99 protein-coding genes (2 of these 99 only partly in view) are annotated in these 115,343 nt (G+C 43.3%); 52 read left to right on the top strand and 47 right to left on the bottom strand.

The features are described 5' to 3' along the window. Positions 1–132 carry the 5' portion of a hypothetical protein gene (locus Q0590_RS10275; RefSeq protein ID WP_302037434.1) on the bottom strand. Its footprint begins 480 nt before the window's first position, so 132 of the gene's 612 nt are visible here — the first part of the coding sequence; it begins with the start codon at positions 130–132; its stop codon lies off the left edge, out of view. Between the two features lie 185 nt (positions 133–317). On the opposite strand from Q0590_RS10275, the gene Q0590_RS10270 reads away from it, so the two are divergent. Continuing rightward, a complete protein-coding gene (locus Q0590_RS10270) occupies positions 318–1,220 on the top strand; it encodes a UbiA prenyltransferase family protein (RefSeq protein WP_302037433.1) in 903 nt (300 codons plus the stop codon). A 170-nt stretch (positions 1,221–1,390) separates the two neighbouring features. Further along, a complete protein-coding gene (locus Q0590_RS10265; protein WP_302037432.1) occupies positions 1,391–1,984 on the top strand; it encodes an energy transducer TonB in 594 nt (197 codons plus the stop codon). Between the two features lie 29 nt (positions 1,985–2,013). Here the strand turns inward: Q0590_RS10265 and Q0590_RS10260 are convergent, their stop codons facing one another. Next, positions 2,014–3,045: an MBL fold metallo-hydrolase gene (locus Q0590_RS10260; RefSeq protein ID WP_302037431.1), complete on the bottom strand. Its 1,032-nt coding sequence runs from the start codon at positions 3,043–3,045 to the stop codon at positions 2,014–2,016. Positions 3,046–3,212: 167 nt separating this feature from the next. Here Q0590_RS10260 and Q0590_RS10255 point away from each other — a divergent pair, with 167 nt between their 5' ends. After that, positions 3,213–3,995 carry a toast rack family protein gene (locus Q0590_RS10255; RefSeq protein ID WP_302037430.1) on the top strand — a complete coding sequence of 261 codons (783 nt, stop codon included), beginning with the start codon at positions 3,213–3,215 and terminating at the stop codon, positions 3,993–3,995. A gap of 7 nt (positions 3,996–4,002) precedes the next feature. Here Q0590_RS10255 and Q0590_RS10250 read toward each other — a convergent pair whose 3' ends face one another. The 3 genes from Q0590_RS10250 to Q0590_RS10240 form a co-directional block, all read right to left on the bottom strand. Further along, positions 4,003–4,962, bottom strand: coding sequence for a bestrophin family protein (locus tag Q0590_RS10250; RefSeq protein WP_302037429.1), 960 nt, complete (start codon positions 4,960–4,962; stop codon positions 4,003–4,005). 558 nt (positions 4,963–5,520) lie between these two features. Beyond that, positions 5,521–5,910 carry a response regulator gene (locus Q0590_RS10245; RefSeq protein WP_302037428.1) on the bottom strand — a complete coding sequence of 130 codons (390 nt, stop codon included), beginning with the start codon at positions 5,908–5,910 and terminating at the stop codon, positions 5,521–5,523. Between the two features lie 253 nt (positions 5,911–6,163). Then, positions 6,164–6,433: a hypothetical protein gene (locus Q0590_RS10240; protein WP_302037427.1), complete on the bottom strand. Its 270-nt coding sequence runs from the start codon at positions 6,431–6,433 to the stop codon at positions 6,164–6,166. 152 nt (positions 6,434–6,585) lie between these two features. On the opposite strand from Q0590_RS10240, the gene Q0590_RS10235 reads away from it, so the two are divergent. Next, positions 6,586–7,341 carry a hypothetical protein gene (locus Q0590_RS10235; protein ID WP_302037426.1) on the top strand — a complete coding sequence of 252 codons (756 nt, stop codon included), beginning with the start codon at positions 6,586–6,588 and terminating at the stop codon, positions 7,339–7,341. Between the two features lie 9 nt (positions 7,342–7,350). On the opposite strand, the gene Q0590_RS10230 is transcribed toward Q0590_RS10235, so the two are convergent. The 4 genes from Q0590_RS10230 to Q0590_RS10215 form a co-directional block, all read right to left on the bottom strand. Continuing rightward, positions 7,351–7,797, bottom strand: a complete 447-nt coding sequence (locus Q0590_RS10230; protein ID WP_302037425.1) for a DMT family transporter — start codon at positions 7,795–7,797, stop codon at positions 7,351–7,353. 82 nt (positions 7,798–7,879) lie between these two features. Then, complete coding sequence (locus Q0590_RS10225; RefSeq protein ID WP_378409961.1) at positions 7,880–9,088, bottom strand: aldose epimerase family protein; 1,209 nt, start codon at positions 9,086–9,088, stop codon at positions 7,880–7,882. Between the two features lie 218 nt (positions 9,089–9,306). Continuing rightward, the gene (locus Q0590_RS10220; protein ID WP_302037424.1) at positions 9,307–11,610 is read right to left on the bottom strand and encodes a TonB-dependent receptor; all 2,304 of its coding nucleotides are present in this window, start codon (positions 11,608–11,610) and stop codon (positions 9,307–9,309) included. A gap of 88 nt (positions 11,611–11,698) precedes the next feature. Then, positions 11,699–13,369 carry a DUF8614 domain-containing protein gene (locus tag Q0590_RS10215; protein WP_378409964.1) on the bottom strand — a complete coding sequence of 557 codons (1,671 nt, stop codon included), beginning with the start codon at positions 13,367–13,369 and terminating at the stop codon, positions 11,699–11,701. Between the two features lie 340 nt (positions 13,370–13,709). Between Q0590_RS10215 and Q0590_RS10210 the strand changes: the two genes are divergently transcribed. Next, a complete protein-coding gene (locus Q0590_RS10210) occupies positions 13,710–16,880 on the top strand; it encodes a PAS domain-containing sensor histidine kinase (RefSeq protein ID WP_302037423.1) in 3,171 nt (1,056 codons plus the stop codon). A gap of 162 nt (positions 16,881–17,042) precedes the next feature. Continuing rightward, positions 17,043–17,444 carry a response regulator gene (locus Q0590_RS10205; protein WP_302037422.1) on the top strand — a complete coding sequence of 134 codons (402 nt, stop codon included), beginning with the start codon at positions 17,043–17,045 and terminating at the stop codon, positions 17,442–17,444. Between the two features lie 3 nt (positions 17,445–17,447). Here the strand turns inward: Q0590_RS10205 and Q0590_RS10200 are convergent, their stop codons facing one another. Then, positions 17,448–18,935: a sensor histidine kinase gene (locus Q0590_RS10200; protein WP_302037421.1), complete on the bottom strand. Its 1,488-nt coding sequence runs from the start codon at positions 18,933–18,935 to the stop codon at positions 17,448–17,450. 76 nt (positions 18,936–19,011) lie between these two features. Here Q0590_RS10200 and Q0590_RS10195 point away from each other — a divergent pair, with 76 nt between their 5' ends. After that, positions 19,012–19,458: a response regulator gene (locus tag Q0590_RS10195; RefSeq protein WP_302037420.1), complete on the top strand. Its 447-nt coding sequence runs from the start codon at positions 19,012–19,014 to the stop codon at positions 19,456–19,458. 409 nt (positions 19,459–19,867) lie between these two features. Continuing rightward, positions 19,868–21,844 carry a CHASE3 domain-containing protein gene (locus tag Q0590_RS10190; protein WP_302037419.1) on the top strand — a complete coding sequence of 659 codons (1,977 nt, stop codon included), beginning with the start codon at positions 19,868–19,870 and terminating at the stop codon, positions 21,842–21,844. A 10-nt stretch (positions 21,845–21,854) separates the two neighbouring features. Here Q0590_RS10190 and Q0590_RS10185 read toward each other — a convergent pair whose 3' ends face one another. Beyond that, positions 21,855–22,376: a hypothetical protein gene (locus tag Q0590_RS10185; RefSeq protein WP_302037418.1), complete on the bottom strand. Its 522-nt coding sequence runs from the start codon at positions 22,374–22,376 to the stop codon at positions 21,855–21,857. Between the two features lie 62 nt (positions 22,377–22,438). On the opposite strand from Q0590_RS10185, the gene pafA reads away from it, so the two are divergent. Beyond that, positions 22,439–24,073 carry an alkaline phosphatase PafA gene (gene pafA, locus Q0590_RS10180; protein WP_302037417.1) on the top strand — a complete coding sequence of 545 codons (1,635 nt, stop codon included), beginning with the start codon at positions 22,439–22,441 and terminating at the stop codon, positions 24,071–24,073. A gap of 264 nt (positions 24,074–24,337) precedes the next feature. On the opposite strand, the gene Q0590_RS10175 is transcribed toward pafA, so the two are convergent. Together Q0590_RS10175 and Q0590_RS10170 are read right to left on the bottom strand one after the other, a co-directional pair. Further along, entirely contained in the window at positions 24,338–24,703 is a 366-nt protein-coding gene (locus Q0590_RS10175) for a hypothetical protein (RefSeq protein WP_302037416.1), read from the bottom strand. 116 nt (positions 24,704–24,819) lie between these two features. Next, positions 24,820–25,758 (bottom strand): calcium/sodium antiporter, encoded by a 939-nt coding sequence (locus Q0590_RS10170; protein ID WP_302037415.1) that lies wholly within the window; start codon positions 25,756–25,758, stop codon positions 24,820–24,822. A 256-nt stretch (positions 25,759–26,014) separates the two neighbouring features. Here Q0590_RS10170 and Q0590_RS10165 point away from each other — a divergent pair, with 256 nt between their 5' ends. Continuing rightward, entirely contained in the window at positions 26,015–27,145 is a 1,131-nt protein-coding gene (locus tag Q0590_RS10165; protein ID WP_302037504.1) for a Gfo/Idh/MocA family protein, read from the top strand. Between the two features lie 142 nt (positions 27,146–27,287). Further along, positions 27,288–28,286 carry a hypothetical protein gene (locus Q0590_RS10160; protein ID WP_302037414.1) on the top strand — a complete coding sequence of 333 codons (999 nt, stop codon included), beginning with the start codon at positions 27,288–27,290 and terminating at the stop codon, positions 28,284–28,286. A gap of 54 nt (positions 28,287–28,340) precedes the next feature. Here Q0590_RS10160 and Q0590_RS10155 read toward each other — a convergent pair whose 3' ends face one another. The 3 genes from Q0590_RS10155 to Q0590_RS10145 all read right to left on the bottom strand — a co-directional run bounded on the left by Q0590_RS10155 (position 28,341) and on the right by Q0590_RS10145 (position 31,957). Beyond that, the gene (locus tag Q0590_RS10155) at positions 28,341–29,666 is read right to left on the bottom strand and encodes a glycosyltransferase (RefSeq protein WP_302037413.1); all 1,326 of its coding nucleotides are present in this window, start codon (positions 29,664–29,666) and stop codon (positions 28,341–28,343) included. A gap of 624 nt (positions 29,667–30,290) precedes the next feature. Continuing rightward, positions 30,291–30,791, bottom strand: a complete 501-nt coding sequence (locus tag Q0590_RS10150) for a hypothetical protein (protein ID WP_302037412.1) — start codon at positions 30,789–30,791, stop codon at positions 30,291–30,293. 47 nt (positions 30,792–30,838) lie between these two features. Then, the gene (locus Q0590_RS10145; RefSeq protein WP_302037411.1) at positions 30,839–31,957 is read right to left on the bottom strand and encodes a Gfo/Idh/MocA family protein; all 1,119 of its coding nucleotides are present in this window, start codon (positions 31,955–31,957) and stop codon (positions 30,839–30,841) included. 122 nt (positions 31,958–32,079) lie between these two features. Here Q0590_RS10145 and pta point away from each other — a divergent pair, with 122 nt between their 5' ends. Further along, entirely contained in the window at positions 32,080–34,173 is a 2,094-nt protein-coding gene (gene pta / locus Q0590_RS10140; protein WP_302037503.1) for a phosphate acetyltransferase, read from the top strand. 108 nt (positions 34,174–34,281) lie between these two features. Further along, positions 34,282–35,484 carry an acetate/propionate family kinase gene (locus Q0590_RS10135; RefSeq protein WP_302037410.1) on the top strand — a complete coding sequence of 401 codons (1,203 nt, stop codon included), beginning with the start codon at positions 34,282–34,284 and terminating at the stop codon, positions 35,482–35,484. Between the two features lie 30 nt (positions 35,485–35,514). On the opposite strand, the gene Q0590_RS10130 is transcribed toward Q0590_RS10135, so the two are convergent. Both Q0590_RS10130 and Q0590_RS10125 read right to left on the bottom strand, forming a co-directional pair. Further along, a complete protein-coding gene (locus Q0590_RS10130; protein ID WP_302037409.1) occupies positions 35,515–36,009 on the bottom strand; it encodes a GNAT family N-acetyltransferase in 495 nt (164 codons plus the stop codon). 152 nt (positions 36,010–36,161) lie between these two features. Beyond that, positions 36,162–37,010: a YybH family protein gene (locus Q0590_RS10125; RefSeq protein WP_302037408.1), complete on the bottom strand. Its 849-nt coding sequence runs from the start codon at positions 37,008–37,010 to the stop codon at positions 36,162–36,164. A 369-nt stretch (positions 37,011–37,379) separates the two neighbouring features. Here Q0590_RS10125 and Q0590_RS10120 point away from each other — a divergent pair, with 369 nt between their 5' ends. Next, positions 37,380–40,385, top strand: a complete 3,006-nt coding sequence (locus tag Q0590_RS10120) for a PA14 domain-containing protein (protein ID WP_302037407.1) — start codon at positions 37,380–37,382, stop codon at positions 40,383–40,385. Positions 40,386–40,415: 30 nt separating this feature from the next. Here the strand turns inward: Q0590_RS10120 and Q0590_RS10115 are convergent, their stop codons facing one another. The 5 genes from Q0590_RS10115 to Q0590_RS10095 all read right to left on the bottom strand — a co-directional run bounded on the left by Q0590_RS10115 (position 40,416) and on the right by Q0590_RS10095 (position 46,363). After that, a complete protein-coding gene (locus Q0590_RS10115; RefSeq protein ID WP_302037406.1) occupies positions 40,416–41,288 on the bottom strand; it encodes an NmrA family NAD(P)-binding protein in 873 nt (290 codons plus the stop codon). Between the two features lie 85 nt (positions 41,289–41,373). Next, entirely contained in the window at positions 41,374–41,568 is a 195-nt protein-coding gene (locus Q0590_RS10110; RefSeq protein ID WP_302037405.1) for a hypothetical protein, read from the bottom strand. Positions 41,569–42,524: 956 nt separating this feature from the next. Next, on the bottom strand, positions 42,525–45,053 hold the full coding sequence (locus tag Q0590_RS10105) for a M56 family metallopeptidase (RefSeq protein WP_302037404.1): 2,529 nt from the start codon (positions 45,051–45,053) through the stop codon (positions 42,525–42,527). Positions 45,054–45,085: 32 nt separating this feature from the next. Continuing rightward, on the bottom strand, positions 45,086–45,472 hold the full coding sequence (locus Q0590_RS10100) for a BlaI/MecI/CopY family transcriptional regulator (protein WP_302037403.1): 387 nt from the start codon (positions 45,470–45,472) through the stop codon (positions 45,086–45,088). Positions 45,473–45,694: 222 nt separating this feature from the next. Further along, positions 45,695–46,363: a HepT-like ribonuclease domain-containing protein gene (locus tag Q0590_RS10095; RefSeq protein ID WP_302037402.1), complete on the bottom strand. Its 669-nt coding sequence runs from the start codon at positions 46,361–46,363 to the stop codon at positions 45,695–45,697. Positions 46,364–46,531: 168 nt separating this feature from the next. On the opposite strand from Q0590_RS10095, the gene nfi reads away from it, so the two are divergent. Together nfi and Q0590_RS10085 are read left to right on the top strand one after the other, a co-directional pair. Continuing rightward, positions 46,532–47,206 (top strand): deoxyribonuclease V, encoded by a 675-nt coding sequence (gene nfi, locus Q0590_RS10090; protein WP_302037401.1) that lies wholly within the window; start codon positions 46,532–46,534, stop codon positions 47,204–47,206. 391 nt (positions 47,207–47,597) lie between these two features. Next, entirely contained in the window at positions 47,598–47,825 is a 228-nt protein-coding gene (locus tag Q0590_RS10085) for a hypothetical protein (protein ID WP_302037400.1), read from the top strand. Between the two features lie 248 nt (positions 47,826–48,073). Here Q0590_RS10085 and Q0590_RS10080 read toward each other — a convergent pair whose 3' ends face one another. From Q0590_RS10080 to Q0590_RS10070, 3 genes are all read right to left on the bottom strand, one after another. Then, positions 48,074–48,730 carry a YceI family protein gene (locus Q0590_RS10080; protein ID WP_302037399.1) on the bottom strand — a complete coding sequence of 219 codons (657 nt, stop codon included), beginning with the start codon at positions 48,728–48,730 and terminating at the stop codon, positions 48,074–48,076. Between the two features lie 151 nt (positions 48,731–48,881). Next, positions 48,882–49,097, bottom strand: coding sequence for a hypothetical protein (locus tag Q0590_RS10075; RefSeq protein WP_302037398.1), 216 nt, complete (start codon positions 49,095–49,097; stop codon positions 48,882–48,884). 119 nt (positions 49,098–49,216) lie between these two features. Further along, positions 49,217–51,892 carry a TonB-dependent receptor gene (locus Q0590_RS10070; RefSeq protein WP_302037397.1) on the bottom strand — a complete coding sequence of 892 codons (2,676 nt, stop codon included), beginning with the start codon at positions 51,890–51,892 and terminating at the stop codon, positions 49,217–49,219. Positions 51,893–52,162: 270 nt separating this feature from the next. Between Q0590_RS10070 and Q0590_RS10065 the strand changes: the two genes are divergently transcribed. The 11 genes from Q0590_RS10065 (at position 52,163) to Q0590_RS10015 (ending at position 62,002) form a co-directional block, all read left to right on the top strand. Further along, the gene (locus Q0590_RS10065; protein WP_302037396.1) at positions 52,163–53,200 is read left to right on the top strand and encodes a sensor histidine kinase; all 1,038 of its coding nucleotides are present in this window, start codon (positions 52,163–52,165) and stop codon (positions 53,198–53,200) included. Between the two features lie 17 nt (positions 53,201–53,217). Next, a complete protein-coding gene (locus Q0590_RS10060) occupies positions 53,218–53,958 on the top strand; it encodes a LytR/AlgR family response regulator transcription factor (protein ID WP_302037395.1) in 741 nt (246 codons plus the stop codon). 71 nt (positions 53,959–54,029) lie between these two features. Next, on the top strand, positions 54,030–54,794 hold the full coding sequence (locus Q0590_RS10055; RefSeq protein WP_302037394.1) for a DUF4184 family protein: 765 nt from the start codon (positions 54,030–54,032) through the stop codon (positions 54,792–54,794). A 126-nt stretch (positions 54,795–54,920) separates the two neighbouring features. Beyond that, positions 54,921–55,505, top strand: coding sequence for an AraC family transcriptional regulator (locus Q0590_RS10050; RefSeq protein ID WP_302037393.1), 585 nt, complete (start codon positions 54,921–54,923; stop codon positions 55,503–55,505). Between the two features lie 280 nt (positions 55,506–55,785). Next, on the top strand, positions 55,786–55,995 hold the full coding sequence (locus Q0590_RS10045) for a heavy-metal-associated domain-containing protein (RefSeq protein WP_302037392.1): 210 nt from the start codon (positions 55,786–55,788) through the stop codon (positions 55,993–55,995). 130 nt (positions 55,996–56,125) lie between these two features. After that, positions 56,126–56,455, top strand: a complete 330-nt coding sequence (locus Q0590_RS10040) for a four-helix bundle copper-binding protein (protein ID WP_302037391.1) — start codon at positions 56,126–56,128, stop codon at positions 56,453–56,455. Between the two features lie 69 nt (positions 56,456–56,524). Then, entirely contained in the window at positions 56,525–57,925 is a 1,401-nt protein-coding gene (locus Q0590_RS10035; RefSeq protein ID WP_302037390.1) for a hypothetical protein, read from the top strand. 122 nt (positions 57,926–58,047) lie between these two features. Beyond that, positions 58,048–58,650 carry a hypothetical protein gene (locus tag Q0590_RS10030; protein ID WP_302037389.1) on the top strand — a complete coding sequence of 201 codons (603 nt, stop codon included), beginning with the start codon at positions 58,048–58,050 and terminating at the stop codon, positions 58,648–58,650. 127 nt (positions 58,651–58,777) lie between these two features. Continuing rightward, positions 58,778–59,290 (top strand): putative immunity protein, encoded by a 513-nt coding sequence (locus Q0590_RS10025; protein WP_302037388.1) that lies wholly within the window; start codon positions 58,778–58,780, stop codon positions 59,288–59,290. A 335-nt stretch (positions 59,291–59,625) separates the two neighbouring features. After that, entirely contained in the window at positions 59,626–60,978 is a 1,353-nt protein-coding gene (locus tag Q0590_RS10020; RefSeq protein WP_302037387.1) for a serine hydrolase, read from the top strand. Between the two features lie 205 nt (positions 60,979–61,183). Beyond that, on the top strand, positions 61,184–62,002 hold the full coding sequence (locus Q0590_RS10015; RefSeq protein WP_302037386.1) for an alpha/beta hydrolase: 819 nt from the start codon (positions 61,184–61,186) through the stop codon (positions 62,000–62,002). A 139-nt stretch (positions 62,003–62,141) separates the two neighbouring features. Here the strand turns inward: Q0590_RS10015 and Q0590_RS10010 are convergent, their stop codons facing one another. From Q0590_RS10010 to Q0590_RS10000, 3 genes are read right to left on the bottom strand one after another with little or no spacing between them, the layout of a single operon-like run. Then, the gene (locus Q0590_RS10010; protein WP_302037385.1) at positions 62,142–62,492 is read right to left on the bottom strand and encodes a hypothetical protein; all 351 of its coding nucleotides are present in this window, start codon (positions 62,490–62,492) and stop codon (positions 62,142–62,144) included. Between the two features lie 46 nt (positions 62,493–62,538). Then, a complete protein-coding gene (locus Q0590_RS10005; RefSeq protein WP_302037384.1) occupies positions 62,539–62,985 on the bottom strand; it encodes a pyridoxamine 5'-phosphate oxidase family protein in 447 nt (148 codons plus the stop codon). A gap of 33 nt (positions 62,986–63,018) precedes the next feature. Further along, complete coding sequence (locus Q0590_RS10000; RefSeq protein ID WP_302037383.1) at positions 63,019–63,867, bottom strand: hypothetical protein; 849 nt, start codon at positions 63,865–63,867, stop codon at positions 63,019–63,021. Between the two features lie 369 nt (positions 63,868–64,236). On the opposite strand from Q0590_RS10000, the gene Q0590_RS09995 reads away from it, so the two are divergent. The 3 genes from Q0590_RS09995 to Q0590_RS09985 all read left to right on the top strand — a co-directional run bounded on the left by Q0590_RS09995 (position 64,237) and on the right by Q0590_RS09985 (position 69,199). After that, positions 64,237–65,430, top strand: coding sequence for a serine hydrolase domain-containing protein (locus Q0590_RS09995; RefSeq protein WP_302037382.1), 1,194 nt, complete (start codon positions 64,237–64,239; stop codon positions 65,428–65,430). 80 nt (positions 65,431–65,510) lie between these two features. Beyond that, a complete protein-coding gene (locus Q0590_RS09990) occupies positions 65,511–66,734 on the top strand; it encodes an MFS transporter (RefSeq protein WP_302037381.1) in 1,224 nt (407 codons plus the stop codon). A 182-nt stretch (positions 66,735–66,916) separates the two neighbouring features. Next, positions 66,917–69,199 carry a glycoside hydrolase family 3 protein gene (locus Q0590_RS09985; protein WP_302037502.1) on the top strand — a complete coding sequence of 761 codons (2,283 nt, stop codon included), beginning with the start codon at positions 66,917–66,919 and terminating at the stop codon, positions 69,197–69,199. Between the two features lie 74 nt (positions 69,200–69,273). On the opposite strand, the gene Q0590_RS09980 is transcribed toward Q0590_RS09985, so the two are convergent. Together Q0590_RS09980 and Q0590_RS09975 are read right to left on the bottom strand one after the other, a co-directional pair. Next, on the bottom strand, positions 69,274–70,347 hold the full coding sequence (locus tag Q0590_RS09980; RefSeq protein ID WP_302037380.1) for a sialidase family protein: 1,074 nt from the start codon (positions 70,345–70,347) through the stop codon (positions 69,274–69,276). Between the two features lie 38 nt (positions 70,348–70,385). Next, on the bottom strand, positions 70,386–71,285 hold the full coding sequence (locus tag Q0590_RS09975) for a 3-keto-disaccharide hydrolase (RefSeq protein ID WP_302037379.1): 900 nt from the start codon (positions 71,283–71,285) through the stop codon (positions 70,386–70,388). 159 nt (positions 71,286–71,444) lie between these two features. On the opposite strand from Q0590_RS09975, the gene Q0590_RS09970 reads away from it, so the two are divergent. From Q0590_RS09970 to Q0590_RS09950, 5 genes are all read left to right on the top strand, one after another. Beyond that, the gene (locus tag Q0590_RS09970; protein ID WP_302037378.1) at positions 71,445–72,122 is read left to right on the top strand and encodes an NAD-dependent epimerase/dehydratase family protein; all 678 of its coding nucleotides are present in this window, start codon (positions 71,445–71,447) and stop codon (positions 72,120–72,122) included. A gap of 165 nt (positions 72,123–72,287) precedes the next feature. Further along, on the top strand, positions 72,288–73,142 hold the full coding sequence (locus Q0590_RS09965) for a sugar phosphate isomerase/epimerase family protein (RefSeq protein WP_302037377.1): 855 nt from the start codon (positions 72,288–72,290) through the stop codon (positions 73,140–73,142). 271 nt (positions 73,143–73,413) lie between these two features. Continuing rightward, positions 73,414–75,375: a DUF1592 domain-containing protein gene (locus tag Q0590_RS09960; RefSeq protein ID WP_302037376.1), complete on the top strand. Its 1,962-nt coding sequence runs from the start codon at positions 73,414–73,416 to the stop codon at positions 75,373–75,375. A 5-nt stretch (positions 75,376–75,380) separates the two neighbouring features. Continuing rightward, on the top strand, positions 75,381–76,757 hold the full coding sequence (locus Q0590_RS09955) for a DUF1552 domain-containing protein (protein ID WP_302037375.1): 1,377 nt from the start codon (positions 75,381–75,383) through the stop codon (positions 76,755–76,757). A gap of 36 nt (positions 76,758–76,793) precedes the next feature. After that, the gene (locus Q0590_RS09950; RefSeq protein ID WP_302037374.1) at positions 76,794–78,290 is read left to right on the top strand and encodes a c-type cytochrome domain-containing protein; all 1,497 of its coding nucleotides are present in this window, start codon (positions 76,794–76,796) and stop codon (positions 78,288–78,290) included. Positions 78,291–78,311: 21 nt separating this feature from the next. Here Q0590_RS09950 and Q0590_RS09945 read toward each other — a convergent pair whose 3' ends face one another. After that, positions 78,312–79,346 carry a nitrilase-related carbon-nitrogen hydrolase gene (locus Q0590_RS09945; RefSeq protein ID WP_302037373.1) on the bottom strand — a complete coding sequence of 345 codons (1,035 nt, stop codon included), beginning with the start codon at positions 79,344–79,346 and terminating at the stop codon, positions 78,312–78,314. Between the two features lie 180 nt (positions 79,347–79,526). On the opposite strand from Q0590_RS09945, the gene Q0590_RS09940 reads away from it, so the two are divergent. Next, positions 79,527–80,663 (top strand): putative sensor domain DACNV-containing protein, encoded by a 1,137-nt coding sequence (locus Q0590_RS09940; protein ID WP_302037372.1) that lies wholly within the window; start codon positions 79,527–79,529, stop codon positions 80,661–80,663. Between the two features lie 17 nt (positions 80,664–80,680). Here Q0590_RS09940 and Q0590_RS09935 read toward each other — a convergent pair whose 3' ends face one another. Both Q0590_RS09935 and Q0590_RS09930 read right to left on the bottom strand, forming a co-directional pair. Continuing rightward, positions 80,681–82,657 carry a glycoside hydrolase family 97 protein gene (locus Q0590_RS09935; protein ID WP_302037371.1) on the bottom strand — a complete coding sequence of 659 codons (1,977 nt, stop codon included), beginning with the start codon at positions 82,655–82,657 and terminating at the stop codon, positions 80,681–80,683. 76 nt (positions 82,658–82,733) lie between these two features. After that, the gene (locus tag Q0590_RS09930; RefSeq protein ID WP_302037370.1) at positions 82,734–82,931 is read right to left on the bottom strand and encodes a hypothetical protein; all 198 of its coding nucleotides are present in this window, start codon (positions 82,929–82,931) and stop codon (positions 82,734–82,736) included. Positions 82,932–83,100: 169 nt separating this feature from the next. Between Q0590_RS09930 and Q0590_RS09925 the strand changes: the two genes are divergently transcribed. Continuing rightward, positions 83,101–84,093 carry a phosphodiester glycosidase family protein gene (locus Q0590_RS09925; RefSeq protein WP_302037369.1) on the top strand — a complete coding sequence of 331 codons (993 nt, stop codon included), beginning with the start codon at positions 83,101–83,103 and terminating at the stop codon, positions 84,091–84,093. A 22-nt stretch (positions 84,094–84,115) separates the two neighbouring features. On the opposite strand, the gene Q0590_RS09920 is transcribed toward Q0590_RS09925, so the two are convergent. Next, positions 84,116–85,924 carry a PQQ-dependent sugar dehydrogenase gene (locus tag Q0590_RS09920; RefSeq protein WP_302037368.1) on the bottom strand — a complete coding sequence of 603 codons (1,809 nt, stop codon included), beginning with the start codon at positions 85,922–85,924 and terminating at the stop codon, positions 84,116–84,118. A gap of 252 nt (positions 85,925–86,176) precedes the next feature. After that, complete coding sequence (locus Q0590_RS09915) at positions 86,177–87,001, bottom strand: hypothetical protein (RefSeq protein WP_302037367.1); 825 nt, start codon at positions 86,999–87,001, stop codon at positions 86,177–86,179. 459 nt (positions 87,002–87,460) lie between these two features. Here Q0590_RS09915 and Q0590_RS09910 point away from each other — a divergent pair, with 459 nt between their 5' ends. The 4 genes from Q0590_RS09910 to Q0590_RS09895 all read left to right on the top strand — a co-directional run bounded on the left by Q0590_RS09910 (position 87,461) and on the right by Q0590_RS09895 (position 90,889). Continuing rightward, positions 87,461–87,943 (top strand): YdcF family protein, encoded by a 483-nt coding sequence (locus Q0590_RS09910; protein WP_302037366.1) that lies wholly within the window; start codon positions 87,461–87,463, stop codon positions 87,941–87,943. Between the two features lie 119 nt (positions 87,944–88,062). Further along, on the top strand, positions 88,063–89,088 hold the full coding sequence (locus tag Q0590_RS09905) for a Gfo/Idh/MocA family protein (protein WP_302037365.1): 1,026 nt from the start codon (positions 88,063–88,065) through the stop codon (positions 89,086–89,088). Positions 89,089–89,111: 23 nt separating this feature from the next. Continuing rightward, positions 89,112–89,906, top strand: a complete 795-nt coding sequence (locus tag Q0590_RS09900; RefSeq protein ID WP_302037364.1) for a PIG-L deacetylase family protein — start codon at positions 89,112–89,114, stop codon at positions 89,904–89,906. 53 nt (positions 89,907–89,959) lie between these two features. Further along, on the top strand, positions 89,960–90,889 hold the full coding sequence (locus Q0590_RS09895) for a sugar phosphate isomerase family (RefSeq protein WP_302037363.1): 930 nt from the start codon (positions 89,960–89,962) through the stop codon (positions 90,887–90,889). Between the two features lie 59 nt (positions 90,890–90,948). On the opposite strand, the gene Q0590_RS09890 is transcribed toward Q0590_RS09895, so the two are convergent. After that, on the bottom strand, positions 90,949–91,839 hold the full coding sequence (locus Q0590_RS09890) for a LysR family transcriptional regulator (RefSeq protein ID WP_302037362.1): 891 nt from the start codon (positions 91,837–91,839) through the stop codon (positions 90,949–90,951). Positions 91,840–91,914: 75 nt separating this feature from the next. Between Q0590_RS09890 and Q0590_RS37770 the strand changes: the two genes are divergently transcribed. The 6 genes from Q0590_RS37770 to Q0590_RS09865 all read left to right on the top strand — a co-directional run bounded on the left by Q0590_RS37770 (position 91,915) and on the right by Q0590_RS09865 (position 97,158). After that, positions 91,915–92,187, top strand: a complete 273-nt coding sequence (locus tag Q0590_RS37770; RefSeq protein ID WP_436714344.1) for a CBU_0592 family membrane protein — start codon at positions 91,915–91,917, stop codon at positions 92,185–92,187. A 634-nt stretch (positions 92,188–92,821) separates the two neighbouring features. Further along, entirely contained in the window at positions 92,822–93,043 is a 222-nt protein-coding gene (locus tag Q0590_RS09885) for a hypothetical protein (protein ID WP_302037361.1), read from the top strand. Positions 93,044–93,198: 155 nt separating this feature from the next. Further along, positions 93,199–94,080, top strand: coding sequence for a hypothetical protein (locus Q0590_RS09880; protein WP_302037360.1), 882 nt, complete (start codon positions 93,199–93,201; stop codon positions 94,078–94,080). A gap of 232 nt (positions 94,081–94,312) precedes the next feature. After that, positions 94,313–94,831, top strand: a complete 519-nt coding sequence (locus tag Q0590_RS09875) for a gluconate 2-dehydrogenase subunit 3 family protein (protein WP_302037359.1) — start codon at positions 94,313–94,315, stop codon at positions 94,829–94,831. A gap of 53 nt (positions 94,832–94,884) precedes the next feature. Further along, positions 94,885–96,603: a GMC oxidoreductase gene (locus Q0590_RS09870; protein WP_302037358.1), complete on the top strand. Its 1,719-nt coding sequence runs from the start codon at positions 94,885–94,887 to the stop codon at positions 96,601–96,603. Between the two features lie 90 nt (positions 96,604–96,693). Continuing rightward, positions 96,694–97,158, top strand: coding sequence for a hypothetical protein (locus tag Q0590_RS09865; RefSeq protein ID WP_302037357.1), 465 nt, complete (start codon positions 96,694–96,696; stop codon positions 97,156–97,158). Positions 97,159–97,260: 102 nt separating this feature from the next. On the opposite strand, the gene Q0590_RS09860 is transcribed toward Q0590_RS09865, so the two are convergent. The 6 genes from Q0590_RS09860 to Q0590_RS09835 all read right to left on the bottom strand — a co-directional run bounded on the left by Q0590_RS09860 (position 97,261) and on the right by Q0590_RS09835 (position 103,018). Beyond that, positions 97,261–97,440, bottom strand: a complete 180-nt coding sequence (locus Q0590_RS09860; protein WP_302037356.1) for a hypothetical protein — start codon at positions 97,438–97,440, stop codon at positions 97,261–97,263. A 91-nt stretch (positions 97,441–97,531) separates the two neighbouring features. After that, entirely contained in the window at positions 97,532–98,074 is a 543-nt protein-coding gene (locus tag Q0590_RS09855; protein ID WP_302037355.1) for a DUF1349 domain-containing protein, read from the bottom strand. Between the two features lie 154 nt (positions 98,075–98,228). Next, complete coding sequence (locus Q0590_RS09850) at positions 98,229–98,933, bottom strand: 3-keto-disaccharide hydrolase (RefSeq protein ID WP_302037354.1); 705 nt, start codon at positions 98,931–98,933, stop codon at positions 98,229–98,231. 34 nt (positions 98,934–98,967) lie between these two features. Next, positions 98,968–99,753, bottom strand: a complete 786-nt coding sequence (locus Q0590_RS09845; RefSeq protein WP_302037353.1) for a formylglycine-generating enzyme family protein — start codon at positions 99,751–99,753, stop codon at positions 98,968–98,970. Between the two features lie 94 nt (positions 99,754–99,847). Then, on the bottom strand, positions 99,848–102,169 hold the full coding sequence (locus Q0590_RS09840) for a DUF7133 domain-containing protein (protein ID WP_302037352.1): 2,322 nt from the start codon (positions 102,167–102,169) through the stop codon (positions 99,848–99,850). A 237-nt stretch (positions 102,170–102,406) separates the two neighbouring features. Continuing rightward, entirely contained in the window at positions 102,407–103,018 is a 612-nt protein-coding gene (locus tag Q0590_RS09835; RefSeq protein ID WP_302037351.1) for a YceI family protein, read from the bottom strand. A gap of 276 nt (positions 103,019–103,294) precedes the next feature. Between Q0590_RS09835 and Q0590_RS09830 the strand changes: the two genes are divergently transcribed. The 4 genes from Q0590_RS09830 (at position 103,295) to Q0590_RS09815 (ending at position 108,662) form a co-directional block, all read left to right on the top strand. Next, the gene (locus Q0590_RS09830) at positions 103,295–103,885 is read left to right on the top strand and encodes a peroxiredoxin (RefSeq protein WP_302037350.1); all 591 of its coding nucleotides are present in this window, start codon (positions 103,295–103,297) and stop codon (positions 103,883–103,885) included. Between the two features lie 62 nt (positions 103,886–103,947). Then, the gene (gene glgP, locus Q0590_RS09825) at positions 103,948–105,600 is read left to right on the top strand and encodes an alpha-glucan family phosphorylase (RefSeq protein WP_302037349.1); all 1,653 of its coding nucleotides are present in this window, start codon (positions 103,948–103,950) and stop codon (positions 105,598–105,600) included. Between the two features lie 11 nt (positions 105,601–105,611). Next, positions 105,612–106,745 carry an AI-2E family transporter gene (locus tag Q0590_RS09820; protein WP_302037348.1) on the top strand — a complete coding sequence of 378 codons (1,134 nt, stop codon included), beginning with the start codon at positions 105,612–105,614 and terminating at the stop codon, positions 106,743–106,745. 702 nt (positions 106,746–107,447) lie between these two features. Continuing rightward, positions 107,448–108,662 carry a hypothetical protein gene (locus Q0590_RS09815; RefSeq protein WP_302037347.1) on the top strand — a complete coding sequence of 405 codons (1,215 nt, stop codon included), beginning with the start codon at positions 107,448–107,450 and terminating at the stop codon, positions 108,660–108,662. A gap of 96 nt (positions 108,663–108,758) precedes the next feature. On the opposite strand, the gene Q0590_RS09810 is transcribed toward Q0590_RS09815, so the two are convergent. Together Q0590_RS09810 and Q0590_RS09805 are read right to left on the bottom strand one after the other, a co-directional pair. Then, a complete protein-coding gene (locus Q0590_RS09810) occupies positions 108,759–109,484 on the bottom strand; it encodes a VIT1/CCC1 transporter family protein (RefSeq protein ID WP_302037346.1) in 726 nt (241 codons plus the stop codon). Between the two features lie 72 nt (positions 109,485–109,556). Continuing rightward, positions 109,557–110,657, bottom strand: a complete 1,101-nt coding sequence (locus Q0590_RS09805) for an SGNH/GDSL hydrolase family protein (protein ID WP_302037345.1) — start codon at positions 110,655–110,657, stop codon at positions 109,557–109,559. Between the two features lie 161 nt (positions 110,658–110,818). Here Q0590_RS09805 and Q0590_RS09800 point away from each other — a divergent pair, with 161 nt between their 5' ends. Beyond that, entirely contained in the window at positions 110,819–112,171 is a 1,353-nt protein-coding gene (locus Q0590_RS09800) for a glucuronyl esterase domain-containing protein (protein WP_302037344.1), read from the top strand. 109 nt (positions 112,172–112,280) lie between these two features. Here Q0590_RS09800 and Q0590_RS09795 read toward each other — a convergent pair whose 3' ends face one another. Then, positions 112,281–114,725: a TonB-dependent receptor gene (locus Q0590_RS09795; RefSeq protein ID WP_302037343.1), complete on the bottom strand. Its 2,445-nt coding sequence runs from the start codon at positions 114,723–114,725 to the stop codon at positions 112,281–112,283. 60 nt (positions 114,726–114,785) lie between these two features. Next, on the bottom strand, positions 114,786–115,343 hold the 3' portion of the coding sequence (locus tag Q0590_RS09790) for a sensor histidine kinase (protein ID WP_302037342.1). The gene runs 705 nt beyond the window's last position; 558 of the gene's 1,263 nt are visible here — the last part of the coding sequence; its start codon lies off the right edge, out of view; the stop codon is at positions 114,786–114,788.

Genomic DNA, 115,343 nt, shown 5'->3' with positions numbered 1-115,343 from the left:
TATTAAGAAGGCACTGAATGACATTAGTTTATCCGGATTCCAGGTTTTCCTAAATGCCCGATTAGGGCTAACAGGCTCAGTTTTGTTATCCGGTACTACCGTTTCAGAAGTATTTAGCTGTTCAGTATTCATCTAAATCAAGGGTACGCTTTAAGTTATTCTTGCTTGTAAAAAAGGGGTCGAGAGGTTCAACGTTTGCTGAAGTTATCAAGTATTTACAGAAATGTATGTATTTTCAGTTAAAGAAAACAAAACTATTAAAAGTAGCCGATGTTCAATAGTTTCGTATAAGAATAGTAAACATATTTATAGCCTATATGCCCGAAGAACTCATTCTGCCGCCTTCCCATATTACCCGAAAACACTCCCTGACGAAACGGATGTATGAGAGCTGGATGGTAAGCAGGTGGCTTAGTCTGGATGTGGCGGCCGGGGCAATGGTCTGTTGCCTGATGGCTTGTAAAGTGTGGCAGGTTCCTTCGATTCCCTGGCCAGCTGTACTTATATTAGCAGGTACGGTTCTACTGATTTATACAGCGGATCATTTGCAGGATGTCTGGCATACTGCGGGAAAAGTATTTTCACCCAGAAGAAAATTTCACTGGCAATACCGCCATCTGTTGCTTAAGGCTTGCCTGATTTTAACGGGCATCCTGGGAGTAAGCGTTCTGCTTTTTTTATCCTTGAAGATTATCGTGTTTGGAAGTATGCTGGCTGTGCTGGTTGTCCTGTATTTATGGCTGGTAAGTAAGATAGGCACGAACGGTGGTCTTCCCTGGTTTCATAAAGAAGTAATTATTGCCTGCCTCTACACTGCTGGTATATGGGGAGTGGCCGGGTTTTCTGCCGGCCATCTTTCTACGTCCTATCTGTACTTTGTGGGTGGCTTTTTTTTGATAGCTCTACAAAATTTGCTGCTGTTTTCGTATTTCGAACGGGAAGAAGACTGGCTGCAGGGCCAGCGGTCCATGGTGATAAATCTGGGAGTCAGGCGTGTAAAACGGCTGCTGGTGCTGCTTTTTGCCTTGTCGGGGTTACTATTAATAATTGCCTGCACAGCCAGCTTAAGTGCACTTGAAAAACAGGTGCTTTTTACAGAAGGCTGTATGTCGGGTGTGCTGCTGCTGCTATTTATCTTTCCTTCGTTTTTTTACCAGCATCGAAGATACCGCTGGCTGGGAGATGGTATTTTTCTATTGCCTATCTGGCTGCTGGTATAGAATAAACTAGAGTATTGATTGATAAAACTTCCATTAAATTCTATATTTAGCTATACTCAAGATTTATTCAAACTTTTATCTTTATAATGTTAGTACTTCAAAATACGTTGATTCTCCTTATAGTATTATGCTGCCAGGCAGTTTATAGCCAAAGACAGGTACTCGGCAGAGTGCTGGATGAAGACACAGATAAACCAATAAATGCTGCAACTATAAGCTTGAATAATGCCAATAGCATCACTGCAACTAATTATCTGGGCTTTTTTCAGATCACTGTAGATAGCAGTAATCTTTTACAGATATCTGCGGAAGGATATAAATCTGTGCAGTTTAGTATTCCGGCAGAAGACAAATTTCAAGTTCATTTACAGAAACAAACAGCCACAGAACAGACCGCAGGCATTAAGGAATTATTTGAATACCTGAAATATAATCTCAACTATCCTATTAATGCACTGGAGGGTAACATCCAAGGGAAAGTATATGCATCCTTTGAAATAGACAGCTTGGGCAGGTTGCAGACGATAGGAATACATCAAGACGTTAAAGGTCGGTTTGAAAAAGAGTTAATCCGTGTTCTGAAAAACGCTCCACAACATTGGGGAAAACATCCAACATCCAGAACTTATATCTTACCTGTTGTTTTTGCTATTCAAAATGCCAAACCTGCTAAGCAAAACCCTCAGATGAACTTACCAGAAGGTATAATGCTGAAAGAAATTAGTGTTACTGCAGCATCAAGAACATATATGATTACAAGGTGATAACTTGCAAATGCGTAATACAGAATTACTTAAAATTGCCACCAGCTATTCTGTTCCACAGGAGCTTCCAGGATGAGCGGCTTGCCAATTTGCGGAATAATTACCGGAACCTGTAGTTTGCTGGCTTCTTTGATTACCCGCTGAATAGGTTCATCCCAGGGATGGTACGCTAAGGCAAATTTACCCCAGTGTACAGGAAGCAAAGCTTTCGCCTGCAAATCTAGCGTTGCTTGTACGGTCTGTTCCGGAAACATATGTATGTGGGGCCATGATTCTCCATATTGGCCAGCTTCCAGAATGGCCAGATCAAAAGGGCTGTAGCGGCCGCCAATTTCTTTGAAATGCTCTCCATATCCGGAGTCTCCGCCAATCAATATCCGGGTATCATATAAAGTAAGTACAAAGGAAGCCCATAACGTTTTGTTCCGCACCAGCCCTCTGCCAGAAAAATGCCTGGCAGGCGTAGCCGTCAGGTGCATATGCTCGTCTACCTGTTGGCTTTCCCACCAATCTATTTCTGTAATGGCAGCTGCCGGAATGCCCCAGTGTGCCAGATGCGAACCTACGCCCAAGGGGGTGCAAAACTTTACCTGGGTAGATTTCAGTGCGGCAATGGTCGCATAATCCAGGTGATCGTAATGGTCATGTGTAATAATAACCAGGTCGAGCGGAGGCAGATCAGCCACCCGGTACAGTGTAGTTCCTTTAAAAGCTTTTCCGAACATGGAAACCGGAGAAGCCTGTCCGTCCAGTACCGGGTCTACCAGAATGGTTTTATTCCGGTAGCGGATCAGGTATGAGGAATGACCAAACCACACAATCACCAGTTTATCTGAAGCCAGATTTTTTAAATCTGTTTGAATAGCAGGGATTAGTTGCTGGGGACTGGCAATTTTTCGCTTGCTCACAAAATCGTTCATCATTTTCAGGTAAGAGGCGTCGGGCAACATGACATCTGTAGGTATTAGATTCTGAAATGCACTTCCTTGATAATGTGGCGATTGTTGTATTCTTGTTAACGTATTTCCTGAAGGATTTTTACCCAATGATCTGATCAGCATATCCGGAATAGTAAAGGCTTTGAATGTAAGCCAATAGACGTAGAGGGACGGAAGATATTGTATAGCCCTGCATTTTAACACTTATTTGGCCTATTTACCTTCTGTCAATTTTTTTGTTGGTTATTTCAGATTATGCCTACCTTTCTTCAGAACAACCCAATTATGGTATGAAAAATAAACATCAGCAAACTATGTTAGCTTTTTTATTTCTGTTAGCCGCAGGCTTCGTAAACGTAGCCTATGCCCAGAAAGGAAAAGAAGTAAGGAAATATACGAAAGAAGTGGAGGTGCAAGGAGCCAAATCGGTAAAAGTAGAGCTCAATCAATCGGCGGGCACCTTGCAGGTTAGCGGAGGAAGCAATAAATTAATGGAAGGCCAATTTGCTTTTACAAACGATGAATGGAAGCCCGCCATTGCCTATGCCAAAGAAACTGGTGCCCTCACCGTAAAACAGCCTGGAAACAACCGGAATATGAACATGGAGGACGAAGATAAAAACGAATGGCAGATCAAGCTCAACAAAAATATACCTACAGACCTGGAACTCACCGTAGGAGCCGGACAAAGTACGCTAGATTTGCAAGGAATGCGGCTGACCAACCTTCTGTTAAAAGCAGGTGCCGGAGATTTTACGGTAAATCTGGCGAATACTTCCTTACCCAAGCTAAAAGTTAATGCCGGGGTAGGTGCCATTAAACTAGACCTTACCGGAAAATGGTCTAGTAACCTGACGGCTGATATTAATGGAGGCATCGGCGAAATGACCTTGAAACTTCCATCTACTACAGGTGTACGGGTAAGAGTATCTGGTTTGGGCAGCATAGAGGCGCCAGGCTTCAAGAAAGTAGATGGCTATTATGTAAACAGTGCTTACAAAAAGACTGACCATATGCTAACCATCGATATTAGTGGCGGACTGGGCAGTGTAAACCTGGAATTAGATAAATAAAGGCACGTTACAGAATAACCCCTCTGCCTGGGTCTTTGGCTTCCGGAAAGTTTTTATCGCCCCACTGTTCTTTTACGTTTGTTTCAATCGTGAGACTAAGGGCTGTGATGGGTACATCTTCCAGACGGTTTTCAAACGGATCTTCCGCCCGTTCGCCCACCAGATCCAGGCAGAGAAATACAAAGGAGAGTATAACCGAAATCGGAATGCTTGCCCAGCCAATTTCTTCCACAAACACAAAAGGCAGGAGGGATGCATGTATAAAAACAAATACTCTGGAAAAAAAGCTGTACTGCCTGGGGAATGGAGTGTTCTTAATCCGCTCGCAACGCCCCTGAATATTGTTGAATTCAATCAATGTCTCCTCTAACCGCACGAAGCGGAAATCTGAGATCCAACCCCGGTTATAGGCTCTTCGTAAATCTTCACCCTGCAACTCCAGTAAGTAGTTAGGTGGATTTTTTTTATGACAAAATACTTTGTATTCAGCAGGCATCAGAAAAGCAACCGTATCGGCATATTCATTGGTTTCTTCAAAAATTTCCTGTATTTTAGGGTTGTTGTAGGGCAATTTTTTTCTTAAAAATACCCGCAGGGCATGTACAAAAGCAATATGCCGGTAGACCATGCGCTGTTGTAACTCTTTCGCATTCGCTGCTTCTAAAGGATCATCCGGGATAATCATGGTAATTACCTGGCGTGTCCATGCCCGGCTGTAGTTTACCAGCAGGCCCCAAATTTTACGAGCTTCCCACCACCTGTCGTAGGCATTGTTATTTTTAAAACCCAGAAATATGGCAAGTGCTGTACTAAGTGCAGTTATGGTGCTAAAAGGCAAGTGTAAATGAAATACCTGGTAATAGTCGTGCAGCAGATAAACCACTACGGCTAACAAAACATAGTAAAGCATGCTTTTCCAGGTATAGTGAAGGATGAAGCTCCACTTTAAATTCCTTCTGACAATCATATAATTTGTATAAGGTTATTCCTAAGCCAGCTTTCAATGGAAGGCACGAATGGAAGAATGTATACGTAAGTGCTTGTGTACTACGTAAACCGGGCGTTCTACCTATAACCTGGAAGACAGACACCAGGGGTACCCAAGTTTACAAATATCTATTTTAAACAAAAACAGCCTACTTCAAAGATTTGTACTATGTACTGGTTCGGGCGCTAAATTGTTTTAAAGAAATGCCCCAATCAGCAAAATAAATAGCCTGGTTTCTGCGAAGCAGCAAGGTATGTAGGACTATCGGTGAGATAACATGAATAAAGCTGCAGCACAACCTAGACTGTAGGAAACATTGTGGCCCAGACTCCTTGTAAATAGCAGAACTTCTTCAGGTAACGTCTGGATGAGCTGTGAAAGATCACTTAGCAACTTCTCCAGTATCTGTCTGTTTTGGCTCAATTTTACCTTTTTAAACAGACTAAGTTTACTGAAAGTATGGGTTGAATGAGAGGCTTGGTTTTGTAAGCTAGACAGAGACTTAACTATGTAGTAAGAGGTATGCACAAGGTATCACTAAAAACACCTTTCGATCATCTTTTTTACTTTATCCGGTGTAATGGGTTTTACCAGATAATAGCTTGCCTGAAATTTGCCCGAAAGGGTAATATCATTTGGGTGGTTGGAAGAGGTTAAAATGACAACTGTAAATTGTGAGTTGTTGTCGTAGGTTCTGCGCAACTCTTCTAAAAATTCGAAACCATCCATTCCTGGCATCCGGATATCCAATAAAATCAGATCAGGAATGGCCTTGTCTTTTAAGGTTTGCAGGCAATCCAGGGCTTCTTGTCCATCATGGCACAGAACAATTTCCTCGGTTATTTCAGCCTGTTCAATAACGGATTTGCTTAAAAATGCATCAATCGGATCATCTTCTACAAGTAAAATTTTATTGAATTTTTTCATCAAAAACTGAGTATAAAAAATAAAAAAAATGGGTAATTATGGATAGATACGGATATTGAAAGCAAAGGATTTGCTAATTTGATACAAAAATTAGTATAAAAGCCAGAAATATATCTTTGCTGCCTGGTTTATCCATGAGCCAAGCGAACACCGGGGAAGAGTGCTTTGGTAAATAACCTGGGTAGGGAAAGACGTTTTGCCAGTTTACCCCAGTGAGTGAACAACAAGCTATTAGGTAATCAGTACGTCAGATTTACCCAATGAAGCGGATGTTCTCTGGTTTTATTTTGACAATTGAGCCATCTGTTTGTTCAATGATGGCATGGGTGGCATACACCAGTTGCGGCAGATCTCCGGAATCTTTCTCGGATAGCAGGTGTGTATCGGTAGCCCACCCGTGAAACCAGCCATGTTTGACTTCTTTTTGGGCTACCGCTTTTGTTTTTTCGAAAGGAGAGAGTTTACGGTAATCTTCAGCATTCATCTCATAATATTCTACTTTTCGCAGAGATTCTTTAGTCATAGCTATGCGTACTAATTAAAAAACGAAATTTATAGTTGTTTTACACCAGAAACAAACCTGTCAGTGAAAATAATGGGTGTAAGCCTGATTCAGCGTGAAAATAAAGTATTTTTTTCGGTTGAAAAGAAGCGAATGTGTATATTTTCTATAGTATGGCTACAAATTCATTCTTGTTTGTTCAAACTCTACACTATCTTCTGAAACCCATTTTTCTCTATTTCTGCCTGGCCCTTGGCTGTTTATCTTGCCGGCACACAAGTACACCTGAGCCCTTGGATACAGATCCCAATTGGATTAAACTGGAAATACCCAGGGGCATTGAGGCAAATGCCATTGCCGGCGACCTGGATAAAACCTTGCTTGTAGCAACAAAGAGCATGGCTTATTATACAACCGATCAAGGAAAAACATGGCATGAATCCAAAGATTTTCAAGGTACGGTGCCCAGCTTGTATACTCACCAGGATACAGTTTATCCACTTTTGTCACTGGTTGAGCCAAAATGGCCTGATAAGATGGCTTCTACAGCTTTATACTTCACTACAGATTATGGAAAGAGCTGGAACAGACTTCCCTGGGAGCAGGTAGACAGATTCAAGGTACCAGTTGGCAAAGTTATATCCACCACAGGAATAATGTACCAGATACAAGAAAACAAAACTTTTGCAAATGCAGATGGAAGTTCACTCTTTCTACATCCCTCTACGATTATAAAACGGATGGGTACAACTGCGCAACCCATCAATTTTCCTTTTAAACATATACTTTATAATCTGCATCTCGACTCCCGGAACAGATTGTATGTAGCTGCCTCCGGAGGTACCTACCGTCAAGAAAATAATACGTTCTACTGCTGCGAAGATGATATGCCAGCTATTATCTATGTGTCTAAAAAACCGCTTCCTTAACATATGAATTTATTTCCGGATGAGGTAAACCCCCAATACAAGGAAGATTACACCCAAAACCCGTAAAAAGGTAATTTGCCGCACCACAAACCCAATCAATCCGAAATGGTCGAATATGACAGCAGAAATTAACTGGCCGGCAACGATAAAGCCCAGGGTATTGGCTGCTCCGATTTTAGGCGCAATAATAACGACAGTGGTAATGTAAAAGGCTCCCATAATGCCTCCCAGATATTTCCACCATGAAATTTTATACAGGGTGGCGGCTGCAGGCAATTGCTGATAGCTGGTGAGCATTACATACATAAACAAAACAAAGGTGCCGGTGATAAAAGAAATAAGCGCAGTAAGGGTAGGATTCTGAATGGTTAGCCGAAGTTGAGCATTTACACCAGTTTGTATAGCCACTGCCAGTCCGGCCGCCAGGGCAAACAAGTAATACACTTCTTTTTGCATGGGTGATACGCTAGTAAACGTGAAAACGTGGAAGATGCGAACTTACTCATTTCCACGTTTTCACCTTAGCTAATTGTTACTTTTATTGATTGGCTCTGTTTTCAGCTGAAAATTTAAAAATGGTAGCCTGTTTATAGGTTTCTCCGGGCTTCAGGATGGTGCTGGGAAACGCCGCCTGGTTGGGAGAATCCGGGAAGTGTTGCGTTTCCAGGCAGAAGCCATACCGTTTTACATAGTTCACGCCGCCTTTCCCTGTTAAGGAGCCATCCAGGAAGTTGCCGGCATAAAACTGTACACCAGGCTGGGTAGTATATACCTCCATTACCCGTCCGCTCGTGGGTTCATAAACGGTTGCCGCCAGTGACATTTCGCCAGGGGTTTTCTTTATTAACACAAAATTATGGTCATAGCCGCCACCTGTTTGCTCTATGCGTGCACCAATGGGTTGTGGTGTTGTGAAATCGAAGGGTGTGCCTTTTACCGGGCGGAGTTCTCCGGTTGGAATCATGGTTTCATCCACCACGGTATATTTGTCGGCCTGAATGAACATTACATGATCTAGGTTATTTTTTGCCTGCCCGGCTGCCAGGTTAAAATAGCTATGGTTAGTTAGGTTTACCGGCGTAGGCTTGTCTGTTTCAGCCGTGTAGTTAATGCGAAGTTCGTTATTGTCGTTGATAACATAAGTAACAGTTGCAGTCAGGTTACCAGGATAGCCTTCTTCCATATCTTTGCTCTTGTAGGTCAGTTTCAGGCCATTGTTTATTTCCTCCGGTGTCCATACTACTTTGTCAAATCCTTTAATGCCGCCATGCAGGTGGTTTTTTCCATTATTGGTGGCCAGTTTGTATTCTTTGCCATCCAGGGTAAATTTTCCCTCTTTTATCCGGTTGGCATACCTTCCGGCCACTGCGCCAAAAAATGGATGCCCTTTCAGGTAACTTTCCAGGCTGTCAAAGCCCAATACAATGTCGCCAGGGTTGCCGTTTTTGTCTTTGGTAACCAGTGAGGTAATAATAGCCCCATAATTGGTAATTTTTACGGTCATACCATTGTCATTGGTTAGGGTATACAAATGTACTTCTGTACCATCTTCGGTTTTTCCGAATACTTCTTTCGTTACATTCATGGGTCTGGTCTCGTTAGTGGCTTGTTGAGTAGTATCGGTAGTCTGGGCAGTAGTGCCATTCTGCGTGTCTCCTTGTTGCTGCGAACAACTGCTGAGTCCGAAGGCAGATACCGCGCAAAGCAGGATCATCCATGCTTTTAATTTCTCTTTTGTGTAAAACATAAAAATGACATAGGTTTAAGCGGGGAAAAAATAGCAATTTTTTTTCAATAACTTAGATGAAAGTGATAATACTCCCGAAAAATTACCTCTTTACCTCACCAATCCTGAACCTACAGATCGCATTTTTTAGTGTATCAGTGAAACTTAATTAATTGATTATCATATAGTAATTGCTGAATTAGGCAGATATTCTTGCCACAATATGTGGCAAGGCAGCGTTAGCGGGCAAAATTATATTTCAAGCCAACACCACCGTAATAATTGATCCCGGCAGCCGTGTTATAATACCTTCCTCCAAAGGCATTAATATCATTCCCCAGACTGTAAACCTCATTCAGGGCATTGTCTACGCCAGCATACACATCCAATGAAAATGCGTGTATGGTTCTGCGGAAACCAAGCCTTCCACCCAGTAAAGCATAATCGTTGGCATAAGCCGTATTTGCATCATTGAGAGGAATAAAATCAGTAAAGTTGAAGGTAATGTTGGTATACAACCCAATGCCAGAAGCGGCATCGATGCCAGTGATAATCGTATGAGGAGCAACAGCAGGCAAGCGGTTGTTACTAAAGTCTGTTTCTCCCTGTATATAATTTTTAAATGTATAATGATTATAGGTATAGCTTGTCCAAAGCTTCAGGTCAGATAAGGCGCCTGCTTGCTGCTGAACAAACGGATAACTGGCAGTAGCTTCTAATCCATTCTGGTCTGTATTCCCGGCATTTACAAAGTATTCAGCACCTGCTTCGTTGCTTCGCCGCACAATTGTTTGATTTAGTTGCAAAGAGTAGGCTGTTACATCGAATGATAACTTTTGTACATTCCCCCGGAAACCTAATTCATAATTTACTCCTTGCTCAGCATCTAGATTGCCATTAAAGATACCGGCAGAAGGTAATATTTCCGTTAGCGTAGGAGGGGAGAAACCCAGGCTTACACTGCCATGCACCGCCAGATTTTCGGACAGTTTTTTTAGCAAGGCTACTCTCGGAGAAACAACCGGATTAAACTCGCGGGTCTGGCGGAAGTTCGTTCTGGGGTTGGTAAAATCCTGGTTCCGGTAGCGGAGGCGGTTAAAGCTGGCACCCAGAGTAAGAAAGAAGTTAGCAGGTAAGTCTAACTCTAACTGGCTGAAAATGATAAATTGACGGGTGTTTACTTCAGCATCCAGTTGAAGTGTGTCTGGGGTGCCAAGTCGGTTGCCATACACTTTATCTACGGTAAATAATTGCTGAAACTCTCCGCCAAATGTCCATTCGCTGCTGACAGAACCTATGTCGAACAGATACGAAGTACGGGTACGGGCGCCAAAGCCTTGTTCAGCTTTGCGTTCATAGTTGGATATAAAGGGATTGCGTAGGGTATTAAATGTTCCATAAATAGAGGTGCTGTTACTCCACTTGTCATTAATCTGGTACTGCTGCGAGGCGCCCAGGTACAAAGCCTGAATATAAATTGCTGCCTGCTGCTCTATACTGCCTCTGACAGTAGTATCGCCGCGTTGGTTAATTACCGGCAATCTGGACAAGCGTGGATTTCTGGCAAACTGGGCCGCATTAATTCCTCCCGGTGTCTGGTAATAGAGGTCGGAATACAGCCCCATAATGGAGACATTCCGTTTCTCAGATACCTGGTACTGCGTACGGAAGTTTAACACATCGCGGCGCATGTTGCTATGGTCGCGGTAGCCATTGGATTGTTGATGTGCATAGGTAACAATAGAGTTACTTTGGGTACCGCCCATCCGGAGCGAAATACTATTGCCCACCAGGCCATACGAACCTGCCAATCCGGTAAGTTGAACACTTTTTTCATTGCTTGGAATTGCCGGATTCTGCAACAATACTACTCCTCCGGTACCTGCTCCATAAATGCTTCCGGCCGGGCCTTTAATTACTTCCACACTGCCGATGGTGTGATAATCTAGTAAATTAAGGGCTGTGTTTCCACTGGGGTCAGTAAACGGAATATCGTTCCAGTATACTTTTACATTGCGTACCCCAAAAGGAGAACGCAGCGAACTTCCCCGGATAGAAAGCCTATAACTTCCAGGCGAACGTTCTTCCATCCGCACGCCTGGCAGCGTGTTAATAGCCGGAAGCAGGGATGTGTTGCTGAATCTTTCCAGCGCTTGGGGTGTAAGCAGAGAGATGGAGCCTGCCGTTTCTAACAGTTTGCGGTTATTTTCATAGCCTACTACCACTACTTCATGTAGCTCTTGCTGAGCAGGTTGTAGGTAAATACTTAAAGGTATATCTTCAGCGGCTTTCACCGTTGCAGTCTGATAGCCTACAAATGAAAACTCCAGCCTTGTGGCTACTGAATCGGTAGTAAGGGTAAAGGTGCCATCTTCTCCGGTAACGGTTCCCTGTTGCAAAGGATAGGCTCGTACGTTAACTCCAGGCAAGGGGGTGCGGCTCTGGCTATCCCACACACGTCCGCTGTAGGTTTGTTGTGCATATACACTTGCTGTCAGGCAAGCATTGACTACTATTACAAAAAAAAGTTGTTTCAAGCTCATACAGAAGCTCCGGAGAGATAAATAAGAATGGATGATAAAAATTGAATTACTGACAATACTCAGTATGTGGGAGTAAGGTTAGCTAAATCTACAAATTATTCAGCCCCAGTACCTGAACGCCTTGCTCAAATACCACATCTACTGGAATTTTAGCCTCTTGCAGGCGGTCCAGATCGGCTTGTAGCTGGGCATCTATTTTGCCTCTGGATTCTACCAGTCTGGCTACGCCGGCATAATCTCCATCACCCTGTAAGGTCAGAATCTGCTCAGATAACTCGTTCATGGCTTGTTGCATCTTATCAAAATTAACCCGGTATCTACCAGTGGTAGCATCCCGTTCAAAAGCTCCTTTCTCTTTAAAAAACGAGAAACGGATCATGTTGGCAGTACCGTGGGCACTGGCCGCACCAAAACGGATAGAACGGAAAATGCCGGCCATAAACGTAGTATAATAATCTTTCAGGTCTCCGCTAATTTCCCCTTTCTGATGCAGCTGGGTAATCATATACAGACCTAAAATATCTGCTTTCCCTTCTTCCAGAGCTGAGGCATGTTCTTTTAAAGCATCGCGGACGGTGCCTTTGCCATTAATGGTATTTTTTATTCCTAATCCGTGAGCTACCTCATGAAACATAGTGTTGGCAAAAAATGCATCGAAGTTGATGAACTTACGCTGGTCTTCTGCGATGAGTGTAGCGGCAATAGGAACCATAATTTTATCAAACTTTGCCTGCATGGCATTTTTTAGCTGAAGGCGGCGGGTTCCTTTTTTTAGCTGTACTTCCTCGTCGTTGGGTAGGTTAATGGCAATGGTTTTGCTGCCTGCGTTACAGTCGCCTGCATAATAGACCACATCATACGCATTGAGGTCGGCATCGGCCCCAGGCATTTCTTTTTTATAGGCATCTTTCACCGGAATACCTTTCTGCAATTCGGGTAAAAAAGAGGCATATTTAGCCAGGCGTTTACTCCACGCCTGGTCTTTAATTAAAACATAGGCCTCATGGGCAGCTTTGTAGCCAAATAACCGGTCTTCATAAGTTTCTATAGGTCCGATTACAACGTCAATAGTGTTGTTTTTCATATCCATCCAGGCCATATCGCTGGGCTGATACTTGTCGGTAAGCAAAGCTTCGGCCCGTAAGGTCAGGTACTTTTTTAGGCCAGATTCTTCAGCCAGTTGGGCGGCTTGTTGTAACAAGTCAGCGGCTTTGGTAATCTGCTCTTTAAACTGCTCGTGATAGGGGATAGTGATGAGCTTTCCGGCTTGATCTCTTCTTAAGAATGTGTATTCACTCTTTTTATCTGCTAAGCTTGCCTGTTCAAACTCCTCTTTGGTCATATCTACCGGATAGAAATTTGCGCCTTCCGGTTTGGGCCCAACGCCGGCAATAAATGGCTCGTTGTTTTCCAGTCTGTCCCATGGCCCATAGTTGATTTTTACATAGGTCTGGGCTTGTTTATCAGGCAATACATTCAGTAAAGAGTCGCCTTTCCCATACGCCTCAAACCAGAATAGCTGGTCCATTATTTCACCTGCCTGAATCAGGAGTGGAATCATTTGTTTCTCTTTGGCTGAAAGGCCGGCTAAATCGGCTGTAAGTTTTACAGACTCATACTTGCTTAATTTTGCTGCCAGATCAGTGGCTGTAGAATCTTGGGTAGTTTGCATAGCTTGGGTTTGCTTATTGTTTTCAGTGCAGCTCTGGAGTAACGAAGCCGCCAGCAGGCAGGCAAAAAACGAGTAGGTACTTTTCATGGTTTGTTTTTCTGGATCTGGCTACTAATTTATTTAATAATCCACTAAATAAACCAATAGCCTGTATTTATTCCATGAAACTTATGTGTTCGCACAGCTAATTTCCTGTATTTTCAGGCTTCCTATCTCTGATCGATACGGTACGCAGATACCAGCAAAGCTTGGATGCCAGAGTAGAAACTCCACCTGTAGGTGAAGGAAATCTGCTAAGAATACTGTATGTTTAGAGGTTGAAAGGAAAAATGTCCTGATTAGTTGTTATCCGATGATCGCCTCATGGTTCTTTGGTCCAGCTTTGCCTTTCTCTAGATACAAATAATTACCCATACACTTACGCATCATGGAATTTAATTATCTGAAAGCGTACGCTGCTTTTATCCTGGATAACTGCCTGGATGAATTTGTGCGTATTCACCTGCAACGCGTGAAAGAGATAGAGTTGCCTTTGTTAAAGTTGTTTACAGCCTTCACAGACGAACAGTTATATACCTTTTCTTCTAGTAATACAAAAGAATTTTTGCAAAGCCTGGCTGGGGGAAAGGCCATGGAAAGTGCCCGCCAGCGGAACGATTTATGGAAAGCCAATCTGCTTCCTAATGTGCCACGAAACAGCATAGATGTGAAAGATATGGCCTTTACACCGCACACCCGGAAATATGCGTTCATCCGGCTGTTGAAGGAATATACCCGGGATCTTGATTTATATGAAGCCGTTATAGGGGAGCTGGATATGTTCTATTCTTTGCAACAAGAAATGTCCTTGGAAACCTTTGTAGCTATACAAAATGAACGGGTAATCCAGGAAAAAGACTTTTTAAGTACGTTACTTGACAATACCTCTGACGGTATTTCTGCCTATGACCTGGAAGGCGAAATAACTGTATGGAACAAAGCCCTGGAAGATAGGACAGGGGTTAGCAAAGTACAGGCAATTGGACAACAATTGTTTAGCTTGTTCAGCCAGTATGAAGGTACGGTGATGCAGCAGGCAATAGAACGGGTGCGTAACGGAGAAAAAGTATTTTTGCATGATGTACCCCTGGCTGACCGGACAGGATATTATGAAGCCAGCTTAACTCCATTGATTGACAATAACGGCCAGACCATAGGTTGGCTAACAGTTTCCAGAGACATTACTTCAAAAAAACTAGCCGAAGAAAAATTGCAAAAAAGTGAGGCTGTAATGGCTCAGGCTCAATCTATTGCGCATGTGGGTAGCTGGGAGTGGGAGGCTTCAACCGGGAAAGTAACCTGGTCTGATGAATTGTACCGCATTTTTGGCTACCAACCCCAGAAAGATGAAATAGAGATAAACCAACAATGGTTGCTTCAACATATACATCCTGAGAGTAAGGCCGAAATAGAAAAGATTTATACATTAGTTGCCAGTCACCAGAGTAGTTTCGAGGCCACTGTTCAAATTATCCGCCGGGACAAACGTGTCCGGATTACCCAAACCAAAGGGATGATTCAATGCGACGAGGCTGGCCGGCCGATCAAAATCGTTGGTGCTACGCAAGATGTAACCGAAGAAAAAGAAGCGCAGAGGCTGGTACAGGGTGTGCTCAACGGATCGCTGGCTGGCTTGATCTATTTCCAGTCGGTGCGTTCCGAGGCTGAATCTATTATTGATTTTGAGTATGTATTGGTAAACAATGCTGCGTATCGCCATTTAAAAAGAAAAGAACCCCTAACAGGAAAACGGATGCTGGAGGTGTATCCGGAATTGCAGCAGGCAGATGTGTTCAGGAAATTTACATTGGTGGTAGAAACTGGCAATTCCTATGCAGATACAATTTTGTTTGCCATCGAAAACAAGCCAACCTGGTTTAAGTTATATGCTGTAAAACAATCCGATGGCCTTGTCTTAAGTTTTGAAGATATTACCGCTACCAAAGAAGCCGAAGAAAAACTCCAGAAAGAGAAAGATTTTTCTGATTCACTCATCTTCCACAGCATTGATGGCATCGTTTCTTTAGATGAAAATCTGCACTATACGGCCTGGAACCCGGTGATGGAGAAGTATATTGGTAAAAACCGAAGCGAAGTATTGGGCAAGCATGTACTGGAAGTTTTTCCGGGAACGGAAAATTCTCAAGCCGTACAGGCCATGAAAGCAGCTTTGCGGGGAATACCAACAAAGTTGTCTGACCATGAATTTAATTCGAGAAAAGGCTATTACGATGCGTATGTGTTTCCGTTATATGGCGCCAATAACCACATTGCTGGCGTCATGAGCATTGTGCATGATGTAACCGAACGCAAACAAAATGAATTAAAGGAACGGGCTGCGCAGGAAGAAATCCATAGAAAAAATCAGGAGTTAGCACATGCCCTGGACGAACTGAGGCAGTATAAAGATCACCTGGTAGAACTGAACCTGAGTTTAGAAGAGAAAATTCAAGAGCGGACCAAAGAACTGGTAACAAGTGAAAACCAGCTCCGCCTGGTAAGCGATGCCCTTCCCTTACTGGTTTCTTATATCGATGCCCAACAGCGGTACAAGTTTACCAATAAAGCCTATTCAGAATGGTTTAAGAAGCCTTTGAATGCCATTCAAGGCCGTACCATGCGTGAACTGTTAGGGGATGAGACCTACTTACCAGCCGCTCCGTATATAGAAAAGGTATTACAGGGAGAGCACGTAACTTATGATACCAGCTTTACACATGCAGAAAAGGGAAACCGCTATGTTACTGTTACGTATGTTCCCCACCTGGATCACGGGAAAACAGCAGGCTTTTACGCCATTGTATTTGACATTACCGAACGGGTGAAAAGTGAGCAGGCGTTACAGGCGGCATTTGGGGAAATGGAACAGAAAAACCAGGAACTGAGCAAGATTAATGAAGTACTGGATAATTTTGTATATATGGCTGCCCACGACCTTAAGTCGCCGGTAGCGAACCTCAAATTATTATCTGGTATGTTGCAGCGGGTAGATACCACCTTACACCCCGAACTATACGCTGCCATTGTGGAGTCTGTAAACCGCCTGGATCAGACGATTAATGGATTAGTAGAGGTAATAGAGATACAGAGTGTACAAGATATTCCGGTAAAAGAAGTAGCCTTTCACCAATGTCTGCACCCAATCCTGCAGGATCTGGCAGATGAGATCCAGAGCACCGGAAGCCAGATAGAGGTAGATTTTTCCCAGAAAGATACAATCAGGTATGTGGAAGCCTACCTGCAAAGTATTCTGAAAAATCTGCTGACCAATGCCATAAAATACCGGAGTCATGCAAGGAATCTTCAGGTGCACATCCAAACGAGACAAGAAAATGAATACGTTTTATTAACTGTGTCCGATAATGGGATGGGGATGAATCTGGCTAAATACGGTCAGCATCTGTTCAAACCTTTTACCAGATTTACCAACAAAGCTTCCGGAAAAGGCTTAGGTTTACATCTGATAAAAAGTATGGTAGAGAAAAACGGAGGTAAGGTGCTGGTGGAAAGTGACGTAGAAAAAGGCACCACTTTCCGGATCTATTTAAAAGAATATTAAACTGGCTGTTTTACCTACAATTTTCCGGAGGTTTTAGCTTGTTAGCTCAGAAGTTTTTACTTTTGCCAATCAATTTTTTGTTCCCAAGCATTACGTGCGAATTATTGGTTTCTACCATTTTTATTGAACGCCAGCTAGGGTATTACTTCAAAAAGACGGTACATGTTGATTAAGAATTTATTTATTCTGGATGATGATAAAATAACTACCCATTTAATGGGGGAGATCCTCAAAGAAATATCCTTTGTCGAAGAATTCCATATTGAAAATAATGGCTGGCAAGCCCTGGAATATTTACATAAGCTGCTGCAAACTACTTCCTTTCCGGATGTGCTGCTGGTAGACCTTAAAATGCCTGAAATGGATGGCTTTGAGTTTATTGAGCAGTATGAAAAAACCTTTTTTTCTGCCCATCCCGATTCGGCTGTAGTAGTGATTACTAGTTCTGTGAGTGAAAGAGACAGGCAACGGGCATTGGGATACAAATCAGTTGTTAAATTCCTGATGAAGCCATTCACCGAAAAAGCTCTGGAAGATATTGCCAGACAGCGGCAACCTCATTAAACACTAGGTTTCCTCCGGTCTGGGCAAGGTAAAATAAAAGGTAGCTCCGTTCCCTGGCGATGAATGTGCCCACGTTTCGCCTCCATGCCGTTCAATAATGCGTTGCACTATCGCCAAGCCAATGCCACTACCAGGATAGTCTTCTTTCCGGTGTAGCCGCTTAAACACGCCAAAAGGATCTTCTTGTTTTGTGTGGAATCCAACACCATTGTCTTTTATCCAGAAAGTATAAAAACTAGCCGTCTCATAACAGCCAATCTCGATAAAGGGGATCGCAACCTTCGCAGAAAATTTAATGGCATTCGAAAGCAGGTTTATCCATACCTGATACAATAATTTTTTATCTGCCATTACCTGTGGCAACTGACTAATGGTAAATTGGATTGGTTCAAGGGCTGTACGTTCCTTTAAATCTGCTAAAACTTGTTCTACGAGTACCAGCATATTGAAATTTGCTTTTTGAAGGGCTGTTTTTCCTACCCTGGAAAACCGCAACAAGTCGTTAATTAACCCATCCATCCGGGCGGCGCTTCTTTCTATTACCTCCAGTTGCCGGCTGGCTTCCTGATCAGCTGTTAGGGCTGGGGTTTGGGACAGTAGCCCGGCAAAACCAGAAATGGTGTGGAGGGGCGATTGTAAATCGTGGGAAACAGTATAGGAGAAAGCTTCCAATTCTTTGTTGAGAAATTCCAGGGTATGATTTTTTTCTTCCAGAAGGCCAGAGTACTCTTTAATTTTTTCGTTGGATGCATTTGCCTCTTCCAGCGCTGCTTTGAGTTCTTCATTCAAGGCTTCCAGTTCTTCATTTAATCCTTTCAGCTCTTCGTTTTTGGTATTCAAAGCTTTTTCCAGCTTTTCCCGAAGGGATAGATCGCCGGTGATAATCCGGAAGCCTATGGCAAATATGCTGACAGTCAATATAATGCCAATATAATTAACCCAATAGTTGGTAAGTACATCCCGGTCTGCTTCCTCCTGCAATTTCAACATCATTCCTTCTTCATAGGCTTGCATTTCACCCACATTGGCACGTATGGCATCCAATAGTTTTTTTGCTTTGCCACTGGCTACCCGTGCGGTAGCCTGTTGAATGTGTCCCTGCTTGACTAAGGTAACATGTCCGTTCAGCACCGATATCTGCTGGCTGATCAGGGAGTCCAGCAACGGTACTCTGTCTTGATAAAAAACTAGATTGGCTGTCAACTGCTTCAATAAAAGGGTTTGCGTATGCAGATGTGCAGTTGCTGAAAGATATGGCTCCAGAAAGGATTCCTGCTGAGTAATAATATATCCCCGTTGGCCGGTTTCCGCATCTTTAAGCAGGGACAATACCCGTTCCAGTTGTCTGGAACGCAGCGTAGATTGTTGTACCTGTCTGCTGGATTGAATAAAATCGTTGGTGCTTTTGTAATAAAAAAAACTTATTACAGCAATCAATAAAAAAGCAACGCTAATTCCCAAATAGATACTTGTTTTTAAACGATTCTTCATGGCTTGTAACAATTCTTTAATTTTTTGAAGAAAACTTACACGCTTTTACGTAGAAAATAAAAAAACAAATAGTTGAATGGAACAAGTAGAAGTGTTATTGATAGAAGATAGTGAGTATGATGCTGAACTCACTTTTAAAGCTATGAAGATAAAGATGCCTTCTGTGCACTACCAACACCTGCGGGACGGACAGGAAGCATTGGATTTTTTGCACCAGGGGGATGCTACCACCTATTCTTCTAAGCTACCGCTTCTTATTCTGCTAGATTTAGACATTCCGAAGGTGCCGGGTTTGCATGTACTTGAGCAATTAAAGCGACATCCCCTGACAAAGCGTATTCCGGTGGTGGTACTTACCATCTCTAAAGACCTGGAAAAAATGCGGGCTGCTTACCAGGCTGGGGCCAATAGTTATGTAATTAAACCTGTCAGCTTTGTAAAATTTTCGTTGATCATTGCTGAAATTGTGCATTACTGGCTTTCAGTAAACGACTATCCGGATTATGACAAACTTCCCGGATAAACTACCACCAACTGTACTTCCATTACTACCATAAAGCTTATTTTTCAGGCTAGTCTGGCGGTTTGTTCTTTTTAAATGCTATGGTATTATTTTTATACTAAATATTACATAATAATTATTTAAGTGAATGCTCTGAATCTCCATTGTATTTGCAAATGTTGCTAAAATTAGTAATTATTAGCCCCCATACAATATCCGGAAACAGCCTAATCTACCTTTGTGAATATAGCGTTTACTTAAAATAAAAAAGCATATTTAAAGGTTTTACCTGATGCAAAAGTTGACGTTTAGTATACCCACTAAGGTGAGACACCACATACGTAGATGCTTTCTGTTTCGTAAATTGAGGAATGGCCTATAGAATTTAAGGCTTCAAACGTACACAACTTTTAACACACAGATTCCCTTCATGAACTTTACTGTTAACAAGCTACTTGTTGGCGGAAGCATACTACTCAGTTGTAAAATGCTTCTGATAGCGTACTTAGCCTACCGGAGTTTTATTTCGCTTAAAGAGAAAAACCAATGGGTGCAACATACATATGCTGTACTAGCAGACGTAGACAAAATATCCTCCTTAATCAGTAATATTCAAAATGGGCAGCGGGGCTTTGCCATTACCGGAGACAGTTTATACCTGGAGCCATACATTCAATCCATTGACTCTGTAGATCACTATATCACTGATCTGAGACTTCTTACTGCAGATAATCCATTGCAACAAAAGCGGGTAAATCGCCTCGAAAAGGCCGTGAACCAAGCCATAGATGTACAAACAAACCAGGTACTGCTGAAAGCAAGAGGCCAAATAGCAGCGCTTATGAGCTATTATTCTACTAACAAAGGCAAAGAAAGCATAGACCAAATTACGGCACTAATGCATGAAATCAAGCAGGAAGAGCGTAAATTATTAACTGTCAGAACAGCTGCCCTGGATGCATCTTTTACACTAACAGAACAAGTATTATATGGAATTGTAGGTATTTTTGCTTTCATTATTCTTTTGCTCTATCTGCTGCTTTCCCGACAGTTTACCTTGAAAGATACCTACGAAAAAGAATTAAGTGTGCTCAATGATGACCTTTACCAATCCAACCAGGAGTTACTCCTGTTCAATGAAGAACTAAACAGCAACCGGGAAGAATTACACGCCACGGTAGAACAGCTTGAGTTAATTAAAAGTGAGTTGGAAAAGATTGTGGATGCCCGCACAGCCAGCCTGCAAGAAATAAATGCCCAGTTATTGCAAGAAATTACCTTGCACAAAACCACTGAACTTGCCTTGCTTAAAAGCCAGGAACGGTTCAGAGTGGCGCTGGAACATTCCCAGGTAATGGTGTTTAATTCGGATAAAGAGGGTAAGTATACCTGGGTACACAACACACAAGCTGGTTTTGGGAACCAGCATGTGCTGGGCAAGACGGATGCTGAACTGCTCCCCCAAACAGAAGCAGGCCATATCAGGCAACTGAAATGTACGGTATTTGAAACCGGCAAAGGAATAAAAGAAGAAGTAACCATTACTACCCATGCCAACAGAAAACACTATTTTCTGATTAACCTACAACCCTTAATGAATAGAGCCGGAGAAGTTCAGGAAATTACAGGTACTGCTTTTAACATAACCGACCGTAAACTTATAGAGAAGAACCTGCAGAATACCTTGCTGGAGTTGCAAAAGCGGAATTTTGAATTAGATAACTATGTATACAAAGTTTCCCACGATCTGCGGTCTCCTTTAACGTCGGTCATGGGTTTACTACAACTTATGCGTTCAGAAGAAAATCCGGAAACAAAGTATATGTATGTGAGTATGATTGAAAACCGGATCAACAAACTGGACGATTTTATCAAATCTATTTTGAATCATTCCAAGTCAATTAACTTGGATAGTAAGGTTAGTGCCATTGCTTTCAATCAGATTATTGCAGATTGCGTAGAAGAGTTGAAATACCTGCCCAACTCCGGAAAAATCAATATATCAGTAGACATCACGGAAGAGGTACCCTTTTTTTCCGACGAACTGCGGGTAACAATTTTATTTAAAAACTTTATTTCTAATGCCATCAAATACCTCAATCCTGGAGTGGCGCAAAGCTATTTAACGATTGTTGTTTGCAGTACTGCAACGCAAGCCTTCATCCGCCTGGAAGATAATGGCATTGGTATCAGCCAGGAGTATATAGGCAAAATATATAATATGTTTTTCCGGGCTACGCAGTCTTCCGACGGTTCGGGTCTGGGCTTGTACATTGTAAAACAGAATATAGAAAAACTCAAAGGCCAGATTGAAGTAGAAAGTGAAGTAAACAAGGGGACAATCTTCAAAATTAACTTGCCAAATCTCCAAAATATGGTATCCAGCAAATACCCTTTACCTGTGTAGAAAAAATGACTTACCGGAGTTTCAGCACCAGATATACCAGTATACCTGTACGCAATGTCCAGGCTAGCGTGCGTACCCAGTTGGTAGCTACAAGTTTAGTAATCATATCCTGATGAAATCCATTCGTTACCAGGGTGTTGTGTATGGGTACTGAAACAAAGAAGGTAGTAAGCCAGATGAGCACTACCAACGCAAAAGCCCCCACAGTTAAAAGTTGCATCTTTCCAGGTAAGGTGTATAACAAGAGTACACTACTGGCAACTAGTTCCAGCAACATAGGCCCAGCCACCACATAGCCGGTAGTTTGCATATGGGTGGTTTGGTAAGCTATGAAATGGGAAGCTGGTACTTTGGCAAAAATGGGATAATGAACGATTTGCACAAACCAGATCAGGCCGGTTAGACAAGCAGATACAAGCAGGTTGAGCAGCAATAAAGCAAATACCATAGATTTTTTGTAACATAACCTGTTACCGAAGGGTTTGTTTGAAAACTGCCCATGCTTACCGTATACTCCCGTTACAAATGCCATACTTGGCTTGTTAGCCACTATGAATAATCCTACCTTTGCCGCCATATTCCCTTTATGTTGCTATGATCAGATTTCTATCCATTTCCATTCTTTCCGTATTTTTTGCCTATGCAGCAATAGCCCAGCAAGCCGCCGCTTCCAGTACCCCTCCTAGACTAGTTGTAGGAATCGTGGTAGACCAGATGCGGTACGATTACATATACCGTTTCTGGAACAAATATGGTAATGGCGGCTTTAAACGCTTAGTAAACCAGGGCTACTTTTGCCGCAATACCCATTATAATTATGCTCCTACGTATACGGCTCCAGGCCATGCGTCAGTATATACCGGGGCTACACCTGCGGTACATGGCATAATCGGAAACAACTGGTTTGTACGGGAGGAAAACAAAAGTACTTATTGTACAGATGACCATTCGGTAAAAACAGTGGGCAGTTCATCTACTGCCGGTGAAATGTCTCCAGCCAACATGTGGACCAACAGTATTACCGATGAGCTGAGGCTGACAACAAATTTACAGGCAAAAGTAATTGGTATTTCACTGAAAGACCGTGGTTCCATATTGCCGGCCGGACATCTGGCTAATGCTGCTTACTGGTTCGATAGTGAAAATGGGGCATTTATTACCTCCACCTACTACATGCAGGCATTGCCAGACTGGGTAAGTAAGTTTAATGCAAAAGATAAAGCCAAAGAGTATTTAAGTAAAGAGTGGAACACCTTGCTGCCCATTGCTCAATATTCCGAAAGTCTGGAAGACGATAACGTGTATGAGGGCTTGCTTAAAGGCGAAGCAAAAGCCTTATTTCCTCATAATCTACCCAAAATCTATACGGAAGATGGATATGAGCTTATTAGGAGCACCCCTTTTGGCAATAGCCTTGTAAAAGATTTTGCCCTGGAAGCCATACAAACCGAAAAGCTTGGAAAGGGCAATGCAACCGATTTTCTGGCGGTAAGCTTTTCATCTACCGATTATATCGGACATAAGTATGGACCCAGATCCATAGAACTGGAAGACACCTACCTTCGCCTGGACCGTGACCTGGCACAACTGCTTACTTTTCTGGATACCTACCTGGGGAAAGAAAAAGTACTGGTTTTCCTGACAGCCGATCATGCCGGGGCAGAAGTGCCTGCGTATCTTGAAAGTGTGAAAGTGCCGGCAGGCTATTTTGCCAGCAAACAACACATGCAGCAACTGAAAGGCTATTTGTATCAGACCTATTCCGATTCTCTGGTAACTTCCTTTATTAATCAGCAGGTGTACCTGAACGATAAAGTAATGGAGGAGAAAAAGCTGAACAAGGAAGAAATACAGCAGGCAATTGCACAATATGTACTGAAAATGACAGGTGTATCCAGTTCAGCTACGGCATTAGCCATGCAACGCTACGAGTATACACAAGGAATTAACAGCTTAATTCAAAAAGGCTACCATGCCAGACGTTCCGGAGATGTGATGGTAAACCTGCTTCCTCAGTGGATGGAGTATAGCAAAACCGGAACTACGCACGGTTCGCCCTACACCTACGATACACACGTACCCTTGCTCTGGTATGGATGGACCATTAAACCTGGTAGTTCGGTTAGCTATGTAGCGATAACCGATATTGCCCCAACCCTGGCATTTATTCTGAAAACATCGTTGCCCAATGGAACTACCGGTAAGCCTATTGAAGCATTGGTAAAATAAGTGGTATGTAAAAGCAAAAACACCTGCCAGATTTGTCATCTGGCAGATGTTTTTTATTGGCGCACCGCTGAAATACACTGTTAGAAAGTAAGATGATTAACAAAAACTACCTTGAGACTCCCGGTTTGGTGAATAGGAGAATCTGAGATTTAATTCAACTACCTTGCTTAAAAGGTTATTGGTAGTTCAGCAAAATACCATGAATGTGGACTGGCTTACGTAGAATGATGGTGGATTGGAAAATAGGTTGAATGTTGGAATAGCCTACTTTTTCTTAAGCTTATTTTTAGGGGCTGCCTTTCGCTGATTTAACAGTTGTTTCATGCCATCGTAGCCGGTATACACCTGATCGTTGAACGAAATTTTTTCATCTCCCACATAGATGAGCAACTGTCTGAAGTGTTTGTTTTGGAAAGTTTTAATATTCACCTCTTCTACGTGCGTAACCGAGGCAAGCGCATAGATTTTACGTTTACCCAGCACTTTATACGTCACGGTTAAAGTATGGCCATCTGCTTGTAAGCTAATATAACCTACCGCTATCCGTACAGCCACAAATACCAGCAACGCCAGTATGAAACACACCCCGATAAACGAAAGTAACGAAGGAGCAGCAGATGTGCTAATCATATATAACCAAACCCCCGCTAGCAAAAAGCAACTGCAAAACAATCCGGCAATTAAAGCAACAACAGGTGTTCGGGGCTGGCAACTAATCATAACCAAAGGTGTTCAGAAACAATTTGTTAAAAAGCTGAAAAAAGCTTAGCCATAAACAGAACAAAAAACAGCAGGAAAAGTATGCCGGTGTACCGGGAAAAACTCCGGTTCCGGGTCATCACAAAAAACAGGAACGTAGCAATCAGCATAAAGGGCAACGTTATGCTCAGTACAGAGGCTGGAATAACAATGGTGCCAAACAAAGAAGAAAAGCCCATAACCCATAATACATTAAATATACAGGAGCCTACAATATTTCCAATAGCTACATCGGCATTTCCCTGTTTGGTGGCACTAATGCTTACCACAAGTTCGGGCAAAGAGGTACCCACAGCTATCATACTGGCAGCTATTATTTCCTTGCCAATCTGTAAATAGTCTGAAATCCGGATAACGGCTTCGATGGTCAGGTCCGCAGAGAGATAGATCACCGCAGAACTGACCATAAACGTCAGGTAATCTTTGGGAGTAGCCTTGGGCCTTTTTTCGTCAGCAACGGTAGCCGAATTGCTGTCAGTAAGCTGATAGAAAATATATCCGATAAACATGCAGATACACAACAAGCCTTCGTATACATTAAAAATACCGTCATAGATGGTAACAGCCGTAAACAGGGCAGAGCCTATAAGAAACTGCAGGTCTACGATAATGGATTTTTCGGTAAGTACAATAGAAGTAGGCGTAAGGGCGGAAATAATACCAATGATCAGGAAAATATTTGCAATGTTAGAGCCTAATACATTTCCAGGTACAATCTCAGAAAAACCCTTCACCACGGCAATACACGAAGAAATAAGTTCCGGCAGTGAGGTTCCGATGCCCACCAGTACCACACCGATAATAAAAGGAGAAAGTCCCAGAGAAAGTCCTATATTCTCAGCAGCCCGGTTGAAGAAATCTGCTGCTTTGATCAGGAGGAACAAACCAGCCATCAGTAAAATACACCAGATAAGAATATGATCCATTCGCAGGCAAAGGTAACAATAGATAAGATACCATCCAGCTAAAATGGCTGATTGATTTATCCGGAGCAAAAATTTGACTTTTCTAATTTTATATTTTCTATAAAAATTGCATATTCACCCCAAAAATAGTTCACCTGACAATGCCACATCCATTTAATTCTACCGGAGGCATGGCCTGAACTTTTTGCTGACTGAGCAATGGTGAACGAATCATCAACATCAAAACCAAATAAATTATATGAACAGAAAAATGAGAATGGGCATGGTTGGTGGCGGAAAGGATGCATTTATTGGCAGTGTGCACCGGATGGCCGCTGCGTTAGACAATGAAATAGAGTTGGTATGTGGCGCTTTTAGCAGCAGTCCGGAAAAATCCAAAGCTTCTGGCGAAGCTCTCTATCTGCCAGCTGACCGGGTATATGGTACGTTTGAAGAAATGATTACCAAAGAAAAAGCACTGCCGGAAGGGGTGCGTATGGATTTTGTTTCCATTGTTACCCCTAACCACATGCATTTTCCTCCAGCCAAATTAGCTCTGGAAAATGGGTTTCATGTAGTATGCGACAAACCCATGACCTTGACTCTGGCCGAAGCCAAAGAACTTCGTGACCTGGTAAAGAAAACAGGACTGCTTTTCTGCCTCACACATAACTACACCGGGTATCCTATGGTGAAAGAAGCCCGCCAGATGATAAAAGATGGCAAGCTGGGTAAAATCCGTAAAATTGTTGTGGAATACCCCCAGGGCTGGCTGGCAACCAAAGTAGAAAATAAGCAGGCCGACTGGCGCACCGATCCTTCGCGTTCTGGCATTGCCGGCTGTATGGGCGATATTGGTACGCATGCCGAAAACCTGGCTGAATACATTACCGGGCTAAAAATTACAGAAATGTGTGCCGACCTGACCACCTATGTAGAAGGCCGCCGACTTGAAGATGATGGCAATGTGCTGCTGCATTTTGAAGGAGGAGCCAAAGGTGTATTGCATGCGAGCCAGATAGCTGTAGGCGTAGAAAATGGCTTAAACATCCGGGTGTATGGCGAAAAAGGGGGATTATATTGGCTGCAGGAAGACCCTAATACACTCATAGCCAGCTGGATCGGACAACCCAAACAGATCATCCGGACTGGTGTAGGAAAGTTATCGGAAGCCGCCGGCATGAACACCCGGATTCCTGCCGGGCACCCGGAAGGATACCTGGAAGCCTTCGCAAACGTATACCGCAACTTTGCCAATGCCTTGCGCAGTGTTTTAAAAGGAGAAAAACCAAATCCGGCTCATCTGGATTTTCCTGGTCCTGAAGATGGTGTGCGAGGAATGGCTTTTATTGAAACCGTGGTAGCTTCCAGTAACAGCAAAGAAAAATGGTTTAAGATGATCGAATAAACTATCCCCTGTTATGCTTAGTAAAAGAGTTGACCTGTCCATTATCCGGTCAACTCTTTTAGTTTATATCAGCGAATGCCCATGAATGTGTAGCCTGCCTTCGTTGCGGCCTTCCTGCTACTTTTCCCAAACCTGCTGCTTTATGAAGATACCTATACACCTGTGGTTCTTATTTCTGGTCTGTACGATTACTATAGGATGCCATTCCAGCAGGAAACTGCCCGCACAAATATTTACCAGTGATGCCTACTGCCAGGCTTTGAGCCCCTCTACCACACAATACGATTCTTTGCTGGCTATTCAGCTGGCACAGGATACCGTTTTTTCTCCCGACCTACAGGCCAGGTTTTCGCAACGGGCACGAAGTGTGGCCGCAGACATTGGTATTTTACCCTTGTTAACCAGGCTCGTACAACTGGATAACCAGCAGCAACAATCACCAGATACTGACCTCTTACTGCAGATGGTGGCTGCCCGGCAAGAGATAACCGAACGTATTTCGCTGGTCTCGCTGGAGGTAAGCAGTGTGCTGGATGAAATAAACTGTGAAATAGGCAGAGCAACAGAAATGAAAAATTTTTTGCAGGTACAGGTTGAAAAACGTGAAACCAGTTCCACCATACTATCTGTGTTAATAGCTGCCTCTGCCCAGATTGTCGTGAGCGCCATGAACCTAAGTGATGCAGACCAGCGGCTGATTGAAACCACTGAAATAGGTGGCGCGTTACTTAGCGGGTATTTTGCCTACCGGGCTTTAAAAAAGAAAGACAAAAAGGCTGTATTCCTGCACAAGCGCAATTTTTTAACTGATATACAGAACAATTCAGAGCAATCCACAATTTACCGGCCAATGGTTTGGCATTATTTAACCAAAGAGTATGAAAACCTTCAGGAAACACGAACAGTCCGGCAAACCATCTTACAGCGCTGGGAGGAACTTCCTCTGTTGAGAGAAACTGAGCAGGAAGAACAACAACAACGGCTTTCGTTACTTTTTAGTACTGGCGGGCTTTATTCCCTGGATGATATTGATACACGCATCAGCTTGCTGGATTTGCTGGCCATTGAAATAAGCTTAATGAACCAGGAACTCAAACAGCTACAACAAGAAATAACGCTTGGGTCAAAAGAAAAAAAATAAAAAGCAGGCAATCGTATTCTTGATGCCTGCTCTAGTATATTCCATTCATTGTTCTCAGGCAATACTCAATACTGTTCTGGGTTCAGAAGCTGTGTCGAGTATTTCTTTGATATATTGTACGCACAAGGTAAGCGTAGGGTAGTGTTTGAATTCCTGTTTAAGGGTAGCCACATTCTTTTTGTACTTGGTATCCGACAATATAGCTTCTACGCTTTTTCTGATCTGCGCAGGTTTGGGCCGTTCGGTTTTCAGGTTAATCCCTACGTTAAAATATCCGATACGGGCACAAATTTCATTTTTGCCTTCATGTAAGCCTGCTGCGACTATGGGCACCTCATTGGCCAGACTTAAAAATGTGCTGCCATAGCCACCATTGGTAACAAATACATCGGAATGGGGGAGGATACTGCTAAAGTCTACAAAGTCTTCTATAATGACATTGGCTTGTGCATACTTCTTGCGCAACTCTTCGGTTTTGGAATAGCCGGTTGCAGCAATCAGTAAATAAGGTTTATCTTTTAAAGCCTCAATGGTTGGAATAATTAACTTTTCGGGCTCTTTGTTGTCTACCGTTCCCTGCGAAATTAGTATAACCTTTTCATAGGCGGCTAATTTATCTGCATGAGCAAAATTATGGGTAGTTGCTTGTTTTGGCGGAAGTAAGGGACCAATAAACCGGACTTTGGGACTTATGTCGCTTCTGTAATATTCAAACCCAGGTACGCCTATCTGCAGGAATAAATCCATGTAGCGGCTGGCAATATTGAAGATAGAATCATTTACGGGAGGCAGGCCATAAGAGGTTATTACTTCGTTGTACAACTGAGAGCTTTCTTTAAAAACTACTTTATTCAAAACAGTCCGCATAAGCGATTGGACTTGTTTACCGATAAAGGAATGTGCTGGAGTTAATCCTAAACCAGTAGGAGGTACGTCTTTGGAAGATTCTCCCAGGGGTGTTACGCCAATAGCTATTACTTTTTTGCCGAGTTTTTCTTTTACCAGTTGGCCTCCGGTAAACGCATTGTCGCAGATAAGCAGATCAAAATCAAATTCACGGCAGATATCTTTTATGTCTTCAAACTGTGGAATGGCACTTTCGACAAACACCTTCCGGATGTCGAATTTAATTTTGGCTATGCCCCCTTTAAGTTTTTCTCTTTCAGGGAACAGCTCATTTAAGTTGTCTTGATTAATTTCCATGGTCCGCTTAAATGGATAAAAAGGAATAGTTAAGCGTTGAACTTTCCTTTCAAATGCTTTAGCCGTATACCAGCGTACATCGTACCCTGCATTCAGCAAATGAACCGCCAAGCCAGTCAGCGGATTAAAATGACCATCAAAAGGAGGGCAGGCAAAAAGAATTTTATTGTTTTTCATTATAGTAAAAATGTGGTGGTTTGTTTTAACTAACATTAGTTGAATCTACTTCGTGGATATACGCTCACAGGCAAACAATGAACGTTGCCCATGAACTAGCTTGTTTTCAATTGCTTAGTGTTTGTTTTTATGTTTGGTAACCTCTCACCAGATAAATTTAATTCTTCCGCAGACGCTTAGCCTGGCTGATTTCAGTAGGGTCGTTGATACAAACCGGCCTATAAAAGGAGGGTAGAAGATGGGTTTAGTCAATAGCCGGATTGTTAGCTATCATGAATGTTGAATTCCTGAAACCTGTGCAACCTACGTACCTAGGAAACAATGACTTACCTATAAAACCTATGTGTTATTGATTACTAATACAAACATAATTACAATACTTACTCATGTTCTTAAGTTATATAAGCATACTAAGTAACTATAATAATATGTGATGTTAAGTGCTATGCAGTAACACTCATCTGTTAGGCATTAATTGTCAGTCAGTAAAATAAATAACTAAACAGTGGATATATCAGCATTGTGTATGATTAAACCTTCGGGCTAGTTATATATGTACACGTTGCCCGTTGGTTTACCATGCTAAAAAGCAAAACCTTTGGTTATTATTGGGAAGGAAATACGTTATTCCGTATGTTGAGAGGTATTTTCCGTGCGGATTTTCCCATCGGGACTCATAGCCATTCGGGGGTTGCGTTTCATCGCTTTAATAAACTTCACCTGGCGGAAACGCAGCGCCGTCCAGTCTTCATCAATAGCAATTTGCCTTACTCCTTCAAAACCCAGCTCGCCAAGCGCCTGCCAGCCGGTGTCACGGTTAAAGTCACAGGTGTATTTTTTAGAAGTTCCTTTGGGGTAGGCAAACCATAGTACGGCATCCGGCGATAATAGTGGAGCAAGTTGTAAAACTGCCCCATTCACTTGTTGCTGGGTAGTGGCAAATACCAAAGCAAAATCTACCTGTTTTCCCGAAGGAATAGTTGTTAACACCCTGGAAGATGGGTCCATATCGTTGATAGCTTCCTGAAAAGAAGAAGGGGCATTGAGAATAATAATTTCAGGTTGTTGCTTATAATTCAGCTTTTTAAATACCGGATTCATCGGATGAAAATAATGTAAAAACAAAGGATGAGGTGTTGAAACAGAACCAGCTTAAATGCTGCGAGTAAATGTTATTTTGCTTTAAAATAAATCGTCTTTCCTTCCTTTGCCGATTTTCTGGCTGCTTCCAGGATTTCTACTACAATCATATTATTCTGCAAAGACGAAAGGTCATCTTTCGATTGTACCTCTCCTCTGACTACAGCCGCCAGGTATGCAAACGGGTCTGTATAGGGGGCAGGTAAATCGGCTGCTTTGGAGCTAGTCTCGGGTTCTTTCTCCGTCAGCCGGATACGCATATTGCTACGGTCAAGGGAATGTACAGAGCCTGTTTGCCCGTAAATTTCCATATCCTTGCGGGAATATGGCCAGTTCCAGGAAGCCTGAATTACTCCTTGCGTCTTGGGATAGGTAACAAGAATTGTAGCTTCATCATCTACTTTTGGATATATGTCAGGTTTAATTTGTTGGGTAACGGCAGTAACCGATAGGGGCCGTTGGCCTTGCATAAGCCATGTAATGAGGTTGGCCCCATAGCAGCCAAAGTCAATTAATGCCCCACCGCCATTTTGTACAGGGTCTGTAAGCCAGTCGAAAAATTCCTGGTCAACCCCAATTTCTTTGGGGCCCTGGTGGCCGTCGTGCACCACAACTTTGCGGATATCACCTATGGCTTTGTCTTTAATTACCATTTCATAGGCTTTATGGTTGCTGCCATACCAGGTAGTTTCATAATTGGTCAGCAAATGTATCTTGTGTTTTTTTGCCAGGGCTTCCATTTGCCTGGCATGTTCCATACTAACAGCCAGAGGTTTTTCTACCATTACATGCACTCCTCTGGGAGCGCAGGCTTGCACCACTTCCAAATGCCCATATATGGTATTGAAAGCAGTAACGGCTTGTGGCTTTGTTTTCTCCAGCATCTCATCCAGGGTGTTGTACACCAGGTTCATGGAGAATCCATGTTGTTTGGCAAACCGCTGGGCAAGCTCCCGGTTCGGCTCAGCAATCCCTACAATCTCCACATCGCCTTTGTTTTCCCGGCCAAGTATCCAGTGAACATGCGAATGGGTAAGGCCGGCCACTCCAATTTTTACCGGAGCTTTCTTAGGTGTTTGGGCTTTGGCAGATAAGGTCATAAGGCTAAAGAGTAAGGTAACTAGGATAAAAGTCAGGTGATGAAACAGCATAGGTAGGGTGGCTAAAGTCTATAAACTAGGTAAAGGCAACTTCACTTACCCAAATTTGTAAAACTTTTAGTAATTAGCATAGTAAATACGTGTATTGCTTGTAGTAAAACCACCACTTTATGATGAACAAATCTGTTTTTATTGCGACCACCGAACCATACAGTGGCAAATCCATTATTGCCTTGGGCCTGATGAACCGGCTGCTGAGCAAAGTAAAAAAGATTGGGTATTTCAAACCTGTAATCAGTTATAATCCCAAAGAAAAAAAAGATGCCCATATCGAAACGGTGATCAGCTATTTTGGACTGAACATCAGCTATCAAGATGCTTATGCGTATACCCGAGAGGAGGTAATGAACTTATCGGAAGCAGGAAATTCGGATGAAGTGCTGGAGACTATTATCAGCAAGTATAAAAAGATAGAAGAAGAGAACGAGTTTACAGTGGTAGAAGGCAGCGATTTTTTAGGTACCGGCATTGCCTTTGAATTCAATGCCAATGTGTCTTTTGCCAAAAACCTGGGCGCACCTGTGCTGATGGTGATAACCGGTGAAAACAAAACTACCGCTCAGATATTAAATGCGGTAGTTACGACCTATCAGAATTTTGAAGCACAAGAGGTACAGGTACTGGCTGCCTTTGTGAATAAAGTAAAAGAGGAGCAGGTAAAGGAGATTCAGGATAAGTTGCAGGAACAGCTACAGAATAAAATAAGTATATCGGTTATCCCAGAGTTGCAGGACCTTCGCAGCCCAACCATGCGCGAAATCTACGAAGGGATTGGGGGCAATCTATTGTTTGGTGAAAATCTGCTTTCTAACCAGGTAGATAATTTTATTACCGGTGCCATGAATGTGCCTAATTTTCTGGGCCATATAAAAAACAACACCCTTATTGTAACTCCCGGCGACAGAGGCGATATTATTTTAAGCGCCTTACAAGCTAATCAGTCTATAAACTATCCGAAAGTCTCGGGAATCGTGCTTACCACTAAGCACGAACCGGAAGAACCCATTATCCGCCTGTTGCAAGGATTACAAACGGTGTTGCCAATAATTTCGGTAAAACTGGGTACGTTTGAAACCATCAACCAGATTGGCAGAATACAGTCGCGGATTAGCCCCGACAATACAAAAAAAATACAGCTGGCCATAAGCACCTTTGAACACTATGTGGCTATACAAAACCTGGACGAAAAGCTGGTAACCTTTAAGTCAGACAGCATGACGCCGCATATGTTCCAGTATCAGCTGGTGCGGCGGGCTAAAAATCAGAAAAAGCATATTGTATTACCCGAAGGTAACGAAGACCGCATACTCAGGGCGGCCGCCAGGCTGATTAACCAGGATGTTGTTACCCTTACCTTATTAGGCAATCCGCAGGAGATCAGCGCTTCTATCAAACGGCTGGGACTGAACCTGGAAGCCGACCAGATCCGGATTATAGATCCTGTGCATTCAAGCTATTATAAAGACTATGTGCAAACCTTATATGAACTGCGGAAGAATAAAAACGTAACCCTGGATATGGCCTATGACCTGATGACAGATGTATCATATTTTGGTACCATGATGGTGTATAAAGGCCATGCAGATGGTATGGTTTCGGGGGCAATTCATACTACGCAGCATACCATCCGTCCGGCTTTGCAGTTTGTAAAAACCAAGCCTGGCGTATCGGTCGTTTCATCGGTGTTTTTTATGTGCCTGCCAGACAGGGTTTCTGTATTCGGGGACTGTGCCGTAAACCCAAACCCTAATGCTGAACAACTGGCCGAAATTGCGATTTCTTCTGCTGAAAGCAGCATGAGTTTTGGCATAGAACCCAAAATAGCTATGCTCTCCTATTCATCTGGTACTTCCGGAGAAGGGGAGGATGTGGATAAAGTGCGCCTTGCTACGCAGATTGTAAAACAAAAACGGCCTGACCTGAAAGTAGAAGGTCCTATCCAGTACGATGCTGCTGTAGACCCAGTAGTAGGGCGGCAGAAAATGCCAGGTTCAGAGGTTGCCGGGCAAGCCAGTGTACTGATCTTTCCAGACTTGAATACGGGAAACAATACCTACAAAGCTGTACAACGGGAAACTGGTGCCTTAGCCATTGGCCCAATGCTTCAAGGACTCAATAAACCCGTAAATGACCTGAGCCGTGGCTGTACAGTAGCCGATATCTTCAATACTGTGGTAATTACAGCTATTCAGGCACAAAAGGAATAAGAAATAAAAAATGAAGTATAATTTGCCGGTAAAGAGTATGCCCAGCACTGGAGTACGATATATCTACTTTTCTAAACTTCCAATTCTTCTAGATTATAAATTTATCTCATGTACATATTTGTTATCAATTCGGGAAGCAGTTCTATTAAATACCAGTTGTTTGAGATGCCGGAAGCCAGAGTGTTGTGCAGCGGTTTGGTAGAGCGGATAGGGCACGAAAATGCTGTATTAACCCACAAAATATATAAAGGAGGCAAGGAAGATATACTTACCAGCACAGAGCCTATCAATGATCATGGCAAAGGCTTGAGTAAAGTTGAAAAACTGCTTACCGATGCACAAGTGGGAGTGTTGAAGAGCCTGGATGAAATTGATGTAGTAGGGCACCGCGTCGTGCATGGGGGAGAACGGTTTGCTGCAACTACTAGAATAACAGATGATGTAAAAAAAGACATTCAACAACTCTTTCCGCTGGCACCTTTACACAATCCATCCAACTTCCTGGGTATAGAAGTAGCAGAACAGATATTTTCCAAAGCCAGCCAGGTAGCTGTATTCGATACCGCTTTTCATCAGACTATGCCGCCTAAAGCATTCCGCTATGCCATACCTGAGGAGTTTTATAGCAACTTAGGCATCCGGGCGTATGGGTTTCATGGCACCAGCCATAAGTATGTGGCCGGAAAAGCTGCCGAATATCTACAAAAACCTGAAGCTAAAATTATTACCATACATCTTGGGAATGGGTGCAGCATGAGTGCTGTGGAAAACGGCCAGTGTGTAGATACAAGTATGGGGCTGGGCCCAATGAACGGGTTAATTATGGGTACCCGCAGTGGAGATATAGACCAATCAGTAATCTTTTACTTAGTGAATAGAGAAGGCTACAGCCTGGATGAAGTAAATACCATTCTGAACAAGAAGAGTGGCATGTTGGGCCTAACTGGCTACAACGATATGCGGGATATTACGAAGGCTATAGATGAAGGTAATGCAAATGCGCAGATGGCCTATGACATGTATACCTACCGGATTAAGAAATACCTGGGTGCCTACATTGCTGCCTTAAATGGCCTGGATGCCGTAGTATTTACTGCCGGCGTAGGAGAAAATGATATAAAAGTACGGCAGATGGTTTGCCAGAATATGGAATACCTGGGTATCACCCTGGATGAGGAGAAAAATGCAGTCCGGTCTAAGAACCTTCGTGAAATCAATAAGGAAGGAGCTAGCGTAAAAGTGCTGGTTGTTCCAACTAACGAGGAACTGGAAATTGCCAGGCAGTGCTATGAACTGTTAGCAGCGGAATAACCCATGAGACTAAATTTCCGGATACACCTGTTACACAATCTTTTTTCCCATAATGATCAGGCTTCGGGGAATATCATCCAGAATGGCGACTTCTTTCAAATTCCCCCATTCTTCAAATCCTGCCTTTCTGAACAATTGTAAACTGGATTCATTGTGAGCAAAAATAAATCCCAGTAAGTTGAACACCCCGTACGATGGGGCTTGTTTCAGCATTGTGTCCAGCAGGTATTTGCCTAATCCTTTTCCGCGGACAGCCGGGTTCAGGTAAATGCTTACTTCGGCTGTGCATTGATAGGCAGGTCTGCCGTAAAAATCACGCAGACTTATCCAACCAATAACACTGCCATTTTCTTCTTCCACGACCAATAATGGCCGCCGGTTAGGCGTATGATCATGAAACCATTTTAAGCGGCTTTCTACACTTACTGGTTCTGTATCGGCAGTAACCATGCGGCCTGGAATGGTAGAGTTATAAATGTCTACGATGGCAGGCAGGTCGGCAGGTTTTGCATCTCTGAGTGTCATGAAAAAGATATCGTTTAGTAGAGATCAGGTAAGACTAACAGCCAAAGGTAGTTAATTCTCTGATGTCATCTAAACATGCAAACCTGTATAAAAAGAAAATGGAACGCATGATTCCACGTCCCAGTTTGCCGATATATAAAACGTTATGATTGTTAGTAATTGGTATCCAGGGTAACCTGCCAGTTGCTGTCCGGTTGTTTTTCCCAGCGGATAATATAATGGCCCCCATAGCTTCCGGAACATTTACCTATTTCATACACCATATCCGGGTTTACTACATGAACTGCCTTGGGGGTTAGTGTCAGCTGGTAGTTCGGATCAGCCATATATGTATATTCTTCTGTGAGTTGTTTTCTGCCCTGCAACAATTTGCCCCGGTTGTAGTAATACGCATTTTCTGCATATACTTCTTCTATTAGCTTTGCTGGCGTATGGGCATTGCATAATTTCATCCATTTAGCACGTACAAGCTCCAGTGGTTCGGCATCATTATTAGCAGCCGTTTTTTTAGCAATGGTTTCAAGTTCCCGCTTCCAGCTCCCTGCCACATTTTTCCATACCGTCATGTACTGGTATATTTCCTGGGTTTGCGTCGTGAGATACCCTGTTTCGTAAATCAGATCAGAAGTTTCGGTAAACCGCTGGTAGGGGTGTACAGCTGTAAATCTGGTACCAGAACGAAGCAGGTCAGTGTAGTAGCTAGCAATGAGGTTTTTACTTTTTAAAGGTTCCGCTTTCTCCGGAAACAATAGCGCATTATCCAGATAAAAGCCCGACAGATCTTTCGACTGATTATAGCTATTCATCCAGGATGTATTTGCCTGGTCTAGCAACGAAAAAGGGGAAACAGGCTTACTGGCAGTGGCTGACTCAACAATAATAGCAGAGGTAACCAATGATTCCACCGGATCTTTCTGAGTATTGGCACATTCGGGCTTGTTTGCCAGCAGGGTATAGATGGAAAGTCCTGCAAAAGAAAACATAAACCATTTATTCAGCATAACAGGGATCAGTCAATTGTTTGACTAACTAGTTGCCTAAAATTATGCCAGCTCACAAAGTTTTACCACAAGAAGCAAAATCATTTCAATAATGCTTGTATTTGCTGTTTTTAGGCCTGTTTTACGATAATAATTCTCAGGCTGTCAAAAATAAAAAGGCTGCTTTGTGTTCAGAAGCGAACAAAATGTGTTCGTTTTTGATACAGTGTTAGTTTGCATTGCTTTCGACCTAGCTGCCTTATTTAAGGATGAATAATACAGTTTCTTAGTAAAATAGTAATATACAGGCACTCACCAGTTTTGAATGTCCTGAATTAAGCCCAACTTTGCATACCTGTTTTTCTTTACCCCAACCAAACACATTTAACAATGAAGTACACACAATTGCCCTCTCTGGCTTTTTTTGCGTTGTCAGTATTCGCCATTGGTGCCTGTAATACTGCTTCCGAAAAAAAGCAGATTCAACGGCCCACTGAAACCTGGGTTTTGCGCTCGGTGTTAGACAAAAAACCACGGATGCTCAGCATTGCGCTGCACGATAAGCTGTTTGTCGCCTATGATACCAAAAATGGTTCCTTGTATAAAGCCTGGACCGGCGGTATCAACTTTGATGGACCGGTTTATACAACTGCTCACGGACCCCAACCTACCAGTCTGGGTGCCACCTATTTGCAGGAGTCTGACGAAAATCCCTGGCGCATTATAGCCAACGGGCAGGAAGTAACTCCAACCGTGAATTATAAAGGTCATGCCATTGCTGACAACCAGGTTACCCTAAAATACGAACTGGACTACCAGGGGCAAAAAATTACTGTCGAGGAAAAGCCTGAATTTGTAGATGCCGGAACGGATAAAGCAGGTTTTGAACGGACCTACACTCTGGCAAATGTTCCTTCGGGTGTGCAGGTAGGCTTGGATATGCATCTTACTTCTATCACGTCAGCCAATGATTATCAGACCAATGGCAAATTCAATGTTTCTAAATCAGGTGAAGAGACATTGGAAAATAAAAAGTTTGCTTCCGCAGAGGGTATGTTGCTGCTGAATAATAATGGCACCACTACTTTCACAGTCAATATGGTTCCCCGTCCGGTAGCTAAACAGGAATCAGAGAAGAAGTTAGAAGGAGAAGAGGCCGTAATGGCAATTATGGCTAAATCCGATTGTAATACCTGCCATAATAAAGAGGTAAAAACGGTAGGCCCGGCTTACATTGAAATAGCCAAGAAATACCCTAAAACAGAGCAAATAACTGAACAACTGGTTACAAAAGTAATTGCAGGGGGCGCAGGCAACTGGGGCGAAATTCCAATGACCCCTCATCCGAACCTTTCAAAAGATGATGCCAAAACTATGGTTTCCTATATTCTGGATCTGGATGCAGAACAAGAAGGAAAGGAGGAAGCCAATAAACTGATGCCCAAACCTGCCTATGAAGTAAAATTCCAGCGGGTGGAAGCATCGCAAACCGAGGCTACTGCAGAAAAGCCTGGCATTGCCGTAAATGTGTACCAGTTTGGCGAAGCGATAGCTGATTTTCCCGAAATTAATGGAGAAATGCTGCCAGTTGTTTCTGGGACAATTAATGCGCTGCATATCAATGAAAATGATTTTGGAGGATTACAAGAGAATTTTACTGTTCATGCTACCGGTGTGCTTACGATGGAAAAGACGACCAATGTCGTGTTCCGCCTGGTAAGTGACGATGGTTCCAGGTTATATATAAATAACAAATTGGTAATTGATCATGGCGGCAATCATGGCTTAGACCCAAAAGATGGGGAAATGTTGCTGAAAGCCGGTAAACATCCTTTCCGGATAGAGTATTTCCAAGGGGGTGGCGGTAAGGGGCTTTCTTTACAATGGCAGCCTTATGGCACCAAAGAGTTTGTGGTAGTTCCTCCGCAGGTATTTACCTACAAAGGATCAGATATTAAAAAGACCGGAGAAGCGCCGCTGGCTGCCCAGAAAAGCAAAGATGCTGTTCCCGGAGATGCCTTCCCATTGGAGAAAGTTCACCCCAGCTTTACATTGGCACAAGCCCGGCCGGATGATTTAAAACCGAAAGTAGGAGGGATGGATTTTCTACCGGATGGCCGCCTGGTGGTGTGTACCTGGGATTCGTTAGGCTCGGTGTATGTGCTGGAGGGTGTACAAGGAAAAGATCCGAAAGGAATTAAGGCAAAGCGGATTGCCTATGGCTTGGCTGAACCCTTGGGCTTAAAAGTGGTGGATGGAGAAATTTATGTACAGCAAAAGCAGGAACTTACCAAACTGGTAGACCTGAATAAAGATGATATTATTGACGAATACCAGACCATTTGCAACGGATGGCGGGTATCAGCCAACTTCCACGAATTTGCGTTTGGGCTGGTTTACAAAGATGGCTATTTCTATAGCACCTTAGCTACGGCAATCAATCCTGGAGGCGCCAGTACCAAACCTCAGATTCCGGATAGAGGCAAAGTAGTAAAAATCTCTAAAAAAGATGGTTCTTTTGAGTTTATTGCCAGCGGCTTGCGTACACCTAATGGCATTGCCATTGGGGTAGATAATGAAATATTTATTGCCGATAACCAGGGCGACTGGCTGCCATCCAGTAAAATTCTGCATTTGCAGGAAGGCGCCTGGTATGGATCCAGATCTGTGGATTTTGAAGGCACGGCTAACGCTAAAGAAACATTGCCAGTAGTTTGGTTGCCACAAGATGAAGTAGGAAATTCTCCTAGCCAGCCAGCTTTATTGAATGTTGGACCTTATAAAAATCAAATGATCCATGGTGAAGTAACCAATGGTGGAATCAAACGGGTTTTTGTAGAAAAGGTGAACGGACAATACCAGGGGGCAGTATTCCACTTTACACAGGGGCTAGAGGCTGGCGTAAACCGCCTTGTTTGGGGGCCGGATGGAGCCTTGTATGTAGGGGGCGTAGGCTCTACCGGAAACTGGAGCCATGCCAACAAACTGCATTATGGCTTACAGAAGCTCACCTTTAATGATAAAATTGCCTTTGAAATGCTGGCTGTACGGGCAAAAGCGAATGGGGTGGAAATTGAATTTACCGAGCCTTTACAGGAAGGGTCAGGCACTAAGGTTTCTGATTACCTAATCCGACAGTGGTATTATAAGCCTACTGAAAATTACGGTGGCCCCAAACTGGATGACAAACCATTAAACATTCAGAAAGTGACGGTTTCATCCGACCGCAAAAAAGTATTTCTGCAACTGGCTGGTATGAAACCAAATCATGTGGTGTATGTACGGCTTAACTATAAAACACTGACCAGCCAAACCGGACAGAAGCCATGGGTAACGGAAGCATGGTATACCATGAATACAATCCCTACAGAAACAAGTTTGCTAAGCAGTAAGTAACATTCTTTCAGGTGAAACAAAAAACCCGGCTCACGTTTGAGCTGGGTTTTTTGTTTGCCAATACTGTTTATTATTTGCTATAAAATTCTGCAACGTAGTTGGTTTCTTCCCGGTTAACTGCTCAAAATCCGGGTGTATACGAGGTTCAGTCTGGAACCTTGGCAGAAAATGCAACAAAATCATTACCAGTATAAAATCCCTTGTCAATCCTTCTTTTCGTTTGGTGTAGTAAAAACTGAATACATTTGGGCTGATATACTGAATCTTTCGTTGCAGCGTATCGGTCAGGTAGTTGGCCGCTTGCTGGAAAGAAAGATTCTGTGAGCCTGTAAGTGTGTATACCTTATTTCTGTGCAAACCGGGATGTTCAAGTATCCTGGCAATAGCCAAGCCAATATCTTCAACATCTATCCAGTTAAACACCGCCTGGCCGGCAGGCAGGTAGATCCTGTTATTTTTACATATATCTTCTTGCAAAGTAGTACTCAGGTTCTGCATAAAATATCCTGGCCGTACAAATGTATAGGCAATTCCGCTATTCAGAATCAGCTTTTCAATCTTAGCATGGGGAATAAACGAGGCTTTATCTGCACCTTGCACCGACAAAAAAACAATATGGCTAAGAGAAGCTTTTTTACATAACTCTATCAGTGGTTTAAAATAGGTAGCTACATCTGAAATATGTGGAGGACGCAACAGAAAGAGTATATCTGTTTGCAGTAAACTAGGGTAGGACTCAGGCAGGTGGTCAAAGTCAAAATACACAGACTGCGTATGACCTTCTCTGGGGCTGTCGGTTATTTTCCTGGAGGCAAGGGAGAGCCTGTGCCCCGATGTTGCATCAAAATGCCGGAGAATCGCCTGTCCTATATTTCCGGAAGCCCCGGTTATGAGTATTCGCATAGGTAAATATACAGCTCTATAAAAACAGTTCAGCCTGCCAGAAGGTTTTTATGTTCTGGCAGGCTGAATATCTGTTAAAAGTATATTAGATTGATTCTGTCAAACTCACGTTTCTGAGTTTAATTTTCATCTTTTCTTTTACATATTCATCACTTAGTCTGGTCGTACAAAGGGCTTCGTTATAAACTCTCTCGTAGTAGGCGTGTGCCTGGTTGTATCCAATTAATTTAGCTAAGCTGTCAAGTAAATGGTTTATTTCTATATGCAATTGATAATTCATTTTGTTCATGTTTAAATCTGATGATGTAAATCTGCTTCTATTCCCGAACACTTCCCACTCGTATCTATGACAAATCTTACACCAAACAGAATAAAATAATTTAATTAAATATCGAAATATTATAATAAGCTATCCCGTATCTACCTAATTTTTATATTACATATTAAAATTAGACGATTTAAAACAGAGATAATTTAATAGGGTGTGCAATACTAAGCAATATATATTGTCAATGAAAAAAAATAGTCCTGGTTTCCTCGAAATCTACTAAATAGTTATACCAAATATGGCTTAAGTAGCACAAAATGCATGATAATTGGTATTTTTCTTATTTTTTCAAGTTTAACTTTAAGAATTTTCTTACTTGTAATCTTACAAAAGAGTACTAAAAGTTTCTAAATACCACTCCCTGTAGGACTTTTTCCTGAAGGAAGTTTATTTGTACATACATCTAAAGTATATAACTGTATTTTGTAAGTTATTGTTTTACAGAATGATACATTTCCTAGCTTATATCGCAAGTTATTTGTATGTTTCATTAATGTGTTATAATTTATATTTGTTAAATCCAATATTAGTTCTTTATTGTAAGATAATTTGTTAAGTATCAGCTAATTCTCATCGAAACCTCATGTATTTGCCAAAGTTGTTCTAAAAATTCTTACCCAAAGTCAATAAAGAGAAGTTGACTCAAACCATATAGGGTAATGGAGTAAGACAACCGTTCGGTGAGGAAAAATAAACCATTCTGGTAGTAAAATTATCTGCAAACTCACATACCAATGCAAAACCAATCCTTCTTACCCTTCACCGACATTTATACAAATTACTTCCGTTTGCTTTTTGAGTAACATTTTGGTGGGCAAACCTGGGCTTATCTGCAAGAAGAAAATTATACTAAAAACAAAGGATACTGAAGCCAGTATCCTTTGTAATAGCAAAGTAGCCTAAACACGCTAATTTTCTGCTTTATAGGTATATTCCAGGGTATATACAAAAGGTTCTCCTGTTTTCTGCTCAATTATTTTTTTATAAGCCGTAAATAGTTTTTCAGGTTGTTGCACCTTATTTATGAAAATTCCTTCAGGTGTTAACCGGATATGCTGTGGCTGATTGCTGGTTACCAGATTTTCCTGCTCCAGGTGGGTATTTAGGAGGCCAATCAGCTCATTATGCCTCTTCATGGCAGCCAGGTGTTTTTGAACACCTTTGTCCTGTAAATTACCAGTCGGTTGAGGTTGTTTGAGGGAAGAATCTTTCTTTCGTTCGTTATAGTGGTACTGTATGGTAAAATCCATAGGTTTGCCTGCCTTCTTTTCCAGCAGCGTTTTATATTTTTCAAAAACCTGCTCTGGCTGCTTTTGGGAATCTATGTATAAACCACCCGGACCGATCTGTACATAATGGGTTTTATCTTTTTGAATCAACTTATCTTGCAATAACTGCTCATTTAAAGTTGCTATAAGCATTTTTGAAAGTTTGGCAGACTCTTCATGCTTTTCCATGGCTTTTTCGTGTTCTATCATAGCCAGATCGTGTTGTTTCATGGCCTTCTCCATCGTTGCTTCCTGCTTACGCATGGCCTCTTCCTGCGCTTTCATTTGTAACTCAAAGTTGCGTTCCTGCATCTGAAATTCTTTCTGCTGGCGCAGGTTGAGGGCTTCCAGTTCTTTTTCCCGAGCAGCCCTGGTACGTTCAATCATTTCCCGTTGATGGTTAATTTGCCGGTCCATCTGTTCTCTTTGCCTGGCTATTGCTTCCTCTTGCCGTGCTAATAATTCCATCTGTCTTGCCTGCGCATCTACTTCAATCTCATCGAGCAGGTAGGTATAGTCCTTATAGGCTTCTTTGGGTATTTTCTTCCCGTCTACTTTAAGTTCGGTGAGTTCGCCATTTTTGATTGTAATCTTATAGGTTTTATTCTTATTGCCAGTAAAGTTATACACAAAGTCACCTTTTATTTTTCTGGAAGTATCCCCATAAAAGGCAGCTCTGATCAGATCGCTGATGTCTTCAGGTACCATAGGCGCCAGGGCCGGGTGAGGTGCCGTAGGCGGTTGTACCAGGTATCCGCTGGTAGCAGGTTGGAGATCAGGAGGATATACCGGATTTGGTGCTATGGCCGGTTCTGGTGTTAGCGGAGTAAGTGGAGTAGGTGCAATAACAGGGCTGACTGGCTCTATGGGAGCAGGTACACTACCCATCAGTTCAATTATTAACTCCTGGTATTGAGGTATGTCCGCTGAAGGAATGGAATTTCCATTAACTGTTAAGCCAGTAATCTCCCCGTTATCCATTATTGCCTCTATATGGTATTTTTTGCCATTCCTGGTTCCTTTGAAAGTGAAGGTGTTTTTTGTAGTATCCGATATGGCTGGCAAATCAGCTTTGCTGGGTTCTTGCTGACTTACCTCCTGCATAGCTGTTTTTAAAGTAGTGGCAGTTGCTTCCTCTGTATGCATTCCTGCACTTACACTAATGGCACTGATGCTGAGCATCACAAAACAGGCAGCCAGGAATCCTTCCATAAAATCCGGTTTACGCACCTGTGTGTTGCCTAACCGCTTGATACGGATTAAGAGTTGGTTGCCTTTTCCGGAAAACCCCATAGCTAAGGCAGGTGTATGGTGGGTTATTTGTTCCAGGTTAGCCAGTGCTTTGGCAAAGGTTAACGTATTCCCACATATGCTTAGCGCCAGATCATCGCAGCAATGTTCTCTTTCTTCCCGGATTCTAGCCGAAATCCACCAGATGCCAGGGTGGTAGAAAAAGAGAATTTCAATGATGCATTGAAAAATATTTACCAGGTAGTCTTTCCGGTAAATATGCGCCAGTTCATGAGCCAGAATAGCTTCTACTTGCTCAGCAGGTAAGCCTATGATGGTGCCCACCGGCAACAAAATAACTGGTTTGATATACCCGATCACCATTGGAATTTTTATTAAAGCAGACTCCACTAACCGGACGGGCTGGGTGATTTGTGCAGCTGAAGCCAGGGAATGCAGGGTTTGCTGCCAGTCGAGTGGGAGCGCTACTGTTTTATAGTTTTTTAGCCGTTGCGTATAGGCATATCCTCCCGCGAAGCGGATGAGAAGTACCATAATACCCATGCCCCAGAGTAATACAAGTAAGGGTAAATGTTGGTAAAAATAAGCCTGAAACGCAGGATACAACTGATGGAGTGACCAGGCTTCCGGCAGCGATTTTATATTCGATGAAAAGGTTAATTCCATAGGTATACCCATAGCTTTACTAGCCGGTAATGCACTTGTCTGTTTCTCGTGTAAGAGTACAGTGGCCTGCCTGTATTCTGAAACAAAGGTGACCAGGGATAAAATGCTAAACGTTAGCATAGCTCCGGTGGCCATAAAATACCGCATCGCCGCAGAACTCCGTTGTAAGCAAATGAGTAATAATGCCAGCAGTAAAGCTATACCTAAGCCCTGCCAGATAGAGTGTAACAGCGTCCAACCAATGGCTTTCATAAGGGCCGGCGGCAATATTTGTGAGACAATATTCATTTGGCACCTCCTTCCATTTTGTCAATAAGTTTTCTGATTTCGTCCAGTTCTGCTCTGGTGGCTTTGTGATTACCTAAAGCCTGCATCACAAGTTTAGAAGCCGAGCCCCGGAAAGTCAGGTCCAGAAATTTATCGAGCATGTGTTTTTGGGTTGCTTCTTCATTTACATTGGCTTCGTAAATATGCGAGCGGCTTTCTTCATTCCGTTTTACTAAGCCTTTTTCAGCCATTATCTGCATAATTTTCAAAGTAGTGGTATAGCCTACTTCTTTTCTCTGGTTTAGTTGTTCGTTTACAAATCGGACGGTTGTGGGGCCGTGTTGCCAGAGTATCTGCAAAATTTCCAGTTCCGATTCGGTGGGTTTGGGTGTCTGATTATCCATATCTAGGGACTAATTTATTTCTACGAAATATTTCGTAGTACAAATGTATACGAATGTTTTCGTAGATGCAACTAAATATACGAAATATTTCGTAGAATAAGCTTTATTTTGTAAGAGTTAGCATATACCTTGATAAGTGGCAGAATGCAGGAGGGAGGGGATAAAAAAATAGCCTGTCTGTATATACAGGCAGGCTAGTGTTAAGGTTTTACAGGTGGGGGATTAAATTTCATCGTCTTCATCAATTTCTTCATCATCATCATAGATGTCGTCGTCCAGGGAACTGTCGTCCATCAGATCGTCATCTGTGAAGCGTCTGTCTATGAAACTATCGTCTTCCAAGTCCAGATTGTCCACATCCACATTTTCGTCGAATATATCATCATCAAAATCATCTTCCTCTTCATCGTCAAAAATATCGTCATCGTCCAGATCCATACTCAGGCCGGTAAGGTCGGCTGACTGCTCAGTGAAATAAGGCATGGCCTCTTTGTCACCAACCGCCGTATCTTCTGGTCCGATTTCGCCTTCCAAGGCTTCTTCTCTTTCTAATTGTAGGGTTAAGTCCATAATTTGATTCATTACTTCGGGTAAGTCGTTTTTAACTATATGCCATTGAGGGTGTAAGTCTAATTCCAGTTCCTGATCAAAATGTGCATATTGCAAACCCTTCAACACATCCCAGTCTACATCTGCATAGGTATTTTTAAAATCGTCGGAGAGCATAGCCGCCGCTCCACCAATCTGGTTTAGCTGGCTAATTACAGCTTCCCGTATATCTTCACGTTGTGCATAGGCATCATAATTGGATCTGCCCAGATACCCTTGTATTTCCTGAATCGAATCAGTAATGCTCATAAGGTGTACTTTGTCTTCTTCGCGATTATCCATAAATGTTTGTATCAATGTTCTGGGAATATTACGTGATTATCAATATTTGGTTTAAAACAAAATACAACCGTTTATCTGATAGAATTACTTCAAGTGTCAAACATAAAACAAATATTTTCGTGTGTCAAGATATACGAATAGCAAATTGTAAATTTTATTTTTTCGACTATGCAAATCCCATCTGCCGCTTACTGGCCCACGACTGCAGCAGAAGCTGTAGCCATACAAAATGATCTCCGAAAGCAGGTGATTACGACCGACCAACTTGGCCATGTAAGCCTGGTAGCAGGCGTAGATGTGGGATTTGAGAACGATGGAGAAATTACCCGGGCTGCAGTAGCTGTGCTTCGATATCCGGACCTGGTGCTGGTAGATCAGGCTATTGCCAAAACGCCCACCAGGTTTCCCTATATTCCAGGTTTGTTATCTTTCCGGGAAATACCGGCTTTGTTAATGGCGCTGGAGAAAATAACCAAGGTGCCCGACCTGATCTTATGCGATGGACAAGGAATTGCCCACCCCAGACGGCTGGGTATTGCCAGTCATTTGGGGATACTGATTGATGTACCGACTATTGGTGTTGGAAAGTCTCTTTTAGTAGGTAAGTACGAAACACCCCCTGACGAACGGGGCGGATGGTCGCCTTTGGTGCATTACAAAGAAACCATTGGTGCTGTACTACGAACACGGAAGGGGTTTAATCCGCTGTTTATTTCTCCCGGGCACCGCGTAAGCCTGGAAACATCTATAGCCTATGTATTAGCTTGTTCACCTAAATACCGGCTTCCTGAAACTACGCGGATGGCTCACCACATGGCCTCCAATATGAAAGATGACAAGTAACCTTTGTGTACTAAGTATTGGGGAAAACAGATGAATATTATTTTTGTAACCTGGTAACCGGAGACCTTTCTGAGCTAAATTTTTGCTATTTCATACGTAAAGGTATTTTGCTTTAAAAAATTGATTACCGGAGGGTTACCGGATTTTCGTCTGAGAAAACTTTAATTTATTAGGGGGTTTGTCTAGTAAAAAAGGATGATAAGCAAATTTGTGCTGATTTTACAGGTAGCATTCAAAGAAGCTCCACTACCAAATGCTTGAGAAAAACAGCTAAAATAGGCTACTACTAAAAAAAATTATTACATGTGTATTTTTGGATGCTTAGTAGCCTTACCGCAAAGAATAATATATTTGGTAAGCATTCCCAAAAAGCAACCTATTTATCAGACACATGACCTATATTAGCCAAGAAGAGTACAGACAAGCAACACTACAGTTGCCCAATCCAAACAGGACAGAGTTAAGTGAAATTTCCATTAAAATCGCCTTCAGTCAGGAAAGTGGCTCCGTTTCTGAAAGCATTATCCATTTTATCCGCGTACTATTCTGCGACAGCCCACGGATACCAGAAGTAGAGTATAAATGGCTTTTGGATAAACGCTTCAACCAGATAGGGTAGCATTCAGCAGGTAATTAACTTTCAACCAGCCCCTTTTTATTTGATAATACTCCTACACACCTCTTACAATTAAGTTCGTTTAAGGTATTTCAGCCGTTCTTACCCAGCCTGGGAAAAGCTGCATAATAAGGTCTGCTTTGCAGTTTAAGGCTTATTTGGTTAGCAACACAAATACCTCTGTATACAAAAATACCGCTCCAAAGGCAGCGGTATTTTTGTAGTCTTTAAACAAATTGATTTCTAGTTACCTAGGTATTATTAGCAGTTTTACCGGCTACCACTTTCAGGTCAATGGTAAAGGTATCTTCAATAATTTTGTCAGCCGCTGTACCGATAATGGCAGCCCGGTATTTAATATCATATTTTGTCCGGTCTATGTCAAATTTAGCTGTAGCCTCTGCACTGTTGCCGCTAACTTTTACAACAGCCGGGAAAGTTACCGCATTGGTAATTCCTTTGATTGTTAAATCGCCAGTGATGGTGTAGTTGGCTTCGCCTGCTTTGGCATTAGCAATGGGGGCAGCTTTCGTGATTTTAAAAGTAGAGTTCGGATGTTTTTCTACGGAAAAGAAATCTTCTGATTTTAAATGATCAGTAAGCTTTTTGTTGAATGTTTCGTTGGTAATATCCGTATCAGTGATGCTCGTCATATCCATTACAAAATTACCTCCTACCAGTTTGTCTGACTCAACATTAATGACACCTTTTGCAATTTTTACATTGCCGGAATGCTCACCACCCACTTTTTTGGCATTCCAGGTAAGGGTACTTTTGGAAGGATCAACGGAAAGAGCAGCGGCTTTTTTAACAGATGTTTTACCAGGGTCATTCAAAGCAATAACTCCCGGGGTTTGAGTTGCCAGAAACAAGGCTAAAGCTCCTGCCATTAGTTTTGAAAATTTCATAAGAGATCTGAGTTAAAAAGGGTTAAAAAATGGAGTTAAATATACTAAATAAATAAAAAAACTCAATACCGACACATACGAAGCAGGTAGGATGCCGGAAAACACTGTTTCTGGCTCCCTACATAGGGTAAACCCTGAAAATGTTACAAGCCTAAGTAGTTTCCACTACCGGATGCCCATGTTGAATATGAGACAGGATATCTTGTTTAATCCTTTCCAGTTCGTGGATTTCCCATGCCTCAAAAGGCAAGGCTTTCGTCATTTTTTTCCGGAGCCGTTGTGTATACATGCGGCTGTTGCTTCCATAGAGCCTGGTGGCAACTTCTGCTAAATTTAAATACGGATTATTAAGCCATGCTGTGATCATTAGTGTTAATCAGTTAATTCCTTTTACAAGGAATGGTCAAAAATAAGTGTTGGTAGAATCCATCTTAGTAACATATCTGGTTGTGTACTGGCACAACTGTTATTGGCTGATTTATAAATTTAATTATTGGGTCTAGTGTTAGTATTAGCCGGCGTTTGCTGGTTTGGCGCAGCAGTCGGTTGGGTTTTGTTGGGCTGACCTTGTGCGGGTCTTTGTCCGGCAGGGCTAGCATTTTGTGGAGCTGCTCCACCGCCTTGTGTACCGCCGCCCTCTGTACCACTGTCACCACCTTCTTTTATATCATCGTTACTGATGGATTTCTTCCGGCGGCGAGGCTGGGCATCCATGGTCATTTTACCAATGCGGTAGCTGAAATTGATTTTAAAGTTCATATTGCGCATTTCATTCACATTGGTCTGCGTTAACAGGGGAGAAGATAGCTCATTGCGCATGTATATTGCTTTGGTTAAGAAGTTTTCAGCTCCTATACCAATTGTCCCTTTTTTGTTGTTAAATTCTTTCTGAATATTCAGGCTGTAAATCCCAAAACCACTTTGTTTGCCTTGAAGCTGTACTTGTCTGCCACGATAGAAACCAAATGCTTGTAATCCCCATCCTTTGCCTAATTTGTAGTTAGCAAAGCCTCTGATGTTATATACCCAGCCTTCATTGCTGGCATTGTAAATAGGATCATCTACATTATTGTTCAGCACGGCATAATACACGTCTGTGCCACCATTCAGCGAAAATTTATCTGAGATATTAACATTGGAGAACAGACTTACCCCATAGGCATTTTCTGTTCCAATGTTTTCATACGTTGTATAGATGCTATTAATGGTATCACCAACCTCATTGATACTAGTCACCGGGTTGCGTATGGCTTGGATTGAGCCGGTAGTATTACGCCAGAAGCCTGTGAATGATAAAGAGGTTTTTTTAATATAGGTATTATAAGCTAATTCATAGTTATTGGTAAACTCAGGATTTAATACAGGATTACCAATAGTTACAAATAATGGATTAGATGATTGAATATTCGGGTTCAGGAACTGCAGTGACGGACGTTGTATACGACGGTTGTAAGCCGCTTTCAATATATTTCCGTTCTTTAGCTTTTTAGACAAATTTAAACTAGGTACAAACGTTCCATAAGCGGGGATTTCTACATCTTGCTCATCCTGAAAGTTGGCATCAATAATTGTATATTCGTACCGTCCGCCGGCTTTGAGGCTATAGCCCTGTTTAGTATTTAAGGTGTACGCCAAATACCCGGCAGTTACACTCTGGTTGTAGTTAAAAACATTACCCAGTCTTCTATCTGTATCTGGGATATATACCCCATCTGAGCCAAACGCATTAAAAAACTGAAAATCGCTTGTTACCTGCCGCATAATCTCTTTTCCGCCAAATTCAAGTATCTGCGTTTTTCCGATAGGGGTTTGATAGTCGAGTTGTAAGGTAGTCTCCTGATTATAACTTTCATTCAGGTTTTTTACTCTTCTATCAAGTACGCTGAAATCATTCTCATCAAAAATACTTCTGATGAAGTCGTTTGTCTGTTTGTTACGGCTATACTGGCCTAATAAACTTAGCTCTTTTTGAGGTTTATTAAAAGTATGAGTGTAGCCTAAATTTACATCCAGGTTGCCCGAAAGGTCAGAAACATCTACATCTTGCAAAGTTGTTTTGTCTAACACATTATCAATATACGTTTGAGAGATTAAATTATCCTGAAACGTTTTTCTGTTCCGGAAGCCATACTGTACAGAAGCATTAATAAAGTTATTTTTGTCTATGTCGTAATCCCAGCCGAACTGATACCGGCCAAAACCAAACTGATTACGAGTATCTGCCGATTGAATAGATAATATACTTTCTCTCTGGTTATTAAGAGTGGTTTGGGTGTTTTCAAACCGTCCGTTTACATTGTATCCCACACGGCCAAAACCGCCTAAAGAAAAGCCCATTTTTCCTTTCCGCATGCTTCCATTCAACCCCAGGTTAGAACCTCTGTAGCCTGCACTGCCATTCACATTCAAATTAAACCCTTCCAGGGTGTTCTTCTTAGTAATAATATTGATTATGCCTGATGAACCTTCTGCATCGTATCTGGAGGAGGGTGACGTAATTACCTCTACGGATTTAATCATATCTGAAGGGATCTGCTTTAAGGCATCGGCCACGCTGCTGGCGGCTATGGTAGATGGGCGGTTGTTAATGAGAACCCGGATGTTCTGATTGCCACGGAGCGATACGTTTCCATCCAGATCCACAGATAGCATGGGGACTTTTCTCAATACATCTGTAGCATCACCTCCTTTATTGGTAGCATCTATTTCTGCGTTGTATACGGTGCGGTCTACCTTCTCTTCAACCAGGCTTCTCTGGCCTTCTATGGTTACTTCCTGCAGTTCTTGTACGGTTGGGCTTATTTTAATTGTACCCAAATTAATATCTCCCCGTTTGCCTACGTTCACTTTATCTATCGTTTTAGTTTGATAGCCAATGAACGTTACCAGAATTTTGTAATCGCCTGCCGCTACTTTGTTTAAGGTGAACTTGCCATTTTCATCTCCTACGGTTCCATCTAGCGTTTTGCCGGTGGCCGGATCTGTGAGCACCACATTGACAAAAGGCACTGGTTCCTGGTTGCTTGCATCCAGCACGGTGCCAGCGATTTTGGCATTCCCTTTTGGGGTTTCAGCTCCGGGAATTGCTCCCCCTGAAGGATTCTGAGCTAAGGTAAAGCCGTAGCTATACACAAGCAGCAGGAGCAGTAAGATTTTTTTCATAGAAAGCATGTCGAAATTTTTGCAGTTAGTGACTTTGATGTATCTTAATGAACACAAAAAAAAAGTATTGGTTATTCTTTTATTCAGGTATTATACAGATGAGCATTTTTTCTCGACGTTCCGGCTGTATACTCGACAAGATGGAATGGTAGAAAAAACTACCCAGATAACCGATAGTAATCCATACTTGGCAGAATATATAACGCGCAAGGCTTAAAGTTGCCCTTTAATGGGTATTTTTACTAAATAAAATTATCGTAAAGCTGACATATGCAATCTTTTCTTCAGCGGAACCGCGTGCTGGTACTCCATATTTCATTCTGGTGTGTGTACGTGTCGTTCCTTGTTTATCAGCAAACCAGATGGGGGTCGGACTGGGGCAGAATTCTGACTGTGGCAGCCATTAATATGGTGTTTGTTGGCCTGATTGCCTACTATAATTATTTCTTTGCCCTACCCCGGTTTCTCACCAGCAAAAACCTGATGGGCTACCTGTTAGAGTTTTTTGCTCCCTTTAGTGTCTTAATTTTCGCCCGTATCCAGTTTGAAAGGTACTTGCTGGATGGGTACGCCCGCCGGGAAGAGTTTCAGTATCTCTATAGTTCCAGGTTTTTTATCCATATCACGGCCGTTACCCTATTTATTGTGATTTTTGTGGGCATGTTGCGTTTTGTGGTAGAGTGGATCGAGTTTGAATCGCGCAAGAAAGCGGTAGAAAATGAACGGCTGATTGCAGAGCTCAATTTTTTAAAAGCGCAGATAAATCCGCATTTCCTGTTCAACACCTTAAATAACCTGTATTATCTGGCATTTACCAACTCCCCGAATACCACCGAAGTAATAGCCAAACTCTCGCAGATGATGCGGTATATGATTTATGATTCTAACCACCCGAAGGTGCAGTTAAGCAAGGAGATTGAATACATGCAAAACTACATTAGTCTGGAACGGCTCCGGTTGAATAACGAAATTCCTATTTGTTTTGAAATTAAAGGCAATCCGCAGGAAGTGTTAGTTACTCCGTTTATATTTATTACGTTTCTGGAAAATGCTTTTAAGCATGGGGTAGGCAATAACAACCCTGGTTCATGGGTAAAAATACATATAGAAGTGCAAGGCAAAGATTGTATATACCGGGTAGAAAACAGCAAACTGCCTACCAATGGAAAAGTTGTAGATGGCAAATCGGGCATTGGTCTGCAAAACGTACAACGCCGCCTGGATTTGAGTTACCCCGGCAGATACGATCTGCAGGTAGATAGTAGCAAAGAGTCGTATGCTGTACAACTAAATCTGCAATTAGCTTGAATGTAACTTGCCTCATCGTGGATGATGAACCCCTGGCCCGCAACCTGCTTACAGAATATGTGCGGAAAGTACCCTATTTGCAGCTGGCAGACACCTGCTCCAGCCCCATGACAGCTATTGAAGTGCTGCGTAACAAACCAATAGATTTATTGTTTCTCGACATCCAGATGCCCGAGCTTACTGGGATCACCTTGCTGAAAGTGTTGCAAAAAAAACCATTGGTTATTCTCACCACCGCCTACTCTGAATATGCGCTGGAAGGCTATGAGCTGGATGTGGTAGATTACCTGCTAAAACCCATCACCTTCGACCGTTTTTTAAAAAGCGTAGAGAAAGCCAGCCAGCGCCTGGCTCAGCTTCAGCCAGCAGTGCCGGTTATTATTCAATCGCCGCCCAAAGAAAACCCGGTTATAGAAAATCAGCCGTATCATCAGCCTTTCGTCTTTGTAAAAGATGGCACCAAAATGGTAAAGATCCGCTGGAATGATATTTTGTATGTGGAAGGCCTGAAAGACTATGTAGCCATCCATACCCGGCAGCAAAAAATTGTGAGCCTCCAGCGATTGAAACAACTGGAAGCCCAGCTACCCTCCGAACGTTTTATCCGGATACACCATTCATACATTGTGGCATTGGATGCCATAGATGTTATTCATAAAGAACGGGTGCAGATAGGTACTGTTTTTATACCCATCAGTGATACGTATCGCAAAGCCTTCAAAGAGTTTGTAGACCGCAACCAGATACAGCCAGATTAGCAGCTGCGTATTTTTTAAAACCAGAAGGGATTCGTATCCGTCATTAGCCAATACCAGACGTATACACCCTTATGCCCTTTACTTTCTCACACCCAGCTATTGTATTGCCTTTAAAGAAAATAAAGCCGGAATGGTTTTCGCTGACAGGTCTGGTTATTGGTAGCATGTCGCCGGATCTGCTGTATTTTTTTCAGATGAGTGGGGAAGAAGATTACGGACATACATTCCCGGGTATTTTTGTGTTTGATTTACCGGCAACTCTGTTGCTTACCCTGATTTTTCATCTGTGGATCAGGAATACACTTATTTTGTATTTGCCAAGCCCATTAAACCGGAAATTTGCTAAATACCTGCCTCAAAATATCTTTTTATTTCTAAGGAAGAACTGGCATATCGTACTTTTTTCTGCATTCATTGGAGCCATTTCTCACCTGCTTTGGGATGAAGCAGGCAATACACAAGGTTGGGTATATAAGCAAGCACCAGATTTTTTTGGCAAAGAGTTGGCCATCGGACCCTTCAATTACCAGATATACGTGTACATAGAATATATAGGATCGTTGGTTGGGCTGCTGGCTATTGGGTGGGTACTGTTTAACGAACCAGGAGAGAATTCGCTGCCACCTATTTCAGCACAAGCTAAATTTGGATTCTGGTTCTCTGTCTTGTTTTTTACAGGTGCTGTAATCATTCTGAAACAGAGCATAGAAAATCATACATACAGCATGGGCTCCCTGTTTGTTATCGGAATCAGTGGATTTTTTCTGGGGATCATTATTACCTGCCTGCTATTCAAGAGGTGGAAACCTAACAGCAAACCGGTAGACTTTACCTAACACTGAACAGTATGCTTGGTAAAAGCCGTTCTATTTAAAAAAATGCTATGTTATCTGTATGTTTACCTCTTGCCCGAGTGAATTTTATTGCCCTACTATTGCTTATTTAGATAAATTACCGACATAATGGAAACAACAAGCTTATTTATAAAAAATATGGTATGTAACCGCTGCATCCGGGTGGTGAAAGAAGAGCTGGAAAAAAATAGATTAGATGTGCGCAGTATTACCTTAGGAGAGGCGGTGGTTACCGGACATCTACCAGCAGAAAAGCTACAAGAAGTACGCGAGATTCTGGCAGATAATGGGTTTGAACTGATTGACGACAAAAAAGTGAAGATTATTGAAAAAATAAAAACCTTAATTGTTGAGCTCATTCACCACAAAAATACCGGGCAGCACCTGCATACAAACTACTCCGATTATTTGGCGGAAGCTTTGCATATGGATTACCATTACCTGAGTACCTTGTTCTCTTCTGTGGAAAATACTACTATTGAGAAGTACATCATCCTGCAAAAAATAGAGCGGGTTAAGGAGCTTTTGGTATATAATGAACTTACGCTAAGTGAGGTAGCCTACCAGATGGGCTATAGCAGTGTTCAGCATCTATCTAACCAATTCAAGAAAGTAACCGGGTATACGCCTAGCCATTTTAAGCAAATAAAAGAAAACAAGCGTAAACCGCTGGATGAAGTAGGACTTAACTGACTTCTTTATACAAAAGACCCACCACGTATAAAAAAATCTTATACAATAAAGTAAAAATTATGTAACGCTAACTAGCAGCGTATCGTCCATCTTTGTACAGGTTAACTAATGAAGGTACGGGCTTTATTACATAGCTATTAGCTACTCCTCGCCTGGGTTTATCTGTCTGCAGATTTATCTGGAGCCAGGTAATTTCCGGGGTGGCTCTGGCATCAAGCTTAGAATTAAGCACCGTAGATTGAATTACCGGTATTTCGAATTATACTAACTAACAACAATTATGGAAACTTTAAAATTTAAAACAAACATAAAGTGTGGAGGCTGTGTAGCACAAGTTACTCCATACCTAAACTCCCTGGAAGGCATTGATAAATGGGAAGTAGATACCAACAATCCGAATAAAATTTTATCGGTCAGCACCACGAAAGTAAAGGCCGACCAGATTAAAGACATCGTTAAAAAAGCTGGCTATGTAGCGGAAACTTTGTGATACCTACTGGCAAAGGTAGCCATTAAAGGCAGTGAGCAGCTTGGATTGCTGAAGCCCAGGCTGTAACCTTCAGTGCAGTGGATGGGTAAACACAGGAGATAGTTGTTTGTTCACCTAAAATTCTACTCCTATGCAAACCCAACAACACCAGGATCTTATCCGCCAGTTACTGGAATGTGCGTTTACGTGTGAAAACTGTGCCACCGCTTGTTTACAAGAAAAGGATGTGCAAATGATGGCACGCTGCATCGCCCTGGACAGAGATTGTTCAGATATATGCCTGCAGGCCGCCCGGTTGCTTCAGCGCCATTCGGAGGTGGCAGCAGAATTTCTGCAAGTGTGTGAGAAAATCTGCCAGATGTGCGGCGATGAATGTGCCAAACACCATCACGAACACTGCCAGCAATGTGCCCAGGCTTGCCACAGCTGTGCAGAGGCGTGCCGTAGTGCCCATGTGTGATATGTTACCTAGAACAAAGCCACTCCAGCAAAAGTGGCTTTGTTTTTCTCCCATAAAATGTTAATACCTATGAAAATTCTATATACCTCAGTTTATATTGCTAGTTTAGTACTACTCAGTTATACTTCCCTTTTTGCCCAGCATGGAGATCATACCGGGCACGACACCCATCAAACACCAACAGATACCGTACAATCGCATGAAGGACATTTGATGATGCACGATTCTACAGCTGCCCCTATGTCGCATGCGTTCTCCCTGAATCTGCCCATGAACAGAAACGGCTCCGGCTCTGGCTGGCTTCCCGATCTGGCACCCATGTATGGATACATGATTCATACCGATAAATGGATGTATATGGTTCATGGCAACGTGTTTGTGCGGTATAATAATCAGGATATTACCAACAAAGGCACCAGAGGCGATACAAAAATAGATGCCCCTAACTGGTTTATGGCTATGGGTCAGCGAAGGGTAGGAAAGAGAGGATTGTTCCGCTTCAGCACGATGTTTTCCTTAGATCCCTTATTCGGAGGCGATGGCTATCCGCTGCTTTTCCAGACGGGTGAAACCTTTCAGGGGCAGCCACTGGTAGACCGGCAACATCCCCATAACCTGTTTTCTGAATTATCGGTAGCCTATACGCATATGCTATCTAAGGACATAGATGTGTTTGCCTATCTGGCGTATCCCGGGGAACCTGCGTTAGGGCCGGTAGCTTTTATGCACCGTCCATCCAGTTTCAATAACCTGGATTCTCCGCTTGGCCACCACTGGCAAGATGCTACGCATATAACCTTTGGCGTGGCTACGGCCGGTATCCGGTACAAAATAGTTAAGGCTGAAGCATCGGTATTTACGGGCCGCGAGCCTGGAGAAGCCCGGTATGGGTTGGATAAACCCCGCTTCGATTCTTATTCTTACCGGTTGTCGGTCAATCCAACGGCTAACTTTGCTATTCAGGCCTCTCAGGCATTTATCAAAAGCCCCGAAGTGGTGGAGCCAGAAGAAGATGTATGGCGCACTACTGCTTCTGTACTACATGCTTTACCTCTGGCCGGAGAAAATTATCACCTCAACTCGGCATTGATTTGGGGATTTAATGATGCCGGAGGCCACCACAAAGAGCATTCCCTCACGGCAGAATCTAATTTGCAGCTGGATAAATTTGCAGTGTATGGCCGGTATGAGTGGGTACAAAAATCGTCTGGGGAGTTGCAGGTGGAACAACAGCTTGGAGACGATGAGATATTTGACATCAATGCTCTTACGTTGGGTACGAATTATACAGTTCTCCGCAAATGGAACACCAATTTTAGCCTGGGCATACAAGGCAGCGTATACATGGCAGAATCCCGCTTAAATGCTATCTACGGCAACAATCCTCTGTCTGGCCAGGTATATCTGCGGATTAGCCCACACCTGATGCCTATGGCCATGAATAGGACCAGACAAATGTCGGGCAGGTAACCGAATGATATAGCTATTATTGTGTATTTTATATATTTGCTACATACACCTACCTGCTAATTAGAGGTAGGTGTATATATATGTTCTATGTCATTAGTCATTAAAAGAGATAAATTGAAAGCATGAAAAAGTTTTACCTGGATGATCCAGAAATTGGTCCTGATCCTGCCACTAGTCATCCTCGATTCAATGAATTAATGAAGGATGAATTTTACACTGATTGTTTGGACGAATTCTCTCCCTTTGGCAATGATGACGGGGCCGATACGCTTTACAATTTAGAGGATTGGTACCGAGAAACAAAAGGGAAAGCTGATATTGTGGCTTTCATGTTTGACCATATTGATGGCTTTGGCTTCAAGTATGCATGTGATGGATGCGTGCAGTCATTGGACTTAGAATTTATTAATCAATTACAGCAAGAGGATGAGTTTTTCATAGATTGCATGGATAAAGCTATAATTGCAACTGTTTTTGGCCAATTAAAAATAGAAGGAAAAATAGCACCTGCACTCAAAGAATTGGGAATAATAGCTTTAGAAAGACAGAAGCTAGTCACCTTACAACGATTAGCCAACAATGAAGTAGACTTAAGCAAACTCTTCAAAATCGTAGATGGAAAGAGTACTAGGGAAAATGAAGAGGGGAATACCAATCACTTACAAGATGCCTACTTGGAACGATTGGAAATCATGAAGAAGGATTTAGAAAAGTACACTAAATAAAGGCTAGAACATCAAACCCTGCAACAACCATGCTGCTAATGCTCAACAGGAAGCAATGGTATGTGTGAGTTCTTACGCCATTCATTCACAACCAATAAAAACCAGCCGGTAAACGCAAGGCTAGCCTATGATACTACCCAAAGAAAGAGATCCAAGGTTTATCACCCTCAGGCGAGGAGGAACATTAACCGATTCACATCATCAGTTACTTGCCTTGTGGGCGGCTACATGTGCAGAACACGTACTACACCTGTTTGAGCAACTCCATGCTGAAGATGAACGGCCAAGACAAGCCATAGTTTTGACACGGGCATGGGCAAACGGAGAGATACCGATGAAACAAGCCCACAAGGCCGCCTTTGCGGCCAATGCTGCTGCCAAAGGAATGCCCCTTGCTGCCCGCTTCGCAGCCTTGGCAGCCGGACAAGCTGTGGCTGTGGCGCATGTGGCGGCACATGAACTGGGGGCTGCTGCCTATGCTATCAGAGCGGTTCAAGAATCTGTTGAAGAAAAGGATAGAGAGAAAATGGGGCAAAAAGAATGTCAATGGCAGCGGGATCAGCTTCCAAAAGAGATTCGTGAACTTGTTTTAGATGACCAACAGATAAGAAATCACCTGTGTTGGTTTGTATTTACCTAGTGTGAAAGAAAATTCTGGGGCATACTAAATGGAAATAAGGTCTTCCAACAGGTTTAACCAGAATGCCAGCCCTGCTTGTAAGCCCAGCACAACGTGATACCGGAACACAAGCGTTCAATAGTCTATCAAACACTGTTCTTCCCGAAAAAATGGGTCCGGCTGCAGAAGTATTTTATATGTGTGCGGAAAAGCACAAGTCAGCGTGATCTCGCACAACTATATGCTGTTGCTAAGGGCAAAATTATGAATAAAACATTGAATTGCAGTAGGTTGCGTAAATGGCATGGCCTTTGGATATCCCTGCTTGAAAAACAAACTAAAACGCAACACTACGTATGAAAAAGTTCTTATTCTTTATTTCGGTTCTGCTCACTTATGCCACACAAACTTCCGCGCAAACCAACGAGATTGCCACCAAAGCCGACGAATTGATGACAGCTTATACCAAGCAGAAAAAATTCAGCGGATCTGTACTAATTGCCAGAAAAGGAGACATTCTTTTTGAAAAAGGGTATGGAATGGCTAATCTGGAAAAAAAGTTGCCCAACACCCCAGATACCGAGTTCCGCATTGCTTCTATCACCAAAACGTTTACCTCCGCAATTATTCTCAGGCTAGCTGAGCAAAAGAAAATAGCCCTGGATGATGCCTTGACTAAGTTTATACCGGATTATCCCAACGGAGAAAAAATCCAGATCAAGCATTTGTTAAGCCATTCTTCCGGAATTGTTAGCTATACAACTTTGCCAGATTATTTTAAAACCTGGATTAACCATTCCTTAACGTCAAAGCAAACCATGGAACATTTCAAAAACCTGCCGTTGGAATTTCAGCCAGGAACCCGCTTTGGCTACAGCAACTCAAACTATGTATTGCTTTCGTACATTGCCGAAAAAGTGACAGGGAAAGAGTTAGGTAGTTTATACCAGCAGGAAATTTTCTCTAAACTGAAAGTAGCTCATACCGGGAAAGATGCCAACAACCGGACGTCCGAGTTCCAGGCCAGAGGGTATATTACCAATCCACAAACTGCCGAATGGATACCGGCTAACCCGATGGATATTACTACGCCAGCCGGTGCAGGATGTATTTACTCGTCTGTACGCGATTTGTATGCCTGGGACCGAAGCCTCTATACGAATGCTATTTTATCTGAACAATCAAAACAAATGGCCTTTACGCCCTATCAGGCCGGGTATGGATATGGATGGCAGGTAGGTGAAAAATATGGCAAAAAGCAGGTAAGCCATAGTGGGAAAAGTCCGGATGGGTTTGTTACAAATCTGATCCGTTTTCCGGAGCAAGAGGTGTGTATTATCTTTCTGTCGAACTATGGGGATGTAGATGGCCGGCAACTAAGCGATGATTTAACGGCTCTTGTATTCAACGAAGCGTATAATCTTCCCAAGCAAAAAGTAGAAGTTACTTTAGACGAAGAAGTGCTTGCCAGATATGCAGGCGTATACCAGCTTGACCCGCAATTTAATGTTACCATATCAGTAGAAGGCAATAAATTATATGCCTTAGCTGTAGGCGATGCCGAAAAAATGGAGTTAACGGCTGAAGGTATTAATAAATTTTTTATGAAAGGACCTGAAATAGAAATAGAATTTATTGAAGAAAACGGCAAGGTACAGTATATGCTCATTAAAATGCAGGGAGGGAAAAAACTAACCAAAATCAGTTAGTTACTGAACATTATACCTGACATTGAAATCGGAAAGCCGGCAAGGGAGGAATCCATTTCTTTTCTGCCGGTTTTCTTTTGTAAGTAATAAAGGCACGCGTACAAAGCCAGATCTATATACACAGTTTCCGGGCGGTTTTTGAAAAAGCTGCATCCATGTGTATATTGCTCTTACGTAGCCGGTAGGGTAGGGCTATATCATTTACATGAAAAAAATGATTTTGTGGATCATAGGAATTTTTTCGGTGCTTTATCTGATTTTTTGCAGCGTCTTTTATTTTTACCAGGAGAAACTGATTTTTTACCCGGAAAAAATTCCGGCAAGCTACCGCTTCACGTTCAGTCAGCCTTTTCAGGAGCATTTCATCCCGGCAGCCGATGGCACCCACCTTCATGGCGTTCTGTTTAAGGCTGATTCAAGCAAAGGTCTGGTGTTTTTTCTGCATGGAAATGCCGGGGCAGTCAATACCTGGGGCGAACTGGCTAGTACCTATACCAGAGTAGGCTACGATTTTTTTGTGCTGGATTACCGCGGGTTTGGCAAAAGTGAAGGAAAACTGACAGATGAGAACCAATTCTTTGCCGATGTGCAAACTGCCTATACGTATATAAAACAGGCGTATGCGGAGGAAACCATTGTCGTGATAGGCTTTTCTATTGGTACGGCATCGGCTGCTATGCTGGCAGCCAATAACCAACCTGGCCGGCTTATCCTGAAAGCCCCTTACTATAGTTTGCTGGATCTGATGCAGAATATCTCGCCGGTTATTTACGCTACGCTGCCGCCGTTTTTATTTAAGTATAGATTTAAGACCTATGAATTTATTCCCAGGATTCAGGCACCTATTACTATTTTTCATGGAGATAAAGATTATGTAATTTATTATGGCTCGTCAGGGAAATTACAGCGGCATCTGAAACCTACCGATCAGGTAATTGTGTTGCCAGGACAAGGCCATAATGGAATTAATGAGAATAGGGAATACCTCCGGGTTTTACATACATTACTAAGCCAGAGAAAGTAAATGTACGAATGAAGTCCATACAACCGGAACGTTGGCTTCAGGCTTGGGACTTGAGTTTGGTGGCCATGTTACCGGCTTGTATAGCGTTAGCCATACGTTTAGTCTGGTTGGTGGTTTACCTCAGTTATGATAGGCTTTTTCAATCAAAATAACCTTTATACGTCAGTATAATGCCTGTTACAAGTAATAGTAGGAGCACTACATACGTAAATGTACTTTTTTTAAGCTGCCTGGCATTAGGAAAAAACATTCTGTAAAGCCCTGCCATAAGAGACAACCAGCCTGTCAGGGTGATCATCATAGGCCAGTCCAATGCCCAATAATTATAGGTGCGGACAATGGAAAGCCCTCCAACAAATAAAAGTAAACCATTCAAATATACCAGGTTTGCTTCCACTCTTTCCCAGATATGAAGATTAAGCCCTTCTGAAATAGAAAGGACAACCAAGATGGGGCCAAGTAGACCGGCCAGTTGTATTGCTTTTTCCAAGTAGTATCTTTTCTTAAATAGACTTTCTGTACTTTCTCAGGCATCCTTACCTTTTCTCGTACCTGCCAGATTTCTCTTCTATGCTGATCCGGTAAGTAACCAGAACCGGGCGGCTGATACTGGCTAGCTGATGAATATCTATTCCGCCGGAAGGAATAGTTTCGCTTACCTGAAAAGGTAATATCCGGTTCAGGAGTAAGCGTTCTGCTTGGTGGCTAGCTTCGCCGGAAAGTTCTTCAAAGGTGCCCTGAATTACTACGCTTTGCCAGTTGGCAAGATTCTGAATAGCATCCACCTGAAAACAAACCTGAGGGTTGTTCCGCATCATCTCTATTTTCAGGCCTTCTTTCGTGTGGCCATAAATATACTCTCCGTCATATACATAGGTAACTGGCAGCACATACACTCTACCGGCATCACAGCAGCCTATATGGCCGATCATCTGGCTGCGTAATACAAAATCTATTTGTTCCTGATTTAATACACCTAACATAGCTATATGCGTTATGGGTAAACTCGGTTACATTTATTCAAAGGGATACCCTGTAGATTCTACCGGGTGCCTGGGCTGTGTATCAATAGCCAGTAAAGGAATGTCTAATGATGCAGCCTGGGCAGCCATATCTGAAACGTCAGCATAGGCAGGACCGGGCACCTGTGTTTGAATTTCAGGCACGGTAATCAGCAGATCAGCTTTGGTCTGCTGCACCAGTTTGCAAATGGTATCGGCAGTGTTTTCTGTTTCTGCTTCTTCAAAATGGATAAAGCTGTAAGGAAAGGTGAAATAAAAATCTACCGAACACTGGTAAAAAGGATGGGTGCCTGATCCGGCACAAGGTCTGTTTAACTGGTACAGAAATATTTCTGCACCAAAATTTCTGGCTATTTCCTCAATAAATTTCATCCTGGGTTCAATAGAACATTCATGATCGATAACCAGTAAAATCCGCTGGATAGGTTTAAAAACAACTGTTTCCGGAATCAACAATGCAGGGCATTTGGCTTGTTTTACTAATTCTGCCAGAGGTTGTCCCAGACAGTCGGCATAGGTAAAGCTTCTATCTACGCCGGTTATCAGCATATCTGCTTCAGAGGCAACAGCATTTTTGGCTATACTATGAATTGCCTGTAGTCTGACAGAAGGTTCCGTGAGCATAGCCACTTCCGCAGAAGAATTACCTGAGTCGTTCCAGGCTTTATCTACAGGGAAATAATATTCATCCGGCACAGCAGGCAGGGAAGTAAACAGGTGCTGTAAGGAAGCGTGCTCCAGTAGAATCAACGAAGGGCGCACGCTCCGGCAGAAATTTTTTACATAGTGTACCGCATTTCTGCCCATCGGGCTGGCATCGGTGGTGCATATAACAGTTTTCATAACTCAGAAGGAAAAAAATGAAATGGATACTAGGTACAACTAAATGAAGGGCTCCTTGGTAGAAAATACCCCAACAAACGCAAAAACAGGAGATTGTCTCTCGTCCAGCTTTCCTAAGTCTGGTTTAAACAAATTTCCGCCAAGTACCGCCCACAAACAAGTACAATAATCACCCATTCCCATGACTTATGTCATGAAAGAAGAAGGTGAAATCAACAAAGCCCTTGATGGAATGCCAGGTAGTGATAAATATCATGGGCCACCATAACCGGTGTCATCGCATGAGCCATAGTTTATCTGCACCTTTACTCTTACAGAAAGGCTACGAAGCTAGAAGTCAATGCCATCAACTTAAACCCACTCAATGCCATGAAAGCTTTTATTACCCTCGGAATGCTGCTCTTCAGCATGGTTACGTTTGCACAGGAAGCACAAAAGCAAACAATTGACAGCCTGGCCAGGCTCTATATGGGTTCTGAAAAAAACCGCCTGCTGGCTATAGGCATTGTTGAAGCAGGCAAGAAACAGATCTTTAGTTTCGGACAAGCCTACAATAGTCAGCAAATAAAAGTTAAATCAAATGAGGCCGTTTTCGAGCTTGGCGAACTTAGCAGCTTGTTTACTACTACCTTGCTTGCCCGCATGGCCGTGGAAGGTGACTTAAACATCGAAACCCCGTTGCAAGCCTTGATGCCAGGGCAACGGCTTCCGGTTTACCAGAAATTAACCTGTGAACCAGTGGGGCCGGGATATAACCTGTATGCCTGCGACCCTAAGACAAATGATGAAACGATTAGTATCCTGCTTTGCAATCTGGCTACCCATACAGCCGGATTCCCAGCCAACCCTCCGGATTTTATTTCCAGGCTACATCCAAAAAATCCCTATGCCAGCTATACAACGAAAGATTTATACAGGTATTTAAACAATCATCCTATTACGTTCACCAGTGGGTTTGAGTACCAATATTCTCATGTAGGCATGGCATTACTGGGCCATAGCTTAGCCTTAAAAACATCCCGGCCCTATGAGACTTTGTTACAGGAACGGGTGCTCCAACCCTTAAATTTATCTCATACGTTTCACCTGTTCCCGGCAGAAGCACACAACAACCGCATACAAGGCTATACTCAAACAAATAAAGCAGCCAAGCCCTGGGAGTTTGATGTACTGGCGCCTTCTGCCGGCTTACATGGTACAATTGAAGATATGATGCAATTCCTTGCGGTAAATATGGGTGTAACCGAAACAGAGTGGTTACCTGCCGTACGGCTGGCACAAAACCCTAGAGAAACTATCCGGCATAAAGAACTCAAAGGCAGCAAAGCCGGCTTAGGCTGGATAATGAGTAACCTGCCCGGAACGACCGAAGAAATAATCTGGCTGGCAGGAAAAACCGGCGGCTTTGCTGCCTACATAGCTTTTACCAGTGATTATACCAGGGGAGTGGTTATTCTTTCTAACCAGGCAAAACCCTTGAACCAGACAGGAATCCAAATACTGAAAACCCTGCAAGCAGAGACAGGTTCCCGGACAGTACATGCTCCAGTGTTACTTAGATAACTACTAAAATTCTGGATGGTTGGTTCATAGAAAAGCAAACAGAAAGATAATACCTTTGCATACTTTTCTGTTTGCTGCCTATGACATCCATTATCCGCCTCTACCGGAATGCATACGGAGGGTTATCTACCCCTTCCTGGATGCTTGCCCTGGTTATGTTTATTAACCGCAGTGGCTCCATGGTAGTGCCTTTCCTGAGTGTATACCTCACTGGTTCCTTGAAATTTACTATTGAGCAGGCGGGTATTATCCTTACGGCTTTTGGTATAGGCTCTATGGCCGGTGCTCTACTGGGTGGCTGGCTTTCCGACAAATTAAGCCCCTTTCTGGTACAGGTATTGAGTTTAGTAGCAGGCGGCTGCTTGTTTCTGGTATTGGCGCATATTACAACCTATTATTTGCTGTTAGCCGGCATATTGCTGCTGAGTGTGATCTCCGAATGCCTCCGGCCTGCTAACTCTGCTTCCATAGCCTTGTATGCCCGTCCGGAGAATGTAACCCGTTCATTTTCATTGAACCGGATGGCTATTAATTTAGGCTTTTCTATTGGGCCGGCCATCGGCGGGTTGCTGGCTTCCATTTCCTATTATTGGATTTTCATAGCAGATGGATTGACCTGTATAGTAGCCGGACTTTTCTTTTATCTGTATTTCCGGCAACTCCCAGCCAGGCAATCCACGCCAGCCGTACAGCAGTCGGTATCCGAAAAATCACCCTACCTCGATATTCCCTTTTTACTTTTCCTGGTGTTTGTTACCTGTTATGCCATTTCGTTTACTCAGTTTTTCTTCACCCTTCCGCTGTATTACCGGGAAGTGTATCACCTGTCAGAAATTCAGATAGGCTTGTTGTTGGGTTTTAACGGTTTGCTCGTCTTTCTTTTTGAAATGATTATTGTACACCGGCTGGAAAGAAAAACCATCATATGGCATCAGGTGGTATTGGGTACCTTACTTTGCGGCTTTTCGTTTGTGTTACTGAATCTATTTTCGGCTCCGGTAATTTTGATAATAGCTATGGTGCTGTTAACCTTTTCCGAAATATTTGCTATGCCGTTTATGGTAACCTACACGGTAAAACGGGCAGGTGAACGCAACCGGGGAAGTTATCTGGGCTTGTATTCGATGGCATTTGCAGCCGCTTTTATTCTGGCACCTTTTCTGGGTACTAAAGTGATCAGTTATGCCGGGTTTGCCACACTATGGTGGTCAGCCGGAGTACTTTCTTTATTCACAGCTGGTGGTTTCTACCTGACTATGAACGAAAAAAAAGTAACCGAGCCCTTAAAGCTACCAAGTAACTAAATAGACATATTTCAGGAATAAATAGTCAACTTTTGTTCTTTAAGTAAAATCCCGTAAATTGTGTCAGTATAACACAATGAAAAAGTAGTTATACCAATACGTCTATGAGATACCTTCCCCTACACCTGCTAAGCCTGGCTGCTTTTCTTTTGCCAGGCATGCCTCCGGCTGGCCAACCTTCAATGAAATCTTCATCAGAAAAGCAACAAGATGAACCTATTCAGGTTGTTGTGAACAAAAATGGGCCGACACTTACCTATTCTTCTGCATCCGGTATAACCATTTTGACAGAGAATGGCTTTTCATTCAAGGACCTTAATAAAAATGGAAAGCTGGACAAATATGAGGATTGGCGGTTGCCGGTAGACGAACGGGCCAAAGACTTAGCCTCTAAACTTTCGGTGGAGCAAATAGCCGGATTAATGTTGTACAGCAAACATCAACCCATTCCTGTAGCAGCCGCAGGACCGTTTGCTGGCACCTATAATGGAAAACCATTTGCCGAGAGTGGCGCCAATCCTTCTGACCTGTCGGATCAGCAAAAAGAATTTCTGACCAAAGACCATCTGCGGCATGTGCTCATTACCTCTGTGCAGAGCCCCGAAGTAGCGGCTCAATGGAATAATAAGGCACAAGCTTTGGTGGAGGGAATAGGCATGGGAATACCCATCAATACTAGTTCTGATCCCAGGAATGGCACAAAAGCAGATGCCGAATACAATGCAGGGTCTGGTGGAACAATCTCTATGTGGCCGGGTTCACTAGGATTGGCAGCTACCTTTAATCCGGAACTGGTGAAACAATTCGGGCAAATTGCCGCGGCAGAATACCGGGCATTAGGCATTGCCACAGCTTTATCTCCGCAGGTAGATTTAGCCACCGATCCCCGCTGGAACCGGGTAAGCGGAACTTTTGGCGAAGACCCCATGCTCGCAACCGATATGGCAAGGGCCTATACTGACGGCTTTCAGACCTCTATGGGCACTCAGGAGATTAAAAACGGATGGGGCTATACCAGTGTAAATGCCATGGTGAAACACTGGCCAGGCGGAGGTTCTGGTGAGGGTGGCCGAGATGCACATTACGGCTATGGCAAATATGCCGTATATCCTGGCAATAACTTCCAAACACATTTTCTGCCCTTTACCGAAGGTGCTTTTAAACTGAGTGGCAAAACCAAAATGGCTTCCGCTGTGATGCCCTACTATACCATTTCCTATAACCAGGATAAAAAGAATAATGAAAATGTAGGCAATGGCTACAACAAATATATTATTGGCGATTTACTCAGAGACAAATATAAATACGATGGCGTAGTGTGTACGGATTGGCTGGTTACTGGCGATGAAACAGCAGTAGATGTGTTTTTAACAGGCAAATCATGGGGTGTAGAAAAATTATCCGTAGCCGAGCGGCATTACAAAGCCCTGATGGCTGGTGTAGACCAGTTTGGGGGCAATAATGAAATGCCTCCGGTGTTAGAGGCGTATCAGATGGGAGTAAAAGAGCATGGGGAAGCAAGCATGCGGAAACGGTTTGAACAATCGGCTGTGCGCTTGCTGCGTAATATCTTTCAGGTAGGTTTGTTTGAAAACCCCTATCTGGACCCACAAGTCTCCAAACAAACCGTAGGCAAACCAGAGTTTATGCAGGCTGGCTATCAGGCCCAGCTCCAATCAGTGGTGATGCTCAAAAACAAAGATAAAGCATTGCCTTTGCAGAAAAATAAAAAGGTATACATACCCAAACGGTTCACCCCGGCTGGCCGCAACTTCCTGGGAATGGCTACCCCCGAAAAGCTAGATTACCCGGTGAACCTGGCCATTGTGAAAAAATATTTCCAGGTAACAGAAAATCCGGAGGAAGCCGATTATGCCTTGGTATTTATTCAAAGTCCGAATTCTGGTGGGGGGTACAACAGCGAAGCAGCCAAAGCAGGAGAAACAGGCTACGTACCTATAAGTTTGCAATATGAAGAATATACAGCCAAGGGCACCCGGAACACAAGTATTGCCGGAGGTGATCCGCTGGAAAAGTTTACCAACCGTTCCTATGAAGGTAAACGGACTAAAGCTATCAACCATACGGATTTAACGATGGTTACCGAAACACAGGCCAAAATGAAGGGCAAGCCAGTAATTGTGGCTATGAATTTATCGAACCCGGCAATTATGAAAGAGTTTGAAAAGCAAGCCAGTGCCATTCTCATTCACTTTGGTGTACAAGACCAGGCGCTGATGGAAATAGTTAGCGGAGCCAGTGAACCTTCCGCTTTGCTGCCCCTACAAATGCCTGCTGATATGCAAACGGTAGAAGCCCAGGCGGAAGATGTACCCCGTGATATGAAATGTTATGTAGATTCGGAAGGAAATACCTATGATTTTGGCTATGGCCTCAACTGGAAAGGGGTAATAAAAGATGCCCGTACCACCCGTTACAAACGGACTACCCTGAGTGTGAAATAAGGGTATATTATACATTCTATCACTAAAAAACCTTACTATAACTGTAAGGGTTTTTAGTGCTGTTCTACAGTTCGCTAGTTCACTTTTGCCGTCCAGAAGGCAATGCGTTGCCGTTTCCAGGTAAAGGTGCCTGCTACACTGTCGCCATAACTGATAATGGAAGGATAAGAAAATTCATCTCCTTTTTGCCCCGTTTCCAGGTCAGTAGCCGGGGACCAGGTTTTGCCATTATCCGTAGATACCGTAAGAGAAATTGGCTGACGTTCACCCCAGTTTTTATTATCCTTGTTATATACTAATACTAAGGTGCCATCAGATAGTTTGGTCAGGTCAATGCCAGTATTGGGATTTGGAAGCGACGTTTTGTAAACTGGCGTCCAGGTTTTGCCATAATCTTTGGAGTCGCTGCGGCAAATAACACCTGCCGAACTTCTAAGGAGCATATGCACATTTCCCGGAGATGATTCCCACAGGGTAGGTTGAATGACTCCTTCGTTTGGGATGAGTTTCCGGTCGAGCGCAATAAAATTATTTGCTTTCCAGGTTTTGCCGCCATCTTCACTGATGTCTACAAACGCATTCCAGACCTTATTTTTCTCATCAGAAGCAGGTGCCAGCCAGGTACCATTGGAAAGAATAATTGGCTTGTTGCGTACTGGGCCTCTGCCGCCTTTATCTCCAGGTACCAGTTCCTTGGGCTCAGACCAGGTGCTGCCATTATCGCCTGAAATGATATACCAGGTTTCCCAGAAATCAATGGTTTTTCCTACTTTAAAATAGAGCATAATCTCTCCAGAAGGCAAATTGAATAGTACCGGATTCCAGTGCGCATCTTCCCGGATTTTAGCTATTTCTTTGGGTGCTGACCATTTACCAGGTATGCCTTTAGAAAGCCAGATGCCTACATCATCGTGTTTTTCGCGGGTACCACCAAACCATGCTACCAGAAACTGATTATCTGTCGTCCGCACGAGCGTAGAAGCATGGCACTGGGCAAAAGGACGTTGATCACCAAAAACAAAGTCTTTCTTTATTTCCGATATAGCTTTGGCAGGTTGCTTTTCAGTGGAAGGAATAAAAGGAAACCGGTAGGCAGCTAATCCAATTAATAAACTGCCCCAAATAAATAAGTGGTAAGTTGCTTTCATGTCGTAACAGGTAGGTATCAGTAAAAAGTAGAAATAACTTATGGTTTACCTTTTGGCTTTGTTGTACAATCACATTCGCCAGCCACCACAAAATACGGCCGGTAACTTTTACAAGACTTATTCATACAGCCTTTCAAGTTCAATAATTCTACCTGCCGGAAATCTATCGGGTGGCTTTCGGCTTGCAGGGCAATATAGCCTTCCTTCAATGCCATGCCATTTTTATCTTTCCAGACTTTGGTATAGGCATCTTCTCTTCCCTGTGCCCAGTATTCCTCTCCAATCTGAGGCCGGTAATAGCTAAGTACCGTATCTCCCTCAATAAGATGCGTAAGTAAGGAATCACCTAGTACAACTATTTCGGCTTTTACCCAACCATCGCCATCATACGTTTTGGAATCAGAATCGATACAATGGTTAGGATTGAGCTTGCCGTTCATATGCACAATGGTGCCAGGTGTACACAGGTTACCAGTATGCCGTTCGCCCTTGCCAAGCCCACCCAAGGTTTGAAACTCCAGGGATACTGGAAATTCCTGATCCATGGTGAGACTACTGGCTGGTTGCGAATGATACATTACCCCACTGTTCCGTACATTCCAGTTGGCCCCACCTGGCGTCTGGTTGCCAGTAAAGCGGTATTGGAAACGGAGAATATAATGCGAGTAGGGCTCTTTGTAATACATATGGCCGTACTTATTATCGAAGTTCTGGTACTCGTCATACGAAATGCGGACCATGCCATTTTCGTAGCGGAAGGTATTTTTATAGTTCTCATTGAGGGGATGCCCGGAAATTTTAATGTCCCAGCCAGCCAGGTCTTTGCCATTGAACAGCGGCTTCCAGTCCTTTTTATCCTCCTTTATCTGGGCTGTAGCAGCGGCGAAAGGAAGTATCAGGAGGAAGAATAAAAAAGCAGGTAGTTGAAATTTTAGCATGGAAATGATAAAAAACAGGTAAAAGGTTGGTTGAAAAAAATGTCACATAAAGTGTTTCAATATAGTTTTTTTAATCAAACTATGACAAATATTCTTTAATTTATACCCTCATACAATTTTGTTGCCGCCCATTCGTAGGCGTATTAAACAACCACCCAAATGAACACACAAACAAAAATACGGGCTATAATTACTGGTGCCACTGGTATGGTGGGCGAAGGGGTCTTGCATGAATGCCTGCAACATCCGCAAGTAGAAAAAGTATTGGTGATCAACCGCAAACCCGGCGGTGTAACCCACCCGAAACTGACGGAAATTATTCACAAAGATTTTTTTGATATAACGCCATTAGAACCACAACTGAGTGGATACAATGCCTGCTTCTTCTGCCTGGGAGTATCGTCTGTGGGAATGAAAGAGCCGGAATATTACCAGAAGACTTATACCTTAACGCTTCATGTAGCAGGCATCCTCAGTAAATTAAACCCGGATATGACTTTTTGTTACGTGTCTGGCGCCGGTACGGATAGCTCGGAAAAAGGCCGGAGTATGTGGGCCAGGGTAAAAGGCAAAACCGAAAATGACCTGATGAAGCTGCCTTTTAAAAAAGTGTTTGCTTTCCGGCCAGGGTTTATGCGTCCGACAAAGGGCATGAAAAATACCTCGCCTTATTATAAGTATATTTCCTGGCTGTATCCGTTTGGGAGAGCCACGTTTCCACAGTACTTCTGTACCCTGCAGGAATTAGGCTTGGCCATGATCAACACCGTTAACGTAGGCCGGAACAGAGACATTCTGGAGGGCAAAGACATCATTGCCTTAGCTAAATCTGCCTGATTTTTTGTTTTTCAGCATTTATACAAATCTCCTATGTCAGTTATGAAATCATCAGGTACCTGTCTTTACAAGCCCGTTGCTTATTCAGAAAACAATACCGGAGTTCTTCAGACAAAGATTATAGCTATAAGTTTTGCCCTCTGGTTTGTATGTCTTCACCAACCCTTGTCTGCACAAAATACTACGAAAAATACATCTGTTTTTGCCAGGGAAAATCTGATTGCCTGGTGTATTGTACCTTTCGATGTAAAAGAACGCGGACCAGTAGAACGTGCCCAAATGCTCAATAAACTGGGCATTACCAAACTAGCCTACGACTGGCGCGAAAAGCACATTCCTACCTTTGACGAAGAACTGGAAGCTTTGAAAAAGCACAATATCAACCTGCAAGCCTTCTGGCTCTATTCCGGGCCTGAGCCAGAGAAAGACAAGAACCTGCCGATTATTTTAGATCTATTAAAGCGGCATGGCGTAAAAACCCAGATCTGGTGTATGGTAGCCGGAATTAAAGGCCTGGATACGATGAGCCAGGAAGAAAAAATAAGGATACATGCCAAGCCTGTAAAATACATTGCCGAGAAAGCCGCAGAAATTGGGTGTTCATTTGGGCTGTATAATCACGGAGGCTGGTACGGTGAACCGGAAAATCAACTGGCTATTATCGAGTACCTGAAAATGCCCAATATTGGTATTGTTTATAATTTTCACCACGCCGAAACGCATATCGACCGCTTCCCTCAGTTCTTTCCTAAAATACTTCCTCACCTGATGGCGGTTAATCTTTCCGGGCTGAAAAAAGGAAATCCGGTGAAGGTAGTGCCCATTGGCCAGGGTGATGCCGAGCAGGAAATGATCCGGATTGTGCGGGCCAGTAATTACCGCGGACCTTTTGGCATTATTAACGAAGATACAGCTCCAGATGCAGAAGTGGGGCTTACCCTTAACATGGATGGGTTGAAGAAAGTGTTGCAAGCCCAGGGAGATAAAGCAGCCTTGCAAACCTACCAACGTGTAAAGTAACAGCCGGCAAAGTACAAAAAGGCAAGTAGGGGCAAGGTTGGTTTCCTGATTGAGCATGTTATTTACCCATTCAGACAGTGCACAAGCGGGTACGTTCCCTCAATTAGCTTATTGAAAAGAATATTTTAAGTAAAAATTCAGTTTTTTCAATAAATAATTCTATTTGTAGCAAAATACTAGTAACTTATGCTGCATTCTAGGGAGATGGCTTACTCTTTCATGAAGTTGTTTTCCGGATATTTTCCAGTAAAATAAACCAGCTGAATTTGGCATGCTAAAAAAAGTAAGAGGGGCGTGGCTCTTTTTTTTATGTATTTCCTTATCCGCATATGCTGCCGAGCCTGAATCTGAAGCACTGAAAGACCTCCGCCTACTTGTGGAAAAACATTGCGTTTCGTGCCACAAAGAAAGCAAAATGGAAGGAGGGGTGCAGCTGGATGGAATAGACAGTGAAGGAAGAATCACCCGGGCAGGCCATTTGTGGATGAAGGCATTGAAGCAAGTGCAGGCAGGAGAGATGCCCCCTCAAAGTGAGCCTCCCATGTCAATGGATGACCAAGCCAGGTTTATAAAAAGCATTAATGAAATACTGGCAAAAGCCCTGAAAGAAGGGGCCGGCAATCCTGGCCGGGTAGTAGCCAGACGGTTGAGCCACGATGAATACCGCTATTCGGTACTTAGTTTAACCGGTGTGGATTTTGATGCCAAAGCCTACTTCCCAGCGGATGGTTCGGGAGGTGCCGGTTTTGATAATTTTGCCCGTACCATGTTCCTGACTCCGCTCAAAATGGAACGGTATTATGAAGCCGCCGAAACTATACTAGACAAAGCGTATTCAGACAAAAAAGTATGGCGTCAGCTGGTTCCTAACCCCTACAAAGAATCTTGGTGGCAAGCATTCGTCAACTGGTTTCTGAGACTTTTTTCTGACTATTCTTCTTCCGATAAAGCCGTAACTGAAGCAGAGAAGGTGATTGTACCCTTTGCCAGTAAAGCCTACCGGCGTTTCTTAAAACCAGAAGAAAAAGAGCCATTGCTTGACCTATTCAGGAAAGTATATGAAGGAACAGAAGACGAAACCCGCTACGATATAGCCTTAAAAGAAACGTTCAAAACTGTGTTGCTTTCACCCAAATTTTTGTACCGCATTGAAGATGAACAGCCGCTGGGACAGCCATTTGCCTTAAGTAATTTTGAGCTGGCAAACCGCTTGTCGTATTTCTTATGGTCTACCTTGCCCGACCAGGAACTGTTTGAAGTAGCTTACCGCGAAAATCTGCACAATCCGGCCGTTTTGAATAAACAGGTAAAACGCATGCTGAGAGACCCCAAAGCAAAACGGTTTTCTGAAAGTTTTGCTACGCAGTGGTTTGGGATCAGTAAATTGAAAGACAACAGTCCGGTAGACCCGGAACGGTATCCGGAGTTTACTCCGTCTCTCAGGAAAGCCATGTATCAGGAAATGGTCGAGTATTTCCATCATGTGTTAACCAGCAGCCACAACTTCCTAGATCTAATCGATAGTGATTATACATTCCTGAACGAAGAACTGGCAAAGCATTATGGCATAGCTGGTGTAGAGGGAGAACAGATGCGGAAAGTACCCCTGCAAGACCGTACAAGAGGTGGCGTATTGGGGATGGGAAGTGTATTAACAGCTACTTCTCTGCCTATCAGAACCAGTCCGGTGCTACGTGGAAAATGGGTACTGGAAGAGATATTAGGCACACCTGCCCCTCCACCACCACCAGATGCTGGTCAGTTACCCGAACAGGAGGCAGCCGCAGAAAACGCCAGTATCCGCGATCTGCTGGTATTGCACCGTTCTAAACCTGACTGCATGAGCTGCCATAAAAAAATGGACCCGGTAGGTTTTGGCCTGGAAAATTTTGATGCGGTAGGCCGTTGGCGTACTTCGTATGGCGATCAGCCGATTGTTGCCTGGGATACCTTGCCCAGTGGAGAAATCTTTCGCGGACCTGCTGAGTTGAAAAAGATCCTGCTGACCAAAGAAGAGAATTTTGCTAGGGTTCTGGCCGAAAAGATGTTTACCTATTCCATTGGACGGTCTGTGGAATTTATTGATGAACCCTATATGAAAGGGTTAGTAGATAATCTGCTGGAAAATGATTTTCATACCGAGAAGTTTATCATAGAATTAGTAAACAGTTATCCGTTCCGGTACAAGGTAAATGATGGTACAGATAAGTTTAAGTCAATCACTAAAAAATAAGGCACATGAGTAAATGGCACATCTCCCGTCGGCGTATGTTAAAAGGTTTAGGTGCATGTATTGCCCTGCCGTTTTTGCAGGCGATGGTTCCTCCTGGGAAAAGCATATATACAATGCCTAAAAAACCTTTACGCTTTGCCTTTCTATATGTACCGAACGGGGTGCATCCGGATATGTGGACACCTGCCCAGACTGGCCGGAACTTTGAACTTTCACCCATCTTACAACCCTTAACTAAGGTGAAAGACGACATTCTGGTACTCAATGAGCTAACCAACAAATATTCGAATTTCCCGGGCGCAGACGGCCACTATGCCAAAACAGCCAATATTCTTACCAGCCTGCCGATTTATAAAACTACTGGGGATAATCTGGATAGCGGCGGCATTTCCCTAGACCAGATTATTGCTAAACATAAAGGCCAGGAAACAGTATTTGATTCCCTGCAATATGGCCTGGAGCAGATTAGCCCAGGCATAGATACCAATGTGGGCTTCACCAGGTTATATGGCTGCAATATTTCCTGGAAAACACCCAGTATGCCCTGCTCCAAAGAGATAGAACCCCGCATGGCTTTCGATCGCCTGTTCCGCTCGGTGCTGCCTAATACCAAACCCAAAAATGATCCCTGGAAACAAAGTGTACTGGATATTGTGAAGGAAGACACCGATGCACTGCAGCGTAAACTGGGCCGTTCCGATCAGGATAAGCTTGAAGAATACCTGGAATCTATCCGTTCGGTAGAAAAACGCATTGACAATGAAGAGCAGATAAAAGCTTTCAAACATCAGATTACCCCAGAACTGCAAAAAGAACTAGTACACCTGAACATGCGCATAGAAGAGGCTGAAATGTACCTCGGCACCGATATTACTGAGAAAACCCGGCAGATGCTGGATATTATGGCACTAGCTTTCTGGAGTGATGCCACCAGGGTAAGTACGTTTATGTTTGGCAACTCGGTCAGCAACCGTAATTTTTCTTTCCTGGAAGGCGTACATGGCAGCCATCATCAGATTTCTCACCACCAGAATAACTTGGATGTATTGGAGCAATACAAGCGGATTAATCAATGGCATGTAGGGCAATATGCCTATCTTCTGGAAAGACTTAAGTCTTTCCCAGAAGGAGAGGGCAACGTTTTGGACAATTGTATGATTATGTATAGTTCTGAGCTGCGGGACGGCAATAGGCATTCTCCCTATAATTTGCCTGTGGTAGTAGGAGGCAAAGGTGGCGGCATGCTAAAGACGGGACAAAACCTCCAATTTGAGAAAAATACACCTTTATCTAACCTGTATCTGTCCATGATGCGGATTCTGGATATCCCTCTGGAATGCTTTGCCGACAGCACCGGGGAGTTAAGTGAAATATATGCATAAGTAGTTACCAGCCCTTGGGCATTTGTCAGTTGTGGAATGCAGAAAGATTATTTAGAGAGAAGGGTAGTTATAAAAAAGCTGATACAGTACCGCTTCCTGTTTTTATTGATAGGAATTGCTGTTCTGTTTTTACCTTTTGTTAGGCCAACAGAAGCGGCAGTTCCTGGCATTGTTTATTTCTTGGGCCGGTTTCATCCGCTGGTTATTCATTTTCCGGTTGTACTGGTTTGTATAACTCTGCTACTTGAACTAGCCAGAAAATTCCGCTGGCTGCCTGTATCCGCTGCTACCATTGGTTTCCTGCTAGGCATTAGTTTGGTTGGAAGTCTGGCTTCGGTAGGTATGGGCTTTATGCTGTATTACACAGGGGAATATGTGGGAAACACCATGCAGCAACATATGTGGGGCGGAGTGTTGTTAACCTCTTTTTCAGCAGTAGCTTTGTTTCTATTTTTAAGTTACCACCGTTCCTCTTCAATTAGTACCTATGCATATTACCTTTCTTCCCTGGTGATGGCTAATTTTATTCTTGTATTCACCAGCCACCAGGGGGGATCGTTAACGCATGGAGAAGAATATTTAACTGAATACATGCCGGCGTTCAGATCTGCGGAAGCAGCATGGGAACCCAAACCACTGGAAGAGATGCTGGTGTATGAAGATATGATTGTGCCGGTACTGAATAAAAAGTGTATGAGCTGCCACAACGAAAACAAAGCAAAAGGCGACCTGATCATGACCTCTTACCAGCACTTGCTAAAAGGAGGGAAAAGTGAACACCCCACCCTAAAGCCTGGAACTGCAGCCGAAAGTGAGTTGTACAAACGAGTAATATTACCCCAGGAAGATGAAGACCGGATGCCCCCCAAAGGGAAGGTATCCTTGACAAAAGAAGAAATTAAACTCCTCTCCTGGTGGATAGATACAGGGGCAGATACGACCATAAAAGTGCAGGAAGCCTCTAAAGACCGTGAGGTCGGAGCCTTAGTACTGAGTTATCTAACTGAGGTAGAAGCGCAGCAACAAGCCAGATTTTTACAGAAGCAAGGTTTAGAAAAGCTAATCAAAACGGTTTCGCAGGAAGACAATAACTACGTACTGCAAATTGATCCGTATGAAGAAAAAGCCATTACGCTTTCTATGTCTTTTCCAGTGGCCAGTTTTGGAGATAATGACTTGCTGTCTATTCAGCCTTTGTTTTCCAGCATTACCAAAGCTTCTTTTATTGCCAGTCAGATTACCGATGATGCTTTGTATCACATAGGCCAGATGTCGGGTTTACAGGAATTATATCTACAACAAACAGGCATCAAAGGTTCCGGATTGATTCACCTGGCAAGCCTGCCAAACCTGAAATTACTTGACTTATCGGCCACACCTATTACAGATGGGAATTTGCTGTATCTGCTTCATTTCCCTGCGTTAGAAGATGTATATATCAATGAAACAACTATTACCAAAGAAGTAATCGAAGCAATTCAACAGAACAAACCCGAGCTAAAAATTCACACAGAACGGGGAAAACTGTTTTAGAATAACAACTGACTACTTTTCCTACCTGCTTTTGCTTTGGATGGCGGCTACGGTTTTGAGTACCTGGTGTTGAGGTTGCAGGTTAAACTCTTTCAGAACATCTGCTACATTCACCCCTGCATCCAGGCTTTCCAGGATAGTCCATTCTTCTTCATCGAATGTGGTGAGTTTGATTTTGCGGCCGTAGGTTTGTTGAATTTTACCAAAATAGGATACAGCAGGCCAGGTGAGGATAAAAGCTTTTTCCAGATTTACACTTCCACAAGTCCAGTTGGGTTGCCAGCTTCCGGTTTGGGCTAGTACATCTCCGGTAACATCGCAAATCTTAGCAGTGCCTTTCTGTGTACTGGATACTACATATACCTGATGCCGCCATGCCCGGCTATTCACTTCGCGGCCGCCTCCATAGGCCGATGGCCAGAAAATAATTTCTGCGCCTTTTTCCTTCAGACTTTGCCATCCTTCTTCCCATTTAATATCAAAACAGATCTGGATGCCGATTTTACCAAAGTCCGTCTCAAACAGAGGTGGATCTAAGGAACCGGGGCGGACACCACTGGCAATTTCACCATCCGTAGGCCGGCACTTATGGTATTCGCCCACCACGTTGCCAGTCCGGTCAATTAACACAGCAGCTATGTAAATACTTCCTTTGTGCAGGCTATACGTGGGGCAGATAACATAGCAGCGGTGCGTTTTAGCGAAATTCAGAAAAGGTGTAGCTATTGGGCCGGGTATTTTCTCAGCTACTTTGGGTACAGAGAATGGTTGCTGAATATTGGTAAACGCAAAAGATTCCGGTAAGCAAATAATATCCGGCTTAAACGGAACCAGCGCCTGCATTACATGCAGTGCTTTTTCTACCATGCCCTGTGAATCAGCGGCAGAAAGGCCGGTTAAGGAGACTGTACCTATCCATACTTCACGGGGTAACCGTTGTATTTCTGCTGGTTCAGCAGACGGATTTGGGTGTGTAAGGCCAGTTCCGAGAGTGGCTGCACCCAGAGAGGAGTATTGGATAAACCGGCGGCGTGACAAATGTTCTTTCATGGTCATAAAAAATTGCAGAGTATTCAATTTACATGATTGTCTGCACTATTTATAGCACAATTCCCGAATTTTGATATGTATAGCCATTATTAGTATTTTAGGGCAGGTTTTAATACCGGAATGCAACCTGCGGAAACAATAATTGAAAACCGGCGTAGCAAGCTTTAACTTAATCAACTTCGTCATATGAGCCGCCAGTCTCCTTACCATGCAGCCAGAGAGGTGGCTATTACTGTTGAAAAACATTTTGCCCATTATCTGGCTATGGCCAGACTCAATAAAGAAAAAGACTTAGCCCCAGCACCCCACGCCAGGGAAATTGAGGCGATTATCAATACGGCTTTCTGGACAAGCCTTGGCCATGAAGAAGGAATCTATCCGAAAATTTCCATGGCTTTTCTTCCAATGGAAGGGGCAAAAGATGCGGTGCGGTTTAGCGAGGCTATTCTTTTTTCTCCAGGCAACCTCACTAAACTAGCTCCTGGCGTTGAACGTCCGGGTACGCACTTGGGGATATGGCAGGAAGCAGGAGAATTATATGTTTGGGGAATATGCTATGACGTGCCCAGTTTATGTTTAGTGGTAGATGTATTTCAGCCTGGTTTGCTGGTGTTAAAATACCGCCGGATAAACGGGGTAGGTAAGTTTGCCAATATTGCTGTTGTGCAGGGCGACCAGGTAAAAATTGTGGACATGAACAGCACCAGCTTTACAGATTGTCCGGATTTGCTTACCTCCTTAATTGACTTTACTACCTTTAGCCAGAGCCGGTCTTTAAATATACTGGTGCAACTGGCTGTATCCATGCGGGAACACGGGCGGGGTGGAATTTTGCTGATCGTCCCTGCCGGTACCCAAACCTGGACAGACTCTGTGGTGCATCCTTTAAAATATACCATACAACCTCCCTTTGGCGGCCTTTCCCGGCTGATGCAGGAAAAAGTGACGGAGACAAAGGAACTCTACTGGAAAAATGCGGTGGCCAGAGAAATAGGCATTATTACTGGTTTTACGGCGGTAGATGGAGCTACACTTATTAATGATCAGTATGAACTACTAACCTTTGGAGCAAAAATCAGGCGGGCCGGTAAGGATATGGTAAAACAGATGATGGTAAGTGAACCTGTAGTAGGCAATAAGATTACAACAGTTCATCCTTCTACGCATGGAGGTACCAGGCATCTGGCGGCTGCCCAATTCGCCTATGATCGGCAAGATTCTATGGCCCTGGTTGCCTCACAGGATGGCCGGTTTACCGTATTTGTATGGTCGCCAAGCCGGCAAATGGTTCATGCCCACCGCGTAGATAGTTTATTGCTATAATGATTATTGACGAATGATTAATTGCTCACTTTCAGGAACTTACCCAGAAAGCCGCCACCTGGGACTAGGTTAATTTCGAGGGTGTCTCCTTTGCGGACCGTTCTGGTTGTCAGTTTGTAATCAGCGGCATATCTGTCTGCATTCATGCCATCTTCGGCGGCGGTAAGCTGGTATTCTCCTTCGCCTAAGAAATCTAATGAAATGCTAAATGTCCTGGTTTCCCAGTTGGTCATGGCGCCCAGATAGAAGGTGTTGTCCTTCTTCCGGTTGGTAATAATAAATTCGCCTACTTTTCCATCCAGAATACTGGTTTCGTCCCACACGGTGGGAATACTTCCCAACAGTTCCATCAATTCAGGTTCTTGCATACCTGTTGACGGATTTCCTGAGAAAAACTGCATGGGGCTATCGTATACCACAAACATGGCCATCTGATGGCAGCGGGTTCCCAAGGACATCACATACTGATCAATGGGCCGGAAAGATGCTTCCGTCGCATTTTGCAATAAACCAGGTTCGTAATCCATCGGGCCGGACACCATCCGGATAAAAGGCAGGGTTACATTGTGCGTAGGAGTGGCCCGGCGGCTCCATTTGTTATATTCTGAACCTAGTACCCCTTCCCTGGTGAGGGCATGCGGCCAAGTGCGGTTAAAGCCGGCTGGTTTAAAAGAGCCATGAAACATGAGCATAATTTTATGGCGGGCACACGCCTCGGCAATGCGATGATGGAAATTGACTGTCTTCTGATCGTCGCGGTCCATAAAGTCCGTCATAATAAAGTCAACACCCCACTTGGTAAACTGCTCTAGCGCTGGTTCCAGCTGGCGGTCTAGGGTAGAGGCCAGGGTCCATAAACTTAAACCGATGCTATTCTTTTTCGCATAAGAGGCAATTTCTTCCATATTAATCTCCGGATTAATCTGAAATAAATCGGTATTGTCTGACCATCCGGCATCCAGGAGTATCCGTTCAAACCCAAAGCGTTTGGCAAAATCTATATAATATTTGTAAGTAGCTGTGTTAATGCCAGCCTTAAAGGGCACGTTGTACAGGTTGCTTCCAATAATCCACTCTTCGGTGCTTTTGCCAGGTTTGATCCAGGAAAGGTCTTGTACTTTGGAGGGGCTTGCCAGACGGTAGACCATATCATTCGATGGAAGGCTTTTGTCGTCGGTAGATAGGGCAATTACCCGCCAGGGAAGGCTCCTGGTGCCAATAGTTCTGGCAATATAACCGGCCCGCTTCGTTACAATTTTCTGAGGAAATTCGCCGCCTACCATTTTTTCTTCCAGCGGATAGGGGGCAAAACTGCTTCTGAGTGAATTTGCAGAAGTGCCAGTGAGAAACATCCCTGGAAAGTCTACCAGATCAGCTTCCGTAATTAAGACATTAATCTTTGGCGGCGCCTGAATCAGTACTGGTGTAAACATCAGGTGAGAAGTTGCAAGACTATCGAGCGGCTTAATGGTATAGTCTTCTTCAAAAGCTGTATGAAACTGGTCGGCATCCTGGCGGGGTTTTACTAACGGGCACCATGCTTTACCTGCCTTCGCAAAGTTGAAAAGGGCTAGCTCGTTTTTAATAACGATAGAATCCGGAAAATGGGTAACCATGCGGTAAGCTACCCCATCATCGTATACCCGGAAAATCAGGCTGTAGGGTTGCCGGAAACGAATTTCTACCTGCGTATAGTGGTCAGGAATAATGCGGCGTTTTTCCGGAACAGGGGAGGTGATAGTAGTTCGTATTTGATTCCGTTTAACGGAAGCAATTGAAAGGTCGGCAGAGAGGCGGGTTCCGTTATCCAGTTCCAGGTCGATGACAGAACGATCCAGTAACAGTGTTTTCTGTATATAAATACTATAGGTCAGATTCTGTTCATTCTGAATCCGGACTTCTATTTTACCATCCGGCGACTGCAGTTTAATTTCCCTGGCTGCTGCCCAAACGAAAGTGAACAAATATAGAAGGGTAAGTACATACTTGAGCATGCTTTAAGCTACAGAAAAAGTAGGCGATTAACCAATGCTGCTGTCAAGAAAATTAGCTTAAACCGAACCTGTTTTTCTACTCCTCATACTTAATCATCGGCTGATAGATCCATATTTCCGTTTCATCATCCATGCCCCGCTTTTCTTCTCTCATAAACGGTCCATGAAAAGGTTGCCAGCCATCCCGGATGTAATCTTTCACCAGATCTATTAAACCTTCCTGTGTATTAGATCCGGGTATATCGTAGTCAATCACTTTTTTTGTAGCATCCATACTATTTGTAGAAAATGAAAAAAATATCAAAGGATACCCTTGTCAGTTGAGGTCCAATAGATAAATATACGCAAAAGGACGAAGTTATACAGATACATAGCTGCGCTAAACCAGTACTCCCTTGCCCCCCTGCATGTAAAGTGAATAGTTTATCGGAAGCTAATTTATTTTGAATACATTTTCAGCTAACTTGGCATCCGGCTGTGCTGCTTTCGGATCAACAACTGGCACATTTCCTGAAATTGTTTACCTTCTTAATCTGTTCAAACTTCCTGTGTTACAAAAACTAATAACTGCCTGTACAATAAGCCTTGGCTGTATTTCCTACCAGCGCCTGGAGGTAAATCTGCCGGCACCAACACCTGCCATGCACAATACCGCCGTGCAGCACAGGCTGGCAGAAATACCCTGGCAGACGATAGATGTGGGTCTGGAAACGGCTGAACTCGCCTCTCCGCAAAAATCCTTTATCGGCGATTCTAAGATTACGGTAATCCGGATAAACCCTAACCGGTATGGCTTTAAATTGATCGCAGCCTCTGAAAACGGAAAACAACACAAAACGGCCCCTGAGTGGTGCAAAGAGAAGAAATTGCTAGCCTGTGTGAATGCAGGGCAGTTCAACCTGGACGATCAGCTTTCGAATATGGGGTATATGAAAAATTTTGCCCATGTCAATAACCCCAACTTCCGGAAGATAAATAATTACAATTCGATACTTGCCTTTAACCGCAAAGATAGCAGTGTGGCGCCTATCCAGATTATTGACATGAAATGCCAGGACTGGCCGCTGTTGCAAACAAAATATCAATCCTTCTCCCAATCTATCAGCCTCATTGCCTGCAATAAACAGGTAGTAGACAACAAGCAGAAAGGCAAGTGGAGCATGGTGCTTTGGGCCATGGATGAACAAGGAAATGTACTGTGGATTTTTACCAGGTCTCCGTACACGATCCGTCAGTTCAGTGAGATTCTGCTTTCGTTGCCGCTGAATATTAAAAATGTAATGTACCTGGAAGGCGGGCCGGAAACATCTTTGTATGTGAATACAAATGGCAAAAAGATAGAGAAAATGGGCAGCTATGAAACTGGCTTCTGGGAAAGTGATGCCAACACACAATACTGGCCACTTCCCAATGTAATCGGCATCGTAAAAAAGTAAACCAAAGCGTTACAAGTAGTAATCAGTTTGTTTTACACCCGGTAATTTTATAAATCTTTCCGTCGGCTTTGGTAAACAAGTACATATCGTTGTTCATTCCCACGCCAAAGCGAAGGTCGGTTTTTTTGCTGCCGCTTAAGTCCTGAAAGTTGGTAAGTTTTCCATCCACTAGGATGTCCATTTCCTGTACGGGTGCTTGTTTGCCCAGCGTTAACTCCTTATTCTCCACATAAAATACCCGCCCGTTTACGATGTCGCCAAAAATATATTTGCCGGTAAGTTGCGGAATAGCTTTTCCCGGATACACATACCCGGCAGAGATGGCTTTGCCTTCATCATGGTCGTACTGGGCTACCGGGTAAGTATATTCGATAGCCTCATTGTTTACAGGCAAGACAAATACTCTATCCATTTTAGCTCTGGGATTAATAACGAATGTGCCTTCCCGTTCAGGCCAACCGTAATCTGCGCCGGGTTTACCAATATTTATTTCTTCGGCATTGGCATGGCCAATATCGGTAATCAGCATTTTTCCATCCGGTGTCCAGATTATCCGGTTAGGGTTGCGGAAGCCCCGGCAGAAAACTTCTCCCAGTGTTTCCGGATCATTATCATTCGCATAGGGATTATAGGCAGGAATTCCATAGCGGCCATTGGTACTGTTTTTACCTTGCGGGTCTATGCGGAGTACGGAGCTCCAGATGGTTTTATTGCTGTTACAAATAAAGGGAAAGCCATGTTCGGAGGAACCGCCATCGCCAATACCAATATACAGCATGCCATAATCCGGGGAGCCAGGCTTAGCCTGTGGATTAAAGGTAATATCCTGCATTCCATGTATATTGGATTCCATGTTTACCCGGAACAGTTCCCGGGTTTTTCCGGAAAAGGTGGCTGCCGCCGGATCAGTGATCTTCCACTCCATCACGACCCACTGCAAAAATACCCGGATAGAATCTGCATAGGCAAAATCAGCAGGTGCAGCATGGGCTTTTTCGGAGTGAGTCGTATACAGCAACCCATTCTTGTAGAATTCCGGATGAAAGGCATAACTGCCAAATCCGGTGGCCAGGCCTGGGGTATGAATAAATCCGGGTACCTCTTTGTTTAAATCCATACAGGCGTGCAGCGATTTGCCCTTCATCTCGTACAAAATTCCCCGCAGATCCTGAATAAATAAGCGGTTGGTTTTACCTGGAAGAACCAGCATTTTGTTGATCCGGGCCAGGGGTACTTTATCAGCTGTGGGCGGAGCAGTGGTAACTTCTTCCAGCACCAGTTGGAGCCCGGATTTAGCAATTTTAGCCGGGATAGGGTCTGCCAGTCCGGCTACTTCATTTTCCGCTCCTTCAGTTGCCTGGTACTGATTTTTGTGAATATACGAGGCAATGGCCTGCAAGTCGGCTTCTGATAAGGTAGGAAAAGCAGGCATGTATTGCTTATATTCTTCCAGCAATTTTACGGCTCTGCTGTCGCCGGAAGCAATAACCTGCGGAGCATTTTTAATGAACTTTGTCAGCCAGTCTGCCGATACTTCGGTAGTAACATTTGCCAGGTTTGGCCCAATACCTTTTTGCCGGAAACTATGACAAGCCGTGCAGTTGGTTTCAAACAATTGCTGCCCCCTGGCTATAATCTGATCATTGGTGGAGTAAAAGTTATCCTGGGGAGAGTCGGTGGCAGATGCTTGGGCAGCTTGCCCGGCAGAAAGGGGAGAGGCTTGGGTAGAGGTGGTCTTTCTGGTAACACAGGCGTATGAGCCAAACAGAAACAAAAGGGTTACAAAGCAGAGAGTGCTATGTTTTTTTAGCAATATGTATACTAGCCGCATGTATGTAAAAGTAAACTGACCGGATGCATAAAACTCCCAAAATACAGCTTTTTCTATAAATAATTACAAGATTCGTCTAAATTCTCCTAAAGAAAAATAAATTGGCCTGATGGTTTGCTGTTGAGTTACGCTGGTACCTAACCCCGGTGAACTTACTTATCCTGGGTTAGGACCAGCATACTATTATTCAACCTAGTATAACCTATGGGTCTAGGATGAAACAGGGAATGAATATGCCTAATAAAGTAATTATTATCTGGCCACTGTTTTTACAGCTTTGGAGTCTACACGTTCATATACATCGTCTATAGAGAATTTGCCATTGGCATCTTGCACTATTCCATTCCAGTACATTTTATTTCCTTCCACCCGGTAGGTTAGTTCCGCTTTCAGGTTATGTAGCGGGTAAGAAGACAGTTCAACATTAGGGTAGATTTTATTCCCCTCCAGCCGGTAAGTGCCACCCATGGCATTTTCAAAGGCATTGTCTTTGTACCGGATAACCATCCAGTGGCTGGGCGAAACGATTTGAAAACGAATATGCGTGGCATTGGTATGTGACCATTTATCCCCATTAGACATTACCCCCGAGGAGGATAACTGGTTCCATGCGCCAACAACTTGTGGGTTGGCAGGAGTAGCTTCTTTTACTTTTTTGAATACAAGCTCATCCAGCTTGCCGGTTTTGCCATCGGGTGTAGTAAACGTACCGGATTGGATAAATTTATCTCCTTCTACCCGGAAAGTAAAATCTGTTTTGCCTTTTCCATGCGCTGGGTCGGAATAATACATAGGAGTTTCAATATATTTGTTACCTTCCAGCCGGACAGTGCCTGCAATGGCTTTATCAAAAACCAGGGAGTCTCCTTGTTTACGTTCGGTAAATAATATATAATGGGTAGGGGTAATAATTTTGGTCTCCTTGAACTGTGAGCCGTCCAGAGAGATTTTTGTTCCATCTACATCGGTACCTTTGATAGATACTACTTCCCAGGTGCCTACCAAGGGATGTTTCTGGGCAACTAAAGTTGCGGATAATAAGAGAAATAGCCCGGTAACTAACAATAATGCTTTCATATTCGTATGGATTAGGTGTGAAAAAATGAGAATAAAAACTTTGTTAGGGATTATTTGAAGGCTGTAGAAGCAGGAGTAAACAGGTAAACTAAATGGCTACCAGAAACGGGAGTTTTACGTAGAAAAAATCATGTTGCCGTACATTCCTTTATAGCCAGTTTGTACAGAACCGGATTGTGAAAGAGCTAAAATGCTGTTTCATCACAAGGGGCCATGCCAGGAAAAGAAAAGCAAACAAAAGCATCGGCTGCGCTGCTTTCACCCTGACGAACTACAAATAAGAATTGAATCAGCGTATGCCACGGTTATAATTCACATAAACCTGGTTGAATAAATAGCTGGCGGATAAAAGCAAATCTTGATTGATAAAATAAATGTAGTTGATAATCAGCATACTTACAATACCTAGGTTTAGGTATTTTTATAAATATATAGGTTTTAGGCTAACATAAACAGCTAATGAATATACTAATCGTACTGGGAGCACCCAACTCTGATACTGGCAAACTCAGTGAAATGGCAATAAACCGGTTAAATACGGCCTGGAGGTTTTATATGCATAACCAGGATTTTTACATTTGCTGCACTGGCGGATTTGGCCCCCATTTCAATACGACCGCTACCCCACATGCCCAATATGCCAAACAATACCTGGTGGACAAGGGCATTCATGAGGAAAGATTCCTGGAATATGTACTTAGTTCGCATACCATGGAAGATGCCCTTCTGGCTAAACCTATTATCGAAAAATATACGCCCGGAACTATTGTGGTGATTACCTCGGATTTTCACATGAAGCGGGCAAGTTTATTTTTTAAGTATGTATTCGAGCATCAGAACCTGATTTTTGTAGAAGCCCCATCCACCCTGGATATGGTAACGATGGAAGAACTAATGGCACATGAATTACAAGCCATTGAACGATTTCTCGCAGCGCCCTAGCAAAGGCAAAGTCCGGAGGAAAATACCAGAAATGTATTGTGCTTTAAAGCGTAAATCTCTACTTTCGGTCGTAACAACACCTTAAATTATTTTTTGCACCACTAACCCCTACTAACTACGTGAAAAAATATAATGTAGGTATCATCGGCTATGGTTGGGTAGCTACTGCCCATATTAATGCCATTAATGCAACAGGTACTGCCCAGGTTACTGCTGTTTATTCCTCCCGCACCCTCAACGATGCAGAAGTCAGTGCCAGACACGGTTCTGCCATTAAAACCTATACAGACCTGCCAGAAATGCTGAAAGACCCTTCGCTGCAAGTTGTCTCTATTTGCAGCTATCCCTATCAGCATAAAGACCACGCCGTGGCCGCAGCCGAAGCAGGTAAACATATTATTGTAGAAAAACCCCTTTCGCTTTCCTGGGAAGACTGCAAAACGGTGGAAGCAGCAGTACAAAAAGCCGGGGTAAAAACCTGTGTCTGTTTTGAGGTACGGTATTCTAGTCAGTTTATGGCTACAAAAGCCGTAATCGATCAGGGCTTACTGGGCGATATTCATTATGGCGAAATAGATTATTATCATGGCATTGGTCCCTGGTATAGCCCTTACCGCTGGAATATCCGCAAAGATGCCGGAGGGAGTGCTTTGCTTACCGCTGGTTGCCATGCGCTGGATGCCTTGTTGTTGTGTATGGGCACCGATGTGGAAGAGGTATCCAGTTACGATACCAAATCCAGAAGCAAGCTGTTTGAACCCTATGAATATGCAACTAGTAGCGTAACTATACTGAAGTTTAAAAGCGGACGGGTAGGAAAATGTGCCGCCATTGTAGACTGTCTGCAACCTTATTATTTTCATACCCACCTGTGCGGCAGTGAAGGCAGCTTGCTGGATAATAAGTTTCACTCTATGAAACTGGGAACAAACCGGCACCAGTGGAGTACATTGGCCATGAATATGTTAGATTCTGGCGATGTAGCCGACCATCCGTATCAACGGCAGTTTGAAGCTTTTTTTGATGCTATTGATAAAGGGGTAGAAATGCCACTCACCAGCTTGCAAGATGCCCTGCGCTCGCATGAGATTATTTTTGCAGCAGACCAGTCGGCAGCTACTGGCAAACCGGTAAGCGTAAATTAATCAGGCAAAAAGTTTAGTGTTGTATGAAAACAGCAATTGCAATTGGGGCACATCCCGATGATATTGAACTGATGATGGCTGGTACCTTGCTGCTGCTAAAAAAAGCAGGGTACGAAATTCATTACCTGAATATTTCATCCGGCAATTGTGGCAGTGTGGAATACGATGCTGCCACTACCCGGAGAGTCCGGCTGCTGGAAGCCAAAGAAGCGGCCAGTATTCTGGGGGCTCACTTTCATCTGCCTTTATGCAATGACCTGGAGATTATGTATGAGGTGAAAACACTTCGCCGCCTGGCTGCCATTATCCGGGAAGTGAAGCCTGCCATTGTCTTAACTCATTCACCAGCTGACTATATGGAAGATCATACTACTACCTGCCGGCTGGCTGTGACGGCTACTTTTGCCCGTGGGATGCCCAACTTTCAGTCTACTCCGGAGCAACCCGTAGCAACCTACGATAGCACAATTTATCATTGCTTGCCCCACGGATTACGAGACAGCTTACGCCGCCGCATTAGAGCCGGAGCCTATATACAAACCAATGCCGTGCATGAGACTAAAATGGAAGCCTTGAAAGCTCATCAGAGCCAGCAAAACTGGCTGGATGTAAGCCAGAAGTTAAATTCTTATTTGCAAACGATGGAAGACATGTCTCTGGAAATCGGGCGAATGTCGGGCAAGTTTCAGTATGCAGAAGGGTGGAGGCGGCATCTACACTATGGCTTCTGTGCACCAGATACCGATCCGCTGAAGGATCTGGGGAACGATTATTTGATTGACCAGCTGTATGAGAAAAGCCTGGAAGAAGGTTTTTGAGTTGACAGTATTTTTGCAAGTTGTTATTCTATTACTTTATAAACCTATACGCAATGCCACGTAAAATCAGTTCTATTGCCCCAGATTGGTGGGATTATACTACCCTTGAAAATGACCTGATCCAGGAAGTGGCTCAGCTAACGCCAGATCAACTGCTCAAGCTTTCGCGGCCAGGATTTACCGTCGTTTTTTACGATACCCTGGAGGATTTTTACTTGGCCGAAGCTCTGGAATATATTACAGCTTGGAAGCAGTCTACGCCGGATAATCCAGTAGGTGTTTGCGGACCTATTGGCCCAACGGAGCAGTTGCCGCTGGTAGCAAGAATAGTGAATGAACTGGGCATTTCTCTCAAATCTGCTCATTTCTGGGGAATGGATGAATGGTATATGGATGGCAGAGAAGTTGCACCAGATCATCCGCTTTCGTTTGAACGGGCCGACCGGGAGCTGTGCTTTAACCGGATTCATGCAACTTTAGTGATGCCCGACGAAAACCTGCATTTTCCCAAAGCCGATACCATGGCATTCCGCAAAAGTTGGGAGGGCGTACGCTGTGCCTTAATGCAAGGCGGCCAGGGTGATATCAAACATTGGGCATTTAACGATCCACCCAAACGGGAAGGCAACTACAAAGATCAGCCACCTACACCAGGGGAGTACCGCCAGCTGGCTACCCGCGTAGTAGACTTACACCCCATAACTATTGCCCAGAATGCCCGTACGTCGGGTGGAGGAAATATAGCCATGGTCCCAACAAAAGCCATTACCGTGGGTCCAGTTGAAACCTGGAAAGCAGACAAAGTCTCTATCTGGCATGCCGGAACACATGATAATCCCTTTGGGCAGCGCCTGACTACGTATATGATAGCTAAAAAAATTATAGATACTTCTGTCCCGATGTCCTTAATGGCCGATCATCCGAATGTGCAGTTCAATTTTTACCGGCCCGGAATAGGAAGCTGTGCTGTAGAAATGCATTAAGTATTTATTGTTAAAAAATTGATTTGCAGTATATTGCGTAAAGATAAAAGCAACTGTTATTAGCTTTTTTCTATAAATTTTACACTTACCTGTTGCACAATTCGCAGTACATTTTTTAAGATAGGATTGGTGTCGTCTTTGCGCCAGGTAACATATAAACTGGCTTTGTGCGGAAGTTTAATAAAGCGGATACCCGGCTGTGTACTAAAGGCATATGAACCAGGTAAAATAGAAATCCCCAGACCTTTGGCTACCAGGCTGAGAATGGTTGCGCCAAAATCAGATTCTATATACACATTCGGGGTAAACTGATATGCATTAAACATGGCATGCAGGCTAGCGACATATATTGTGTTGTGATGCAAGCCCGACAAAATGAATTTTTCATTTTTCAGGGTAGCCAGACTAGTAAAATTTTCATCTGTCAGGTAATGATTTGCGGGAACAATGAGAGCGAAATTTTCTGAGTACAAGTTCAGCGATTGCAACGATGGATTTACGGCTGGTTCTCTTCTAAACCCAATATCCATCTGGTATTGTAATAAGTATTGTTCAAAGGTAATATCGGTAGGCTCAACCAATTCTACTTTTAAATCAGGCAACTGTTGGTTAATTGAGGTGAGCAATTCTGGTAAAAAGCTGTAAGCAATGGAACCCGGATACCCCATACTGATAGATCCATAATACCCGTCGTTGATTTGTTTTGCTTGCTTATGAATACTGTTGATTTCTGTGAGTAATTGCTGCCAGTGTTCTTTCAGGAATTTGCCGGCAACGGTAAGTTTTACATTCCGTTTGTTGCGTTCAAAAAGAGTTAGACCCAGTTCCTCTTCCAGTGCTTTTATCTGCCGGCTTAAAGCCGATTGAGTAATAAATACTTTTTCAGAGGTATTTCCAAAGTGCAATTCCTGGCATAATTCCAGAAAGTATTTTATCTGCTGCAGTTCCATAAGAAACTATTTCATTTTATGCATAAATTTATGCAAAATTAACACTTTTTTGCATCAACGTTCTTCTTACATTTGATGTATAAAAGGGTAAGTAATATGATTTACAGGAAATATTTTATTGAAAGTATCGGCTGGATTGGCGCTGTATTTTCTCTGTTAGCCTATAGTTTAAATAGTTTGAATTACATTCTGAGCCAGTCTACGGCATATTTACTGATGAATATAATCGGATGTTTCTTTCTGATTATCTACACCTATTTTAAAAAGGCATATGCCAATTCTATTTTAAACTCCATCTGGTTAGTTATGACAATTGTTGCTTTAATAAAGGTATATTCCTTGGTGTGATATTTTTTTATCTACGAATAGTACAAGAATTTATGTAGTTCGTTCAACAAAAGCTTGAAATCCATATACCTTTAATTCCCCCTAAGACAGTCGGTTTATCGACTGTTCCGCTATTCTTTGTTTACAAACCGGATTGATCTACCCACAAGGCATTGTGCAACCGGAAAAGATACAGATCAAGCTTCTGCTAAAATTTAACCCCTGTAAGCAAAGCTCAACTGATATTTCAGTGTATTGCAGAGTATAGTCCATCTTTCAATTAAGAAAAGTAATTCCCGGCAACCCTGTACGGCAACGTTTAGCTGTAAACCGTTTAGTGGTTTTCGTTGCAGCAAACTCATCTTACTAAATAGCCCTGTTAAAGTATAAGGCCTTCTGTTCCAGGGAATTTACCGGCTTTGCTGAAAAACACCAGTCAATTGGCTTTTCTGGCCGTTCTTCCGCATAATTTTCAGTATATCGAATATAGCGCATGAAAATTATTTGTTCGGGACTTTTTTAGTATATTGCTCATGCCGTTTTAGGTGATACAGAAGTTTTTGAACCAAAATAAATTTTGTGAAATGACTTTGCTTTACAGTTATTCCGGAAGTATACGGTTCCGGATTTTCTGAGAGCAACTTCTCAACAATAGATGAGTACGCAGATGAATCAACCCCAGGAACCAATCGTTTTATATGAACTCCTCAAGCATGAAAACCCTCAGTTGACCACACTGAAAGCCAAATTCAACGCTTGCGCCAACAAGATCAACAGAAATAAGAAGAATCCTGGCACATTATCTAAAGAAGAGGAAGAAGAACTATACAAAAAACTTCACGTGATCCGTCAACTGATTGCTGCCCTTGAACTATAAAGTTAAGCTATCGTTAAGTAGCTGTATGTACGGTGTATAGATTTCCACTAAGACAAAGAAGTACTTTATCAGGCAACCTACTCAAGGTGAAAAGCACTAGTATAATATGCCCATCGGTTCACTTATGGCTTACGCTAAGTATAGGAGTATGCTATATGCTATCTGCTTGTCAATCCATCCAAAGACCAGATAACCGGTTTGATGTTTCAGTTAGCAATCCTACTTATACCACCAGTCATCCAAAAGTGTTATACGATGAAGGACATCTAAACACCCATAAAGCGGATGGAACCTACAAGCCATTTATTAAACTCTTAACCCACGACGGCTATCAGGTATCAGTTTCTGAGCAAGCATTTACCAGGGAACTGCTGGAACCCTATCAGTTAGTAATAATAACCAATGCTAAGGTAAGCCCGGATAAATTAAAAAATGAAAGTGCCTTTACCCCAGAAGAATGCACAGTTGTACAAGCATGGGTAAAACAGGGAGGTGCTTTATTGCTTATTGCAGACCATCATCCATTTGGTCTGGCCAATCAAAGGCTGGCTAACTGCTTTGGTATCACCATGGGTGGGGGCAGTGTAAAAGATACCGCTGCTTACAAAAGAAAACAGGGGCAACTGGAGTTTAGCCATGCTAACGGGCTGCTTGCTCCTCATCCGATAATCCATGGACTATCCGGACAGCATCAAATAAACCGGGTTATTACGTTTACCGGCCAATCGCTGACAGGGAGTGGGGAGGCTAAACCTATCTTGCTTTTGGGTACTACTACCCGTGAGGTACGCCCTGATTCGGTTTGGCAGCAAGGGGATAAGCACTTTATAACGTATAGCAAACCTATACCTGTACATAATTTGAGTCAGGCTATGTCTGTGGAGTATGGGGAGGGGAGAGTAGTAGTAGTAGGGGAAGCTGGCGTGCTAAGTGCCCAAAAATTGTTTGGCCGCAAATTTGGCATGAATCGCCCAAAAAATACTGACAACAAGCAATTTGCCCTTAATATTGTTCATTGGCTTACCAGCCCTTACTAGGTAATCTCTTTACTGAGCAGCAATTTTTTTCAAATAGCTGAGCTAAGCTATGAGTAGCATCCTTAGTATTTATTTCAGCGTAAGCTTTAGATAAGTTCAAAAATAGGATTGGTAGAATGAAATTTTGGAATTATCTTTGTTTACCTTGTCATAATTGCGGGTAAGCAGCCGTTTCAAGAATATTCCTTGCTAGCTGCTGTTTTAATACCAAAATATCTCCCCTGTTTATAGAATGAAAAGACGTTCTTTATTAAAAAATTTAACCCTAACAGCCGGAGGTTTGCTTAGCTTGCCAGCCTGGGCTTCCGGATGGTCAGCAGAATCTATTGGTCATACAGCTATACTGCCTGTTTCGGATGAAAACCTGCTGGCTGAAATTGTAGAAACTTTTATCCCGGAAACAGATACGCCAGGAGCCAAATCACTCAAAGTTCACCAGTTTATTCTGCGTATGGTAAACGATTGCTACGGCGAACCGGCGCAGGAGAGTTTAAAACAAGGGCTTGCTGCCACCGAACAATTAGCCAAGCAAACCTATCAGAAATCCTTTATGGAGTGTGATGCCAGCCAGCGTAAGCAAATCCTGTTGACGCTGAAGGATTCCCCAGACTCTGGCACGAAACGGTTTGCAGAGATGGCAAAAAACCTCACCATCCGCGGATATATGAACTCTCAATATGTAATGGTTAATATTCTGGAGTACAACATGGCACCCGGATTTTTCTATGGATGTGTGCCTGTCAAAACCTAGCCGGGGGCTTCCTTTCAGTAAATTATTCAATAGTCTTTTACCAATTAGTTAACATGTCTTTCCTCAATATAGATTCAATAAAAGAACGTACGTTCGATGCCATTGTCATTGGTTCTGGTATTAGTGGTGGCTGGTCAGCCAAAGAATTAACCGGTAAAGGGCTGCGTACCCTTGTGCTGGAACGTGGCCGCGATGTAAAACACATCACCGATTATCCTACTACCATGATGCAACCATGGGAGTTTGAGCACCTGGGCCAGATACCGAAAGCCTTAAAAGATGCCAATCCGATTGCCAGCCGTTGTTATGCCTTTAATGAAGATGCCCAGCATTTTTTTGTAAAAGATGCCGAACATCCCTACGTACAAGAAAAACCCTTTGACTGGATCAGAGGCTACCAGGTAGGGGGTAAGTCGCTGATGTGGGCCAGAGGTACACAACGCTGGTCACAGTACGATTTTGATGGCCCTGCCCGGGATGGCTTTGCGGTTGAGTGGCCTATCAGTTATAAAGATATTGCGCCCTGGTATAGCTATGTAGAGAAGTTTGCCGGAATTTCCGGGAATAGAGATGGCTTGCCTCAATTACCTGATGGGGAGTTTTTGCCCCCACATGAGCAGTCTTGTGTGGAGAAGCACTTCAGTGAGCAAATGGCCAAACATTATAACAATACCCGTCCGGTGATTATTGGCCGTTGTGCCCACCTGACTAAGCCACAACCTATTCATTTTCAGCAGGGCAGAGCCAGGTGTATGAACCGGAACTTATGCCAGCGGGGATGTCCGTTTGGCGGCTATTTTAGCAGCAATTCTTCTACGTTGCCCTGGGCAGCCAAAACCGGTAAAATGACCTTAAAACCCGATTCCGTGGTGCATTCCATTATTTTTGATGAGAAGAAGGGCAAAGCTACTGGTGTTCGGGTAATAGATGCTCATTCTAAAGAAATGACTGAATATTATGCACAAATCATTTTTGTGAACGCGGCTACCTTAAATACCAACCTTATCCTGCTGAACTCCACCTCCAACAGATTTCCCAACGGATTAGGCAACGACAATGGCTTATTGGGTAAATACATAGCCTTTCATAATTTCCGTACCACTATTTCAGCTGAATACGAAGGCTTTCAAGATACAACCACGGAAGGTATCCGCCCCAATGGCAGTTATATTCCCCGGTTCCGGAATCTACTCAAACAAGAAACTGACTTTCTGCGGGGTTATGCTGCCGGATTTAGTGGAAGCCGCATGACCTATACGGATAACGCAGCTATTGGAGAAGAATTAAAAACCAGTCTGGCTCAGAAGAAATACGGCAACTGGCGGGTAGGCTCCCACATGATGGGCGAAACCATTCCTAAAGAAACCAATTATGTAGCCTTAGATTCGCAGTTGAAAGATGCCTGGGGTATTCCGCAGTTGAAAGTATCGGTAGCCTATGATGAGAATGATGAAAAAATGATTGTTGACTTCCATGAGCAAATGACCGAGATGCTAACCAAAGCTGGTTTTACCAATATAAAAACGCATGACAATCCTGATAAAGCGCCCGGCCTGGATATTCATGAAATGGGTGGTGTGCGCATGGGCAAAGACCCCAAAACCTCTTTATTAAATAAATGGAATCAGTTACATAGCTGCAAGAATGTGTTTGTGACTGATGGTGCCTGCATGACTTCTAACTCTACTCAGAATCCTTCGTTAACTTTTATGGCCATTACTGCCAGAGCAGCAAATCATGCAGTGGAGGAACTGAAAAAAGGAAATCTGTAGAATAGCTTGTTTTAATAGTATTCATATCAACCTGTTAGGTATTCAAAACCTAACAGGTTGTCGTTTTTAGAACAAATGCCTTCTACTTATATGATCTCATTTGAACAATTTGAAGCATTGTTACCAATCGCCTGTGAATGGGCTGAAAAGCAGGAGGAAATAATATTGCAATATGGGGCTGAACTTAATGCAGATCAACAGATAGATGCTTTTCTGATTGGTATAAAAGATCCTAGCAAAGTTAGGTTGTTGAAAGTTGATCATATACCTATACCCAATTATCCTGCCTTAAAAAATGCCGTTGAATTGACCGGACTTCTCTCTTCAACTACTATCGGAGTCACTTTCAGGTATGGTATCTACATTCGATCAGACTGTTGGAATCAACGAGAATTGATTGTTCATGAATTGGTTCATACGATGCAATATGAAAGAATGGGAGGGTTTATGCCTTTTCTTTCTCAATATTTATATGAATGCATTCAAATAGGTTATCCTTTTGGACCATTGGAACTGGAGGCAAAAAGAATAGAGATGGATATATGCACAAAATGAGTTAGTAGGTAAAAGCTTTTGATGATTCTCAGTGTCTCTACACCAAGTTTTTCTATACTGTATAGTATGTAAAAGTAATTTATATGAGATTCCCACATCCAATTATCTAGCTTTTTTTACAATTGTCCAGTAGAGTATAGGAACAATAAAACCTATTCCTAAACCTATCAACAAGAGTTTAACATCATGTATATTCTTTGTTATTTTCAAACCCAAGAATAAGCCAATAATGACAGCAACAGTAGTTAAACTCATAGTGATTAATAAATCTTTTGCCTTCATAAACTTTAGGTGTATTACTATTAATTTAACTAAAGAGTAGAAGTTTTCTTTTTGGTGTAAATAAACCGGGAATCATGAAGTAATTTATTTCCTACTCCAATGTATTAGTTACAGTAAAATCTTCAAAAATTGCTTTAAAACCTTTGCCATCCGGTGCAGCCGCCATCACACCTATTTGCACAGGTACTTCGGGAGGAAAGTAAGCTAAGCGTAATAAGTCAAAGGTTAGGTTATCGAACGAGTAGCGGATTTCTACATAGTCTTTACGCCGGATCAGTTTCAGCCAGATAGCCGGTGGATTATCTTTCCGGGGAACAACCGACCAATCTGAAAATTGCCTGGTCACTACGGCACTTACCTGCTGGGCGCCATCTACGTATTCAATGCCAGTCTTAATCCAGTTTTGCTCATCTATTCTGATCATCAACCCGGCCTGGTCGTACTGGTCTTGGTAATGGCCGGAAACTTTGACAGTGGCAACAAAATCACCTTCTTTGGCTATATACCCAAAATGCCCATTATCCCGGATAAACCCATAATGCGTAATCCGCCAGAAATCTGTTCCGGCTTCTACATCAAGTTCAATCGTGTTGTTCTGGACTTTACAGGTGGATGGAGGATTATACCATTTCATACGTGTGTGTTCAAAAGACCGGGCAGCCAAAGTAACAAATTATACCCAGAGTACTACAGAGGTTGGGAAAGAAAATTGCCTCTGTGTTGATGAATGGATTTGGAAAATTACCAAAGATTGACGGTAGAAAAACCAGCTACCATGCTATAAATATCTATTCCTTTAGTTCTTTAATGGCTATATTCCGGAAGCGGTGGGCAGCGCCAGGACGCCAGGAGCCAGACATATCAAACGATTTGGCAGCCGCAGAATACGTTGCTGACCAATGTACCTGCAAACCAATCATGCCTTCAATAGCCCCGGCAATAAAATCATTTTTAGGCTGCGTAACATCCCACATCTGTTCTCCATTGATCCATAACGTAAGGTGAGGCACTTCACCTGTCATGCGGACCCGGAAAGAATTCCAGTCGCCGGGCTTCCAAACCCTGGCTCTGGTTGTAGCTTTAGCAGGCTGGCTAATTTTAAGCATCTCACCAAATAAATCGCCGGTGTTGCCAGGTTCTGCTAATTCTACCTGGTAAGCCTGTCCGCTTTCGGTAGAACGGAGGAAAATACCTCCATTGCAAAAAGAATCTACTTTTACCTCCAGATACAATTCATAGTTCTTGTATTTTTTATCTGTCAGCAATACGCCACCCTGGCCATAGGGCTGCTGTCTGAGGACAATAGCACCCTCTTCAACGGTAACCGCAGGAGTAGTTCCCTGATGAGTGGTACGGCTGATATGCCAACCCGATAAGTTTTTACCATTAAACAGCGGAGTAAAGCCTTTCGGAATGCTACCAGTCTGTGCAAAGGTGGAAAAACAGCTACAGACAAACCATAAAAGTAAATAATATGCTTTAGTATTAGTCATTAGTCATTAGTCATTAGTCATTAGTCATTAGTCATTAGTCATTAATTTCCATTACTACCCGGAAACCCACGTCCCAGCCATTGCCTGGTCCTGCGGCATGCGTCATATAAGTAGCATTTTTTACATCACCCACAAAGGAGGCTCCTTTCAATACATGTACTTTCCCAGATTTTGGAGGTACTCTATCAGCAAATAGTTTTTCGTTGTAATAATCGTCTACCCATTCCCACACATTTCCTAACGTATCGTATAAGCCCCAGGCATTGGGTTTTTTCTGGCCCACCGGGGCAGTTGTTTGTAAGCCCATCTGGGCAGCTAACCGTATTTCTTCCCAGGCTATATCATCGGTTGCACCGGCCCGGGCTGCATATTCCCATTCAAACTCGGTAGGCAAACGGTATCTTACTTTTCCACCTTCCAGCTGAGTCAGCTTCTTCAGGAAGGCTTGTGCCTCTTGCCAGGTTACATTTTCTACCGGATGGTTGCCAGCTTCTTCACTAACTTTATTGCCTTGAAAAATGGAAGAATTCGTTCCCATTACCTGTTGCCATTGTGCTTGCGTCACTTCAAACGCACCTATATAAAACGGCTTGGTAATGGTAACCTGGAAGCCAGGTTTTGCATCCTGGGTAGCCAATTGCTGGGCAAGCTTGTATTGAGCAGGTGTGTATTCTGTATCCTGGCCTTGTTGCGTTCCGGCCTTGGCTGTTTCCTTGGGTGTAGGATACGGTGGTTGAAACTTCCCCAGAATAAAGCTGCCCGGTTTAATTAGAACAAATTTCATCCCAATAGAATTGATCATCTCGGCCTTTTGAGCCATACCAGAGAAGGATATGCTTAAAATAAGCAACAGCAAGAAACACAAAGGTTTATTCATAAGATAAAACTGTACATAAACTAATTGGCAAGCAAAATTATTTTGCGGAAGACTGATCCCAGTTGCTTTTCTCTGCCCGGCCAAGCTTAAAAATTTCAAGTAACTGTAACGTAAAAGGTTCTTTCATCTGGGGTGTCTCCGCCCGTACTTTTGTTACTTCTTCAGTTGTAACAACGGAGGAAGCATTGCTCAATTCGCTGCTATTGCGGATATAGCTCAGCACAGAAGCCACCCACTCATCGTTATTGCTACCCATCGGGGGCATTATATCCGGATACGTTTTTCCATCCACTGGTCCTTTCAAGCCATAGAGTAAGAGCTGAATGAGCATTGTTTTGTCGCCTTTCACCCGAGGGGAGCCTACAAGGGGAGGAGCAGGCATATCTTTTCCACCAATCACTACCCCTTTTCCATCTGCCCCATGACAGCTGGCGCATAGCTGTTTAAAAATCGTGGCCCCTTTGGTAACCAGTGCCCTGTCTGCCGGACTCAGGTTGCGGGTTCTTTCCTGTTCAGCAGCCAGCATTTTTTGTGTCTCGGTAAAGGTGGAGTAAGAAAACTGCATCAACTCATTGTCAGGGTTTGCCGCAAGCAACTCTTTTACAATAGCTTGTGGTTTTTCTGCCGGATTGCTGCGGAGTGATAATGAGAGTTGAACACGGACATCGGCACTGGGATCATTGGTTAAATTGGCCAGTTTTTCAATCACTTCTGCATCGTTTTGCTGAATATTGTTCTCGCTGATCCATACGGCTGTTTTCCGTACCTGCGGATCTTTGTCGGAGAGGGCGGCAAATAAGGTCGGTTTATCTAAGACATCCAAGCCTTCTAATGTCCACAAGGCATGAATACGTGCCAAATGTGAAGGACTTTGTTTTAATCCGCCTTTTCCGCCAGTAGCAATCTCCCGTAAAGCCAGTACAACAGACTTGTCGTTGCGGACGATAAGCAGTTGCTGGGCATTGTCTCGCCACCAGCCGTTGGGATGATCCAGGTAGGTTAGTAATTTGCCGGAGGGTTCATTCAGCATCTGGGGCTTTGTTTTATCGGGGCTAAAGTCTTCATGCACTACCCGGTAAATACGGCCCATGCCTCTGTTCTTGTATAATTCCTTCTCCTGAATGATTTGCCTTAAATACGAACCTGGGTTTGTCCACTCACTTTCCTGGATAATGCCATGATACATATCCACTATATAAAAGCATCCATCGGGGCCGGTATAGGTATTAATTGGGCGGAAATTCATATCCGCCGATGCCAGCCAGTCTTGCTGCTGGTAGGCGTCTTCGATAAAAATCTTTCCATTTCTATTGATTACTTTTCCCCGTTTAATTACACGGCCAACGGGTTCAGGGATAAAATAATCACCCCGCATATCTTCAGGAAGTTTATCGCCCCGGAAAATAGATTGCCCGCAACCAGAGGTGAACTCTTTTAGGGTATTGTCTTCGGGACGCAATGCATTTCTGCCTCCCTGAGCATCCAGGGTTCCGATAATTGGCCAGGGTTTGGTAAACGCTGCAGTGTATTGATCATTAAAATTTAAGGCACCATAGGCTGGCATTTGTTGTATCTGTACGGCTGGTAATCCTGGACCGGCTTCTGAATAAAACAACCGTCCGTAGTTATCGGTTGTCAGGCCCCACTGGCCAATCATGTTATCTACCAGGGTATCGGCTGTCAGTTTACCATCTTTGTATTTGTACCGGAGGTTATCGCGGCTCGGATAAATCCAGTTGTCCAGGTTCCACAACAAACCCCCATTCTGGTGCTCCAGATTCCGTACGTCCTGCACATCATTTTTGAATACCATTTTTTTCTCATCCGCCTTGCCATCGCCATTCGTATCGCGGTAAGCCCATATATGCTGAATATTGGTAACACCTACCAGTAACTGATCGCCCACCGGAAGAATTACCCTGGGCAACACCAGGCTGTCAATAAATACCGACCATTTATCCATCTTACCGTCGCCGTTGGTGTCTTCCAGTAATTTAATCCGGCTGGTGGGCTCAAACTCTTCGGTTCCGTCTACATCTTTCATGTAGGTGTTCATTTCTGCTACATACATCCGTCCGTTCCCATCCCAGGCAATGGCAACTGGTTCCTGTACCATGGGTTCGCTGGCTACCAGCTCAACCTTGTAGCCGGGCGGAAGTTGAATTTTCCGGATACTTTCCTCGGGAGACAAAGGCGTAGACGCAGGATTGGTATCTGCCACTATCCGTACAAAATCCTGTTTCTGGGTAGATTTTTTTGCGTTGGAGCAGGCATATATATTTACCGTGATAATAAGCAAATAAACCAGGTAAGGTAATTTACTTTTTACAGGCTCTTGACTGGTGAATAAAGGCTTCATGTAGGTTACCGGTTAAGGGATTTCTGAATGCAAAGCAAATTTAACTATTCCTGTAAAATCTGTTGCATAAATAAGGTAACGTATCAGCCTGCCCCTCAGTTTCCTTAAAAGTTTTTGTTTGAAAGAAAAGTACGGCTATCCCCTCACAAAACAACACCGCCCTTAAATGTATAAGTCATCTAAGGGCGGTGTTGTTTTAACTTACTTATATAGGAAGCTATTTCATAACAGCTTTACTTACTTAGCTTGGGTAGAAATATATTTGGCCGGAGCAAAATCAGCCTGAAAAGCTATGATTACTTCTTCGCCGGTTTTGATAGTGCCCATCATGGCAGTAGGTGGCTCTATGTTATAATCTCTCATTAGTATGGGCAATTCGCCTTGAATGGTCAGCTTGCCGGCTTCCACCTGGTAGGCAACAACCATGGTTACTTTTTTGCTTTCCCCGCCAATGGTCAGGTTGCCGGTGGTGCGGAGTTTGCCGGGTTGCAAAGGCTGCATCGTTTGGAATTGATAGACAATTTGCGGATGCTGGGCCGCTTTGAGGGCCTTGTAGGTATTATTATCCATCATGGCTCCTTTGCCACTCTTAATAGATTTTACTTCCATCTGTACATTCAGGTTAGCAATCTGGGTAATGGCTGCACCATCCAGCGTAAACATTCCTTCGCCACTTACATTCTCTACAGTAGATTTCCAGTCGTGCAGGGTAGAGGTGCCGGAAATGGTGATCTTTGTTTGAGATCCGATTTTATATAATTGCTGCGCAGACAGTTGCAGCGTGGTTACTACCAGCAGGAGTAGGCTCAAATAAAGGCTGCGGCTAGGTGTATGGATCAAGGTTTTCATAGGTATAAAATTAAAGGTGTACAAGTCTATCCCGGAAAAGAGAGCACCAAAGGTGTTTTCTAAGACAATTCAAAGATGGAGCAGGAACAGCAGTAATAGTATGAGGAATATCAACCCAACAGATGATCTACCCACGGATGATAGGAATACTTTGAGAGGGATGATTAAAATTGCATAACCACCTGATGTATATCATTTTATTTTGCCGGGTAACGAAGGATATTGGTGCATCAAATGGGAGAAGCCAGTTTTGTTCAACCTGTAAATGTACCAATTATGAAACCGAGACTCTTTAATCCATACACCCTTTTACCCAGGCTGGGACATCCGGCGCCGATGTTTGAGATTCAGTCCAGCCAGGGGCTCATTAAGTTGTCAGACTATAAAGGCAAATGGGTGCTGCTGTTTTCCTATCCGGCTGATTTTACACCGGTGTGTACCACAGAACTAAAGGCTTTTGCCAGTGTATATCCGTCGCTAAAAAAGCTGAACACGGAACTGATAGGGGTAAGTGTAGATAATGTAGTAGAACACCGGAACTGGATAAAAATTCTGGAAGAAGAAGGGAAGTTCCCGATACAATTCCCCATTCTGGCAGACTTAAATTTAGAAGTCTCCAATAGGTATGGATTGTTGCCCAACGAAAATACCGAAGAGGCTTCCAGGTCTGTTTATATTATTGACCCAGCGCAGATAATCAGGGCTATTATGCATTATCCGGCTACCACCGGACGAAATACCGGCGAGTTGCTCAGGCTTATAAAAGCTTTGCAAGTTGCCGACAGTCAAAAAGCCATGACCCCAGTAAACTGGCAGCCTGGGGATGAACTAATCTATCCGGGCTCCTACCATACATGTAAGCGATGAACTGTGTTTAAATAATCCCTGATTTGGTAGCTGTACCAATGACTATATATTGATATTGAATTATGAGTACCTTCCAGCAACTGACTTTTCCGTATAGCTTCGATGAAAAATATGCCAAAAAAGTAGCCTATTTTTCCATGGAGTTCGCTGTACACCAACCCTTGAAAACCTATGCCGGCGGCCTGGGATTCCTCGCCGGATCGCATATGCGCAGCGCCTTTGAGTTAAAGCAGCAGGTAGTGGGTATTGGCATTCTGTGGAAATACGGCTATTACGACCAGGTACGCCGGGGCGATCAGACCATGGAAGTATTGTTTCAGGAGAAGGTATATGGCTTTTTGCAGCCTACCGGTATTAAATTTAATCTGCAGATTAATCATAGTACGGTGGTGGTTACCGCTTATTACCTGCCTCCGGAAGTTTTCGGCACGGTACCTTTATTTTTTCTCTCCACCGACCTGCCCGAAAACGATTACCTGGCTAAAACAACCTGTCATCGCCTGTATGATGCCAACATGGAAGCAAAAATTGCTGCCGGGATTCTGCTGGGCGTTGGTGGGGCTAAGCTGCTCGAAATCCTGGGGTATGCGCCGGATATTTATCATTTAAATGAAGCGCATGCCTTGCCACTGGCTTTTTATCTGTATCAGCAGTACAAAAGTACAGACCGCGTAAAACAAAAACTGGTTTTTACCAACCATACTCCGGAAGAAGCCGGAAACCAGAAAACGGATATTTATCTGCTAGAGCGGATGAGCTACTTCAGCCACCTTCCCTTAGCTGAAGTAAGACGTATTACTGGCCATACCGGCGATGTATTTAACCATACACTAGCAGCCCTACATCTGGCTAAGTTGACCAATGGCGTATCGCAAATGCATGGGGAAGTTATGCACCGTATGTGGAAAGGCTATGACGGTATAAGTCCGATTATCTCTATTACCAATGCCCAAAATTTTACTTACTGGGCAGATCCTGCCTTACACCAGGCCTTACTGGCAGGAGAGGATGCTACACTTCTGCAACGGAAAAAGCAGCTTAAACGCCTCTTATTCGACGAGGTAGCCGACCAGACCGGAGAAATATATTCCGAAGATGTACTGACTATTGTGTGGGCGAGGCGTTTTGCCGGTTACAAACGAGCCGATCTGTTGCTGCAGGATTACGACCGTTTTCTGCGGCTGATCACGAACAAAGAAATGCCCCTGCAAATAATATGGGCAGGTAAACCTTATCCAATGGATTTTACAGCTATTTCTGTGTACAACCGGCTGGTGCATATGAGTAAACAGTATACCAATTGTTCAGTACTGGTAGGCTACGAAATGAAACTTTCCAGGATGCTGAAACAAGGAGCGGATATCTGGCTGAATACTCCCAGAATAACTCATGAAGCTTCTGGAACCAGCGGCATGACTGCGGCCATGAACGCAGCTGTGAATGTATCTGTGCCGGATGGGTGGATGCCCGAATTTGCCCGTCATGGCGTGAATTGCTTTACAACACTGCCTGTTAACCCAACCCTGCCGGAACATCAGCAAGACCAGTTAGATGCCGGACGCGTACTGGATTTGCTGGAAAAAGAGGTGATCCCGATGTATTATCAGCAACCCGGCAAGTGGGTAAAAATAATGAAGCAGGGTATGCAGGATATTGTTCCGTACTTTGACTCAAACCGCATGGCCAGAGAATACTATGAAAGGCTGTATAGTTGATTCCTGTTGGTATGAATGCTCCATCGCCTAAAATAGTTAGCTACATCCGGTACCTGGAAGGTATTTTCCTGGCGGCACTCTTATTGTATTTTGGCAAGGCTTTATTTATTCCATTGGCTTTTGCTGGTTTGCTGAGTATCATTTTATACCCGGTATGTGCCTGGCTGGAAAGAAAAGGCATTTACCGGAGTGTTGCAATAGCCATTTGCTTAATTATGGGTAGCCTGTTTGTGGGCAGCCTGGTGTTTATTATGGGCTGGCAAGTAATCCAGTTTAAAAATGAGGTACCCCAACTGGCCGGTAAGCTAGTGTCGGCCCTAGATCAGCTGCAACAAGAGATCCTGCACCGGTTTAACATTTCCCTGCAACAACAAGTAGCCTGGTTTGAGCAAACATTCATGAATCTGGGAAATACCATAGGGTCAGTGTTGATAGGTACGGTAGATGCTACCTTACAGGCTTTATTTTTTGTGGTGATGGTTCCCTTGCTGGCGGCCCTGATGTTGTATAACCGGGGACTCCTGGTTCATTCATTATATGCATTATTTCCGAAAAACGCCCGTCCCTTGCTGTTATCTGTGGTGCAAAAGACAATTCTGGTGTATCACAACTATGTAAAAGGCTTGCTGATTATCTACCTGATAGTGGCCGTACTGAATACGATCGGCTTATATATGATCGGAATAAAGCATGCTATGCTCTATGGTATACTGGCTTCCATCCTCACTATTATTCCCTACATTGGTATCACTATCGGATCTATGTTGCCCGTGACCATTGCCTGGCTTACGTTCGACTCTATCTGGTACCCGGTAGGGGTAATTCTGTTGTTTGCGTTTGTGCAGTACCTGGAAGCGAATATTTTATTTCCCTGGATCATCGGCAAACGACTGAAGGTAAATACCCTGGCCTCCCTCTCGGCCATGATTCTGGGTGGAATTATCTGGGGAGCTTCAGGCATGGTGCTTTTTCTGCCATTTGTGGCGATTCTTAAATTGATTGCGGAAAAAATTCCTTCCTGGAAAGCCCTGGACATTCTTTTAGGTACTGGCGAACCTACTTCTTCCTCCCAACCCATTCAGGCAACCATCCTGAAAGAAGATGCCAAAGAAAAAAACAGGCCTCCGGTTGCTGACCTGCACTAAAGTTCTATTTCTATTCCAGAGGGACCAGTACAGCGGCTTGCTGATATTTCAAAAAAAGGTAGGCTACGCCATTCTATACACCATACTAAAACAAAACCCTGGTGAGAACACCAGGGTTTTTTATCCATGCTACATCTATAGCTATAGCAAGTGGTAAGTTAAGCAAGGACAGGATTCGAACCTGTACGTTACGCTATGCGCTAAGCTCCTTCGGTGATTAGCCGACGCTTGGAACACTGTAGATGTTTGATTGATTAAGATTTTGATAACCTATCTCCCTTGCATACCTTGTAAACCGGTTTTTTATCAATAAACACCTTCGTTGCATCTACCCATTTCGCCACGCTTGCTTGTTATATCATGTGGATGTATACTTCAGATGGATAGCATTTGTTCCATATTTTTTGTAATTTTTTTTGAATCCTGTAAAAATCCTATCTGAAACTTTCATACAAGGGTGGAAGCCGGAAATGATTGAAAATGAAGCCTGTGTTATGAAACTGTTACTTATATATTACGTACTTTACCTGTACTTTAAGTTTCTGTTACACAACCGTATCCCCGGCTTATATGTACCGCTCTACTTTTCTTAGAATAAGTCCTTTACCTAGGTAGTTCTCCCAGGTGCAGGTTGTATTCTAGGTATCGAATCTGGTTTCACATAGGCACATAATAACCCATCCCTCTAAACCTATTCACCGTATGGAAATTGATTACTTAAAATTAACAAGAGAAAAAGTAGAATCTGCTACCCACAAAACCTACGTAAGAGCTCTTCTTTTGCTTGCCTTATCAGTGGTCTTACTCATTATTGTGGTAACCATTGATGCAATATACAATCCCATTGATTATACCATGCTGGTGCGGGAAAGAGACAATGCGCCTTTCTGGAAAAAGTTAATTTCTAAGCTAATTCTGGAGAGGAAACCAGTGCTGGACAGTCTGGCTTTTTTACGTACCATCCTCCTTTTGTGCAGTGGCTTGTTTATAGTAGGCAGCATTACGCAGTTACACCAGAGCGGTACTATGGCCATGCCTCGGACGTTAGGTAGCTCTGATATTGAATCTAATGGCACGGACACTGTTTTCACCAGAGTATTTACTAAACTGGTGATGGGGATCATTCTGCTCAGTTCCTTGTTTTTTCTCACGCTGTTTTTGGTAGACCCGGTTGGCTTTAGTACCCTGGGAAGTGAAGATCAGCCCGTTGAACTGTTGTCTGCTTTGTTTTATTTTATCAGTTTTGGGCTATTTATGTATACGATGGTTTTATTAAGCAAACAATGGAATCCCCATAAATGGTATCTGCTACTGGCTGCGGTATTTGCCTTCGGCTTTTTTATTATGGGAATGGAGGAAATATCCTGGTTCCAGCGGGTGCTTCATATTGACACACCAGACTCCTTTAAAGACAACCGGCAGAATGAGTTGAACCTCCATAATTTCTACACCAATCCTCTGGAAAATGCATTTTACTTTGCCTCGTTTGTTTTCCTTATCCTGCTCCCGTTTATACACGAAAACTTCCAGCTGATTAATAAGCGTCATTTACTGTCAGTATTTATCCCAAGCCGGTTTATTCTGTTTGCCAGTGCTATTTTTGTAGCCTATAACTACGACATGTGGAATATCCTGTTTACTCAGTTGGCCTTCTTTGTAACATTTTTTATACTGGCCTATTATGCCTGGCTGTATATCCGGATGCGTAGCAACGCCGCTTTTGTTGTGGCCTTGCTTATACTATACACAATTTCTCAGGTGTTGTTTATCGTGTATGGCGATGCCTTCGTGCGCTTGTTTGACGTTACCGAGTACAAAGAAGTATTTATTCCGCTAGGCTTCCTGCTTTATTCGCTGGAAGTAGTGCAGCGGCTGAAGAAAATTAATAAAAAGCAGACTTATACGAGTATCGGGTAAACAGGCATTCTGGTAAGAAATTTTTCCAGAAAGGGGGAAGCTATTCAGTCAAGCTGGCCAACAGGGTGATGTAGTGTATTGCATTGCTGGCTGACATTAGCTGCCCGAAACCAGGCGTTCTAAAAACACACCTGCCAGAAAAGCCACAAGTGCCGCAGAAATGCCCAGGAGAACTGTTCCTGCAATACCTTTGACCCTGGATGTTTGAGTAACATAACTCTTTAGCCAGCCAATGGCAATAAATGCCAGCAACGTAAGCAGAATGGCAATAAGAAATAAGTTTTGGTGGATGGGGTACACAAAGTCTATGATGTAAATGAACAGGGGGATAAAACCCAGGCAAAGAAAAGAAATATAAGTAGCCAGGCCCATGGCTAACGGAGATTTGTTTTCGGGCATTATCCTCAGGTCTTCCTTTAGCAAAGTATCAACCCAGCGAGTCGTATCTGCGGTAATGGTGTGTACAATCTCGTCTAAAGAAGTTCCGGTAAATCCTTTTGCCTGGTAAATTTCTCTGATCTTTTCTACTTCCGTAGCTGGTGTTGTCCTGATTTTGCTATAAGCGGCTTTTTGCGTTTTTAGATAATTATCTTTTTCTGAAGAAGCAGATAAGTAGCTGCCTACGGACATAGAAAAACCATCGGCAAGCAGGTTGGCCATTCCCAGAATAATAATGATAGAAGATTCCATATTCGCTCCGGCTGCCCCAGCTACTACGGCAAAGGTAGTAATGCTGCCATCAACTCCGCCATACACAATTTCGCGCAGGTACTTTTTTATAGCTGCTGAAAAGACACTAGCCAGTCGGGAAGTTTTTTGCATAGCTTTAGTAAACATGAATATAAACACTTAACAAATGCCGGCAACACACAAAGCCAAATTGATAATTGAGCGTTACCGGATCAGTTTTTCAAAAAACGGAAGCAGTTGCTTAGCAAGAATAGCATGGTCTTCCACATTGGGGTGACCGGTACAACCTCTGGCTTGCATAGGCTCAAAAAAGAACAAGGCCACAGGCTTATCTTGTGGATACTGCCGGTCTATGCTGGCTTTAATGCTTAGAAGGCAATTTTGTAACATTTCTCTTGTTTTGCCGGTAAGCATGGCGCTGCTTAACAAAGCTATCTGAACATTTGGGTATTTAGTTTTCACTAAACTGATAAACTTTATATATTCCCCAATAAATTGGGTGCTGTCGAAGGGAAGACGGGCTTTCTTACCATCCCCTTTGCTGAAGTCATTCGTGCCTAAGGCAATGCTGACTATGTTCGGAGAGTACGTTTTAAAATCCCATTGTTGAGGATTATTAGCCTGGAAATCTGTTTTCTCATACACCTGTGGCATGGCAGGGCCATCGCTGTTCCAGTTGCGGTATACGCCAATTCCACTAACACTGCTGAGCATATAGTTTACTCCCAACATCCGGGCAAGCCTTGGCCCATACGCCTTATAGGCATTGTGCTGATCGTGGTACTGGCCAGTGCCACAAGGTACTTCCGATGGATCAGCTGCTGCCCCACAGGTAATGCTGTTCCCGATAAACTCTATCAATGGAGCCGCTGGCCGCTCAACAGGCTGAATATTGTCAGCTTCTACTTGCCGGATAATAACAGGGCCGGTATGTGCTTCGGTAGCTTTATACAACCAGATAGTATGTTTGCCGGAAGAAGAAGCGGTGATCACTATGGGTTCTTTTCCCTGTGAATCTATACGGATTCTTTTCTGGTACACCCCATCCAGTTCGTATTGCAAATAGTTGTGTCCGCTAGGAGTAGTGACATAGAGTTTACATTCCCGGCCTTCAAAACGGAAACCTACCTGTGCTGCCGAGCTGATTAATTCCAGTTCCTGGCTGGCGTTAAAAATATACCTGCCAAAAGGTTTCAGCTGAGTAGCTTTAACCTGATTTGCCGGGCGAACACTGGTTGATTGAGTAAAGCCGTTAATCCATACGAAGCAGAACAGGACAGCTACACAAGAGAGTTTAGTAAGCATATCTACAGGTATAACAGAAAGATTACAAAGCAAAGTTGCCGGAATTATTTATCCCAGCCAATGTATGCATTTCCAGAGTAACTTTCTTATTTTCGTTGACTAGCCGATTTGAAGTAATACCTACAAGCATGCGTACCTAGTATTTTACCCAACCTACCTACATGAGAAAAACGATTTACTTTTGTTTCTTCTACCTTTTGCTCACGATGCAGGGTTATGCCCAGATGTCGCAACAAGCACGGGATAGTATCAACCGGCTGAACAATGAAGATCATCAGGCGATGATGAAGCTGCTGAATATTTCGGCCTTGCGTCCTGGCCCATCTGGTAATCCGCAGGCTCCCAATGCGGCTAATGCCGATGAGTCAAAAGCCACCACCTATACCAGTTTACCCGATCCGCTGGTTTTCAAAGATGGAACCAAAGTAAAATCGCCAAAAGCCTGGGAGAAACGCAAATTTGAAATTATGGAAGATTTTTCCAGGGAAATGTATGGCCGCTTGCCTTCCAATATACCCAAGGTTACCTGGGAAGTAGTAAGCCAGAAAGACACGATGATTAGCACCTACCCGGCAAAAGAAAAAAAGTTACTGGGTCATGTAGATAATTCGTCCTATCCGGCAATACAGGTAGCCATCCAACTAACACTCACTACGCCAGCTTCACCTGGGGCACCAGTACCGGTGATGGTGGAGTTCGGCTGGAATTTTCCTCCTGGCATGAACAGACCTCCGGTAGAAGGCACTCCCTGGCAACAGCAGGTATTAGCCAAAGGGTGGGGGTATGCTATACTGATTCCTACCAGTTTTCAGGCAGATAATGGTGCAGGCTTAAAGGAAGGTATTATTGGATTAGTAAACAAAGGTCAACCCAGAAAAGCCGATGACTGGGGAACTTTGCGGGCATGGGCATGGGGAGCCAGCCGGGCTATAGATTATTTTGAAACAGACGAAGAAGTAGATCCGAAACGCATAGTAATCGAAGGACTTTCCCGCTACGGCAAAGCGGCAATTGTGGCAATGGCCTATGAACCACGCATAGCTATGGGATTTATAGGTTCTTCGGGGGCTGGCGGGGCTAAAATTTTGCGCCGCACGTTTGGCGAGCAAGTAGAAAACCTGGCCGCTTCCGGAGAGTATCACTGGTTTGCTCCAAATTTTATTAAATATGCCGGGCCCTTAACACCCAATGATCTGCCAGTGGATGCCCACCATTTAGTAGCTGTATGTGCACCACGCCCTGTATTTATCAGTGTAGGTTCGCCTGCTGTAGAAGGCAACTGGATAGATGCCAAAGGTATGTTTCTGGCCGCAGTACATGCCAGTCCGGTATATGAACTGCTAGGGGAGAAAGGCCTGGAAACTGACAAATTTCCTCCCCAGGAAACTACCTTGACGAAGGGAGATATTGCTTTCCGGCAACATGCTGGCGGACATACGGTAGTCCCCAACTGGCCATACTTTCTGGAATTTGCCGACCGGTATTTTAGCAACGGATCGAAAGCAAGGAAGTAATGATTAATGATGAATGACTATTGACGAAAATAAACCGGGCTTAGGACTACCTAAGCCCGGTTTATTAAGGCTTTCATATAAATAATCATTCAACATTCGTCAATAGTCATTAAAAATCTCCATCATCCGGGCCGTTTTCAGAGTTTTCCTGGTTATTGCGGTTTTTGTTTTCCTTGTTCCGGTTCAGGCGGTAATTAAAGGTAAGTAACAACTGCCGTGCATTCCACTGAAATACAGAATTAGAATACTGGTCTGGTTCATCAATAATTGTCCGTCTTTTGCGTGTATTAAGCAAATCACGAACACTCAAGGTAAGAGTGCCTTTTCCTTTAAGTACATCACGCGTCAGGCCCAGGTCGACAGAATAGGTGGATAGTTCTCTGCCTTGTGGAATATTTCTGGGAGCCCGGTAATTAATGCCGGCCTGAAAATCGTATTGTTTAAAGAATGTCATTTTGGAGGTTACCCGGGAGTTCCATGTGTAGGTATCCGCATATAGAGATTGTCCTTCATACTCGCCATTGGTAATAGACCGGAAGATATTTAAATTTCCATTCAGCCTCCACCAGTTTTGCAAGGTATACGATACATTAAATTCCAGACCGAAGGCATCCTGTGTAGACAGGTTGATCGGATACATCCGTCTGAAACCTACCGAATCCACAATGCTGATCCGCTGAATAACGCCGGTACGGTGGCGGTAGTAGGCGCTGGAAAGAATGGAACCATTTTCCCAGTTAAGCAAATATCCTCCCTCCATCGAATGCGTATATTCTGGGTTTAACATAGGATTGCCCACCATTAGCGACCGGGTGTTGCCAAAGCCAGAAAAGGGAAGCAGGTCCCGGAATCCGGGTCGGCTCAATCGGTAACTATAACTCAGCTGTACAGACCGGTTTTTATTAATTTCATAGGAAAGATGGGCACTTGGAAATAAGTTAAAATATAGGCGGTTGTTTGTAATATTTTCCTCCGGCAGCTGCGTGGTAATATCCGAAAGTTCGCCCCGCAAACCGGCCTGCAAAGAAAACTTACCAAACTTATTCCCAGCCATCAGATAGGCTGCATGGATATTCTCCATATATATCAGATTATTGTCGAGTCCGGAATATACCTCAAAGTTTCCGTCTTCGTTTTGTTGCTCGGCTAAAAAGTCGTTTTGTAACCGGCGGTTCCCACTACGCAACCCGGCTTCCCATTTGCCTTTTGCTCCGAAGGGATGCACATAATCCAGCTGGAATATGACGTTGCGTTCGTCTTCGGTATTGCTTGCGCGCTGAATAATGAGTGCTTCCGGGCGTTGTTCTTCATAATCGGCAAGTTCCGTTTCGTCGGTTTCTATCCATTTAAAATCAGCTGTAAGGGAGCGGCCTTTTTGTGCAAACTCTTTGCGGTAGCCTAGGGAAAGTTCAATGTTATTTTCAGGTTCACGTTCCTCCTCCCGGCGTAAAACCGTTTGAAATAGGTTTCCATTGCCGTCAAAATCATCGAACTGATACCTGCCGGAATTGCGGCCATCCGAACGGCGGTAGAGCACCGATCCGGTAATAATATTCAGGTCATTGAGGTAATAATCCATTCCAAAGCGGACATTATGCGAAATGCCTCCCCTGGTCCGCTTATTAATTTCAGCATAAGAAAAGGTGGTATCCAGGCCTAGTTCCGTGGTACCCCAGAATTGTTGAAAGGAAGAACCTCTGCCAGGAGTTGCCCGGTAGTTAACCGCATAGCCTGCAAATAGATTTATCTTATTCTTGCGGTAGTTCAAGTCAAAAGAACCCCCATAATTGGCCGGGTGCCCTGCATTTAACGTGAAAGAGCCATTTACTCCCTGGTTTACATTCTTTTTCAGCACAATATTGATAATGCCTACTTCCCCTTCGGCTTCGTATCTGGACGATGGGTTGGTAATTACTTCTATCCGTTCAATCAGATTACCTTGCAATTGGCGCAAGGCATCCGGGCTACTGATACCTGCCAGGCCAGAGGGCTTGCCATCTATGAGAATGCGTACATTCTGGCTGCCCCGCAGGCTTACATTTCCTTCCACATCCACAGCTACCGAAGGCACATTATCCAGAATTTCGGCGGCATTCCCACCAATATTACTCAGGTCCTGGGCAATATTAAATACACGTTTATCCAGCTGCATTTCCATCTGGCTTTTTTGCCCTTTTATCACCACTTCATCCAGTTGCTCTGCACTGGATTTCATGGAAACAGTGCCTAAAGAAACATCTTGATTGGCAACCACCACTCTGGGAATTTTTTTGTCGGCATACGAAAGCACAGATACCCGGATAAAATAATTGCCTGGTTTTGCCTTAATTGAAAACTTGCCAGCCTCATCGGATACGGCCCCAGTAACCTGAACCGAATCACTTTGCTGAAAGAGTACCACATTGGCAAAAGGCACCGGTGCTTTTTGCTCATCCCGTAGGGTGCCGGTAATAGAAAAGGCTGTTGTATTAGTTTGTGCTGATACAAGGGTAGTACTACTAAAAATTAGTAGTAAAACGATGATAGATAATGATTTTATAGCTGGGTGCGGCATGTTCTTTCAATAACTGTTCTCAACAAATTTGGTTTAACAATTTGAAGAGAATTTGAAGTTTTACCGCTTTGTGCTAAAATTTAGCTCTACTGTATGTAACTCTTCGGCATATACATATTTAATCTGAAATCGGCTTACGTCACAGATCTGCTTTACGATAGCCAGCCCAAGGCCAATAGAATCGTTGCTCTGGTTACTCTTTTTAAACCTTTCAAACAGCTGGTGGGTGGGCAACTGCGGAGGATTTCCGGTATTCTGTATTATTAAGGTAGCAGGGGTAAGGGTAACATAAATGAATCCATCTGTAGAGTTGTGCCTGATGGCATTACTAATCAGGTTGTTGAGCAGGATAGAAGCCAGTACGGCATGGAGTTGAACAAATACATCTGCTTCAATTTTAGTTTTCAGGGTCAGGTTTTTCATCTCCATCAACTCAGCGAAGGTAGAGAGGGTATCCAGGGTTAGCTGGCTAACGTCTATTACCTGAGAACTTTCAAATTCCTGGTTTTCCAGCCGGGCAAGCAAGGTGAGGGATTTATTTACCTGTGAAAGTTTGTCAACGGCCTGGTGGGCATCTGCCAGAAGTTGTGCCTGCGTATCGGTAATGGGGGAGTTGAG

It is taken from the genome of Rhodocytophaga aerolata (assembly GCF_030503435.1).
GTDB lineage: Bacteria > Bacteroidota > Bacteroidia > Cytophagales > 172606-1 > Rhodocytophaga > Rhodocytophaga aerolata.
This window is presented reverse-complemented; position numbering and strand designations above follow the sequence as displayed.

Excerpts from the sequence above, each read along its gene's own strand:
- Q0590_RS10270 (WP_302037433.1), top strand. The coding sequence starts at position 318 with ATGCCCGAAGAACTCATTCTGCCGCCTTCCCATATTACCCGAAAACAC.
- Q0590_RS10260 (WP_302037431.1), bottom strand. The coding sequence starts at position 3,045 with ATGCTGATCAGATCATTGGGTAAAAATCCTTCAGGAAATACGTTAACA.
- Q0590_RS10255 (WP_302037430.1), top strand. The coding sequence starts at position 3,213 with ATGAAAAATAAACATCAGCAAACTATGTTAGCTTTTTTATTTCTGTTA.
- Q0590_RS10250 (WP_302037429.1), bottom strand. The coding sequence starts at position 4,962 with ATGATTGTCAGAAGGAATTTAAAGTGGAGCTTCATCCTTCACTATACC.
- Q0590_RS10245 (WP_302037428.1), bottom strand. The coding sequence starts at position 5,910 with ATGAAAAAATTCAATAAAATTTTACTTGTAGAAGATGATCCGATTGAT.
- Q0590_RS10240 (WP_302037427.1), bottom strand. The coding sequence starts at position 6,433 with ATGACTAAAGAATCTCTGCGAAAAGTAGAATATTATGAGATGAATGCT.
- Q0590_RS10235 (WP_302037426.1), top strand. The coding sequence starts at position 6,586 with ATGGCTACAAATTCATTCTTGTTTGTTCAAACTCTACACTATCTTCTG.
- Q0590_RS10230 (WP_302037425.1), bottom strand. The coding sequence starts at position 7,797 with ATGCAAAAAGAAGTGTATTACTTGTTTGCCCTGGCGGCCGGACTGGCA.
- Q0590_RS10225 (WP_378409961.1), bottom strand. The coding sequence starts at position 9,088 with ATGTTTTACACAAAAGAGAAATTAAAAGCATGGATGATCCTGCTTTGC.
- Q0590_RS10220 (WP_302037424.1), bottom strand. The coding sequence starts at position 11,610 with ATGAGCTTGAAACAACTTTTTTTTGTAATAGTAGTCAATGCTTGCCTG.
- Q0590_RS10215 (WP_378409964.1), bottom strand. The coding sequence starts at position 13,369 with ATGAAAAGTACCTACTCGTTTTTTGCCTGCCTGCTGGCGGCTTCGTTA.
- Q0590_RS10210 (WP_302037423.1), top strand. The coding sequence starts at position 13,710 with ATGGAATTTAATTATCTGAAAGCGTACGCTGCTTTTATCCTGGATAAC.
- Q0590_RS10205 (WP_302037422.1), top strand. The coding sequence starts at position 17,043 with ATGTTGATTAAGAATTTATTTATTCTGGATGATGATAAAATAACTACC.
- Q0590_RS10200 (WP_302037421.1), bottom strand. The coding sequence starts at position 18,935 with ATGAAGAATCGTTTAAAAACAAGTATCTATTTGGGAATTAGCGTTGCT.
- Q0590_RS10195 (WP_302037420.1), top strand. The coding sequence starts at position 19,012 with ATGGAACAAGTAGAAGTGTTATTGATAGAAGATAGTGAGTATGATGCT.
- Q0590_RS10190 (WP_302037419.1), top strand. The coding sequence starts at position 19,868 with ATGAACTTTACTGTTAACAAGCTACTTGTTGGCGGAAGCATACTACTC.
- Q0590_RS10185 (WP_302037418.1), bottom strand. The coding sequence starts at position 22,376 with ATGGCATTTGTAACGGGAGTATACGGTAAGCATGGGCAGTTTTCAAAC.
- pafA (WP_302037417.1), top strand. The coding sequence starts at position 22,439 with ATGATCAGATTTCTATCCATTTCCATTCTTTCCGTATTTTTTGCCTAT.
- Q0590_RS10175 (WP_302037416.1), bottom strand. The coding sequence starts at position 24,703 with ATGATTAGCACATCTGCTGCTCCTTCGTTACTTTCGTTTATCGGGGTG.
- Q0590_RS10170 (WP_302037415.1), bottom strand. The coding sequence starts at position 25,758 with ATGGATCATATTCTTATCTGGTGTATTTTACTGATGGCTGGTTTGTTC.
- Q0590_RS10165 (WP_302037504.1), top strand. The coding sequence starts at position 26,015 with ATGGGCATGGTTGGTGGCGGAAAGGATGCATTTATTGGCAGTGTGCAC.
- Q0590_RS10160 (WP_302037414.1), top strand. The coding sequence starts at position 27,288 with ATGAAGATACCTATACACCTGTGGTTCTTATTTCTGGTCTGTACGATT.
- Q0590_RS10155 (WP_302037413.1), bottom strand. The coding sequence starts at position 29,666 with ATGAAAAACAATAAAATTCTTTTTGCCTGCCCTCCTTTTGATGGTCAT.
- Q0590_RS10145 (WP_302037411.1), bottom strand. The coding sequence starts at position 31,957 with ATGCTGTTTCATCACCTGACTTTTATCCTAGTTACCTTACTCTTTAGC.
- pta (WP_302037503.1), top strand. The coding sequence starts at position 32,080 with ATGAACAAATCTGTTTTTATTGCGACCACCGAACCATACAGTGGCAAA.
- Q0590_RS10135 (WP_302037410.1), top strand. The coding sequence starts at position 34,282 with ATGTACATATTTGTTATCAATTCGGGAAGCAGTTCTATTAAATACCAG.
- Q0590_RS10130 (WP_302037409.1), bottom strand. The coding sequence starts at position 36,009 with ATGACACTCAGAGATGCAAAACCTGCCGACCTGCCTGCCATCGTAGAC.
- Q0590_RS10125 (WP_302037408.1), bottom strand. The coding sequence starts at position 37,010 with ATGCTGAATAAATGGTTTATGTTTTCTTTTGCAGGACTTTCCATCTAT.
- Q0590_RS10120 (WP_302037407.1), top strand. The coding sequence starts at position 37,380 with ATGAAGTACACACAATTGCCCTCTCTGGCTTTTTTTGCGTTGTCAGTA.
- Q0590_RS10115 (WP_302037406.1), bottom strand. The coding sequence starts at position 41,288 with ATGCGAATACTCATAACCGGGGCTTCCGGAAATATAGGACAGGCGATT.
- Q0590_RS10110 (WP_302037405.1), bottom strand. The coding sequence starts at position 41,568 with ATGAATTATCAATTGCATATAGAAATAAACCATTTACTTGACAGCTTA.
- Q0590_RS10105 (WP_302037404.1), bottom strand. The coding sequence starts at position 45,053 with ATGAAAGCCATTGGTTGGACGCTGTTACACTCTATCTGGCAGGGCTTA.
- Q0590_RS10100 (WP_302037403.1), bottom strand. The coding sequence starts at position 45,472 with ATGGATAATCAGACACCCAAACCCACCGAATCGGAACTGGAAATTTTG.
- Q0590_RS10095 (WP_302037402.1), bottom strand. The coding sequence starts at position 46,363 with ATGGATAATCGCGAAGAAGACAAAGTACACCTTATGAGCATTACTGAT.
- nfi (WP_302037401.1), top strand. The coding sequence starts at position 46,532 with ATGCAAATCCCATCTGCCGCTTACTGGCCCACGACTGCAGCAGAAGCT.
- Q0590_RS10085 (WP_302037400.1), top strand. The coding sequence starts at position 47,598 with ATGACCTATATTAGCCAAGAAGAGTACAGACAAGCAACACTACAGTTG.
- Q0590_RS10080 (WP_302037399.1), bottom strand. The coding sequence starts at position 48,730 with ATGAAATTTTCAAAACTAATGGCAGGAGCTTTAGCCTTGTTTCTGGCA.
- Q0590_RS10075 (WP_302037398.1), bottom strand. The coding sequence starts at position 49,097 with ATGATCACAGCATGGCTTAATAATCCGTATTTAAATTTAGCAGAAGTT.
- Q0590_RS10070 (WP_302037397.1), bottom strand. The coding sequence starts at position 51,892 with ATGAAAAAAATCTTACTGCTCCTGCTGCTTGTGTATAGCTACGGCTTT.
- Q0590_RS10065 (WP_302037396.1), top strand. The coding sequence starts at position 52,163 with ATGCAATCTTTTCTTCAGCGGAACCGCGTGCTGGTACTCCATATTTCA.
- Q0590_RS10055 (WP_302037394.1), top strand. The coding sequence starts at position 54,030 with ATGCCCTTTACTTTCTCACACCCAGCTATTGTATTGCCTTTAAAGAAA.
- Q0590_RS10050 (WP_302037393.1), top strand. The coding sequence starts at position 54,921 with ATGGAAACAACAAGCTTATTTATAAAAAATATGGTATGTAACCGCTGC.
- Q0590_RS10045 (WP_302037392.1), top strand. The coding sequence starts at position 55,786 with ATGGAAACTTTAAAATTTAAAACAAACATAAAGTGTGGAGGCTGTGTA.
- Q0590_RS10040 (WP_302037391.1), top strand. The coding sequence starts at position 56,126 with ATGCAAACCCAACAACACCAGGATCTTATCCGCCAGTTACTGGAATGT.
- Q0590_RS10035 (WP_302037390.1), top strand. The coding sequence starts at position 56,525 with ATGAAAATTCTATATACCTCAGTTTATATTGCTAGTTTAGTACTACTC.
- Q0590_RS10030 (WP_302037389.1), top strand. The coding sequence starts at position 58,048 with ATGAAAAAGTTTTACCTGGATGATCCAGAAATTGGTCCTGATCCTGCC.
- Q0590_RS10025 (WP_302037388.1), top strand. The coding sequence starts at position 58,778 with ATGATACTACCCAAAGAAAGAGATCCAAGGTTTATCACCCTCAGGCGA.
- Q0590_RS10020 (WP_302037387.1), top strand. The coding sequence starts at position 59,626 with ATGAAAAAGTTCTTATTCTTTATTTCGGTTCTGCTCACTTATGCCACA.
- Q0590_RS10015 (WP_302037386.1), top strand. The coding sequence starts at position 61,184 with ATGAAAAAAATGATTTTGTGGATCATAGGAATTTTTTCGGTGCTTTAT.
- Q0590_RS10005 (WP_302037384.1), bottom strand. The coding sequence starts at position 62,985 with ATGTTAGGTGTATTAAATCAGGAACAAATAGATTTTGTATTACGCAGC.
- Q0590_RS10000 (WP_302037383.1), bottom strand. The coding sequence starts at position 63,867 with ATGAAAACTGTTATATGCACCACCGATGCCAGCCCGATGGGCAGAAAT.
- Q0590_RS09995 (WP_302037382.1), top strand. The coding sequence starts at position 64,237 with ATGAAAGCTTTTATTACCCTCGGAATGCTGCTCTTCAGCATGGTTACG.
- Q0590_RS09990 (WP_302037381.1), top strand. The coding sequence starts at position 65,511 with ATGACATCCATTATCCGCCTCTACCGGAATGCATACGGAGGGTTATCT.
- Q0590_RS09985 (WP_302037502.1), top strand. The coding sequence starts at position 66,917 with ATGAAATCTTCATCAGAAAAGCAACAAGATGAACCTATTCAGGTTGTT.
- Q0590_RS09980 (WP_302037380.1), bottom strand. The coding sequence starts at position 70,347 with ATGAAAGCAACTTACCACTTATTTATTTGGGGCAGTTTATTAATTGGA.
- Q0590_RS09975 (WP_302037379.1), bottom strand. The coding sequence starts at position 71,285 with ATGCTAAAATTTCAACTACCTGCTTTTTTATTCTTCCTCCTGATACTT.
- Q0590_RS09970 (WP_302037378.1), top strand. The coding sequence starts at position 71,445 with ATGAACACACAAACAAAAATACGGGCTATAATTACTGGTGCCACTGGT.
- Q0590_RS09960 (WP_302037376.1), top strand. The coding sequence starts at position 73,414 with ATGCTAAAAAAAGTAAGAGGGGCGTGGCTCTTTTTTTTATGTATTTCC.
- Q0590_RS09955 (WP_302037375.1), top strand. The coding sequence starts at position 75,381 with ATGAGTAAATGGCACATCTCCCGTCGGCGTATGTTAAAAGGTTTAGGT.
- Q0590_RS09950 (WP_302037374.1), top strand. The coding sequence starts at position 76,794 with ATGCAGAAAGATTATTTAGAGAGAAGGGTAGTTATAAAAAAGCTGATA.
- Q0590_RS09945 (WP_302037373.1), bottom strand. The coding sequence starts at position 79,346 with ATGACCATGAAAGAACATTTGTCACGCCGCCGGTTTATCCAATACTCC.
- Q0590_RS09940 (WP_302037372.1), top strand. The coding sequence starts at position 79,527 with ATGAGCCGCCAGTCTCCTTACCATGCAGCCAGAGAGGTGGCTATTACT.
- Q0590_RS09935 (WP_302037371.1), bottom strand. The coding sequence starts at position 82,657 with ATGCTCAAGTATGTACTTACCCTTCTATATTTGTTCACTTTCGTTTGG.
- Q0590_RS09930 (WP_302037370.1), bottom strand. The coding sequence starts at position 82,931 with ATGGATGCTACAAAAAAAGTGATTGACTACGATATACCCGGATCTAAT.
- Q0590_RS09920 (WP_302037368.1), bottom strand. The coding sequence starts at position 85,924 with ATGCGGCTAGTATACATATTGCTAAAAAAACATAGCACTCTCTGCTTT.
- Q0590_RS09915 (WP_302037367.1), bottom strand. The coding sequence starts at position 87,001 with ATGAAAGCATTATTGTTAGTTACCGGGCTATTTCTCTTATTATCCGCA.
- Q0590_RS09910 (WP_302037366.1), top strand. The coding sequence starts at position 87,461 with ATGAATATACTAATCGTACTGGGAGCACCCAACTCTGATACTGGCAAA.
- Q0590_RS09900 (WP_302037364.1), top strand. The coding sequence starts at position 89,112 with ATGAAAACAGCAATTGCAATTGGGGCACATCCCGATGATATTGAACTG.
- Q0590_RS09895 (WP_302037363.1), top strand. The coding sequence starts at position 89,960 with ATGCCACGTAAAATCAGTTCTATTGCCCCAGATTGGTGGGATTATACT.
- Q0590_RS09890 (WP_302037362.1), bottom strand. The coding sequence starts at position 91,839 with ATGGAACTGCAGCAGATAAAATACTTTCTGGAATTATGCCAGGAATTG.
- Q0590_RS37770 (WP_436714344.1), top strand. The coding sequence starts at position 91,915 with ATGTATAAAAGGGTAAGTAATATGATTTACAGGAAATATTTTATTGAA.
- Q0590_RS09885 (WP_302037361.1), top strand. The coding sequence starts at position 92,822 with ATGAGTACGCAGATGAATCAACCCCAGGAACCAATCGTTTTATATGAA.
- Q0590_RS09880 (WP_302037360.1), top strand. The coding sequence starts at position 93,199 with ATGCTATCTGCTTGTCAATCCATCCAAAGACCAGATAACCGGTTTGAT.
- Q0590_RS09875 (WP_302037359.1), top strand. The coding sequence starts at position 94,313 with ATGAAAAGACGTTCTTTATTAAAAAATTTAACCCTAACAGCCGGAGGT.
- Q0590_RS09870 (WP_302037358.1), top strand. The coding sequence starts at position 94,885 with ATGTCTTTCCTCAATATAGATTCAATAAAAGAACGTACGTTCGATGCC.
- Q0590_RS09865 (WP_302037357.1), top strand. The coding sequence starts at position 96,694 with ATGATCTCATTTGAACAATTTGAAGCATTGTTACCAATCGCCTGTGAA.
- Q0590_RS09860 (WP_302037356.1), bottom strand. The coding sequence starts at position 97,440 with ATGAAGGCAAAAGATTTATTAATCACTATGAGTTTAACTACTGTTGCT.
- Q0590_RS09855 (WP_302037355.1), bottom strand. The coding sequence starts at position 98,074 with ATGAAATGGTATAATCCTCCATCCACCTGTAAAGTCCAGAACAACACG.
- Q0590_RS09850 (WP_302037354.1), bottom strand. The coding sequence starts at position 98,933 with ATGACTAATACTAAAGCATATTATTTACTTTTATGGTTTGTCTGTAGC.
- Q0590_RS09845 (WP_302037353.1), bottom strand. The coding sequence starts at position 99,753 with ATGGCTCAAAAGGCCGAGATGATCAATTCTATTGGGATGAAATTTGTT.
- Q0590_RS09840 (WP_302037352.1), bottom strand. The coding sequence starts at position 102,169 with ATGAAGCCTTTATTCACCAGTCAAGAGCCTGTAAAAAGTAAATTACCT.
- Q0590_RS09835 (WP_302037351.1), bottom strand. The coding sequence starts at position 103,018 with ATGAAAACCTTGATCCATACACCTAGCCGCAGCCTTTATTTGAGCCTA.
- Q0590_RS09830 (WP_302037350.1), top strand. The coding sequence starts at position 103,295 with ATGAAACCGAGACTCTTTAATCCATACACCCTTTTACCCAGGCTGGGA.
- glgP (WP_302037349.1), top strand. The coding sequence starts at position 103,948 with ATGAGTACCTTCCAGCAACTGACTTTTCCGTATAGCTTCGATGAAAAA.
- Q0590_RS09820 (WP_302037348.1), top strand. The coding sequence starts at position 105,612 with ATGAATGCTCCATCGCCTAAAATAGTTAGCTACATCCGGTACCTGGAA.
- Q0590_RS09815 (WP_302037347.1), top strand. The coding sequence starts at position 107,448 with ATGGAAATTGATTACTTAAAATTAACAAGAGAAAAAGTAGAATCTGCT.
- Q0590_RS09810 (WP_302037346.1), bottom strand. The coding sequence starts at position 109,484 with ATGCAAAAAACTTCCCGACTGGCTAGTGTCTTTTCAGCAGCTATAAAA.
- Q0590_RS09805 (WP_302037345.1), bottom strand. The coding sequence starts at position 110,657 with ATGCTTACTAAACTCTCTTGTGTAGCTGTCCTGTTCTGCTTCGTATGG.
- Q0590_RS09800 (WP_302037344.1), top strand. The coding sequence starts at position 110,819 with ATGAGAAAAACGATTTACTTTTGTTTCTTCTACCTTTTGCTCACGATG.
- Q0590_RS09795 (WP_302037343.1), bottom strand. The coding sequence starts at position 114,725 with ATGCCGCACCCAGCTATAAAATCATTATCTATCATCGTTTTACTACTA.